Genomic DNA, 112,386 nt, shown 5'->3' with positions numbered 1-112,386 from the left:
CTTCGAGGGTCGCATCAACCCCGACGTCAAGATGAACTACCTCGCGAGCCCGCCGCTCGTCATCGCCTACGCCCTCGCCGGCACCATGGACTTCGACTTCGAGACGGAGCCGCTGGGCCAGGACACCGACGGCAACGACGTCTTCCTCAAGGACATCTGGCCGGCGCCCGCCGACGTCGAGCGGACCATCGCGGCCTCGATCAGCCAGGAGATGTTCACCGAGGACTACGCCGACGTCTTCGCCGGTGACGAGCGCTGGCAGTCGCTGCCGACCCCCGAGGGCGACACCTTCGCGTGGGACGGCGAGTCGACCTACGTGCGCAAGCCCCCGTACTTCGACGGCATGTCGATGGAGACGACCCCGGTCGCCGACATCGAGGGTGCTCGCGTCCTCGCCAAGCTCGGCGACTCGGTGACGACCGACCACATCAGCCCGGCCGGTGCCATCAAGAACGACAGCCCGGCGGGCCGCTACCTCGCCGAGCACGGCGTCGCGCGCAAGGACTTCAACTCCTACGGCTCGCGTCGCGGCAACCACGAGATCATGATCCGCGGCACGTTCGCCAACATCCGCCTGAAGAACCTGCTCCTCGACGGCGTCGAGGGCGGCTTCACGCGCGACTTCACCCGGGACGGCGAGCAGAGCACGATCTACGACGCGGCGCAGAGCTACGCGGCGGCCGGCATCCCGCTCGTCATCCTGTCGGGCAAGGAGTACGGCTCCGGTTCATCGCGCGACTGGGCGGCCAAGGGCACGAGCCTGCTCGGCGTCAAGGCGGTCGTCGCCGAGAGCTACGAGCGCATCCACCGCTCCAACCTCATCGGCATGGGCGTCATCCCGCTGCAGTACCCCGCGGGCCAGAACGCCGACTCGCTCGGCCTCGACGGCACCGAGACCTTCTCCATCACCGGCATCACCGCGCTCAACGAGGGCACGACGCCGAAGACGGTCAAGGTCGTCGCGACCAAGCAGTCGGGCGAGACGGTCGAGTTCGACGCCGTCGTGCGCATCGACACCCCCGGCGAGGCGGACTACTACCGCAACGGCGGCATCCTGCAGTACGTCCTGCGGTCGCTCGTCACCGGCTGACGCCGGTCAGCACCCCACGGGTCCCGTATGCCGCCTCGCGCGGTGTGCGGGGCCCGTCGGCGTCTGCGGGGCCCGAGCAGCCCGGGGGACCCGGCCGGTCGGCGTCCGCGCATCAGTGGCATGCTCGACGCGTGAGTGAGCGACGCGCGAGCCTGTCGGTGTGGGAGTCCGGATTCGAGTGGACGCCCGGTCGGGACGTCCGCCACGCCGATGCGCACGTCGACGGCGCACCCGAGCGCACCTACGCCGCGCGGTCGTGGACCTCACCCGTGGTCGAAGTGCCTTTCGCCGCAACCGAACTCATCCCGTCGTGGAACGCCCGCACCCCGGCCGGCACCTGGCTGTGCATCGAAGGTCGGGTCGCCGACGACTCCGGGTGGACCCCGTGGTTCGTGCTCGCGCACTGGGCGGAGGACGACCCCGAGGGTGACGCCCCGATCACGCGGACCACCGTCGACGACCAGCGCTTCGACGCCGGCCGGGTGTCGACGGACACGTGGCGCGCCGCCGACGGGCGCGCCTTCGACCGGTGGCAGGTGCGGGTCACGGCCCTCACGGCGGCCGGTGCAACGGAGCAGCCCGAGCTCTCGCTCGTGGCGGGGTCGGCGTCCCGCTTCGAGATCGACCCGGCCGAGCCGACGAGCCCACGCTCGAGCGGCGACGCGGCGGCGGCATACGGCACCGAGATCGCCGTGCCGGCCTACTCGCAGCGGCTGCACATCGACACGTTCCCGCAGTGGAACGGCGGTGGTCAGTCCTGGTGCTCCCCGACGTCGATGACGATGATCCTCGAGCACTGGGACCGCGGCCCGTGCCCCGAGGAGCACGCCTGGGTGGGCCACGACACCGACCCGCAGGTCGTGCACGGCGTCCGCCGCGTCTTCGACCACCGCTACGAGGGCGCCGGCAACTGGGCCTTCAACACCGCGTATGCCGGGGCGCGCGGGTTGCGCGCCTACGTCACCCGCCTGCGCGACCTCACCGAGGCGGAGGCGTTCGTCGCTGCCGGGGTGCCGCTCATCGTCTCGGTGACCTTCACGGAGGACGAGCTCGACGGCGCCGGCTACGAGACCGACGGGCACCTGCTGACGATCGTCGGCTTCACGGCCGACGGCGACGTCATCTCCAACGACCCGAACTCGCACCGGACCGCGAGCAACGAGCAGGTGCGCTCGGTCTTCCGCCGCGACCAGTTCGAGCGGGTCTGGCTCGGCGACACGGGTGGCCTGGCCTACGTCGTGCACCCGCACGACGTGGCGCTGCCGCCCGCGCCCGCCGAGGCCAACTGGGCGTGAGTCCGGCCGGTCCGGTCAAGACGACGTAAATTTCCTGCGTTTGCTGCTCGCATCGCGAGAATTTTGCACGCGAACCCCCCGCAGGACGGTGCGGCGGGTGTTGACTGACGGCGCTCCACAGCCCCGCAGCCCTGCCCGGAAGGTGCGTCATGTCGCGTCAGCCCACCCCCGCCCTCGTCCCGCCGAGCCGGCGAACGGTCCTCGGCTCCACCGCCGGCGCCGCGCTCGTCGGCCTGGTGACCGCCGGCTCCGCCCACGCCACGGGCACCCCGACGGCTCCCGACACGCGCCACCCGTCCCGTCCCGACGACGGGGCCCACCCGAGCGACCGGCACATCGCGTTCCGCGAGTGGAGCGGGCGCGAGCTGCGCGTCGGCCGGTTCTGCGAGAAGCGCGACTACGTCGACCCGCACGACCCCTCGGCGACGGTGCGCTCCTACGAGGTCGCGACCTGGGTCTCGCCCGTCGTGCGTCCCGGCTTCGGCCTCACCGAGCTCGTGTCGTCGTGGAACGCCGACACCCCCGGCCGCTCGTGGATCGAGGTCACGGTCCGTGGCCGCAGTGGCGGCACGTCCACCAAGGAGTACGTGCTGGGGCGCTGGTGCCGCTACGACCCCGAGCAGGGCGGCGGCATCCACCGCACGTCGGTCAACGGGCAGGGCGACACGGTCGCGACCGTCTACACCGACACCCTGGCCACCCGCACCGGTCACGTGCTCGACGAGTGGCAGCTCGTCGTGCGGCTGATGCGTCCCGTCGGCACCCACGAGACGCCACGCCTGCGGTCGGTCGGCGCCATGGCCTCGGCGCTGCCCGACACCGAGCGCGTGCCGCGCAGCCCGCAGGGTCGTGCCCGCGGACGGGTGCTCGACGTGCCGACCTTCTCGCAGGAGACCCACATCGGGCACTTCCCGGAGTGGGACAACGGCGGTGAGGCGTGGTGCTCGCCGACGTCGACCTCGATGGTGCTCGCCTACTGGGGCGCCGGGCCGCGCCGCGACGAGACGGCGTGGGTGACGCAGGCGCGCCCCGACGAGCGCGACCCGCAGGTCGACTTCGCGGCGCGCAACGTCTTCGACTACACCTACGACGGCGCCGGCAACTGGCCCTTCAACGCCGCGTACGCCGCCACCCGACCCCGCATGCGCGGCTTCGTGACCCGGCTGCGATCGCTCACCGAGGCCGAGGACTTCATCGCCGCCGGCATCCCGCTCGTCACGTCGGTCTCCTTCGAGAAGGGCGAGCTTGACGGCGCCGGCTACGGCACGAACGGCCACCTCATGGTCGTCGTCGGCTTCACCCGGGAGGGCGACGTCGTGTGCAACGACCCGGCCTCGCACCTCGTCCGCGACAACCGCGAGGTCCGCGTCGTCTACGACCGGGAGCAGTTCGAGAACGTGTGGGTGCCGCACAGCGGCGGGATCGTCTACGTCATCCACCCCGAGCGCCACCGGCTGCCGCACGCCCCGCGCCACGAGCGCAACTGGTGACCTGACGGGACGTGCGACGGGACGCGTCAGCGACCGAGGCCCGTCCGCGGGTCTCGGTCGGTGACGCAGTAGAGGCCGCCCGCGGGGTCGAGCAGCGTGGTCCAGCCGCCCCCGTGGTCGCCGACCACCGTCGCGCCGAGCGCGCGGTGCCGCGCGACCTCGGTCGGGCGGTCGTCGCTCGCGAGGTCGAGGTGCCCCGTCACCCGCCCGGACGCCGACTCGTCGAGTCGCTGGAGGAGCAGCCGCAGCGGGATGCCGTCCGGGCGCACGAGGTGCCGGAACTCGGGACGCCCCACCGACCGGCGCACCTCCCACCGCGTCAGCTCCGCCCAGAACGCGCACTCGACCTCGTAGGCGCCCGAGGGGATGTCGAGGCAGAGCTGGTCGACGATGCTCTCGTGCTCGTGCGGCCACCGGGTGGGCGACGGCCGTGCGCGCAAGGGCTCGTGGACGAGGCAGAGGACGAAGCCGCCGGGGGAGCGCAGCACGACGTACCCGTGCTCGGACCGGTGGACGACCACCGCCCCCAGCGCCTCGGCACGAGCGGCCGCCTCGGTCGGCGACGCGACGTGGAGGTCGAGGTGGGTGCCGGGACCGGCGCCGCCGCCACCATGACCGCGACCCTCGCCGCCGTCACCGCCACCGGTGCGCTGGAGCTTGAGGTAGGGGTCTCCGGCGGGCGGCAGGAGCGTGGTGAACTCGCCCTCGTCGCCGCGGGCGGGTGACACGGCATACGCCGTCACCGCCGACCAGAAGCGGGTGCCCGCCTCGTGCACGCCGGGCGGCAGGTCGATGAAGGCCGTGACCCAGCCGACCGTCGTCATGCCCCGAGCGTAGGCGAGGCAGACTGGGAGCATGCGCAGTCCGACGTCTTCCGGGTCACGAGGGCACACCCCGCCCGGGTGGCCTCCGGGCGTGCCCCCGGCGCACACCCCCGGGTGGGAGGAGCGGGCCGTGCTGTGGCTGCTCGACCAGTGCCCGCCCGACTACCGGGCGTATGCCGGGTGGCGGCGTCACCCGATCGCGCTCGCCTGGCTGACCGGCCGGCACCTCGACGGCCAGGTCGTCGCCATGCGTGACGCGTGGCGCGAGGCCCGCGTGGCGATCGGGCCGCACGTGCCCGCCGACGCCCTGACCGAGATCCTCGGGCAGATCGAGGCCGAGGGCATCCGCCTCCTCGCGGCCTCGCGCTCCACCCGCCTGCTCCACGAGGCCCTGCAGGGCAAGGTCTTCGCGCCCCGTCTGTGACGCGGTGCGGCAGGGCCGGTGAGGATCGTGTGACGGGGTCGACAGCCCCGGCGCGCACCATTGGGAGGCGCCGGACGTTGACCCGTAGACTCGATCGACCCACGCACGCGTGGGCGCACGACCCACCACCGAGAGGACGAGGCAGCGTGGCCCTGCTGGAGACCATCACGAGCCCGGCGGCGCTCAAGGCGCTGCCGGCGACCCAGCTGCCGGCCCTCGCCGAGGAGATCCGCACCTTCCTCGTCGACGAGGTGTCCAAGACCGGCGGCCACCTCGGGCCCAACCTCGGCGTCGTCGAGCTGACCATCGCGCTGCACCGCGTCTTCGACTCGCCGCGCGACGCGATCGTCTTCGACACCGGCCACCAGTCCTACGTGCACAAGCTGCTCACCGGCCGCCACGACTTCACCCAGCTGAAGAAGCGCGGTGGGCTCTCGGGCTACCCGAGCCGCGCTGAGTCCGAGCACGACGTGGTCGAGAACTCGCACGCCTCGACGTCGCTGTCGTGGGCCGACGGCATCGCCAAGGGCCGGAGGCTGCGCGGCGACCAGGGCCGCCACACGGTCGCCGTCATCGGCGACGGCGCGCTGACCGGCGGCATGGCGTGGGAGGCGATCAACAACATCGCCGTCGACAAGACGCTCCCGCTCGTCATCGTCGTCAACGACAACGAGCGGTCCTACGCCCCGACGATCGGTGGGCTCGCCGACCACCTCGCGACCCTGCGCACGACCCGCGGCTACGAGCGCTTCCTCGACTGGGGCAAGCGCTCGCTGGCCCGCACGCCGGTCGTCGGCGGCGCGATGTTCGAGACGCTGCACGGCGTCAAGAAGGGCATCAAGGACATCGTCGCGCCGCAGGGCATGTTCGAGGACCTCGGCCTGAAGTACCTCGGGCCCGTCGACGGCCACGACGAGCCCGCCGTGGAGAAGGCGCTGCGCCAGGCCAAGGAGTTCGGTGGCCCCGTCATCGTGCACGTCATCACCCAGAAGGGCCGCGGCTACCAGCCCGCGATCGACGACACCGCCGACCAGTTCCACAGCGTCGGCAAGATCAACCCGGAGACGGGCCTGCCCTTCGAGGTCGGCGGCCGCATCTGGACCGACGAGTTCAACGACGAGATGGTCGCGCTCGGGCGCGACCGCGACGACGTCGTCGCCCTGACCGCCGCCATGCTCATCCCCGTCGGCCTCGACGGTTTCGCCGCCGCCTACCCCGACCGCGTCTTCGACGTCGGCATCGCCGAGCAGCACGCGGTCACGATGGCCTCCGGCCTCGCGTATGCCGGCCTCCACCCCGTCGTCGCCGTCTACGCGACCTTCCTCAACCGCGCCTTCGACCAGCTGCTCATGGACTGTGCCCTGCACCGCGCGGGCATCACCTTCGTGCTCGACCGGGCGGGCGTCACCGGCAGCGACGGCGCGTCGCACAACGGCATGTGGGACATGACGCTGGCCGGCATCGTGCCCGGGCTGCGGCTCGCGGCGCCCCGCGACGGCGACCAGGTGCGCCGTCAGCTGCGCGAGGCGGTCGAGGTCTCCGACGGGCCGACCGTCATCCGCTTCCCCAAGGGCGACGTCGCCGACCCACTCACCGCGGTGCGCACGGTCGACGGTGTCGACGTGCTCTTCGAGAACGCCGGCGACGACGTCGACCTGCTCGTCGTCGGGGTCGGTGCTTTCGCCGCGCTGGCCACCGAGGCCGGCGAGAAGGTCGCGGCCCACGGGCGCACGGTCCGCGTCGTCGACCCGCGCTGGGTGCTCCCGGTCGGCGACGGGGTGGTCGACCTGGCCCGCCGGGCCGGCGCGGTCGCCGTCGTCGAGGACAACCTCGTGAGCGGCGGCATCGGTGCGGCCGTCACGCTGGCCCTGCGCCAGGCCGGGCTCGACGTGCCCGTGCACACCTACGGCATCCCGAAGCGCTTCCTCGACCACGCCTCGCGCGGTCAGATCCTCGAGGACCTCGGCCTGACGGCCGACCAGGTCGTCGCCGACCTCGAGCCGAGGCTCTGACGTGGGGCTCAGGGACGCCACCGACGTGACGACCGCTCCCATCGCCGCCCTCGGGCTCGTCGGCGGCTACGTCGCCGCCCGCGAGAGCGGCGTCCGTCCGCTCGGGGGCGTCGTGCTCGGCGTCGCCGGGGTCTACGCCGGCCGCACCTGGCTGGCCAAGGCCGGCGGACCGGCGACGGCCGGGCTGGCAGCCGTCTACCTCGGCGGCTTCGGCGCGTCGCACCCGCTCGCCAAGCGGATCGGCGCGTGGCCCTCCGTCCTCGCGGTCGCGGCCGTCAGCGCGGCGGCCTCGTGGGCCGTGGTGGACCGGCGCCGCTGACGCGCCGGACCCACGGGTCAGTCCCCGGGCCTCGACCCGCCGATCCGGCGGATGAGGGCGTTGGCGTCACCGACCGGTCCGAGGTGGGCGAGCTTGTCGGGGTTGACGATCGCGCGGATGCCGGCCACCTGGCCGTCTCGGACCTCGAGGGCCCAGACCGCGAGCAGCAGGCCCTCGACGAGGAAGGTCGCGCCCGGGCCGCCGTTGACCTCCGTGAGCCGAACCTCCGTCCCGGGCAGGCGCCGCAGGGCGCGCAGCCAGTTCGTGAGGGTGTGCGCGACGCGGCTGCGGCCGCGCTGCGAGCGCGCCAGGGAGGGCGCCTTGCCGCCGCCGTCGCCGACGAGCTCGACGTCGTGGGCGAGGAGCGACTCGAGGCCGGCGAGGTCGCCCGAGCGTGCCGCGGCGAAGAAGCGGCTCGCCAGCTCGCTCTGCGCCTCGGGCGTCGTCGTGAAGCGCGGGCGGCGGTCCCCGACGTGCCGGCGCGCCCGCACCGCGAGCTGGCGCACGTTCGCCTCACCCTTGCCGACGATCGTGGCCACCTCGGCGTAGCCGTAGCCGAAGACGTCGTGCAGGAGCAGCACGGCCCGCTGCTCCGGCGACAGGCTCTCGAGCACCACGAGCAGCGCCATCGAGAGCGAGTCGGCGGTCTCCGTCGCCCGGGCCGGGTCCACGGTGTCGCCGCGCCCCTCGGTGAGGATCGGCTCCGGCAGCCAGTCACCGACGTAGCGCTCGCGCCGCACCCGCGCCGACCGCAGCTCGTCCATCGCGAGCCGGGTCGCCACCGTGGCGGTGAAGGCCCGGGGCGAGGCGATCTGCTCGCCCGCCTCGAGCGAGCGGTGCACCCGCAGCAGCGCCTCCTGCACGACGTCCTCGGCCTCCGTGACGCTGCCGAGCATCCGGTAGGCGATGCCGAACGCGACCGGGCGCACGTCGGCCAGCAGCTGCTCGCGGTCGCCCGCGGCGGGCGTGGGACGATCCTCGGCGCTCACGCGGGCGTGCCGCTCCCGGCGCGCGCGAGGGCGCCCAGCTCGCGGAAGCCGTCGCGCCACGAGGCGTGCCGCGGCGCCCACCCCAGCGCCTGCCTGGCCTTGGCGTTCGACGCGCCGCGCAGCTCGGTCATCATCACCGTGCCAGTCTCGCCCGCGAGGAGCCGGCCGACCAGCCGTGGCACGTGCAGTGGCGGCCGGGCACCCAGCGACTCCGCGAGCACCGGCAACCATGTCGCCACGGCAGCCGGCTCGTCGTCGACGACGTTGTAGACGCCCGGCGCCCCGCCCTCGACGGCGGCCACCGTGGCCTCGGCCGCATCGGCGACGTGCACGAACGACCACACGCCGCCGCCGTCGCCGACGACGGGGAAGCGGCGCCGGCGCACCGCCTCCGTCTGTTCGCCGTCCGGTCCGAGCGAGGTGTGCGGACCGTAGAAGCCGCCGTAGCGCAGCACGAGACCCTGCATCCCCGAGGCGGCGAGCACGCTCTCCTCGACGTGCCGGATCGCGCCCACGGTCTGCTCCATCCCGGCCGGGGGCGCGGTGCCGAAGGGGTCCTCCTCGGTCTTGACGGGCCCGCCGACCCGGTCGTAGCCCGCGAAGAAGCTCTGCGCGACGAACCGCTCCACCCCGGCGGCCCGCGCGGCCGAGAGCAGGTGGTCGGTGCCCTCGGTGCGCAGCCGGTTGGTCGGGGCGAACCCCCGGTCGACGTGCCGCAGGTCCATCGGCCCGATGGCGGTCAGCTGGTGCACGACCACCGCCGGGCGGGCCTGCGCGACGGCCTGCGCCACCTGCTCGGGGTCCAGGGCGTCGACCACGAGCGGCGTCGCCCCCAGCCCACGCAGGAACGCCTGCTTCGAGGCGGTGCGCGTGGTCCCGTGCACCTCGTGCCCCGCCCGCACGAGGCGCGGCACCAGCTGCCGCCCCACGGCGCCCGTCGCTCCCGCCACCAGGATCCTCATGTCCCGCTCCTTGTCCCTCGCTCCAGGTCGTCCACGTACGCCATCCCAGACGAGACAGCCGTCGCGCCTGTGACACCCCGGCCGGCATCCGTGCCGGGAACGGCCGACCGGGTGGCGGCGACGCACATGCTGCCTGCGTGCTTGTGGGACCCGGTCCCACCCTCACGCTCCTGGGCCTGCACTACCTTCGCCCGAACGGTTGGGCGTCCACGGATCTCGTCGGGCGATGGCGCGGGCGCCCGCCAGAGGCGGAGAACATCCTCATGGTCTACTTCGCTCCGTCGGGCCTGACCGGGCTCGGCGCGACTCCTGCGAGAGGAAGGGCTCCCGGTGAGCACTGCGGCCGCGTTCGTCATCGAGCTGCCGGTGGGCAGCCTCGCCATCCACGACCTCAGCACGGGCCATCCCGCCGCGACGGCGCCGGTCGTGCTCGCGGTGCACGGCATCACGGCGAACGGCCTCTCGTGGCGCCGGGTCGCCGAGGAGGTCGCCCGCCGCCGCGGCCCCGACGCCGTGCGCTTCCTCGCTCCTGACCTTCGCGGCCGCGGCGACAGCCGGTCCGTGCCGGGCCCCTACGGCCTCGGCGCGCACGTCGACGACCTCGTGGCGACGGCCACGGCCTTCGGCTCGGCGCCCGTCCTCGTCGGCCACTCGATGGGGGCGTTCGTCGCCGCCCTCGCCGCCGCGCGCCACCCCGACCGATTCCCGGCCGCCGTGCTCGTCGACGGCGGGCTCGCCTTCCCGGTGCCGGCGGGCCTCGACGTCGACGCGGCGCTGCAGTCGGTGATCGGGCCGGCCATGGACCGGCTCTCGATGCGCTTCGCCGACCCGGCGGCCTACCTCGCCTTCTGGCGGCAGCACCCCGCCGTCGGCCCGATCCTCGACGGACCGGCGGGGGAGGCGGCCCGGGCCTACATCGAGCACGACCTCGTCGAGGGACCGGCCGAGCCCGGCCACGGCGACCGGTGGCGGAGCACCTGCGTGCTCGATGCGGTGCGCGCGGACGGTGCCGACGTGCTCGCCGACGCCGAGACGCACGCTGCCCTGCGCACCGCGGTCGGGCAGGGCGTCGCGGCCGAGCTCGTGTGGGCCGAGCGCGGCCTGCTCGACGAGCCGCAGGGCCTCTACGACGAGCAGCGCCTGGCCACGATCGGAGTGCCCGACGGGGTGCGCACGACGCAGGTCGACGCCAACCACTACGACGTCGTGCTCGGCGAGACCGGGGTGCGCGCCGTCGCCGACGCCGTCGAGCGTCAGCTCGGCGCCTGAGCGCGGTCCCGCCAACCGGGGCAGTCACCGGGGCAGCCGCCGGGGCAGCCGCCGGGGAGTCGGCGAGGCTCAGGCCGGAGCCTGCAGGGCGCGCAGCCGCAGCGCGATCTGCAGCTCGAGCGCGTGGTCGGGCGACTGCCACGACTCCCCGAGCAGGGCGCCGATGCGCTCCAGCCGCTGCGAGACCGTGTTGACGTGCACGTGCAGGGTGCCGGCCGCGTGCCGGGGGCTGCCGCCGGCGGCGAAGTAGGCCGTAAGGGTGCCGAGCAGGTCGGTGCCGCGGCGCTCGTCGTAGTCGGCGAGCGGGCCGAGCAGCTTGCGCACGTAGTCGTCGACGTCCGGGTCCGAGCCGACGATGAGCCCGGCGAAGCCGAGCTGCGTCGCGGCGGCGCCCTGGCCGCGGTGCCCGAGCGCGATGAGCGCCCCGACGGTGCGCGCGGCCTCGTCGTGCGCCACCTCGATGGCGTCCACGTCGCTCACCGGCCCGACCCCGGCGACGGTGACGCACGTGCGCTTGCCGATGCGCGCGGCCACCGAGCGTGCGAGCGCGTCGGGGTCGCTCGCGAGGTCGGTCCCCGCCGCACCCGACGGGGCAGCGGCAGCGGGTGCGGAGGACGTCGAGCGCGGCTCGGGGCCGGGGTGCGCGGCGGGCACGAGGGCGACGACGTCGCCGTCGTGCGAGCCGACGAGGGCGTTCTCGCCGGTCGCGGCGCTCGCCGAGATGAGCAGCGCCCGCTGGCCGGCCGTGTCGTCGCCGCGGAGCACGAGCAGGCTGAACGGCTGCTGGGGGTCGAAGCCGGTCGTCCGGGCGAGCGAGAGTCGCTCCTCGCGCGAGCCGCGGCGGGTCACGAGGTCGCTGACGAGGCGGTTGCGCGCCGACTGCCGCGCGTCGGCGGCCTGGCGCTCGAAGAGCAGCACGAGGGCGGTCACGAGCCCCGCACGCTCGACGGTGCGCTGCTCCGAGTCGCTGAGGGCCCCGACGCCGCCGACGTAGAGCGTGCCGAGGCGCTCCCGGGCGGCGGTGACCGCGACGGCATACACGCCGCCGTGCTCGACGAGGCGGCCCGTCGCCAGCTCGGGCAGGCTGTCGAACGCACCGACGGGGTCGGCGCCGCGCGACCGGCGCCCGGGTCGGGGCTCCGGCGCCGGGCCGGCGCCGCTCTGCCGGGCGCCGGTCTCGTCGGTCAGCACCGCCCAGCCACCGAGCAGCTCGGCGAGGCCGGCGGTGAGGTCGTCCACCCCGCCGCCGCCGAGCACGAGCGAGGCGAAGCGGTCGTGCGCCGCGGCCGCCTTCTCGACGCCGTCGGCATACTGGCGCACCGTCTCGTGCGCGTGCTCCGCGTCGGCGAGGGCCCGGGTCTGCACGAGCGTCACGGCGGCGAGGGTCGCGAGGTTGCCGAGGAGCGCGACCTCCTCGCGGGTGAACGGGCGGGAGGAGCGGTTGGCGGCGAAGAGCACCCCGACGAAGTGCGACTCGACGAGCAGGGGGGTGCCGCAGATCGCGATGATGCCCTCCTCGCCGACCGCGCCGTCGATGGCCGAGGTGTGGCGGAAGCGCTCGTCGGACCAGTAGTCGGCGGTCCAGTAGGGCTTGTGGGTCGAGGCGACGAGCCCGCCCAGACCGGCTCCGAGCGCGAGCCGCACCGACTGGAACGCGGCGCTGACCGACCCGTCGGTGGCCCGCATGAAGGTGTCGCCGGCCTCGGGGTCGTAGAGCGTGAGGTAGGCGAGGTCGGTGCCGACGAGGCGCCGGGCGCGGCGGGTGATCGCCTCGAGCACCGATCCGGGGTCGCTGGCGGCCGCCAGCTCGCGCGCCGTGTCGAGCAGGGCGGCGAGCCCGGCCTCGCGGTGCTGGTGCACCTCGCGGGCCCCGGCGATGCGCAGGGCGAGCTCGCGCGCAGGCGACGGCGCGTCCACGGCCGCGACCTCGCTGAGGGGTGCGTCCGCCGCGAGCAGCTCGAGCAGGCGGACGACCTGCCCGGTCTCGTCTGCGGGCGGCTGCGTGTCGAGGTGGGCCACGGGCAGATCCTAGGTGCGACGGCCGCGGCTCAGTGCGCCGTCCACCCGCCGTCCATCGAGAACGACGTGCCGTTGACCGACGCCGAGGCCGGCCCACAGAGGAAGAGGACGAGCGCCGCCACCTCGTCGGGCTCGACGAGCCGCTTGACCGCGACCGGCGCGAGCATGACCTTCTCGACGACCTCCGACTCCGGGATGCCGTGCGACTGCGCCTGGTCGGCGATCTGCTTCTCGACGAGGGGGGTGCGCACGTAGGCCGGGTTGACGCACGTCGAGGTGACACCCCGGGGGCCGCCCTCGAGGGCGACGACCTTGGAGAGGCCCTCGAGGCCGTGCTTGGCCGTGACGTACGCCGCCTTGTAGGCGCTCGCGCGCAGGCCGTGGACGCTCGAGACGTTGACGATGCGGCCCCAGCCGCGGTCGTACATGTGCGGCAGGCTCTGCCGGATCAGCCGGAAGGGCGAGGCGAGCATGAGGTCGAGGATGAGGTCGAAGCGCTCGAGCGGGAAGTCCTCGACGGGGCTCACGTGCTGGATGCCGGCGTTGTTGACGAGGATGTCGACCGCGGTCGGCAGGTCGGCCAGGGCGTCGAGGTCGGCGAGGTCGGCCGTGATCGTCGCGAGGTTGGCGCCGTCGGCGAGGGCCGCGAGGCCGGCCTCGTCGCGGTCGACGGCGTGCACCGTGGCCCCCGCCGTGGCGAGCGCGCGCGCCACGCTCGCCCCGATGCCGCTCGCCGCGCCGGTGACGAGCGCGGTGCGGCCGGTCAGGTCGACGGGGTCGTTGGCGACGGAGCCTGCCCGGGAACGGACCGGGACGGCGTCCGGGACGTCGGTGCTGGCGTCGGTGCGGGGGTCGGGCATGCGGGAAGACTAGGGAGGCCCACGAGCGGCACCTGTGTGGTCGGCCGCCACAAAACCCGGGAATCCATGTGGACCCGGCTCACGTCCTGCGACGGCGACCTCAGCGTCGCGGCACCGCGCCCGCGAACGGCGGCACGACCGGTGGCAGCGGCCGGCCGGCGGCCGGCGGCCGCGGCGCGCCGTCCTCGAGCGGCTGGGTGAAGGGCTGCAGGTCGCCGACGCACGTGGCCCCCGCGATCGGCAGACGCTGGGTCAGCAGGTAGCGCCCCACCGCGCCGGTGACGCAGGCCGAGGTGCCGTATGCCGTGTGCCCCCAGCTGTCGCTGCTCAACAGGCGGCTGCCCGGCAGCAGGCGGGCCGTCGTCACGGCGCCCTGGTAGCTCGTCGCCGGGTCCCAGTAGTTGCCGACGACGAGGACGGGGTGCGCGGTCCGGCGCGTGAACGGGCCGCGGTAGGCGTCCTCGTCGCGCACCGTCCACGTGGACGACGCGCACGGGGCGGACGCCCAGGTCCACAGGCGCCCGAACCCCGGCGCGCGCCGGTCACCGACCTCGGCCGCCCTCGCCCAGCTCGATGCCCGGGCCGGGTTGAGGCCGTCGGTGCACAGCACGGACTGGAACGCCTCGGGGGAGTTGTCGTAGGGGAAGGCCCACCCCGTCGAGTGCGCCAGCCGCTCCTTCGCGCGGGCGGCGGACCGGGCCGCCTCGGCCCGGCCGTCGATGCGTGCGGCCAGCGCGGCACGGGCGGCCGCCTGTCGCCGGGCCCCCGGGGTGCCGGCCGGCGCCGGCTGCTCGAGGATCGAGGCGACCTCGGAGAGCACCGCGTCGACGCCGGAACCGGCGTCCGGCGCGTAGAGCACGCCGAGCAGCAGCGCGACGAGCACGGGATACGTCACCTCGTAGAGCACCTCGCCCGTCTCGGGGTCGACGACACGGGCGGGTGCGGCCTTGAGGCGGGTCGTGATGGAGGCGTACGTGTGCACGGGGTCCCCTCGACCGGCGAGCTGGCAGAAGAGCCGTCCCGCCCGGCCGCAGCGCACGAGCAGCTCGTGCACGGCCCTCGCAGCGGCCTCGCCCGAGCGCAGCCGCTGGGTCTGCGGGAAGCCGGCCGTCGCGGCGGTGCCGGCCCAGGCGACGGGGTCGATGACGCCGTCGACGGCGACGGCCCGCACCCGGTTCGGGAACATCGAGGCGTAGACCGTGCCGAGGTAGGAGCCGTAGGAGAAGCCGAGGTAGGTCAGTCGCGCGTCGCCCGTCATCCGGCGCAGCACGTCCAGGTCGCGCGCCACCTCGGCCGTCGACATGGATCCCGACAGCGGCCGGCCCGTCGTCGAGCAGGCCCGCCCGAAGGCCTCGGCCGCGCGGACGTAGGGCCCCGTCTGCGCCCGGCGGTAGGGGAACGGCGTGGAGAGGATCGGCCCGAGCGCGTCGGACTGGTCGCCGAGGTTGCCCCAGCACCGGACGGGGTCGCTGAAGTTCGTGCCCCGCGGGTCGAAACCGACGACGTCGAAGCGGTCGAGCAGGTCGGGGGAGAGGAAGAAGGACGAGGCGGCGGCCATCTCCACGCCGGAGCCCCCGGGCCCGCCCGGGTTGAGGAAGAGGGTGCCGATGCGGTGAGCCGGCTTGCGGGCCGGCACCCGCAGCACCGCGACGTCGGTCGTCGGCCCGGTCGGGTCGTCGTAGTCGAGCGGGAGCGGCACGGAGGCGCAGGTCGCCCCGGGGGCCAGCTGCGAGCAGGTGAACCACCGGGGTCTCGGCGTGGGCACCCGGTCGACCTTGCGCGACTCGGCGGTCGGCGCCGCGGCGGATGGGGTGGCCACGGTCGAACTCGCACTCGAGGCGTTCGCCGGGGCCACGACCAGCGTCGTCGCCGCGACGGTCCCGACCGCGGCCAGCACGACGGCGACGGCCCTTCGACCTCGGTGCATGGCGGTCACCCTCCCGACCCGGTGCGCCCGCACCACGGCGGCGCGGCAGCCCCGGCGTCTGCCTCCACTGTGTCGGGATTTGGCTGACGTGTCGCAGGATTCACGGATTCGTGCAGACCCCGGACCGCTCCACACCCTTTGGTTCATAGGAGATTCCCTAATGGTGTTAGGGTGTCGGCATGGAGAGAGCCCAGCTGAGCGCGTCCGCGGTCGTCGCTCGTGCGGCCGAGCTCGCCGACGCCGACGGTCTCGCCTCCGTGAGCCTCACCGCGGTGGCGCGGTCGCTCGGGGTGCGACCGCCCAGCCTCTACGAGCACGTCCGCGACCTCGCGGCACTGCGCGACGGCGTGACGGTCCTTGCCCTCGACGAGCTCGCCGGGCTCATCGGTGACGGCGTGCTCGGCCGGTCGCGGGGCGAGGCCCTGCTCGGCTACTGCGAGGCGCACCGCACCTATGCGCGCGAGCACCCGGGCCGGTGGGAGTCGTTGCAGCGACGCGCCGGCGCGGCCGCGGTGGGCTCGGACGCCGCGCGCCGGATGGTGCGCGTCATCGACGCGGTGCTGCACGGCTACGGCATCCCGGACGGCGACCGCACGCACGCGACACGGGTCCTGGGGGGCGCCGTGCGCGGCTTCCTCGAGCTCGAGCGCATCGGGAGCTTCGCGCACAGCGACCCCGCGCCGGACCGGTCCTGGGACGAGCTGCTCGACTCGCTCCACTTCCTGCTCGTGCACTGGCGCGAGCGTGAGCCCCTGCGACGGGAGGAGACCCGTGACTGACCCGGACAAGCCGAGCGACCTGCCCCACCCCTCCGGCCTCGCTGACGGCCGTGCTGCCGATCTCGCCGCCGGCCTCGTCGTCGGCGCCGCCGAGCTCGAGCGCACCGATCGCGGGCTGCGGCCGCACCGGCTGCCGCACGCCGTGCGCGAACGCTCCGCCGACCCGCAGCTGAGCCTCATGGAGGCGCAGCCGGCCGGCGTGCGCATCGCCGTCACGACGACGGCTCGCCGCCTCGAGCTCGAGCTGCACGCCACGCGGGTGGCCTACCGCGGCATGCCGCGCCCCCGCGGGGCGGTCGACGTCGTCGTCGACGGCGGCGAGCTCGCCTCCCACCCGTTGACGGGTGGTGACGCGCTCGAGCTCGACATGGCGACCGGCGCCAGCACCCTGGTCCCCGGCGAGACCGACGTCGTGGTCGTCGACGACCTCCCCGCGGGGGAGAAGGCGATCGAGGTGTGGCTGCCGCACAACGAGCAGGTCGACCTCGTCGCGCTGCGCTCGGACGCGCCGCTCCACCCGACGCCGCCCAGCGGCCCGCTGTGGCTGCACCACGGCAGCTCCATCAGCCACGGTTCCAACGCCACCCGCCCGGCACGCACCTGGCCGGTCGTCGCGGCGCGCCAGGCCGGCGTCCGGTTGCACAACCTCGGCTTCGGTGGGAGCGCGCTCGTCGACCCCTTCATGGCCCGGCTCATGCGTGACACCCCGGCCGACGTCATCAGCGCGAAGCTCGGCATCAACGTCGTCAACCTCGACGCGATGCGCCTGCGCAGCTTCGTGCCGGCCGTCCACGGCTTCCTCGACACGATCCGCGACGGTCATCCGGCGACGCCCCTGCTGCTCGTCTCGCCGATCTTCTGCGGCATCCACGAGGACACCCCGGGGCCGGGGGCCGTCGACCCGTCCGCCCTCGCCGAGGGTGCCGTGCGGTTCGTCGCCACCGGCACGGAGCACGACACCGCAGCCGGACGACTGACGCTTCGGGTCATCCGGCAGGCCCTGCAGGAGGTCGTGGCCGCACGGGCCGACGACCCGAACCTGCACCTGCTCGACGGTCTCGAGCTCTACGGCGAGGACGACGCGGCCGAGCTGCCGCTGCCCGACGGGCTCCACCCGGACACGGCGACGCACGCCCTCATCGGCCGGCGGTTCGCCGACCTCGCATTCGGCGCCGGCGGCCCGCTCCAGAGCCGGGGCTGACCACGGCGGCCGCCTGCAACAGCCGGTCGACCACCGATGGAGCAGAGCCGTTGCTTCCACTTGCGGCATCGCCCATGATGTCGTGCCCAACCTGTTGCGACATGCTCCATCTCCTCGCTGTCAGGCCAGGCTCAGGAAAAGCTTCTCGAGGACGGCTTGGTCCTCGTCCTGCAGGCCCTCGGGGGAGGTGATGCACTCGCGCAGGTTGGTCGAGATGATGGCGAAGCCGGCGCGGTCGAGGGCCTTGTTGACGGCGGCGAGCTGGGTGATGACGTCCCGGCAGTCGCGACTCTCCTCGATGAGGCGGATGACGCCACCGATCTGGCCTTGGGCTCGCTTGAGCCGGTTGATGACTGGGGTCATCTCCTCTGCGGGGGGTGTGACCATGTCTGGACCTCTTCTGGGTTGGTTGGCGCCCGGGCGGGAACGCTGGGGGTGGGCTGGACGTGGTGTCTGTCCCGCCGGTGCTGTCAGGCCGGACGTGCGAGGGCCTTGAGCGCGCGGCTGAGGCGCTCGCGTGCGTCGGCGGCAACCTCGGCGAGCTGGTCGTTGCCGGTCAGCTCGACCATGGTGGCAGGGTCCATCGCCTCGACGATGGTGCGCCCTGCCCCGACGGCGCGGACGACGACGTTGCAGGGCAGGAGGACGCCGATGGAGGGCTCGGCCTGGAGCGCGGCGTGAGCCAGCGGTGGCCGGCAGGCGCCGAGGATGACCTGGGGCGCGATGTCCACGTCGAGCTTCGTCTTGAGGGTCGCCGCCAGGTCGATCTCGGTGAGCACCCCGAAGCCCACCTCGGCCAGCTGGGCGCGGGTCGCGGTGAGCGTCGCGTCGAAGTCGGCGTCGACCGTGGTCGTCAGCGTGTAGTCCATGTTCTCTCCTGGGGTGGTTGCAGGTGGCGAGTGGGGGAGGGGTGCGCCTGGGACGGCCCGGTCCGGTCTCCGGCGTCGGCGGGCTGCGTTGCAGCGACCTTGGACCGGACGCCATCCATGTCGAGGTGGCGCACGGCCGTGATGACCTGCTCCAGGGCGGCTGCAGGCAGGGCGCCGGGCTGGCTGAAGACGAGGATGCCGTCCCGGAAGGCCATGAGGGTCGGGATCGAGGTGATCCCGGCGGCGGCGCTGAGCTGCTGCTCGGCCTCGGTGTCGATCTTGCCGAAGACGATGTCGGGGTGCTTCTCGGATGCGGCCTCGTAGACGGGCGCGAACATGCGGCACGGTCCGCACCACGATGCCCAGAAGTCGACGAGCGTGATCCCCTCACGGGTGATGGTCGACTCGAAGTTCGCGGCGGTCAGGTTCTGCGTAGACATTGGAACTCCCTTTGTGGGAACGGGTTCGCTTGGATGGGGGTATACCCAACGGGGTATACAACCCCCGGGCGGGGAGGATCATTCCTCACGGTACGGATCATACGGGTGGGGGTATGCGCCCACCATGCCGGCCGGTTCGACGGAATGCCCTGTCTCGGGTTACGGTTCCGTCTGAGAGATACCCCCATGGGTATTAACTCTTCACTCAGGAGGGTCACATGACCACCATTGCCACCATCGACGAGCTCGCGGCTGCAACTGCTGACGGCGCCGCCGTCGTCGACGTGCGTGAGCCCGGTGAGTACGTCGGCGGGCACGTGCCCGGCGCCGTGCTGATGCCGATGGGTCAGCTGCCGTCACGCGTCGGCGAGCTCGACCGTCACCGCCCCGTCTACGTCATCTGCGCGAGCGGCAACCGCAGCCGCGCGATGAGCGACCATCTCGCCCGAGCCGGCTTCGACGCACGGTCCGTCGACGGTGGGACGGCGGCCTGGGCCGCCGCAGGCCGCCCGGTGGTGGCCGGAGCCAAGCCCTCCGCCTGACCCGGCTTCTCACCCGGCCGCGCCGCCCCGGCCCCACCCCTGACCGCGTCCCGGTTCGTCCCCGAAAGGACCCGCCCCATGGCGACCATCATCCCCATCGACACCCCGACCCTCGGTGACCGCAGCTACCTCGCCCATGACGGGCAGGTCGCGATCGTCATCGACCCTCAGCGCGACATCGACCGCGTCCTCGACCTCGCGAACGACGCCGGCGTCTCCATCACCCACGTCTTCGAGACACACATCCACAACGACTACGTGACGGGGGGCTACGCCCTGGCCCAGGCCACCGGCGCGGCGTACCACGTCAACGCTGCCGACGAGGTCTCCTACGAGCGCGTCCCGGTCAGCGACGGTGACGTCCTCGACGTCTCACCGCAGCTGCGCGTCCGCGTCATCGCAACCCCGGGGCACACGTACACCCACCTCTCGTACGCCCTCGACGCCGCAGACGAGGCGAGCGGCACGCTCGAGCCGGTCGGCGTGTTCACGGGAGGTTCACTGCTCTTCGGGGCGACGGGTCGACCCGACCTCCTCGGGCACGAGCACACCCACGACCTCGTCCACCACCAGTACGCCTCGGCCCACCGACTGGTCAACGAGCTGCCCGAGCACACCCATGTGCTGCCCACCCATGGCTTCGGCAGCTTCTGCTCCGCCGGCTCGACCGGCGACACCACGGCATCGACCATCGGCCGGGAGAAGAAGGCCAACCCGGCGCTGACCCAGGATGAGGACCGGTGGGTCGCCGACACGCTCGCTGGGCTGGACGCGTACCCCGCGTACTACGCCCACATGGGCGCGGCCAACAGCGCCGGACCGCAGGCCGCCGACCTGTCGACCCCGGAACGTGCCGACAAGCAGGTGCTGGCCCGCCGGATCACCGACGGCGAGTGGGTCGTCGACCTGCGCAGCCGGACCGCGTACGCCGCCGGGCACGTCACCGGCACGCTGAACTTCGGCGTCGACGGCCAGTTCGCCACCTACCTCGGCTGGCTCATCCCGTGGGGCACGCCCCTGACCCTGCTGGGGGAGAGCCCGGAGCAGGTTGCCGAGGCCCAGCGCGAGCTGGTCCGCATCGGGATCGACCACCTCGAGGGCGCCGCCACCGGCACCCCCGCGGACTGGACCGACGCCCCGCTCGGCTCCTTCGAGCGCGCCACCTTCGCCGACCTCGCCCAGGTGCGTCACCACCGCCGCGTCGCCGTCCTCGACGTGCGCCGCGCCTCGGAGTTCGCCGAGTCCCACATCGACGACGCCGTCAACCTCCCCCTGCACGAGCTCCTCGAGCGCCTCGCGGAGGTTCCCACGGGTGAGGTGTGGGTGCACTGCGCCGGCGGCTACCGCGCCTCCATCGCCGCCTCCGTCCTCGCCGCCCACGGACACCATGTCGTCGCCGTCGACGACAGCTACGGGGAGCACGCCGCCGCCGCTGGCCTTCCACTGACAGCGGCCGCCTGACCCTGCCGCCCGAACGCCACCACACCTCATCACCACGACCCACCCCACCGCCGGACATCGACGGTAAGACAAGGAGATCCATCATGTGTCGTCCCGCCACCTGCAAGACCTGCGGCAAGACCACCTGGGCCGGCTGCGGCCAGCACGTCGACCAGGTCATGCGCAACGTCCCCTCGGGTCAGCGCTGCCCCGGCCACGTCTCCGCCTCCACCGGCGGCACCGGCGGCAGCTTCCTCAGCCGCCTCTTCGGCCGCTGACCCCCGCGGCCGGTGGCGGATGATTCCGCAGCCCGGCCCATGGCCGCCCACCCGGTCTGCGCCCCGGGTGGGTCCCACCGGGAGTCCGCCCCCCTCGGACCTCCCGGAACCGATCCCGAGCCGAGCGTGCCCTGTCCGCCGAGCAGTCTCCGTCTCACCTTCCCCCAGGAGAGGCCGACGCGCCCGAGACCGGTTCGAGGCTGAGCTCGGACGGCGCCGTCGGGGGCCGGGACCACCGTCGCCCCGGCCCCCGATCCAGCGCCAGCCCCCCGGGCCTGCGCCACCTCACCCCCCGCTTCGAAGGAGCTCCATCCCATGCCCCTGCTGGCCATACCGCTCGGCGTGCTGATCGGCCTCGCCCTCGGGGCCCTGGGAGGAGGCGGCTCCATCCTCACCGTCCCCGCCCTGGTCTACGTCCTCGGCCAGGACCCACGCGATGCCACCACGAGCTCGCTCGTCATCGTCGGGGTCACGTCGCTCATCGCGCTCGTACCGCACGGCCGAGCTGGCCGCGTCAGATTCGCCCAAGGGCTGCTCTTCGGCGCCCTCGGCACCGCAGGCTCGTTCGCCGGGACCGCCCTGTCACGGTCCGTGGCCCCGAACACCCTGCTGCTCGCGTTCGCCGCGCTCATGCTGTTCGTGGCAGCGCTCATGTTGCGCCGCGTCCTCAATCCCGCTGAACGGTCGACGCTGCTCGACCCGACGGTCGAGCCGATGATCACGCTGCACCCGTTCAGCTGCGCCTGCCCACGCGTGACCAAGGTCGTCGTGACCGCGACCCTGGTCGGCCTGCTGACCGGGTTCTTCGGTGTCGGAGGGGGATTCGCACTCGTGCCGGCCCTCGTCCTCGCCCTCGGCTTCCCCATGCCCACCGCTGTCGGCACCTCCCTGCTCGTCATCGCCGTGAACAGTGCGACCGCCCTGACCGCGCGCATCACCCACACGAGCAGCAACCTCGACTGGGCGCTCATCGGGACGTTCACCGTTGCCGCAGTCGTCGGCAGCCTCATCGGCGGGCGCATCGCATCCCGGGCCAACCCTCGTCACCTCACCGTCGCGTTCGCCGTCCTGCTCGTCGGCGTCGCCCTCTACACGGCCGCGCGCAGCCTCTCCCTCCTCGGCTGACTACGGGCGCCTACCTCCGGTGCGGCGGCCGATCCGTCGCGCCCTCCCGCAGAACCCGCGTGCCTCTCGGCGCGCGGAACGTGAAAGGAACCATGAGCACCAACCCCTCCGTCCACCCCGACTCGACCACCATGCGCACCTCGCCGCGCACACCCGCAGCACTCGACCCTCAGGCGCTGAAGGAGTGGATGGCCGCCGACGACCGGCCACGCCTGCTCGACGTGCGCACCCCCGCTGAGTTCACGACCGCCCACATCCCCGGGTCCTACAACGTGCCGCTGCCGCTGCTGCGCGAGCACCGCGACGAGCTGCGCACCCACCTCGACGAGGACGTCGTCCTCGTCTGCCGCTCCGGCGCCCGGGCCACGCAGGCAGAGATGCTGCTCGGCGCGACCGGCCTGGCCAACCTCCACGTCCTCACCGGCGGCGTGTCCGCCTGGGAAGTCGCGGGCGGCCCGCTCAACCGAGGCGCCCAGACGTGGGAGCTCGAGCGCCAGGTTCGCCTCGTCGCCGGCGGCATCGTCCTGACCGGTGTGCTGGCCAGCACCAAGGTGCCCGCCCTCAAGTGGGTGTCGGCGGCCATCGGCGCCGGACTCGCCGGAGCGGCCGTCACCAACAGCTGCGCCATGGGCAAGGCCCTTTCGATGCTGCCATACAACCGCCGCACCGGACCCAGCCTCGACTCCGTCCTGCGCGGGCTGGGCGCGGAGGCGACCTGAGCCAGTCGCCGGACAGAGACTTCGCGCCGGTTGCGGAAGGAGAGCTCGATCTGGTGGCCATGCCGTTCGCTCGGGCACGCGGCCCTACTGGCCGGTGCCGACGTGTGCGTCGGTGGGTTCACCCGAGGAACTGACGAACATCCTCCAAGGCGCCAGGCTCCAGCCGGAACCATGCCCAGCTCCCGCGACGCTCCCGGGTGAGGATCCCGGCGTCGACGAGGGTCTTGAGGTGGTGGCTGACGGTCGGCTGCGAGACCTGGACGGCCTCCGTCATGTCGCAGACGCACGACTCGTGGTCGGGCGAAGCACTGATGATGCTGAGCAGCTGCAGACGGACCGGGTCAGCCAGCGCCTTGAGGAGCCCAGCCCGGCGCTCTGCCTCGGTGCGTTCAAGGACCGGCACCGGGGTTGAGCCGCACTCCGAGACGTGGGGCACCCGCTGCGGAGTGGTGCTCAGTGTCGTGATGCTCACTCGTTCACCTTCCGTTCGCCTTCATCGATCATGGTCAATGTTGACACACGTCGATGCCACTGCCAACGTTGGAGTATCGACCAGTGTCGATGTAGCAGTGCAGGACTTGAGACGAGCCTCGAAGGATCCCGGTGACCAACCCGCCCAGCCCCACCGCCCCCACGAAGAGCGCATCAGCACCTCATGACCCGGTGGTGGCCAAGCTCTCGACGCTCGACCGCTTCCTGCCCGTGTGGATCGGCTTGGCGATGGTGGCCGGCCTGCTGCTCGGGCGCGTGGTGCCGGGACTCGGCGACGGGCTCGCGCGCGTCGAGGTCGACGGGGTCTCGCTGCCGATCGCGCTCGGGCTGCTCGTCATGATGTACCCCGTCCTGGCCAAGGTCCGATACGACCGTCTCGACTCGGTGACCGGCGACAAGCGCCTCTTGCTGAGCTCGCTGTTCCTCAACTGGATCCTCGGGCCGGCCCTGATGTTCGCCCTCGCCTGGATCTTCCTGCCCGACCTGCCGGCCTACCGCACCGGCCTCATCATCGTCGGACTGGCCCGCTGCATCGCCATGGTCATCATCTGGAACGACCTCGCGTGTGGCGACCGAGAGGCGGCTGCGGTGCTCGTCGCGCTCAACTCGGTCTTCCAGGTGATCGCCTTCGCCGGCCTCGGGTGGTTCTACCTCTCGGTCCTGCCCGGCTGGCTCGGCCTCGAGCAGACCGGCATCGACGCCTCGACGTGGGACATCGCGCGCTCCGTGCTCGTCTTCCTCGGCATCCCGCTGGTGGCGGGCTTCCTGTCGCGCCGCCTCGGTGAGAAGCGGCGCGGGCGGGACTGGTACGAGACGAAGTTCATCCCGAGGATCGGCCCGTGGGCGCTCTACGGCCTGCTCTTCACCATCGTCATCCTCTTCGCGCTCCAGGGTGAGGCCATCACGTCGCGGCCGCTCGACGTCGTGCGCATCGCGGTGCCGCTCCTCGTCTACTTTGCCCTCATGTGGGGCGGCGGCTTCGGTCTCGGCGCTGGCCTCGGGCTCGGCTACGAGCGCACGACGACCCTCGCCTTCACCGCCGCCGGCAACAACTTCGAGCTCGCCATCGCCGTCGCCATCGCCACGTTCGGCGCCGCCTCCGGGCAGGCCCTCGCTGGCGTCGTCGGCCCCCTCATCGAGGTCCCGGCCCTCGTCGCCCTCGTCTACGTCAGCCTCGCCCTGCGCAAGCGGTTCACCGCTCGACCCGGCAGTCAGGGCGCACCGCTCGCGGCACCGGGGGCGGTGTCCAGCAATGGCTGAGGTCCACGTCTACGAACCGGCCCTCTGCTGCACCACCGGCGTGTGCGGCCCGGAGCTCGACGAGCGTCTGGTCGCGTTCACGGCGGACCTGGCCCACGTCAACGCCGCCGGCGGACGCGTGCAGCGACACAACCTCGCCAACGACCCGGCTGCCTTCGTCGCCGACGACACGGTGCGCTCCTTCATGCACCTGGCTGGTTCGGCAGGACTGCCGCTGACTGTTGTCGACGGAATCACCGTGCTCACCGGCGCGTACCCGAGCCGCGAGCAGCTGACTCGGTACGCCACCCTCCCGGACGTTGCAGATTCCATCTCGGCACGTCGTCCCCCACTGACCTTGACCCCCACCGGGACAAGCGCCGACTGCTGCCCCTCGGACAGCGCAGCCGCCCCTGCAGCCGATGCCCCGAAGGGCTGCTGCTGATGCTCACCCTGCCCTTCCTGGACGACCTGCCGCGGTTCCTCTTCTTCACCGGCAAGGGCGGCGTCGGCAAGACCACGCTGGCCTGCGCGACCGCGGTACGCCTCGCGGAGCAGGGCAAGCGGATCCTGCTGACGAGCACCGACCCCGCCTCTAACGTCGGACAGGTCTTCGGCGTCACCGTCGGCAACACCATCACGCCGGTTCCGACCGTCCCCGGCCTCAACGCCCTGGAGATCGACCCGCAGCAGGCAGCTGACGCCTACCGCGCGACGATCATCGACCCCGTGCGGGACCTGCTCCCGGCGGCAGAGATCTCCGCGATGACCGAGCAGCTCTCCGGGGCGTGCACGACCGAGATCGCCTCCTTCAACGAGTTCACCTCGCTGCTGGCCGACGAGACCGCGACAGCGGCCTACGACCACGTCCTGTTCGACACCGCCCCCACGGGCCACACCGTCCGCCTGCTCCAGCTGCCGGGGGAGTGGACCTCCTACCTCTCCGACGGCAAGGGCGACGTGTCGTGCCTCGGACCGGTCGCGGGCCTCGACCGGCTGCGTCACGACTACGCCGGCGCCCTGGCCGCGCTGACCGACCCGACGCGCACCCGCCTCGTCCTCGTCACCCGTCCGCAGGGGTCCTCCCTCCGGGAGGCCGCGAGAACGTCCGGCGAGCTGCACGAGCTGGGCATGACGAACGCCCACCTCGTCGTCAACGGCGTCATGCCGTCGTATGCCGTCACCAGCACTCCCAGGGACGAGCTGGCCCACGCGGTCCGCGCGCGCGAGGACGCCGCCCTCGACGCCGTCCCCGACGCCGTGGCCGCATTGCCCCGCACCACCCTGCCGCTGCTCGCCGTCAACACCGTCGGCGTGCCCGCCCTCCGTGCCCTGCTCGAGCCCGAGGCTCCGTCGCTCCCAGAACCTGCCGCTGAGATCGCCACCCTCCCGGACGGACTCACGGATCTGCGTGGCCTCGTCGACGAGCTGGAGACAGACGGGCACGGGCTCGTCATGTGCATGGGCAAGGGCGGGGTCGGCAAGACGACCGTCGCGGCCGCTGTCGCCCTCGAGCTCGCCTCCCGAGGCCATGACGTGCTGCTGACGACGACCGACCCGGCGGCCCACCTGAACGAGACCCTGCAGGCAGAGACCCCGCACCTCACCGTCGAGCGGATCGACCCCCAGGTGGCGATCGAGGGGTACCGCGAGCGGGTCATGGCCGGCAAGGGCAAGGACCTCGACGACGCCGGCCGCGCCGTGCTCGCCGAAGACCTCAAGTCCCCGTGCACCGACGAGGTCGCCGTCTTCCAGCAGTTCTCCCACGTCGTGTTCCGGGCCCGGAAGCAGTTCGTCGTGCTCGACACGGCGCCGACCGGTCACACCCTGCTCCTGCTCGACGCGACCGGCTCCTACCACCGTGAGATCACCCGACAGATGAGCGAGGGCGCACACTTCGTGACCCCGCTGATGCGGCTGCAGGACCCGGCCCAGACCAAGGTCGTCATCGTGACCCTCCCCGAGACGACCCCCGTGCTCGAGGCCCAGGAGCTGCAGAGCGACCTCGCCCGGGCCGGCATCACGCCCTGGGCCTGGGTCGTCAACGGCAGCCTGACCGCAGCAGCCCCGACCTCACCGTTCCTGCGCGCCCGCGCCCACGCCGAGGCGGAGCCGCTCACCAGCGTCCGCGGACTGTGCCAGCGCGTGGCGGTCCTGCCGCTGCTGGCCCGCGAACCTGTCGGCGCCGCAGCGCTGTCCGAGCTCACCCGTCCCCTCACGGAAGGCACGGTGATCGATGCGCACTGACACGACCGCCGGTGGACCCGACTACGACCGGATCGTCGAGGACCTCACGTACACGTACGACGGGGTCGTCTCCAAGGAGTCGGTAGCGCAGGCCGTCGCCGACGCACGGGCCGCGCTCGAGCCGGTGTCCACGATCCCCACCTACCTGCCGATCCTCACCGCCAGGTACGCCACCACCCAGCTGACGGCGGCCGCTCAGGCCGAGGGGCGGATCACCAAGCAGGTCCCGGAGCTGCTGACGGACGACGTCGTGCGCGCCGCCGACGTCGTCATCACGATGGGCTGCGGCGACGCCTGCCCGATCCTGCCCGGAAAGCGCTACGAGGACTGGGACGTCGCCGATCCCGCCGGGCAGCCCCTCGAGACCGTGCGCGACATCCGCGACGACATCCCAGGCCGGGTCACCCGGCTGCTGCGCGACTTCGGCATCTGACCCGCCCCAACCACCGACCCAGGAGTACCCATGACCGACAAGCCCTCCGTCCTCTTCGTCTGCATCCACAACGCCGGGCGCTCCCAGATGGCCGCCGCCTATCTCGCCCACCTCTCCGGCGGCGCCGTCGAGGTCCGCTCCGCCGGATCCGCGCCCGCCGACCAGGTCAACCCCTCCGCCGTCGCCGCCATGGCCGAGGAGGGCATCGACATCACCGCCGAGACCCCCAAGATCCTCACGACCGAGGCCGTCAAGGAGTCCGACGTCGTCATCACCATGGGCTGCGGCGACACGTGCCCGATCTTCCCCGGCAAGCGCTACGAGGACTGGGAGCTCGCAGACCCCGCCGGCAAGGGCGTCGAGGCCGTGCGACCCATCCGCGACGAGATCAAGCAGCGCATCCTGGGCCTGCTCGAGTCACTCGACGTCACCCCCGTCAACGCCTGACGTCTCCCGCATCGGCCGAACGACCGTTCCACGGTCCCGCTCGGGCGCAGGACGATCCGGACCTCAGAACACGGACGCCAGGAGATGACCGACAGGGCAGACGCCCGCCACGTCACCATCATCGGCTCGGGCCCGGCCGGCTACACGGCCGCCGTCTACGCCGCGCGCGCGAACCTCGCCCCCCTCGTCTTCGAGGGCGCCGTGACCGCCGGGGGCGCGCTGACGAACACGACCGAGGTCAAGACCGTCACCGACGGTGGGGGCACCGTGCACGGCGCCCGCTCCGTCATCCTCTCGATGGGCTCGGCCTACCGCGAGCTGGGCCTGCCCCGCGAGAAGGAGCTCTCGGGCCACGGCGTCTCGTGGTGCGCGACGTGCGACGGCTTCTTCTTCCGCGACCAGGTCATCGCGGTCGTCGGTGGTGGCGACTCGACCATCGAGGAGGCGACCTTCCTGACGAGGTTCGCCCGCACCGTGACGAACGTCGTCACCCCGTGAGACCGTGCAAGACAGGCACTGCCCCGCCCACCCAGGACCGACCTGCGTGCGACAGCGGTGCGAAAACCGGATGACAGTCGCTCCTGACCGGGGCATCTGCGCAGTTCAGCGCCACGAGGAGCCCTGAGAGCCGCCGAATGCTCAGATGTCGCGGAAGACCTCGATGGTGGCGCCGAGGGCGTTGAGGCGCTCGGCGAGGTCCTCGTAGCCGCGGCTGATGACGTAGACGTTGCGCAGCACCGACGTGCCGGGCGCCGCGAGCATCGCGAGCAGGACGACGACGCCCGGCCGCAGGGCGGGCGGGCAGACGACCTCGGCCGCGCGCCAGCGGGTCGGGCCCTCGACGATGACGCGGTGCGGGTCGAGCAGCTGCACGCGCGCGCCGACCTTCGTCAGCTCGGTGAGGTAGATGGCCCGGTTCTCGTAGACCCAGTCGTGGATCATCGTGCTGCCCTCGGCGACGGCGCCGATGAGCGCGAAGAACGGCAGGTTGTCGATGTTGAGGCCGGGGAACGGCATCGGGTGGATCTTGTCGATCGGGGCGTGGAGCGGCCCGGGGATCGTCGTGAGGTCGACGAGGCGGGTCTTGCCGTTGGCCGAGGCGTACTCCGCCGACAGGTCGTACTTCATCCCCATGCCGTCGAGCGTCGCGAGCTCGATCTCGATGAACTCGATCGGCACGCGGCGGATCGTGATCGCGCTGTCGGTGACGACGGCGGCGGCGATGAGGCTCATCGCCTCGATCGGGTCCTCGCTGGGGGAGTACTCCACGTCGACGTCGATGTCGGCCACGCCGTGCACCGTCAGGGTCGTCGTGCCGATGCCGTCGATGCGCACGCCGAGCTTCTCGAGGAAGAAGCAGAGGTCCTGCACCATGTAGTTGGGGCTCGCGTTGCGGATGACCGTCGTGCCCGCGTGGCGCGCGGCGGCCATCAGGACGTTCTCGGTCACGGTGTCGCCGCGCTCGGTGAGCACGATGGCGCGCTGGGGGCTCACCGACCGGTCGGAGTGGGCCTCGTAGAAGCCGTGGGTGGCCGTCACCTCGAGGCCGAAGGAGCGCAGCGCAGCCAGGTGCGGCTCGACCGTACGGGTGCCGAGGTCGCAGCCACCGGCATACGGCAGCTGGAAGTCCTCGTGCTCGTGCAGCAGCGGGCCGAGGAACATGATGACGGTGCGGGTGCGGCGGGCGGCGGCCACGTCGATGTCGTCGAGGTTGAGCACCGCCGGGGGCACGATCTCGAGGTCGTTGCTGTCGGGCAGCCAGCGCGTGCGCACGCCGATCGAGGCGAGCACCTCGAGGATGCGGTTGACCTCCTCGATGCGGGCCAGGCTGCGCAGCGTCGTGCGGCCGCGGTTGAGCAGCGCAGCGCAGAGGAGCGCGACGGCGGCGTTCTTGGAGGTCTTGACGTCGATCGAGCCGGTCAGCTTCTGGCCGCCGACGATGCGCAGGTGCTGCGGGCCGGAGTGGCCGAGCGAGACGAACTCGGAGTCGAGGGCGTCACCGATCTTGGCGAGCATGTCGAGGCTGAGGTTCTGCTTGCCCTGCTCGATGCGGGTGACCGCGCCCTGCGACGTGCCGAGCAGCTCGGCGAGGTCCGACTGGGTCATCCCCTTGTGGCGTCGCGCGTCGCGGATGAGTCCGCCGATCCGGGTCAGGTAGGTCTGAGGCACGCGAACGAGGCTAACTCATATATGAGTTATGGCAAACCGCCACGCCGGACGGGGCCGCCCCGGGGAGTTCCCGGAGCGGCCCCGTGTCGGGTCACTGCCGTATGCCGTGTGCGGGCTTGGGTCAGGCGGGCGCGTTCGCGACCCCCGCGGGCAGGAAGCGGGCGCCCGTCACCGCTTCGGCGACGCCGGTGCGGTCGAGCAGCGGCGTGATGCCGCCGTTCCAGAACTGGAAGCCCGCGCCGGTGATCATCGCGAGGTCGATGTCCATCGGGGCCTGCGCGACACCCTCGTCGAGCATCCGGCGGGCCTCGTCGGCGAGCACGGTGAGCACGCGCTGGCGCACCTGCGCCAGGTCGAGCACGACCGGCTCGGCCGGCTGCTCGACGAGCTCGGCGACCTCGGGGTCGAGGACCGGGCGCCCGGTGCTCATGTCGTAGAAGCCGCGCTTGCCGGCCGCGACGAGGCGCTGGAGCGTCGGCGACGCGTAGAAGCGGTCGGGGAAGGCCCGGACCAGCGTCTCGCCGTTGTGCAGGGCGATGGCCGGCCCGACGAGCCCGATGAGCACGAAGGGCGGCATCGGTGCGAGCCCGGCGAAGGCTCGGTCGACGACCTCGATGGGCGTGCCCTCGTCGAGGATCTTCGCGGCCTCGCCCATGAACCGGCCGAGCAGGCGGTTGACGATGAACGAGGGCCGGTCGGCCGCGCGGATGCACGTCTTGCGCAGCGCCTTGCCGACGGCGAAGGCCGTTGCGAGCGTGGGGTCGTCGGTGTGCTCACCCGGGATGATCTCGAGCAGCGGCATGACGGCCACGGGGTTGAAGAAGTGGAAGCCCACGACGCGCTCGGGGTGCTCGAGCTGCGACGCCATCTCGGCGATCGACAGGCTGGAGGTGTTCGTCGCGAGCACGCACTCGGGCGACACGACGGCCTCGACCTCGGCGAACACCTGCTGCTTGACCGACATCTCCTCGAAGACGGCCTCGATGACGAAGTCGGCGTCGGCGAAGCCGTCCTTGCTCGTCGACCCCGTGACGAGCGCCTTGTAGCGGTTCAGCCTGTCGGGGTTCAGCCGGCCCTTGCCGGCCAGCTTGTCGAGCTCGGCGTGCACGTAGCCGACGCCCTTGGCGACGCGCTCGTCGTCGATGTCGGTGAGCACGACGGGCACCTGGAGGCGCTGGATGAAGAGCAGCGCCAGCTGGCTCGCCATGAGGCCGGCGCCGACGATGCCGACCTTGGTCACCTTCCGCGCGAGAGCCTTGTCGGGCGCTCCGGCCGGACGCTTGGCGCGCTTCTGCACGAGCTCGAAGGCGTACAGCCCGGCGCGCAGCTCGTCGCTCATGAGCAGGTCGGCGAGCACCTCGTCCTCGGCCGCGAAGCCCTCCTCGCGGGTCGCGGTGCGAGCGGCGGCGAGCAGGTCGAGGGCGGCATACGGACTCCTGGCCTGGCGACCCGTCTTGACGTCGGCGAGGCCCTTGGCCTTGGCGATCGCGGCGTTCCACGCGGTCTCGTCGCGGTCGACCTCGGGGCGCTCGACGGTGACCTCGCCGGAGAGCACGCGGGCGGCCCACGCGACCGACTCCTCGAGGAAGTCGGCGGGCTCGAGCAGCACGTCGGACAGGCCGAGGGCGTGGGCCTGCGGTCCCTTGAGCATGCGGTTCTGGCTCAGCGGGTTCTCGACGACGACGGTGATCGCCTTCTCGACGCCGACCAGGTTCGGCAGCATCCAGCAGCCGCCCCAGCCCGGCACGAGGCCGAGGAAGACTTCGGGCAGCGCGACGGCCGGGACGCCGGCGCTCATGGTGCGGTAGGTCGCCGACAGGGCCAGCTCGACGCCGCCGCCCATGGCGGCGCCGTTGACGAAGGCGAAGGTCGGCACCGGCAGGTCGGCGAACGCCGCGTAGGTGGCGTGGCCGGCGCGCGCGATCTCGAGCGCCTGGTCGCGGGAGCCGAGGAACGGCACACCGGTGAGGTCGGCGCCGACGGCGAAGACGAACGGCTTGCCCGTCACGGCGACGGCGACGATCTCACCGGCCTCAGCACGCTCGCGCAGCTGCGCGACGGTCGCCGAGAGGCCGGCGATCGACTGCGGGCCGAAGGTGTTGGGCTTCGTGTGGTCGAAGCCGTTGTCGAGCGTGATGAGCGCCAGGGTGCCGGCGCCGCCGGGCAGCGCGATGTCGCGCACCGGCGTGCGCGTCACGACCTCGGAGGCGAAGTCCGTTGCGGCCGTGGCCTTCTCAGTGGTCGTGGCACTCACTTGGCGCCCTCCTCGTCGGTTGTGGTCGTCGTCGAGGACTCGTAGGCCTCGTGGTGCGGGTTCTCCCAGATGACGGCGCCGCCCATGCCGATGCCGATGCACATCGCCGTCAGGCCGTAGCGCACCTCGGGGTGCTCCTCGAACTGGCGCGCGAGCTGCGTCATGAGGCGCACGCCCGAGCTCGCGAGCGGGTGGCCGGTGGCGATGGCGCCGCCGTACTCGTTGACGCGCGGGTCGTCGTCGGCGATGCCGAAGTGGTCGAGGAAGGCGAGCACCTGAACGGCGAAGGCCTCGTTGAGCTCGAGGAGGCCGATGTCCTCGATCGACAGGCCGGCCTTGGCGAGGGCCTTCTCGGTGGCCGGCACCGGCCCGACGCCCATGACCTCGGGCTCGACGCCGACGAAGGAGAAGGAGACGAGGCGCATGCGGACGGGCAGGCCGAGGTCGGTCGCGGCCTGCTCGGAGGCGAGCAGGCAGGCGGTGGCGCCGTCGTTGAGGCCGGCCGCGTTGCCGGCGGTGACGTTGCCGTGCGCGCGGAACGGGGTCTTGAGCTGCCCGAGGTCCTCGACCGTCGTGCCGGGGCGTGGGGGCTCGTCGGTGGTCGCGAGGCCCCAGCCGAGCTCGGCGTGCCGCGTGGCGACGGTGACGAGGTCGCGCTGGATCTTGCCGTCGGCATACGCCCGGGCGAGCTTGTCCTGGCTGCCGACGGCGAAGGCGTCGGAGCGGGCCTTGGTGAGGGCCGGGAAGCGGTCGTGCAGGTTCTCGGCGGTCTTGCCCATGACGAGCGCGTCGGGGTCGACGATCTTCTCGCTGACGATGCGCGGGTTGGGGTCGACGCCCTCTCCCATCGGGTGGCGGCCCATGTGCTCGACGCCGCCCGCGATGGCGATGTCGTAGGCACCGAAGGCGATCGATCTCGCCTTGTTCGTCACGGCCGTCATCGCGCCGGCGCACATGCGGTCGACCGAGTAGCCGGGGGTCGTGTTCGGCAGTCCGGAGAGCAGCGCGGCCGTGCGACCGAGCGTCAGGCCCTGGTCGCCGATCTGGGTGGTCGCGGCGATGGCGACCTCCTCGACCTTGTCCTTGGGCAGGGTCGGGTTGCGGTGCAGCAGCTCGCGGATGCACCGGACGACGAGGTCGTCGGCCCGGGTCTGGGCGTACATGCCCTTCTCGCCGGCCTTGCCGAACGGCGTGCGGACGCCGTCGACGAAGACGACCTCGGAAAGTGCGCGGGGCACGGGTGCCTCCCAGTGGATCGATGATCGGAGTGCCGGACGCGGCCGGCGGCGGGCCGCAGGGAACGCGGCCTCCTCGATCCTACTTCCCGGTAACTTCCGCGGCGACGATCCCGCCGGGTGACCATCCTCACGGAGTCCGGCCTGCAGTCCACGGCCCGCGGACGGCGCACGTCGACGACGCGGGGCCGCGGATCAGGCGGGTGGGTTCTCGCTGCAGGCGAGGGAGACGAGCGGGGCGGTGATCGTCGTCTGCCAGCGGCGTGCGCCCATGGCCGACAGGCCCTCGGCCACCTCGGCGGTGGTCGGCGCGGCAGGGCCCTCCCAGAGGTAGCGGCGCAGCAGGTCGGGCGTCAGCAGGTTCTCCACCGGCACGGCCAGCTCGTCGGACACCGCACCGAGCAGCTCACGGGCGCGGGCGAGGCGGGCCGCGGCGACGGGGTCGCGGTCGGCCCAGGCCTTGGGCGGCGGGGGACCGCTCGGCGGCAGCGCCAGCACGGGCAGGTCGCTCTCGGGCAGGTCGAGCGCGTGCGCGACGACCTCGAGGATGGCGCTCTGGTGCCGGCGCACCGACCGGGCGAGGCGCGGCTCGCTGACGGTGACGGTGCGCGGCGCGCGCGCGGCCCGCTGGTTGGCGATGGCGATCTCGCTGATCGCGGCGTCGGGCAGCACCCGGCCGGGCGAGGTGTCGCGTTCCTGCGCCACGCCGTCGCGCCAGAGCCACAGCTCGCGCACGATCGCGAGGCCGCGGCGCCCGCGGACCTTGTGCATGCCGGACGTGCGCCGCCACGGGTCGGTGCGGGGCTCGGGACCGGTGAAGTCGAGCAGGTGGGTGAACTCCTCGGCGGCCCAGCCCGCCTTGCCCTGCGCGGTGAGCTCGGCGTCCACCGCGTCGCGGAGGTCACCGAGCACCTCGACGTCGAGGGCGGCATACCGCAGCCACGGCTCGGGAAGGGGGCGGTCGGACCAGTCGACGGCCGAGTGCTCCTTGGCCAGCTGCAGCCCGAGGTAGTGCTCGACCATGGCGCCGAGGCCGACGCGCGGCAGGCCGGCGAGCCGCCCGCCGAGCTCGGTGTCGAAGAGCGCGGTGGGCCGCATGCCGACCTCGGCGAGGCAGGGGAGGTCCTGCGTGGCGGCGTGCAGGATCCACTCGGCGTCGCCGATGGCCTCGCCCACGGGGGAGAGGTCGGGGCAGGCGATGGGGTCGATGAGCCAGCTGCCCGAGCCCTCGCGGCGCAGCTGCACGAGGTAGGCGCGCTGGCCGTAGCGGTAGCCCGACGCCCGCTCGGCGTCGACGCCCACGGGGCCGGTGCCGTTCGCGATGGCCTCGGCCGCGCGCATCAGCGTGCGCTCGTCGGTGACGACGTCGGGCACGCCGTCGCGCGGGTGGGTCAACGGCACGAGGACGCGCGCCTGGGGCTCGAGTGCCTGGGGCTCGAGTGCCTGGGGCTCGAGGACCTCCGGCGCCGTCACGTCGGGCGCGGGGTCGTGCGGCTCAGCCGTCACCGGCGCTGCCCCGGCAGGGGGACGACGCCGTCGGGCAGGGGCGGGATGCCGGCGACCGTGCAGAGCATGTCGGCCCAGGCCCGGAGGTGGTCGGTCACGTCGCCGACGACGGGGGTCCACGACGCGCGGATCTCCATCTCGACGCTCGCCTCGCGCTCGGCGAGGCCGGCGAAGCTCTCGCTGACGACGCGCGTCACGGTGCCGGCCTCGGCCGTCCACGTCAGCCCGCGCTCGGCGAGGGAGTCGGTGAGCCACGACCACCCGACGGCACCGAGCATCGGGTCGCCCGACAGCTCGGGCTCCAGCTCGGCGCGCGCGAACGTCACGATGCGCCACTGGCCGTTCCACGTGTCGGGGGCGGCCGGGTCGTGGAGCACGACGAAGCGGCCCGTCGCGAGGTCCTCCTCGGGGTCGCTGACGTCGATGACGTCGGCGGTCAGCGCGGCCGCGAAGGGCGCGATGCGCGTCGGTGCCGGAACCTCCGTCAGGCGCACCTCGGAGCGCAGACGGACGTCCCGGAGGTCGCTGAGCGTCCTCGCGAAGACGGCGCCGCTGCTGCCCGGCAGCGTTCTCGTGTGCACCACCCGAGCGTATGCCGGGTCCGGGCGTTCTGTCCTCAGGGCGCGCCGTGCGCGTGGCGCGGGGCCCTCCGCGCCCCGTGGCAGGATTGACCGGTGCCGACCACAGCCCCGCCAGACACCCGCCAGAGCGACATCGTCCGCGCTGCGCGCCGCGAGTCGACCACCCGGACGCCCGTGTGGTTCATGCGCCAGGCCGGCCGTTCGCTGCCGGAGTACCGCGCGATCCGGGAGGGCGTGCCGATGCTCGAGTCGTGCATGCGGCCCGAGCTCGTCACGGAGATCACCCTCCAGCCGGTGCGTCGTCACGGCGTCGACGCCGCGATCTTCTTCAGCGACATCGTCGTGCCGCTCAAGGCCATCGGCGTCGACCTCGACATCGTGCCCGGCGTCGGCCCCGTCGTGGCCCGGCCGATCCGCACCGCCGCCGACCTCGACCAGCTGGTGCCGCTGACGCCCGAGCACGTGCCCTTCATCACCGAGGCCGTGCACCAGCTCGTGGCCGAGCTCGGCGAGACGCCACTCATCGGTTTCGCCGGCGCGCCGTTCACCCTCGCCAGCTACCTCGTCGAGGGTGGCCCGTCGAAGAACCACGAGAAGACCAAGGCCCTCATGCACGGCGACCCGCAGCTGTGGGACGCCCTGTGCGCCAGGCTCGCCCAGATCTCCGGTGAGTTCCTGCGCGTGCAGGCCGAGGCCGGGGCGAGCGTGGTGCAGCTCTTCGACTCGTGGGCCGGGGCCCTCTCCAGGGCCGACTACGCCGCCCGCGCGATGCCGCACTCCGCGGTCGCCCTCGGGATGGTCGCCGATCTCGACGTGCCCCGCATCCACTTCGGCGTCGGCACCGGTGAGCTGCTCGCGCTCATGGGTGAGGCGGGCGCCGAGGTCGTCGGCGTCGACTACCGCGTGTCGCTCACCGACGCCGTCGACCGTCTCGGGCCGACGTATGCCGTCCAGGGCAACCTCGACCCGGCGCTCCTCTTCGCGCCGTGGGAGGCCCTCGAGCGCCGGGTCCGCGAGATCGTCGAGGAGGGGCTCCGGGCACCGGGGCACATCTTCAACCTCGGTCACGGGGTGCTGCCGGCCGTCGACCCGGACGTGCTGACGCGCGTCACCGCCCTCGTCCACGAGTGCTCGAGCCGCCCATGACGACCACCACCGCGACCGCGGCCCCCTCCGTCGCCCGCTCGAGCCTGACGATGCTCGGCGGGTCGGTGGCCTCGCGCGTGCTCGGTGTCGTGCGCAACGGCCTCATCACCTTCATCATCGGCGCGAAGCTGGCCGGTGACGCCTTCTCGCTCGCCAACACGCTGCCCAACGTCCTCTACGTCCTCGCGGCCGGCGGCATCCTCAACGCCGTGCTCATCCCCTCGCTCGCGCGGGCCATGAAGCTGGAGGACGGCGGGCAGGAGTTCACCGACCGCGTCATCACCGTCGCCCTCGCCGGCATGGCGGTCATCACGGCCGCCGTCATGGCGGGCGCGGCCGGGTTCGTCTGGCTGCTCGCGAGCAACAACTCCGACGACTTCAAGAGCCTCGCGCTCGCCTTCTCGCTCATCTGCCTGCCGCAGATCTTCTTCTACGGACTCTTCGCCCTGCTCGGGCAGATCCTCAACGCCCGCGGCCAGTTCGGCGCGTTCGCCTGGGCGCCGTTCTTCGCGAACGTCGTCGCCGTGGCGGGGCTGCTCGTCTTCCTCGTGGCCTTCGGGCGCCCGCTGGGCCAGCCGGTGAAGGGTCAGCCGCAGCCCGGGGACCCGTCGCAGTGGACCGGGCCCATGATCTGGCTCTTCGCCGGCTCGGCCACCCTGTCGGTGGTCGTCCAGGCGCTCTCGCTGGTGCCCGCCCTGCGCCGCACCGGATTCCACTACCGGCCGCGCTGGGGCCTGCGCGGGGTCGGGCTCGGCGGGGTGAGCCGGCTCGCCGTGTGGGCCTTCGTCGGTCTGGCCGTCTCGCAGGTCGGCTTCTTCATCAGCCAGGGCGCCCTCAACAACGCGACGGCGTCGGCGAACGCGCTCGGGCTCTCGCTCGACGCGCGTGGTCCCGCCGCCTACGGCATCGCCTTCACGCTCTTCATGCTGCCGCACGCCTTCGTCACCGTCTCGATCATGACCGCGCTCTTCCCCCGCTTCTCGAAGGCCGCGGCGGCCGACGACCGGGCCAGCCTGCGGCGCGACTTCCGTACGGGCCTCACGATGCCGCTCGTGGTCAACGTGCCGATCATGGTGGCGGTCATCGTCCTCGCCCAGCCGGTCGTGGCCCTGCTCAACCCCGGCATCGACCAGCGCTCCGTCGAGGTGTCGTCGAGCGTGCTCGTCATCATGATCCTCGGCCTCGTGCCCTTCGGCCTCGACCTGCTCTGCTACCGGATGTTCTTCGCACTCGAGGACGGCCGGCCGACGATCGTCATGCAGGTGCTGCTCACCGGCATCAGTGCGATCGCCGGCGTCGTGACGCTCTTCATCAACCCGGTGTGGGCGATCGGCGTCATGGCCGTGGGGCAGACGGTCGGCAACGTCGTCAGCTCGACCGTGGGCCTGCACCTGCTCCGCCGTCGCATCGGCCCGCTCGGCCTCACGAGCGGTCTCGTCACCGCCTCGCGGGTCGGTGTCGCGGCCGCCCTGGCCGGCCTCGTCGCCTGGGGCGCCACGACGGTGCTCGACCCGATCACGGGGGCTGCCATCGCCGAGGGCGGCTCGGCGCTGCGCCGGATGTTCGCCAGCGCCGTGGAGATCGGGCTCGTCGGGCTCGTCTTCGGTGTCGTCTACATCGGTCTCGCCCATGCCTTCGGGGTCCGCGAGATGCGCCAGGTCGCGGGACTCGTCCGCGGCAGGCTCGGCCGCTGACGGCTAGGCCGACGGGCCGGAGCCCGGACCGCCGGTCGGCGGGGTGCTCGACGCCGGAGTGCTCGGGTCCGCGGTCGTCGAGGTCGGGACCGGGCCCGGGGCGGTCGCGCGTCGACGCCACAGCCGGCCGAGCAGGACGACGAGGGGGACGCCGACGACGAGCCAGGGCAGCAGCACGGCCAGTCCGGTGAGGATCACCGTGAGCGAGCCGAGCAGCGCCTCCCAGGCCGCGCGCACGGTGGCGACGAAGCCGCCCTCGCCGGTGCTCGGCGCCGGGGTGGAGTCCGTCCAGAGGGCGACCGTCACCGTGCTCGTGGTGGTGATCCGGTCGAGCTCGGCCAGGCGCTGCCGGAGCGAGTCGAGGTCGGCCTGCCGCCGGGTCAGCTCGCTCTCGAGGGTGATGACCTGCTGGAGGCTGGTGGCCTTGGCGAGCAGGGCCCGCACGCGGTCGATCCCGTCCTCCATCGGGCCGATCCGCGCCCTGGTGTCGACGTAGCTGTCGGTCACGTCCTCCGAGGCCGACGAGCGGTAGGAGACCGAGCCCAGCTTGGACAGCTGCGTGAGCACGTCGTCGAGGGCTGCCGCCGGCACGCTGAGGGTGAGCCGGGCCTCGTCGACGCCGACGCTCGGCACGGGCGGCACCGACCCGCTGCCCACCGTCTGGTCCCCGCCCTGACCGCCGGCCCGGCCGTCCGCCTGGCCGCCTGCCGGACCGTCCGCGGTCACGACGTTCTCGGACGTCACGGAACCACCCGCCCCAGAGGCGAGCAGGCGCACCCTGGCCGCCGAGGCCGCGAGGTCGCCCACCCGGAGGCCGAGCCACGCGGTGCGCGCGATCTTGGCCCCGACGACCGCGGCCGCCGCGCCGCCGGCCGACGACGCGCTGTTGGTGTCCGTGGCAGGCGCCTTGGAGCCCGAGCTGCCGTCGAAGGCGGCCCCGGGCGAGATGCCTCCGCTCGCCTCACGTCCGACCGAGTCCGCGCTCCCCGACGACATGGCGGGGTCAGACCCGGGCCGGAGTGCGCGCAGGCCCAGGGGGATCGAGAGCAGGAGCAGCGCCACCACGGCGAGCACGACGACCAGTCGGCGGCGCGTGGCCGGCACGAGAGTCCCGCGACGGAGGGGGCGCAGGTGGGGTGAGGCGGTCATGGCGTGCCTTTCGACAGGTCGCCCACCGCGTCGTGCCGCGGCCTGCATGGCGACGTCCTGCCCCTAGGACACGCCACAGGGCCCGATCGTTGCCGGGCCGAGCGGCCCCGGCCCGTCAGCGGCGCCGGGTCGCGGGCACCTCGTCGCTGCTGGCGGTGCCGGGGCCCGCCTCGGTCGCGGACGAGGTGGAGCGGTCGGCCCGCCCACGGCGGACCCGGCGCACGACGAGCGCGGCGAGCAGCACGACGACGACGCCGATGACGACCTTGTCGAGCACGCCGGAGTAGCGGTCGACGAGCTCGTAGCGGGAGCCGAGCACGTAGCCCAGGCCGATGAGCAGCCCGTTCCAGATGGCGCTCCCGGCGATCGTGAAGACCGTGAAGCTCGCCCACGGCATCCGGACGGCGCCGGCCGGCAGCGACACGAGGCTGCGGACGCCCGGCACGAGCCGGCCGAGGAAGACCGAGCGGCGGCCGTGGTCGGCGAACCAGGCTGTCGCGCGCTCGAAGTCATGGCGGTCGACGAGGGGGAGTCGCGCCATGACCCGGATCGCGCGTTCCTGGCCGAGCCGGAAGGCGAGCAGGTAGAGCACGAGCGCGCCGAGGTAGGAGCCCAGGGTGCTCGTCACGAGCAGCAGCGCGAGACCGAGCTGGCCCTGGCGGGCGATGAACCCGGAGAGCGGGAGCACGACCTCGCTCGGGATCGGCGGCAGCACCGTCTCGAGGAAGGTGAGGGCTCCGACGCCCCACTCGCCGAGGGCGGCGATGACGCGGTACGCGACGCCCACCAGGCCGGAGAGCTCGGCGGAGGGCTGCAGGGCCGGGCTGAGCGCGGCGTGGACGGGGGTCATGGCGGGCGCGGCGGCGAGCAGCGCGAGGGTACCCATGGGTCAACGGTCCCTCATCGACACCGCCTCGACCAAACGCCTCGACCAAACGCCTCGAGCAAGCCGCTGCACCGACCGTCGGCGCCGGGTGGGAGAGTGGCGCCCATGGGCAGGTCGGTCGCGGTCATCGGTGGGGGCGTCAGCGGGCTCGCGGCGGCGTGGGAGCTCTGTCTTGCCGAGGTGGGCACCTCGGTCGTCCTCCTCGAGGCCACCGACCGCCTCGGCGGCAAGCTGCGGCTCGAGGACGTCGGTGGCGTGCGCATCGACGTCGGGGCCGAGTCGGTGCTCGCCCGCCGGCCCGAGGCGGTGGGTCTGCTCGACGAGCTCGGCCTCACCGGTGAGGTGACGCACCCCGGCCCGGCCGGGGCCGCCATCGTCTCGCGGGGTGTGCGCTGGCCGATGCCTCGCGGCACGGTCATGGGGGTTCCCTCCGACCCCGAGTCGGTGCGCGGGCTGCTCACCGACGCGGAGGTCGACCGCCTCGCGCACGAGCAGACGACGGGCCCGGTCCCGGGCGACCTGAGCGTGGGTGACCTCGTCGACGCGCGACTCGGCCCGGCGGTGACCGACCGCCTCGTCGAGCCGCTGCTCGCCGGGGTCTACGCCGGCCACGCGCGCCGGATCTCCGTCGACCAGGCGGTGCCGGTGCTGGCCGCGGCGGCCCACGAGGGCCGCCCGCTGCTCGACGTCGCGCGCGCCGCCGCCGCTGCCGCGGCAGACGGTCCGCTCGCCGGCACACCGGTCTTCGCCTCGCTCGTCGGTGGTCTCGGGAGGCTGCCTGAGGTGCTCGGGCAGCAGCTCGCGGAGGCCGGCGTGCGTGTGCGCACCGGCACCGTCGTGCGCGGCCTGCGGCGCGACGGCGCCGGCTGGGTCGTCTCGTCGGGGCCGACGAACCAGGTGCTCGAGGAGCGCTTCGACGCCGTGGTGCTCGCGACGCCGGCGGCGCCCACGGCCCGGCTGCTGCGCGAGGTGGCGCCCGAGGCGGCGGCGGCGCTCGCCGGGGTCGACTACGCCTCCATGGCGATCGTCACCCTCGCGCTCGACGGACCTCCGCCCGAGGCGCTCGAGGGCAGCAGCGGCTTCCTCGTGCCGCCTGCCGAGCCCCTGACGATCAAGGCGTCCACCTTCAGCACCGTCAAGTGGCCGTGGCTCGCCCGCGCGCACCCGGGCCGCACGTACCTGCGCGCCTCGGTCGGTCGGCACGGCGAGGAGGTCACTCTCCAGCGCTCCGACGACGAGCTCGTGGCCGCCGCGCTCACCGACCTGGGCTCAGTCCTCGGGGGTGACCTGCCCGCGCCGGCCGCCACGCACGTGCAGCGCTGGGGTGGCGGCCTGCCGCAGTATGCCGTGGGGCACCGGTCGCGGCTGGCGCCCACCCGCCACCTGCCGCCGGGGCTGGCCCGGTGCGGGGCGGCCTACGACGGCGTCGGCATCCCGGCCTGCGTCGCATCGGGCCGCGCGGCCGCACGCGTCGTGCTGACCCACTGGGACGAGCGATCCGACGCCTTGGGATGATGGCCCCATGAGCGAGCGCCTGACACCAGCCCGGATGCGGGAGATCAACGACACGATCCGCTACTGCATGTGGTCGGTCTTCAGCGCGGTCACCCCGCTCGGTGACGACCGCGAGAAGCACGTCGCCGAGCTCGAGGCCTTCCTCGAGGAGGTGGCGGGCGAGGGCGTCGTCGTGCGCGGGCTCTACGACGTGGCCGGGCTGCGCGGTGACGCCGACTTCATGGTCTGGTGGCACGCCGAGACCATCGAGGCGCTCCAGTCGGCCTACCACCGGCTGCTGCGCACCGAGCTCGGCTCGCACCTCGAGCCGGTGTGGAGCGCCGCGGCGCTCCACCGGCCGGCGGAGTTCAACAAGAGCCACATCCCGGCCTTCATGGCCGACGAGGTGTCGCGCAAGTACGTCTGCGTCTACCCCTTCGTCCGGTCGTACGAGTGGTACCTCCTCGACGACGGCGAGCGGCGCGACCTGCTGCGCGAGCACGGCCAGATGGCGCGCGACTACCCCGACGTGCGGGCCAACACCATCGCCTCGTTCGCGCTCGGCGACTACGAGTGGCTGCTCGCCTTCGAGGCCGACGAGCTGCACCGGATCGTCGACCTCATGCGCGAGCTGCGGGCCTCGCGGGCGCGGATGCACGTGCGGGAGGAGATCCCGTTCTTCACCGGCCCCAAGGTGGAGCCGGCGCAGCTGGTCGCGAACCTGCGGTGAGGCCGCTCACTCCTCGAGGTTGCGGGCGATGACCGCGATCGCGGGGATGAGCAGGAACCACCACCACCTGCCGGTGGCGAGGAAGAGCCCGACGGCGATGAACGGCGACAGCGCGGTGAGCATCCGCGCTGCCCTGACCGGCCCGCTCACGGGCCCCTTGGGCCGGGTCTGCGCCACCGGCGCGCCCGCCACGGGGTGGTCGACGTCGGTGGAGGAGACGAGGCGCGGACGGGGCTCGGGCAGGTCGTCGAAGAGCTCGGCGAGCTCGCGCCGGGTCACGGCGTCGGTGGCCCGGCCGCGCCGGTCCTCGTAGTCGTCGGCGTCGAGCCGGCCGGCGGCGTGGTGCTGGGCGAGGGCGGCCAGCGCCTCCTCGCGCTCCTGCGTGCCGATGCGCATGTCCCCGTCGTCAGCCATGGGAGAAAACCCTAGGCGATGCGGGTGCGGCCGCCCAGCAGGGGTGTCCCTGCGAGGCGGCCGCACGATCGCACGGTCGCTCACGAGCGGGGTGAGGCCGAGGCTCAGGCCGGGGCGCTGCCCGACTCGGAGGTCTCGTCCGGCTGGAGCCGCAGCGAGATGGAGTTGATGCAGTAGCGCTGGTCGGTCGGGGTGTCGTAGCCCTCGCCCTCGAAGACGTGGCCGAGGTGCGAGCCACACGTGGCGCACCGGACCTCGACGCGCTTCATCCCGAAGGTGCGGTCCTCGATGTACTGCACCGAGTCACCGGCGAGGGGCGAGTAGAAGGACGGCCACCCGCAGTGCGACTCGAACTTCGTGTCGCTGCGGAAGAGCTCGGCGCCGCACGCGCGGCACGAGTAGACGCCCTGGGTCTTGGTGTCGGTGTACTCCCCGCGGAAGGCGGGCTCGGTGCCGGCCTGGCGCAGCACCTTGTACTCGGCGGGCGAGAGGGCGGCGCGCCACTCGTCCTCGGTGCGCTGGACGGCATACGGCTGCTGGGAGGTGCTCTGGTCACTCATGTCCTGACCAACGCCACGACGGCGCGGTTTGTGCCCGGTCCCGCGCCGACGGCGGGGCGCGCGGTGCCCGGGCTGCGGCGTTTGCGAGGATGACGGCGTGCAGGTGCGTCGGCTCGTCTCGCGCCCGGTGCTCGTCGCGGCCGCGGCAGGCACCGGTTCCGTCGTCGGGGCCGCGGCCGGCTCGGTGGCCGCGGCCGCCTGGTTCGCCCGCCGCGTCGTCACCCCCGACGAGCTGCAGCCCGACGACGTGACGATCCTGCGCCACGACGCCGACACCGTGACCTTCGCCGCCGGGCCCGACCCGCTCGTGCCGGGGCGCTACGGCGTGTGGCTCGACGGGGGAGCCGGGCACGCCCGCGTGGGCGACATCGTCGAGCAGGACGCCACGAGCGTGACGCGGCGGCTGCTGGCCGTCGACCGGGGCACGCTCGCCGACGGCACGGCGCGCTGGAACCAGTACTACTACTGGGACCGCCCCTCCGTCAGCCTCGGCCTGCCCGACGAGGACGTCGCGATCGACTCCGACGTCGGCCCGTTGCCCGGCTGGGTCGTGCGCCCGGAACCGGGGCGCCACGTCGAGACCGGCGAGACCGGTGCGGGCGGCGGCAGGCCCGGTGACTGGGCCGTGCTCGTGCACGGGCGCGGCGCGCGCAAGGAGGAGACGCTGCGCGCGGTCCCCGTGCTCCGCGCGGCCGGGTGGACGAGCCTCGTCGCGGCCTACCGCAACGACCGTGACTCTCCCGGTGGCCCCGACGGGCGCTACAACCTCGGGCTCTCCGAGTGGAGCGACGTCGAGGCCGCGATGGCGTATGCCGTGTCGCAGGGAGCGCGCCGCATCCTCCTGCTCGGGTGGTCGATGGGGGGCGCCATCGTCCTGCAGACCCTCGACCGTTCCCCGCTCTCCGACCTCGTCGTCGGCGTCGTGCTCGACTCGGCCGTGCTGGACTGGGGGGTCGTGCTGCGCCACCACGGCCGCCTGCACCAGGTGCCGGGCCCGCTCGTGCGGATGGCGACCGACCTGATGGGATCGTCACGCAGCCGCCGGCTCGTCGGCGTGCACGAGCCCATCGACGTCGCCCGCACCGACTGGGTCGGTCGGGCGGACGAGCTGCGCCACCCGATGCTCGTCATCCACTCGGACGGCGACGACTTCGTGCCGATCGGTCCCGCCGTCGCGCTGGCCCGGAGACGGCCCGACCTCGTGCGCTTCGACCGGTGGCAGACGGCGCGGCACTGCCGCGAGTGGAACTACGACAGCGGGCGCTGGGAGCGCTCGCTCCGCGAGTTCGTCGAGAGTCGTTGAGCCAGAAGGGTTCTCACTCGTCCGACGGTGCGGAGGGACGCCGGACGAACCAGCGGCCCATGAGGGTGCCGTCCTGCTCGACGAGCGTCTCGAGGTCGAGGTCGGTCGGGGCCCCGTCGGCGGAGACGGGGCGCGGGTGCTCTCCGCCGACGACCTGCGGGGCGATGGTGAAGCACAGCTCGTCGACGAGCCCGGCGGCGAGGAACGAGCCGAGCAGGCCCGGGCCGCCCTCGGTGAGCAGGTGCTGCCAACCGCGCGCGTGCAACATCGCCACGAGCGCCGCGAGGTCGACCGTCTCGTCGCCGCAGACGAGCACGTGCTCGTCGCCGAGGGCCCGCCGTGCCTCGTCGAGGTGCTCGGCGCCGGCCGGGGCGGCGAGCAGGGCGCGGCCGTCGCGGCAGCCGCGGAGCGTCTCGGGCACGACCCCGCGGTTGCTGACGGCGACGAGGGGCAGCGCGTCGGCGAGCCCCTGCTCGCGGCGCAGGGCCCGCAGCGGCTCGGCGACCGACAGCGGCGGGTAGCCCTCGTCACGGATCGTGCCGGCCCCGACGACGACCGCGTCGCTCAGCGCCCGCAGCACCTCGAAGACGGCGTGGTCGGCCTCGTTGTTGATCGAGCCCGAGCGGCCGTCGGCCCCGGTCGCGGCGCCGTCGAGGGAGCTGACCATGTTGCACCGCAGCCACGCCCGGGCCGGCGGGGCATAGGCCGTGAAGAGACCCGCGTCGTCGAGGGCGGTGGGGGCGGGCAGGCCGCTGGAGCCGGGCAGGAGCAGGCGCATGCGAGCAGTATCGGCCAGCCGTCGGCCGGGCGCGCGCACGGGTCACCCGGTCGCAACTCCGGCAGAGCCGGCCCGGGTCGGGCAGGATGGCGGCATGGGCAAGGGAGCCAAGGGCGCGAAGAGCAAGCACGGCAAGGGCAACAAGGGCGGCAAGGGCGGTTCGCCCGTCAGTGCGTCCGCCGAGCGGGCGGTCGAGGAGCAGGCCGAGCTCGACGAGGCCGTGGCGGCGCACGAGGCCGAGTCGGTCGAGCAGATCACCGACCTGACGAACGAGCTGCGCGTCGGCAAGGGCTTCGTGCTCGCCGAGGTCGACACGCGGGCCACCCCGGGGTTCACCGGCGACAAGCTCGCCGGGAAGGCGGCGCTCAAGGCGTGCGAGGCGGAGCTCTCCGACCTGCTCGAGCGGCTCTGGGCCGAGTCGCGGAGCGGGTCGAAGCGGTCGGTGCTGCTCGTCGTGCAGGGCATGGACACCTCCGGCAAGGGCGGGATCATGCGGCACGTCATCTCCGTCAACCCGGAGGGCGTGCGCGCCACGGCGTTCAAGGCACCCACCGAGGAGGAGCGGGCGCACGACTTCCTCTGGCGCATCGAGCGGGCGCTGCCCGAGCCCGGCCAGCTGGGGGCGTTCGACCGGTCGCACTACGAGGACGTGCTCGTCGTGCGCGTGCACGACCTGGTGCCGCCGGAGGTCTGGTCGAAGCGCTACGCGCAGATCAACGCCTTCGAGCGCAAGCTCGCGGCGTCCGGCACGACGGTGATCAAGGTGATGACCCACATCTCCAAGAACGAGCAGAAGGACCGCCTCGGCGAGCGCCTCGACCGGCCCGACAAGTACTACAAGTACAACCCCGGCGACGTCGACGAGCGGGGTCACTGGGGGGAGTACATGGAGGCCTACCAGGCCGTGCTCGACAAGACCTCGACCGTGGGCGCGCCGTGGCACGTCGTGCCGGCGGACCGGAAGTGGTATGCCCGGCTCGCCGTCCAGCAGCTGCTGCTCGACGCGCTGCGGGGCATGAACCTGCAGTGGCCGCCGCCCGACTTCGACGTCGAGGCCGAGAAGAAGCGGCTCGAGCTCAGCTGACCCGCGCCAGCACGGCGTCGGTCGCCCCGGCGAGGTCGACGTCGAGCGATCCGAACGTGTGCCCGCGGCGTCCGCCGACCCGGCTCGCGACGAAGGCGTCCGCGACGGGGCCGGGGGAGTGCTGGAGCACGAGCGCGGCCTGGAGCGCGACAGCCAGCCGCTCGACGACCGTGCGGGCGCCGAAGGCTGCCGCAGACGTGTCGGCGTCGAGTGAGTCCGCTTGCGCCACAGCCGAGTCCATGTAGGCGTCGAGCTCGCTGCTCTGCCCGCGCACCGTGTGCAGCTCCTTCGTCAGCGCTTGGAGCGTCGCGGGCTCACGGGTCAGGGCGCGCACGACGTCGAGGGCGTTGACGTTGCCCGAGCCCTCCCAGATCGAGTTGAGCGGCGCCTCGCGGTAGAGGCGGGCGAGGCCGTTCTCCTCGACGTAGCCGTTGCCGCCGAGGCACTCGAGCGCCTCGGCCACCATGGGCGCGGTGCGCTTGCACACCCAGAACTTGCCGAGCGCCACGCCGAGGCGCGCGAGCTCGGTCTCGCCGGTGTCGACGGCGTGGGCGAGACGTAGGCCGAGCACCGTGGCCGCCTCGGCCTCGAGCGCGAGGTCGGCCAGCACGTTGCGCATGAGCGGCTGGTCGACGAGCAGCGCCCCGAACGCGCGGCGGTGCCGGGCGTGGTGCGTGGCCCGCGAGACGGCATCGCGCATCGTCGAGGTCGACCCGAGCACGCAGTCGAGGCGCGTGGCCGCGACCATGTCGAGGATGGTGCGCACGCCCCGGCCCTCGTCGCCGAGTCGGCTGCCCCACGTGCCGTCGAGCTCGACCTCGCTCGAGGCGTTCGCGTGGTTGCCGAGCTTGTCCTTGAGGCGCTGGAGGGCGAAGGCGTTGCGGGCGCCGTCGTCGAGCACGCGCGGCACGACGAAGCAGGTGAGCCCGCCGGGCGCCTGGGCCAGCACGAGGAAGACGTCGCTCATGGGGGCGGAGCAGAACCACTTGTGGCCCGTCAGCCGGTAGGTGTCACCGGGCAGCGGGCCACCCGGCGACGGCTCGGCGCGGGTGGTGTTGGCGCGCACGTCGGAGCCGCCCTGCTTCTCGGTCATGCCCATGCCGGCGAGGGCGCTCGTCTTGGTCGTGACAGGGCGGAGCGCGGCGTCGTAGGAGCGGCCCGCTAGGGCAGGTAGCCAGCGGTTGCCCAGGGTGACGTCGTGGCGCAGGGCCGAGCCGGCGGCATACGTCATCGAGACGGGGCAACCGTGGCCCGCCTCGACGCGTGACCACAGCACGAAGCCGGCGGCGCGGCGCACGTGGGCGCCGCTGCGGGGCGGGAGGGTCCACGGCTCGGCGGTGAGGCCCGCCCCGGTCGCCTGCGTCAGGAGCCAGTGCCACGAGGGGTGGAACGCCACCTCGTCGACACGGTTGCCGCGGGCGTCGTGCGTGCGCAGCACCGGCCGGTGCGTGTCGGCCAGCCGGCCGTGCTCCTGCGCCTCCTCGGACCCCGCGAGACGGGCGAGGGGCGCGAGGTCCTCGGCGGCGGCAGGGCCGGCCCAGCGGCGCACGCCCTCGAGGAGCGCGGGGTCGTCCGCGAGGAAGTCACCGCCGACGAAGGGCGGCACCTGGTTCGTCACGTCGTGGGTGCTCACGGCTCGAGGGTAGGCGGGGGAGCGCGACCGACTAGCCTCGGAGGTGATGAATGTGCGTGGGCGGGTGCGGGCTGGGCTGGAGCGGGTGCCGTGGGGCGTGCCGCTGGCGCGACTGACGCTGGAGACGATCCGGGTGTGCCTGCGCTACCGGGTGACCGGGCTCGCGGCGGAGGGTGCGTTCTTCATGCTGCTCAGCCTGCCGCCGCTCGTGCTCGGGCTCTTCGGCGGGCTCGGCTTCGTCGGCGGCTGGATCGGTGACGACACGATCAGTCGCGTCATCTCGACGATCCAGGACTACGCGGCGCGGTTCCTCACGGAGTCGAGCATCAACGAGCTGCTGCTGCCGACGATCACCGACGTGCTGCGGGGCGGTCGCGCCGACATCATCTCCGTCGGCTTCCTGCTGTCGCTGTGGTCGGGCTCCCGCGCGCTCAACGTCTTCGTCGACACCGTCTCGATCATGTACGGCCAGAAGGACGCTCGTGGCATCGTGCACCTGCGCGCCTTCAGCCTGCTCCTCTACACGTTCGGCATCCTCTCGGCGATCGTCGTGCTGCCGCTCATGCTGCTCGGTCCCGGCATCCTCGCCTCGTGGCTGCCCGACGCCGCGGCAACGGTCACGAAGGCGCTCTACTGGCCGACGCTCGTCGTGTTCAGCGTCGCGCTCCTCGCCGCGATGTACCACGTGTCGACGCCTCAGCGCAGCCCGTGGCTGCGCAACGTGCCGGGCGCCGCGCTCGCCATGGCGATCTGGATCGGGGCGTCGTACGTCGTGCGCATCTCGCTCGAGGTCTCGATGGGCGGCTCGTCGATCTACGGGCCGCTCAGCACGCCCATCGTGCTGCTCATCTGGCTGTATGCGTTGGCGGTCGCCATCCTCATCGGCGCGGGGCTCAACGCGGCCGTCCGCACGCTCTGGCCCGCGCCTCTGCACCCCGGTGCGGACGTGCGGCTCGTCAACTGGGCCATGGAGGGCGCCGGTGGGCTGCTGAGCCGGAACGAGCCGACCGCCGCCGCCTCGGGCGCTGCGCGGGCGGTCGACGACGGGGATCGTGCAGCGGAGAGCACGGCCCAGGCGCGCGACCAGCAGTTCGAGCACCTCGGGCAGGGACCCATCGCCGCGGCCGTCCGGCGCGGCGTCGAGGAGGGCGCGAAGGGGGCCGAGGAGGCCTCCCGGGAGGCCTCGCGAGAGGCCCGTCGAGGGGCCGCCCGGCAGGGCTGAGGAGGCCGCCAGAGCCGGTTTTGTATCTCGTGGATCGATCGGCTAATGTCTACCAAACACGCAGCGGGGAAGTTACACCGCTGGTGTTCCGCGGACGTAGCTCAGTTGGTAGAGCGCAACCTTGCCAAGGTTGAGGTCGCCGGTTCGAGCCCGGTCGTCCGCTCGGAGGCAATAGATCCACTTGCCTTCCACGGTGGAGTGGCCGAGAGGCGAGGCAGCGGCCTGCAAAGCCGCGTACACGGGTTCAAATCCCGTCTCCACCTCGGTAGCACCATCAGCACCACAGCAGCACCCAGAACTGAAGAGCACGACCCACGGGCGATTGGCGCAGCGGTAGCGCGCTTCCTTGACACGGAAGAGGTCACTGGTTCAAACCCAGTATCGCCCACCACCACGAGACAGCCCCTGACCAGCGAAGACGCCGGTCAGGGGCTGTTCTCGTTCTGACAGGCCGGTCCCGACACCCGCCACCGGGTGACCCCGGACGGACTGCGGCCGGCTCGGGCGGGGCCGGTGTGAGCCGATCCGATGCCGGGACTCAGGCTCCGGGCTCGGGCGAGCCGCGCTCCCGGCGGACCCTGACCGCGAGGTACTCGTCGCGTGCCAGCCGGACGGCATACCAGGTGAAGAGCGCTCCCGGGACGAGGCCCCAGAGGGCGTACCACTCCGGAGTCTCGCCCTGCCCGATCGGTGCGAGGAGCATCCAGAGCGATCCCAGGGTGAGTAGCGCCATGACGGTCGCGAGGACGGCCATGCCCCACCACGTCCTGACCTGGGCCTGGCCGCGTCCGGGGCTGAAGCCGATCTCGTCCGCGGGGAAGCTGTGCAGCCGGCCGTCCGTCGTCCTGCGCAGGACCCGCTTCTCTCCGCGCGCCACGGCCTCCTCGTGCTCGGCCGTCACGTCTGGGTCCGGTGTCGAACGGCTCGGCTCTCGCTCCATGGCGGTGCTCCTCTGGCTCGGGGGACGGGCACGCGACGTCGATGGCGAAGCGGTGGAGGGTCTGCTCGCCCCAGGAGCGTGAGTGGCCGCCCTCGAGACTCGTGTCAGCGGCTGACGGCATGATCGGGGCCATGACCACGCGACGCGGGCTCTTCCTCGCTCCCTTCGACGCCCTGGCCGACGCCGGGGTCGTCGGTGACCTCGCCGCCACGGCGGAGGCGGCCGGCTGGGACGGGTTCTTCCTGTGGGACCACCTCCAGTACGGCGACCGGGTCACGTCGATCGCCGACGTCTGGACGTGCTGCGCGGCGGTGGCGATGCGGACGGAGACGATGGTGTTCGGGCCGATGGTGACGCCCTTGCCGCGGCGCCGCCCGCAGGTGCTGGCCCGGCAGGCTGCGAGCCTCGCGGTGCTCTCCGGTGGCCGCTTCGTCCTGGGCCTGGGCCTGGGCGACGACTGGGTCGGCGAGTTCAGCGCCTTCGGCGACGAGCCGGACCCGCGAGTCCGTGGCCGGATGCTCGACGAGGGTCTGGACGTGCTGACCGCCCTGCTCTCCGGCGAGCCGGTCGACCACGTCGGGACGCACTACACCGTCCGCGACGTCGGCTTCCGACCGGCGCCGGCCGTGCCGATCTGGCTGGCGGGACGGTTCGGCAACCGGGCCCCCCTGCGGCGGGCCGCGGGCCACGACGGCTACTTCGTCATCGGTCTGGAGGGACCCGACGACCTCGACGACGTGACCGCCGGCTTCGCGGCGCACCGCCCGACCGACGGGTCCGACGGGTTCGACGTCGTCGTCGACCTGCAGCCCCGGCAGGACCCGACGCCGTGGCTCGACCGTGGCGCCTCGTGGCTGTTGACCCGGATCGGGCCCTACGACCTCGACCTCGCCGAGGTACGACAGACGATCGAGGCCGGCCCCTGAGGCGGCAGGTCAGGCCGCCGGGCCGCCCGGCGACGCGCTGTCTGACTCGGCCGGGACGACGTCGCGTCTGACGATGGCGGCGAGTCGGTCCCGCGCGGCGTGCTCCAGGCGACACCTCCGTCGTCCACCGCCGACAGTGGGCAGGCTTGCACGCGGGGACGGCGCGGCTGGACCCTGGGGCCGTGGACGACGCGTGCTCGACATCGGGATCGCGCCGGAACGTATGAGCGAGGACGCCGACGACGGGCTGCACGCGTAGCGAGACGCCCTCGACTCCGGTGACGACTACCGCTTGCCTCACGGTCGCAACGACCACGGCACGTATGCCGGGTCGCGCCCACGCCGCCGCGCCCGTCCGCTTCCTGGCCGAGGGCCGCGACGCCTCGGCCACCTTCGACGCGGCCGGCGTCGGGCGCGAGACCGACCGCATCGACACGGCGGCAGCGGAGGGCCTGCGCCGAGGCACCGTCGCCGGAGTTCCGGCGATGGTGTCCGGTGGGTCGCTGCATGCGAGAGGGTGGGGGTATGCCCACGCGCACGTTCAGAGCAGTCATGGAGAACGGCGACACCTACGACGACCCCTCCGAGGACGTCCTCCTCCTGCTCCTCGAGGACGTCGCCGCGGGTGACGGCACGTGGGTCATCGTCGAGAAGGTCGTGGATGCGTCGGGTCAGACGTACGCGCAGGTGCTCCGGCTCTCAGACGGGTTGTTCCAGGTCGAGCGTCGTCGCGGGAGCGCGGACACCCACGAGGTCGCTTCCTCACGGCGACTGCGGGAAGCGCACGAGCTGCTGACTCGGTGGGCGTTCTCGCTGTAGCCGTCCGGCGACGCCGACGACGCCTCCGACGACGCCTCCGACAAGGGAGCGGGCCCTCACAGGGCGACCGCAGGACTGACACGTCAGGCGCCCCCGGCGAGCAAGCCGAGCAGTGCGACCGAGGGGCGGAGCGCGGTCGAGGTGTTCGCCGCAGTGACGACGGCGAACGCTGAGGCGAGCACCAGCACGCCGATGGACCCCGCGGCGAGCACCCGCCGCCACGACCGCTCGTTCCGGGCCGTGCGACGCCGCCGGCGCCACAGCATGACGGCACCGACGATCAGACCCGAGGTCACAGCAGCTCCCAGCATCGCCATGACCGCGTGGTAGCGCACGAAGTCAGCTCGGAGCACCTCCACCGCGGGCGTCGTGGCGCCGCTCTCCACCGCCTGCCGTGCCTGCTCCACGGCCGGTCCCAGCGGGCGACCCGGGTCCGCGAACGACAACACCCCCAGCACCGATGAGAGCGGAGCCACGGCACCCTGGAGGTTGGCGACGACTGCCAGCAGCGCAACCACGGCCAGTCCGGTGGCGCCGAGCCCCAGCCCCGCGAGGCTCCAGCGCCGGCCACGGGTGCCGGCGGCCGTGCTCGCTCGCCACACCCTCGCGAGCAGGATGCAGACGGCGACGAGAAGCAGCGACGACAGCGTCGCTTTGACGAGGTGGAACCTCGCCCAGAAGTCTGCTGTCGCTGCGAGCTCGCCCAGCCGGCCGTCACCGGCGGCCCAGAGGTGGACGAACCCGTGGGTGACACCGACGCGCAGCGCGCCCAGGTCCGGGTAGCGACCGCCGAACAGCGCCGAGGCCAGCGGGAACGGCGCCAGGGCCACCAGTGTGGCGAGCAGGGCAGTCGCCGCCGTCAGCGCTCCGAGGTGGAGCGGTCGAGCCGAACCGGCGACCGTGGGTGCGGTTGCGGTCATCGGTGTCACCTCTCGAGAGGGATCGCAGTTCATGGCAGCACCCTTGCCGAGAGGGGCTGGCCGGCACATCAGGCCTGCGTCGCCCCTCAGGTGCGGCTTCGTACGACCGGGGTATGAGCCGGTGGGGTGGACAGGCAGGCGGAGGAAGGCGGTGGCAGGTGGGGACCCCGCCGGAGCCCGAGCGCAACGGCAGGGCTGCACCTGACGTCAGGCGTCCTGCTGAACGCGCGCGCTCTGGGGGTGCCGGCTGGCGACCGTGGCCTCCGACGGTGTGGTGCGGGGCCAGGTCCAGGCGTGCCGCACGATGAAGGCGAGCAGGACCAGCTCCAGCACGACGCCGAGGCCGTAGAAGAGCAGGTAGAACCCACCAGCCACGTTGAAGACGGTGAAGGGGACGAAGAGCGAGGCCACGACCAGGTTCGTCGTGCGGTTGACCCGGGCGGGCAACGTCATCGACAGCACGATCATGAACATCGGGACGGCCAGGACGGTCAGCACCGTGGTCGAGAAGGTCTGGGAGAGGTCGAACTCGTAGACCTTGCCATCGAGGATGTCCGTGACGGTGCCCGGGGTGTAGAAGCCGAGGATGTCCACGTAGGCGTAGAGGAGCATGAAGCTCGTCCACGCGGCGGCGAGCTTGGCCTGCACCGGGATCGGGTGGTCGACGAGTGTGGGACGGCCGAGGGGTTGACGTGTGCTCATGGTGGCTCCGATGTCGTAGTGAGGGTGCGTCCACGATCACCGATTCCGACGACGGGCACCTCCGCCCGGAGGCTCGAGCTCACCCGGCCGGAAGCACGGTCTCTCCCTCGTCCTTTCGGCTGGTACGCGGAGATGCCACGAACCCTAGGCTGAGGCCGTGGTCACCGGCGGGCGCTCCATCTGGCACGAGCCGCGGCCTGCGCATGCTCCACCCGTCGGTCGACTCGACTGGATGCTGGTGGGCGTGTTCGCGGCCGGCGCGCTCGTCGAGGTCGTGCTCCGGCCTGGGTTGGCCTTGCGGCCGGTGGTCATGGTGCTCGCACTGGCGTTGGTCCCCGCCCTGCTCTGGCGGCGCGCCCGCCCCCTGCAGGCTGTACTGGTCGGGTGGGGCGTCGCCGGGCTGCTCTCGGTCCTCCAGCTGGCTGTGCACGCCGGGGACCTCGACCTCTACTCCCTCGGTGCCGTCCTGGTCCTGCTCCACGCCCTGGTGCGCTGGGGCTCGGGTCAGGAGATCGTCGCAGGGACGACGTTCGTGACGGTCGTCGTGGCGCTGGGGATGTATGCCGCCGCCGCGAGCGCTGCCGACGCGTTCGGCGGGAGCGCTCTGCTGTTGTTCGTCGTCGCCCTCGCGGCGGCGTCCCGCTACCGCGCGGACCTCTGGCACCGCCAGCAGCGCGAGATCCGCAACGAGGAAAGGGTGCGGCTCGCTCGCGAGCTGCACGACGTCGTGGCCCACCACGTCTCGGCCATCGCCGTGCAGGCCCAGGCAGCCGGCCTGGTCGTCGGCGCCCAGCCCGAGAAGGCCGCCGAGGTCCTGGCCGCGATCGAGTCCGAGGCGTCGCGGACCCTGGCGGAGATGAGGTCCATGGTGCGGGTGCTGCGCGAGGAGGATGCCGTCGAATACTCACCGCAGCGGGGTGTCGCCGACCTACCCTCCCTGGCCCGTGTCGACGCCACGCCCACCGTCGAGGTCTCGCTGCAGGGTTCGCTGACCCGGCTCGCGCAACCCGTGGACGCCGCGCTCTACCGGCTCGCGCAGGAGTCGGTGACCAACGCCGTACGGCACGCCCGGAACGCGACCCGCATCGAGATCGCGGTGAGACGAGAGGGCGAGGCCGTCAGGTTGCGAGTCAGCGACGACGGACCCACCGAGCTGGGTGCGCCTCCGCAGCCCGGTTTCGGCCTGCTGGGCATGGCCGAACGCACCCAGCTCCTCGGCGGGTCGTTCTCCGCCGGACCGGAGCCGGGCGGCGGTTGGTCGGTCGAGGCCGTCCTTCCGGCGGAGGGGACGCCGTGAGCATCCGTGTCGTCGTGGCCGACGACCAGGACCTGGTCCGGACCGGGCTGGTGATGATCCTCGACGCGCAGCCAGACCTCGAGGTCGTGGGAGAGGCAGCTGACGGCATCGCGGCGCTCGACCTCGCGACCCGGCTGCGGCCCGACGTCCTCCTCGTCGACATCCGGATGCCCGGCCTCGACGGCGTCGAGGTGACGCGGCGTCTGGCCGGACCGGACGTGGCGGACCCGATGGCGGTCGTCGTGATCACCACCTTCGACCTCGACGAGTACGTCCTGGGCGCACTCCGCGCCGGCGCCCGCGGCTTCCTGCTCAAGGACGCCGGGCCAGCGCTCCTCGTGCAGGCCATCCACGCGGCCGCCAACGGCGACGCGCTGATCGCCCCGAACGTCACCCGCCGACTTCTGGCCACCTTCGCCGAGCAGACGCCGGTGGTGCCCGTCCAGCCTGTCGACCCACTCACCGAACGCGAGGAAGAGGTCCTCGCACTGGTGGCGCGGGGCCAGACCAACGCCGAGATCGCGACCGAGCTCTTCGTCGGCCTCAGCACCGTCAAGTCCCACGTCGCGTCCTTGATGACCAAGCTCGGCGCCCGCAACCGTGTCGAGATCGCCATGTGGGCACACAGCACCAGACGCATCAGAGCCGATTAGGGGGGACCAGGCTTCTGGGTGAGCGATCCGTGCGCTCGTCGTGGGCCGCCGCTCGAGAGCGATGGTCCAGCCACAGGGCGTAGCCCTCCGAGACGACGGCCGCGACCATGCGCGTGATGAGCAGTGCCGGGACGCCCCAACCGGTCCACAGGAGGCCGGCCACCAGAGGTGCGGCGATGTCGCCCGCGTCCTCACCCGCGGTGAGGTATGCCATCGTGCGGGCCCGTCGCGACGGCGTCCGGGAGGCGACCTCCGCCATCAGTGAGCCCCAGGCAGGGCGGAAGGCGGCCTTGCCGAGGTCGTCGAGGCTCTTGCCGGTCCACAGGCCGGCCGGGTTGGGCCAGAGCAGGTAGATCGCGGCGGAGCCGATGTTCGCGGCACTGCGGAACGACAGGACGAGCGGTCGGCTGACGCGGTCGGACAGTCGCCCCCAGAGGGGACCGGTGAGGGCGAGTACGGGCGTCAGCAGGTACAGGGCACCCGCCTGGGCGGGCGAGAGTCCGGCGTACTCGGTGGCGATGACGGGGAACAGCGTTGTCAGCAGGGCCGACGTCCCCGAGACGAGGAACCCGAGGACGGCGAACGCTGCGACACCGGGAGGCTGACGGCGCGGAGAGGACGACGGCGGCGCAGGTGGCCGGTCCGACGCACCGTTGCGGAGGGAGCCCCCGGAGGGCGTCGGCGACGCGGTCGGTCGACGCGCCGGCACCAGTGCGGCCACGACGACCAGCGGCAGGAGGGAGAGCGCGAACGCGGTGACGAAGGTCCACGTGAAGCCACCCGCCGCGACGAGCAGCACGCCGGACAGGCTCTTGCCGATCGCGCCCGCCGACGTCTTGGCCGTCTGGTACCACGCGAACGTCCCCGCCACCTTGCGCGGCGGAGCCGTCTCCGCCAAGAGGGCATGGACGCTCGGATCTCGCAGGGAGTCCGACACGCCATGGGAGCCCCGCACGGCGAACACCTGCAGCGGGGTGGACGTGGCGAGGTAGCCGAGGCACAGCAGGCTGCGCAGCCCCAGAGCGACGAGCAGCGCCCGCTTGAGACCGATGCGGTCGGCGACGACGCCGGCCAGTGGCTTGAGCGCCAGGGAGACGATGACGGAGAACGATGCCAGCAGACCGACCTCGGCGATGGACATCCCCAGCTCCCGCCCGTACAGAGGGAGCGCGAAGGTGACGAGACCGAACGACAGCCTCGAGGTGAAACCCTCGAGGACCAGCGCGTGCGCCGCGGTGGGACGTCGCATCGGGTTGCTCATCGTGCCGTGGCCAGTCCGGTGGCGACGGACACGTCCGACACCGGGCCCGGCTCGGCTCGCCGACCGGTCGCGACGGCGTGGATGTGGTGGGCCAGCGGCCCGGCCACTCCAGCGCAACCCTTGAAGCCGGGGAAGTAGTTCACGTCGACGACGACCGGACCCGACCGGCTCTCGATCACGTCGACACCGAACACCGAGAGGCCGATGACCCGACCCACCTGCCTGGCGACGGTGGCCACCGTCGGGTCGACGGCGACAGGTCGCCCGGGAACGGAGAAGCTGTTGGGCGAGAACGGCTTTCGCACGGCCCACACGCGGGATCCGACCACGTAGACCTTGAGGTCCTCACCCGGGCCGTCGACCAGGGGCTGGACGAACAGCCCCCTTCGGTGTCGACGGACTCGTCCCACCCCTCCACGTCGCCGAGGTCTCGGACGAGGCGCACCCCCGACCCGCGGTGCCCGCGAACCGGCTTCACCACGAGTGGTGCGCCCTCGAAGAGCGCGGCGGCGGCACGAAGCCCAGAGACGACCCGCGTCTGCGGTACGGGCACCCCCGCCGTGTGCAGCAGCTGGGTCGCCCGCACCTTGTCCTGGGTCAGGGCACAGGACGGGAAGGGGTTGAGGAGGCGGGCCCCTCGATCGTGGAGGGCGCCGGCCAGCGACAGCGCGAGCTCGCTGTGCGACTTGAGGAGGTAGAGGTCGGCCGGGACCGCGCGATCGCCACCCGTCCCGCGCACCGTGGCGTCGAAGACCGTGTCCTCGGCCCGTCGGTGCTCCACGTCGTGGCCGGCGCGGCGCAGGAGCACCGTGACCTCCTCCAGGAGCGGGCTCGGGAGGTCCGGCACGCGCCGGACCGTGATGAACGTGAGCCTCATGAGGACCCCTGGACCGCCCGGAGCGTCCGCTCGGGAGCGTGACGACGGGGTGGCTTCCGACCGTGCACCGCGACCGGGGGGATGGGACCGTGGATCCAGCGCACCGCGTGGTCTGCGATACGCATCGCGGCGTCCGGCACCCCCTTGAACCCCGGGAAGCTGGACATGTCCACGACCCAGGGACGCCCGTCGGAGTGGATGACGTCGACGCCGTAGAGGTCGATGCCGAACGGCTCGCCGCACCGCATGACCACCTCTCGGAGGTCAGGGTCGACCGCCGCCGGGACCCCCCGCTTCTCTGCGAGGGTGCGAGCGGGGAACCTGCGGCGTACCCCGAAGACCTCGTGCCCGATCCGATACAGCTTCAGGTCGTCGCCGACGGGTGCGTGGTAGCGCATGACGAGCCACGGTCGGTCCCGCTCGAGGGCACGGAGCTGGTGTGGCTGACGGACGACGTGAAGACCGCGACCGCGTGATCCCCTGGGATCCTTGACGATCAGCGGCCCACCCACCAGCTCGTCCGCCATCTCGCCGGGATCGGTGGTGAGCCAGCTGTCGGGCAACGGGACGTCGGCGCCGGCGAGCATCGCGGTCTGGACGACCTTGTCACGGCACGCCGCCGCCGCGGCATACGGGTTGAGGACCCGCGCGCCGAGGTGGTCCAGGGCTCCGGCCAGCGACAGGGCTGCCTCGGTGCCGCTCTTGAGCACGTACAGATCGGCACGGAGCGAGAGGTGGTCGAGTCGCATGCCCTGCGCGTCGGGGTCGATGACCGCGGCGTCGTGCCCGAGGACCTCGAACGCCTCCACCAGATCGGTCACCAACGGGCTCAGGTGCGAGGGCTTGCGCGAGTCGGCGATGACGGCGATGCGCATCCTGCTCATCCCGGCGCTCACGACGCGGACACGATCGAGGTCGGGGCCCATCGGGGGGCGTGGACCGCTGGCTCGTGCCCCGTCGGCAGGAGGCCGTGCCCACGGAGGTGGGCGAGGGCGGTCAACGGGCTGCGGGTCCGGGTCAGCACGGAGGACGCGAGCGACACCCGCCGGACGAACTCGTGGTCCGCCGGCAGCTGGGCCACGGTCGACAGGACCTCGGCGGCCGGCGCGCCCCGCAGCCAGGCGGGCGTCGTGCGATCGGTGCGCAGGGCCATGAGCGCCGCTGCTGCGGTGACGGCCAGCGCGTTCGCGGGCTTGCCCGCCGCGATGGCGTCCAGGGCCGGGCCGCAGATGCGGTCGCCGCGCGCCAGCTTGCGCAAGGGGTCGCGGCCCACTCGCTCCACGGTGTCACACAGGACCGGGTTCGCGTACCGGGCGAGCAACGCGTCGGCCGTGACCTGCTCCGAGCCCCCCTCGGCCCACCCGCAACCGAGGTCACCCGCGGTGGTGTGTCGTGCACGAGTTGTCGCCCGGCTTCGCATCCCCTCGGCGATGGCGTCCCGTACCACGACGCTCACCTCGGGGTGGCGAGCGCGGTGTCGATGCGCCGGTGCCCGCGGACGGCGCCCAGGTAGGCGGTCGCGGCGTGGCCGAGGCTGAAGCTGCACAGCTTCGCGGCCAGTGCCTCCGTGAAGTGCGCCGTCCCCGTGCTGTCGGGCAAGGGCACCGGGAACGACTCCCCGGTGGGGCACTCGACGAGCAGTGGGCGCGCGCGCTCGCTCCGGAGCGTCGGTGCCCCACGAGACCCGCGGACGTTCGTGACGATCTGGTCGACGAGCACACCGGCGAAGGTCAGACCCGCGGGCGCGACCGGGATGTCGGTTCCCACCACGAGGCGGCCCAGGCGGCCGGCACCATGTGGCGAGTTCGTGCACACCAGAACGGTCGTCGGGGTCGAGCGCCGTCCCAGGGCGGCTCGGAGCGTCGAGGCGAGTGCGACGTCGTCGCCGGCGGACGTCGCCACGACGAGGAGCGATGCCGTGACGACGGCGCGACCGACGGAGCCGACGTCATCCATGCAGAGCACGCGTTCGGGACGGACGATCCGGTGCTCGACGCCGTCGGTGTCTCCGCTGACGACGTGCACACCGTGCTGCAGCCGCTCGCTCGCCCTCGGCGAGTGGCTCACCAGGGTGACGGGCACACCCGCGGAGGCCAGACGGGAGGCCAGGACCGCGACCGCGACGCCCCCGGTGCCGAAGACGACGGCCGGGCCCGACGGCCCGTTCACGACGTCCTCCGCACCGACGCTGGTGTGGCGGGCCTCGGCACCCGTGGCGAGACACCCACGCCCATCACCACCTGAGCGAGCACGTCGTCGACGCCGTCGGCGTCGACACGGGCTCCGACGTCGATGCCGCGGTAGTTGGGGAACTCGTTGACGTCGACGACGAGAGGCCGGTTGCGTTCGTCGAGGACGCAGTCGATCCCGAACAACGACAGACCGAACAACGCGCGGCACCGGTCGGAGAGTTCGCGGAGGGCGGGAGTCAGGGCCACCGCGTGTCCGGCAGGGGTCTCTTCCCTCCGTCGCCCGTCCGGGTCGACGGGTGACGGGCGCCGCACGGCCCAGGCGTCATTGCCCGCCACGTAGACCTTGAGGTCGTGACCGTCGCCGCGTCTGAATTCTTGCGCGAGCGCGACCTGTTCCGCCCATGGGACGCTGCGCAGCTGGGCACGGTTCTCCACGACCAGCAGGCCGTGCGCGTTGTCACCGTGAATCGGCTTGAGCATCAAGGGAAACGTGAGGTCGCTGCGCTGCGCGAGTCGGGCCGGATGACCCAGCCACGTGCGGGGAGTCGCGATGCCGGCCCGGGCCAGCCGCGAAGCCACCCCGACCTTGTCCACGACCGACTCGATCATCGACGCCGAGTGCAGGACACGCTGGGACGCGGCTTCGCGCATCCGTAGGGCGGCGAGCAGAGCCGCACTTCGTCCACGTGGGACGACGACAGCCGCCCGTCCGTCGCGAGGAGCCACGCGCTGTGGCCGGTGCGAGACCGTGGCGGCCACATCTTCGGCCGTGACGGTCTCGACGTGGACCCCCCTGGCCGCGAGGGCTCGAGCGAGACCGAGCGGTTGAGCCTGTCCCAGGTACCGGCGCTCCACGAGCAGCGTGACCGAGGGAGGGAACTGTCCTGAACGAATCGTGTCCATGAGGTGAACTCCTGACGCCGTTCCGTGAAGCGTCAACGATCCGAGGGGCGGTCGGGTAGTCGGACGTAGGTCCTAGTACCTCCGCCTGACGACGCTGTCTCGGGCGACGTGCAGGCCTTCCCGGCGCGACGCCAACGCGCTGAGGAGCCGGACGGAGGTCGGGTAGAGTCGCCACCATCGTCGATAGGCAGCGCATGTTCGAGTTCGTCGCGGCAACCGAGGTGGAGACGGTGGCGCCACGTCAGGGCGATGGGCTGGTCGATCCGGCTGACGTGGTGATGGACCGCGCCTTCAACCTGCCGGCCCCTCCCGCGCGGGTGTGGCCGTGGCTCGTCCAGCTGGGCAAGGGCCGTGCCGGGTGGTACCTGCCGTCCTCCCTCGAACGGTTGCTGCCGCGGGCGAGGCGGGCAACCTGGGAGGTCGACGACCGATGGCAGCACCTCCAGGTCGGTGACGTCATCCCGGACTACGGCGGCAGGAACGAGACCTTCCAGGTCGCGCACCTCGAACCGTCGAGCTCGATCGTCTACACCTCGCTCCGCGGCGCCATGCGCCTCACCTGGTCGATCAACCTCGAACCGGCAGGCGGGGGCACCCGCGTCTTCCTCCGGCTGCGGATGGCGCCCGTCCGTCGCCGGTGGCTCGCCGAGACGGCCGGGGAGCTCATCGACGTCCTGACTGTCGCAGGCATGGCCGCCGGTCTGCGGCAGCGCCTGAGCACCCGACCCGGCCGTCGGGGTGCGAGCGCCCGGGGGAGGTGCGACGAACGTCGGGGAGCCGGGGCGCGGGAAGAAGGGCATCGTCCTCGTGGTTGGCACGAGCGTGACCACACCTGACCGCGTCGTCGAGGCGCTGCACGTCAACCACGACGCCCTTGCCGCCCTCGTGCCCACGTTGTCCGAGGAGGACCTCGGTCGCCCCAGCGGTGCATCCGAGTGGAGCGTCGCCCAGGTGCTCTCGCACCTCGGCAGCGGTGCGGAGATCGGCCGCACGCCGATCGCCGGGGCAGCAGGCGAACCGGTGGAGCCGGAGGACAACCAGGCAGTCTGGGCGCGCTGGGACGCGTCCGCCCCGGCCGAGCAGGCCGCCGCGTTCGTCCGTCACGACGCGGCATACCTCGCCACCGTCGACGCACTCAGCGCTGAACAGCGCGACCGCCTGATGGTCGACCTCGGCTTCCTCCCAGAGCCGGTGCCCCTGCTCGTCGCGCTCGGCATGCGACTCAACGAGGTCGCCAACCACGTGTGGGACGTGCGTGCCGGGCTCGAGCAGGACGCGAGCATCGATGCCGACTCCGCCGAGCTGCTCGTCGCGCTGTTCCAGGGGCCGTTGGCGTTCCTGCTGGGCTTCTCCGCGAAGGCGGACGCGATCGAGCAGGAGGTGCGCCTGGAGATCCCCGGTGGCGCGCTCGTGATCACCGACCAGGTGAGCGTGCGCGACGCCGTCGCCGATCCCACGGCGGTGTTCGAGGGGCCGGCCGAGGCCGTGGTGCGGCTGCTCACCGGGCGGCTCCTGCGCGAGCACGCGGCAGGCGTGGAGGTCACCGGCAACGTCACGCTGGACGAGCTCCGAGCGGTCTTCCCCGGCTACTGAGCCGCGAAACGGCTCCCCGCCCCGGGGTCCGCTGTGTCCAGACGGACGCCCCGGACGTGCGATTCGCCGCATTCGGCATAGTCTGGGAACCGCGCTGCCGAGCCGAGGAGAAGTCGCGATGAGGCCAGACCTGCGACGGGCGAGGTGCCGTTCCGCCGTCGTCGTCGGGGTGCTGGCCGCCGGCGCGCTGGCGGCGTGCACCGGTGAGGCCCCGGCGCCAGCCCCGCCCGCAGCCGCGGTCGCCGCGGCGTGGAAGCCGGCCCCCGCCGACGCCCGGTCGTGGGCGCCCCGACCGGTGACCCGCGGCGGGCTGTCCACCGTCGCCGGCCAGCGGGGCGGGACGCTGCTCCTGCACACCCAGCACGGTGACGTCGACTTCTGGTCGGGCGTCAACCTCGGCAGCACCACGCCCGGCCACAGCCCCGGCGAGCTGTCGATCACCCGTGACGAGTACCGCCGCTGGTTCACCCAGATGGGTGAGATGGGCGTGCACACCCTGCGGGTGTACACGATCCACCCGCCGTCCATGTACCAGGAGCTCAAGGCCTACAACGAGGCCCACCGCGACGCGCCCCTCTACCTCGTGCAGGGCGTCTACCTTCCCGACGAGTCCTACCTGAGGTCCCACGACCTCTTCGCCGCCGCCCCCACCCGGGCCATGACGGCCGAGGTCCGCGACGCGTCGGCAGCCGTCCACGGCGACCTGACCCGGGCCGCGCAGGCGGGCCGGGCCGGGGGCACCTGGGACGCGGACGTCTCCCCGTGGGTCGCCGCCTGGATCGTCGGTGTGGAGTGGGACGGCCAGGCGACCCCGGCCTCGGACGCGCTCAACGCCCGGCAGCCGCTGCACCGTGGCCGCTACTTCGCGAACACGGCCGACGCGAGCCCGACCGAGCGGTGGATCGCCGCCCGGATGGACGAGCTGGCCGGCGCCGAGGCCGCCCGCGGCACCGCCGCCCCGATCGCCTTCGTCAACTGGCCCACGGCCGACCCCCTGCGCCACCCGGCCGAGCCCCTCGAGACGGAGGACGCGGTCGGCGTCGACGCCAACCACGTCCTGCCGACCAGGGCCTGGCCGGCGGGGACCTTCGCGAGCTTCCACGCCTACCCGTACTACCCCGACTTCCTGCGCCACCAGCCGAGCTACCAGGGGACCGGCGACGCCTACGTCGCCTACCTGCTCGACCTCAAGAAGCACTTCGCACCGCACATGCCGCTCATGGTCACCGAGTTCGGGGTTCCCTCCTCGCTCGGGTCGGCCCACGCCGGGACCAACGGCCGTGACCAGGGCGACCACAGCGAGCAGGAGGCGATGTCGATGGACGCCGCCATGCTGCGCACCCTCGAGACGAACGGCCTCGCCGGGGGGCTGGTCTTCTCGTGGGTCGACGAGTGGTTCAAGTACACCTGGAACACGCTGCCGCGCCAGGCGGTCGTCGACGGTGAGCGACGGTCGGTCTGGCACGACCCACTCACCAACGAGCAGCACTTCGGCATCGTCGCCCAGGACCCGACGAAGGTCGGCCAGAGGGTGCCGTGGGAGTCGCGCACAGGGGTGCAGCGGGTTGCCGTCGATCAGGACCAGTCGTGGGTCTACCTGACCATCGACCTCGAGAAGCCTCCGACCTCGCCCGTGCGGGTCGGGTTCGACGTCGTCCCGGGCGGCCTCGCCCTTCCCGGCAGCGCCACCCGCACGAGCGGGGTCAACGACTACGCCGTCACGGTCGACCCCGCGAGCGCGACCGCGACGATGGTCGTCGACGGCGCGATCGACCCGGTGCTCCTCGACGGCCTGCCGGCCGCGTCGGTGCCGAAGCCTGCCGTGGACGGCTGGAGCCTACAGCGCCTCACCACGAACCGTCCCTTCGTCCTGCCGCTGACGAAGCAGATGCCGCCGGCGGAGTTCCTCGAGGTCGGGCGTCTCTTGCGCGGCTCGTGGGACCCCAAGCTCGCGGCCTTCGACGACCGCACCACCTGGCAGCTCGAGGGCAGGCGGATCACCCTGCGGCTGCCGTGGTCGATGCTGGGGCTCGCCGACCCGTCGTCGAAGACCGCCGTCGTGCCCGAGTCGGGCCGGCCGGTGGGGGTGAGGGTCGACGACATCGGGGTCGTGGTCGACGCCGGTCCCGGCGGCACCGCCGACCTCCGGATCGGGTGGGACGCCTGGAACCGTGCCACGCACACCGAGCGCGTCAAGGCAGGCGTGCAGCCCCTCATCGACGCCTTCGTCGCCGTCTCCCGCTGACCCGTCGCGCACGCGCTCCGAGTCGGTCTGCGTGACCTTCCGGCGTCTCGTTCGTTGAGACAGGGCAATCCGGTGCTGCCCTCGCGGCGAACCACGACGGCACCCCCACGTGCGGCTCGCCCCACCCCCGGCACCCCAGGCCGTGCGTGCACCTTCCGAGAAGGGACCCCTGTCGATGACGACAACCTCTGGCCAGCCGCACGCCGAAAGCACCGCTCGAGCCTCGGACCCACCGCCGCGCGGGTTCTCCCGGAGGCGGTTCATCGGATTCGTCGTGGCCGGCACCACGCTCACCGTCGCGGCCGAGATCGGGGGAGCCGAGGCGGCGTCCGCCGCCGTCCCCACCCTCCCGCAGGTGCCCGAGCTCTACGACCTCGGCGACCTGCAGACCCACTCGGCGCTGCCGACCTCGCAGCTCATCCGCATCACCGTCGACGACGCAGGCATCGCGCACTTCGCGATCCCGCGCATGGAGGTGGGCCAGGGCATCACGACGGCCGCGGCCATGATCATCGCCGACGAGCTGTCGATGCGCGTCGAGGACGTCCGCGTGACGCTCGCCCCCGCGCGCCCCGAGCTGCTCTTCAACCAGCTGACCGGTGGCTCCAACACCATGCAGTCGATGTTCACCCCGATCCGGGTCGCCGCCGCGATCGCCAAGGGCGCCCTGCTCCGCGCCGCGGCGACCGCGCTCGGGGCGAACGTGTCGTCGCTCGTGGCCAAGGGCGGCGTCGTCACGGCCCCGAACGGCAGCAGGCGGACGTATGCCGAGCTGTCGGGTCTCGCGGCCACGTCCACGACCACGGCCGTCGACGTCGAGCTCGCCCCGACGACGTCCTTCGACGTCGTCGGCACGCCACGCAACCGGGTCGACGCCCTCGACGCCGTGACCGGGCGCAAGCAGTTCACGATGGACCTCTCCGTGCCCGACGCGCTGCCGACGATGGTGTGTCGCCCCCCGACGCTCAACGGCTCGCCACGGAGCGTCGACAACCTCGCGGCCGTCCGGCGGATGCCCGGGGTCACCGACGTCGTCGTCGTCGACACGGGCGTGGCGGTGCGGGCCGCGACCTTCGGCCAGTGCATCGACGCCGTGCGGGCGCTGCGAGTCACCTGGGCCGGTGGACCCGTGGAGGGCCAGTCGGACGACTCGGTGCTCCGGCGGCTCAAGGCCGCCGAGCTGCCGATGGCGGTGCCGAAGGTGCCGCTGCTGACCCAGACCGTCGACATGCGCTTCGAGTTCATGTTCCGCAGCAGTGCGGCGCTCGAGCCCAACTGCGCCATCGCCGACGTGCGCAGCGACCGTGCCACCGTCTGGGCCGGCCTCAAGGCGCCGATCGTCGCCCAGCGCAACATCGCCAAGGCCGTCGGCCTCCCGGTCGCCAAGGTCACCGTCAACGTCGTCACGGGCGGAGGGTCCTTCGGGCACAAGCTCTTCGGCGACGCGGCCATCGAGGCCGCGAAGATCTCCAAGGCGATGGGCAAGCCCGTCAAGCTGATGTGGCACCGGGCCGACGAGCCCCGCCAGGGTCGGACGCACCCGATGGCCACCTCGCGGATCCGGGCGACGGTCCTCGCGGGACAGGTGCTGACGTTCGAGCAGCGCCACACGAGCATCAAGACCGACTTCTCGCACGGCCTCGGTGAGCGGCTCACGGCGCTCGCCTCCGAGCTGCCCGCCGGGTTGGGCAACCTCGGCCTCGCGGAGTCGATCTTCACGCTGACCCAGGAGCTGCCCTACAACTTCGGGGTCGTCACGCAGCTGCTCAACGAGGTCGACATGGGCTTCAACACCGGCAGCATGCGCAACATCTACTCACCCGACGTCGCGTGCGCCAACGAGCTCTTCATCGACCAGCTCGCGAAGAGGCTGCGCAAGGACCCGTTGGCCTTCCGGCTCGCGTTCCTGCGCAACGAGCGCGTCAAGGCCTGTCTGCGCAAGGTCGCCGAGGCCGGACGGTGGGGGCGATCGATGCCGGCCGGCACGGCGCAGGGCATCGCGATCCACTCGGAGTACAAGGGCGCCACGGCGGTCCTCGTCGAGATCGACTGCCGGCCCGAGACGGTGAACCGGAAGATCCGTGAGGCAGTCACCGGCCCGCGCGTCACCAAGGCCGTCATCGCCATCGACGCCGGCCTGGTCGTCAACCCGCGTGGGCTCGAGGCGCAGATGATGGGAGGGGTGTCCGACGGCATCGCGCTCGCGTTGACGAGCAGCAACCACCTCCAGGACGGCCACTTCCTCGAGGCCAGCTGGGACAACTACTTCTACACGCGCCAGTGGAACGTGCCGCCGAGCTTCGAGTGCATCGTCATGCCCTCCGACGCCCAGCTGCCGGGTGGGGCGGGGGAGGCAGGCGTCGCGGCGACCGTCGCCGCCACGGCGTGCGCCTACGCCCGGGCCACCGGCACCGTCCCGACCCGGTTCCCGATCAACCACGGCACGGTGTCGTTCACCCCGAAGACCTTCGTCCCGCCGGTGCCGCCGTCGCCCACCGACGGCCTGGCCCACACCTACTGAGGAGAACCCCATGGCACAGCACACCTTCAGGGTGAACGGCGAGGCCGTCACCGTCGACGTCGCCGACGACGTCCGGCTCCTCTGGGTCCTGCGCGACGTGCTCGGCATCACCGGACCCAAGTACGGGTGCGGGATCAACGTCTGCAAGGCCTGCACGTCGCACCTCAACGGCAAGGCGTTCAACCCCTGCTCGGTGCAGGTCAAGGACGTCGGCCCCGACGACGAGATCACGACGATCGAGGGCCTGCCCGACACGGTGGGCGCCGACCTGCACCCGATGCAGGAGGCCTGGCTCGAGCGCGACGTGGCCCAGTGCGGCTACTGCCAGCCCGGGCAGATCATGGCGGCGGTCGCGCTCGTGCGCAAGGTGCGGGCCGAGGGGCGTCAGATCACCGACGCCGACCTGGACGGCATACGCAACGTGTGCCGGTGCGGCACGTACAACCGCATCCGGGAAGCCGTCCGGGACGGCGCCGAGCGGATGTAGCTCGGGTCTCAGCCGGCGACGACCGGTCCGGACGTCAGGCGCGTCGGACGCGCTGCCCCGGACCGGTCGTGCCGCTCAGATCAGCTCGACGCGATCGGCCTGCGGCCCGCGGTCGCTCTGTCGGACCTGGTAGCGAACCCGGTCGCCCTGGTACAGCCCGTCGGTGCCCCGGAGGACGGAGACGTGCACGAACAGGTCCGGACCTCCCGCGTCCGGGGCGATGAAGCCGAAACCGCGCTCCGCGTCGTAGCGCGCGACCACGCCCTCGCCGCCGCGCGCGGGCCCGCCGGACGAGTCCCGGTGACCGGACCGTCCGCGGGCCGGTGACGTCGTGGGCCCCCGACGCGGCGCCGAGCTGCGCGCGAGGCGCACGTCGCGCGCCTGCGGGCCCTTCTCGCTGACGACGACGTCGTAGGTCACCCGGTCTCCCTCGATCAGCTCGGGGAGGCCGTCGGCCAAGGCGCGGACGTGGACGAACACGTCGGGGCCGTCCGACTCGGGCGTGATGAAGCCGAAGCCCTTGTCCACGTCGTACCAGGACACGGTGCCGTCCGCGCCGTCCGCGCCGTCGGGCGACACGGGCGGCAGGCCGGCCGGGGCCGCCTGGGCTCCCAGCGGGAGCAGGTGGTCGGCCTGCGGCCCCTTCTCCCCGTCGACCACGAGGTAGGCGACCCGCTGCCCCTCCGAGACCACGCCACCACCGACGATGGCGGAGCTGTGCAGGAAGACCTCGGCATCGCCGCCGTCGGGCGTGACGAAGCCGTAGCCCTTGGCCGGCTCGTACCAGGAGACGGTGCCGAGCACACCCAGCGGCGTGTCGGCGGAGCGGTCGGCCGTGACCCGGACGCGGCGGGCCTGCGGGCCACGGTCGCCGTCGCCGATCTCGAACTCGACCACCTGGCCCTCCCTGAGCAGCCTCGTCCCGTCGTCGCTGACGATCTCGGACGCATGCACGTACAGGTCTTCCTCCTCGTGTCCGAGGTCGATGAAGCCGAACCCTCGGTCGGCGTCGAACCAGCGGACGGTTCCCTCGGTCACGGCTGACTCCTTGTCACGGCTACGGTCGGCATCCCCCTAGTCTCCCCGATGCGACCAGGACGAGCGCAACGGCCCGGAGCGCTCGGCCGACGAGCTCAGCGCAGGCCGGTGGCGGCCACGACGACGTGCGCCAGTCGATCCGGGCCGATCGCCGATGCGTAGGCGTGTCCCTCCGGAACCCACTTGGTGCGCCAGAGGTCGAGCTCGGCCTCGCTGTCGCCCTGGTCGCGGTTGCGCTCGACGGCCCGGAGGCCGGCAGCCTCGGGAGACAGGTCGATCCACACCGCGAGGTCGAGCAGTGGCATGGTCTCCGGGCGGAGCAACCGAATGCCCTCCACGACGACGGCCGGCGGCATGGGCACGTCACACGTGCGTTCAGCCCCGTCGTAGGTGCGCACCGGATAGGCGAGGCGCCGCGGAGCCGGGGTCGCTCGGACCCGGTGCAGGAGCGCCAGGAGAGCCGGCCAGTCGTGGAGCTCGAACAAGCCGGATGCCGGCCCGGCGCCCACGGCGTAGAAGCGGTCGGTCGTGACCACCTGCTCGGGCCGGCCTCCCACGTCGGTGACCAGGCGTGCGGCGAGGGTGGACTTGCCGGCGCCACCGTGCCCGCAGATCCCGATGACGGGAGGCCGTTCCATCGAGGCCATCAGGCCCCGGACCCGGGTGAGCAGGTCGCCGTAGGCGATGGTGGGTGACGGTGGCACAGTGCCGGATCCTCGCACGTCTGCGTGCTGCGGTCCGGCGAGTCCCGTGATCCGCGCGCCCGGGTCACTCTCCTGTGCGACCTCCCGCGAGCTCGCTCACGATGTCGAGGTGGCCCAGGTGGCGGGCGTACTCCTGCAGGAGGTGCAGGACCACCCGCTCGAGCGTGGCCGGGGGTGCGCCGTCCCACCGGGGGCCGGGACGCCCGAGGTCGGCCAGGGCGTGCGCCTCGATGATCTCGTTGCTCCGTCGGGCCTGCGCGCGCAGCGCGGCGAGCAGGTCCGCGACCCCCACGGCGTCGTCGACGAACCACCGGTCGTCGCGGGTGTCGCCCCACGGGTCGGCGACCGGAACGCCCTCGAAGCCCCACTCGAGCCAGCGGCGCTCGACGTGCGTCAGGTGGTTGAGGAGCTGGACGGGCGTCCAGCCCGACGGCAGTCGGCTCGTGCGCTGCTCTGACTCGGGGAGTGACTCGATCCGGCTCGCGAGCTGGTCGCGGAAGTAGTCGAGGTAACGGACGATCACCTCGGTGGTCGAGGAGGCGGGCGCGGTCGGTTCCGGGAAGGGGAGGCTCACCCTGGCAGCATGCCGGTCGCCGCGTGCCGGGGGAGCAGGTGTGCCGGCCGCCTCCGGGTCCGTGGGGTCGACGGCATACCTCGTGCGCACGGCGTCGCGCTCGACCCGGACGTCGAGGAGGCGCAGGCGGATCGGCGTCGCGTCGGGCGGGAGTGGTGGCCCGTCCATCATGGTCGGAGTGCCGGCGCCGCCGACGAGGCCGGGCAGGGTGACGACGTCGATGACGTCGACGAGCCCTTCCCTCAGCAGGGAGGCGTTGAGGGTGCCGCCGGAGTCGGCGACGACGCACGCCACGCCGAGAAGGTCCCGGAGGCGTGCCAGCGCGGACCGCAGGTCGACGTGGTCGTCGCCGACGACGAAGTAGCCGACGCCGAGGTCGCGCAGCCTCTGGAGGTAGCCCGGCGGGGTGCTCCGACACACGAGCACGTGCAGCCTGAGGTCGGCGTCGCCGGTGAACGACCAGTCGACGCGTCCGCGGCCGTCGGCGACGACGAACCACCTGCGGGCCGCGGCCGGAAGGTGGTCGCACCACAGGAGGTCGTCGGTGACGACCGGTGCCGGCCAGTCCGGTGCGACGGCGTCGGTATCGACGAAGGACCCACTGCCCTCGAGGATCGCCCCGGCCCCGACCTGCTCGTGGCGCGTCTCGAAGGGGCCCCCAACCGCCATCGTCGACCAACGTGCCCCGACCGCGGGGTCGAGGAGGCGCTCGTGGCGGCCCAGCGTGATGCGTCCGTCGACGCTGACGACCGTCGTCAGCACCACCTCCGGCAGGTCGTCGCCCATGCCGGTGACGGTAGCCGCGACCACCGACACCCGATCGGGGTCGGCGCGATCTGGGCCGAAGTCGTTGACACGATGGGCGTCTGTCGGCATCATCGTCGTATGTTCGTTCAGTGTCGAATGGCTATTCACCCAGCCGCGGTGGTCCGGCGGGGCGCGGTCGTGCTGACCGCTCTCGCGCTCGGTGCGTCCCTCTCTGCCTGCTCGCGAGTTCCCGGCGTCTACACCTACGTGCCGGCCGGGCAGGAGAAGAGCGCGGGGGCGGGGCGGGCAGCGGCGTTCGACGCGACGGCATACGTCGACGGGATCTGGGCGGGCAAGGTGCTGCCCACCGTGACGAAGGACGCCGTGCCCGCCTCGGAGCTGCTGCCCGCGCTCGAGGCCGACCAGGCCGCAGCCAGCAAGGAGTACGGCAACCAGACCGGGACCGGGAGCCCCTTCGCCTTCCTCGTGAAGGGCACCGGGACGGTGACCGCCATCGACAAGGACGCGCCGACGCATCCGCTCACCGTCCGCGTCGACGGCATGAGCGGCAAGGGCGCAGACGTGCAGGTCGTCACCGGGCCGGTCATCGCCGGCACGGCGCTGCGCGACGCGGTCAGGTTCATCACGTTCGGCGACTTCACGAACCAGCTGAACTACGCGGATGCGGCGACCGCGCTCAACTCCAAGGTCAAGACCGAGGTGCTCGGCAAGCTCGAGCCCGCCTCGCTCGTCGGCAAGAAGGTCACCTTCGCCGGCGCCTTCTCGCTCGTGGCCCCGGGCGTCGTGCTCGTGGTGCCCACGCAGCTGCAGGCCGCCTCGTGAGCGCGGACGGGGTGCCGGACGTGGTGTCGGACGACATCGTGCTCCGCGCGGTCGACGTCACGAAGGCGTACGGCGGGGTCCGCGCGCTCAAGGGCGTCACCTTCGAGGCGTACCGCGGCAAGGTCAACGTGCTCGTCGGGGAGAACGGCGCCGGCAAGTCCACGCTCATGAAGATCCTCGCGGGCGCCGAGCAGCCCAGCTCCGGCGAGATCCTCCTCGACGGCAGGGCGGTCAGCGTCACCAGCCCGCGCGACGCGATCGCGCACGGCATCGGCATCATCCACCAGGAGCTCAGCCTCTTCCCCAACATGTCGATCGCGGAGAACCTGTTCGCCGGCCGCGAGCTGAGGCGGGGTCGCTTCGTCGACCACGCCGCGCAGCGGCGCCGCAGCACCGAGGTGCTCGCTCGGCTCGGTCAGGACCTCGACCCCGACACCCTCGTCGGCGACCTGCCGATCGGCAAGCAGCAGCTCGTCGAGATCGCCCGTGTGCTGCTCGAGGACGTGCGGATCCTCATCATGGACGAGCCGACCTCGGCGCTCTCGAACCACGAGGTCGACGTCCTCTTCACCGTCATGGCCGACCTGCGCCGCGACGACGTCACCATCATCTACATCTCGCACAAGCTCGACGAGTTCCGTCGCATCGGCGACTACGTGACGGTGCTGCGCGACGGGTCGCTCGTCGCGCACGAGGCCATGACGGGCACCGACACCGCCTGGATCGTGCGCCAGATGGTCGGCCAGGACCCGGCCGCCCTCTTCGCGCGATCGGCCGGCGAGATCGGCGACGTGCTCCTCGAGGTCAGCGACCTCACGGTGACCGGGCCGGTGCGCGACCTCGTCTCCGGCGTGTCCCTCGAGGTGCGGGCCGGCGAGGTCGTCGGCATCTACGGGCTGATGGGCGCAGGCCGCACCGAGCTGTTCGAAGCCCTCATGGGCACCCGGCCCTCGACCGGCGAGGTGTCGGTGCGGGGCCGGGTCGTCCGGGAGAGCACCGTCCGGGCCCGTCAGGCCGCCGGCCTGGCGCTCGTCCCCGAGGACCGCCAGCGCGACGGGCTCGTGCAGACGATGAGCGTCAGCGACAACGTGCTGCTCTCGACCATCGGCACGCTCGCCCGCCAGGGCCTGCTCGCCCGGGGCCTCGAGCGCAGCGTCGCGAGCGAGAAGGTGCGCGACCTCTCCATCAAGATCCCGGGCCTCGGGGCGCCGGTCACGTCGCTGAGCGGCGGCAACCAGCAGAAGGTCGTCCTCGCGCGGGCCCTGCTCACCGAGCCCGTCGTGCTCCTCCTCGACGAGCCGACGCGCGGCGTCGACGTCGGGGCCAAGAGCCAGATCGCCGAGATCATGAGCGACCTCGCGGAGGCCGGCTACGGGGTCCTGTTCATCTCGTCCGAGCTCGCCGAGGTCATGGCCATGGCCGACCGCGTGCTCGTGATGGCGCGCGGCCGCATCTCCGCGGAGCTGAGCGGTGACGCCCTCACCGAGGAGGCCCTCGTCGCCGCCTCCGCCTCGGACGCCGTCCTCTCCGCCGCCACGGCGGGCGCCGACATCCTTCCCACCCCAGCCACGGAGGTCCCCGCATGAGCAACACGGACGTCGCGCCCGCCACGTCGACCCAGACGCCGCCCACGGAGCCGGCCACGCCGGCGCGCCGGGGCGACACCCTGGCCCGGATCGGCCTGCTGCTGCTGCGCGGTCGCACCCTCGTCGTGCTCGTGCTGCTCATCATCCTCTTCGGCACGATGTCGCAGGACTACCTCACCTCGGGCAACCTCATCGTGATGACCAAGCACGTGGCCATCAACGCGATCCTCGCGATCGGTGTCACCTTCGTCATCCTCACCGGCGGCATCGACCTCTCCGTGGGGTCGATCGCGGGCCTGTCGAGCATGGTCGTCGGTGGCCTGCTCTTCGCCGGGCTCACCCTGCCGGGCGGGGGAGTGCTCTACCTCTCCGTCGGGGCCGTCATCCTCGTCGGCATCCTCGTCGGGGCGCTCGTCGGCTGGGTCAACGGCATCCTCATCACCAAGTTCCGGGTGGCGCCGTTCATCGCCACCCTCGGCATGCTCTACGTCGCCCGAGGCGTGGCCCAGCTGCGCAGCAACGGCGGCACCTTCCCCGACCTGGCCGGCAGCCCCGAGCACGGCAACGAGGGCTTCCACGTCATCGGCGTCGACAGCTGGCTCGGCATCCCCGTCGCGGTCTGGATCATGGTCGTCGTCGCCGTCATCGCCGTCATCGTGACGACGAAGACCCCGTTCGGCCGCCGCATCTATGCCGTCGGCGGCAACGACCGTGCCGCCGTGCTCGCCGGCATCCGGGTCCCGCGCATCACGATCGCGGTCTACGTCATCAGCGGTGCCTGCGCGGCCCTCGCCGGCATGCTGCTCACCTCCGAGCTCGGCGCAGCCTACCCGGACACCGCGACGACGTACGAGCTCAACGCGATCGCCGCAGCCGTGCTCGGTGGAACGGCGCTGAGCGGCGGGCGCGGCACCATCGTCGGCACCGTCATGGGTGCCTTCGTCATCGGCTTCCTCGCCGACGGTCTCGTCCTCGTCGGTGTGTCGACCTTCTGGCAGTCCGTGGTCAAGGGTGCCGTCATCATCCTCGCCATCGTCCTCGAGCAGGCGCAGCAGCGACTGCAGACCGCGCTGTCGCAGCGCACGGCCTGACCCTCACTCCACGCGAAACTCATCGACCCCGAACGCAACTCATCGACCCGACACACACCGCAGTGACCCGTTCAGCACACCCGAAAGGATCTTCATGTTCCGTCACACGTCACGCCTGAGCCGGGCGCTGCTGCCCGTCGCCGGCGCCGCCCTCGTCCTCGGCACCGCCGCCTGTGGTGGTGGCTCCGACAACGCCTCCGGGACGAACACGTCGGCCGCCCCCGCGGCAGCGGGCTCCGGCTCCAAGCTCGTCGTGGTCATCACGCCCTCGCCCGACAACGTCTTCTTCAAGGCGGAGCAGGACGCGGCCGCCGCCAAGGCGAAGGAGCTGGGCTACGAGACCCTCGTCATCAGCCACGACGACGACCCGACGAAGCAGAGCCAGGCGTTCGACACGGCGATCTCGCGCAAGGCCGCCGCCATCATCCTCGACAACGCGGGCGCCGACGTGACCGTCACGGCGGTCAAGAAGGCCAAGGACGCCGGCATCCCGTCGTTCCTCATCGACCGGGAGATCAACCAGACCGGTGTCGCGGTCGCCCAGATCGTGTCGAACAACGCGCAGGGGGCCTCCCTCGGCGGCCAGGAGTTCGCCAAGAAGATGAACAACGCCGGGTCCTACGCCGAGCTGCTCGGCAAGGAGACCGACACCAACGCCGGGGTGCGCTCCAAGGGCTACCACGACATCCTCGACCAGATCCCCGCCCTGAAGATGGTCGCCCAGCAGACGGCCAACTGGGACCAGGCGGAGGCGCTGGCGAAGACGCAGACGATCCTGCAGGCCCACCCCGACATCAAGGGCATCATCGCCGGCAACGACACGATGGCCCTCGGCGCACAGGCGGCCCTCGACGCAGCCGGCAAGAAGGACGTTGTGGTCGTCGGCTTCGACGGCAGCCCGGACGTCGTCAGCTCGATCAAGGCCGGCAAGATCAAGGCCACCGTGCTGCAGCCCGCGAGCCAGATCGCCGAGATGGCCGTCGAGCAGGCCGACGCCTACATCAAGGGTGGCGGCAAGGCGTCGCAGCCGGAGAAGCAGTCGGTCGACTGCATCCTGGTGACGTCGGAGAACGCCGACAAGGTCACGAACTTCGCCGTGGCGGGCTGACCCCCAGCGAGCTCAGCCCCTCTCGAGGCGGGGACGGACGCCAGGCGACCGTCCCCGCCTCTCGCTGCGTGCAAGACTCGCGACCGTGACCAGCGACGGCAGTCTGCGCTCCGACGCGTTCGGGCGCTACTGGCGTGCCGGCGCCGTCTCCGGGCTCGGGTCGTACGTCACCATCTTCGCGCTGCAGGCACTCGTCGTCATCGTCCTGCACAGCGGCGCGACCGAGGTGGGCTGGCTCAACGCGGCACGATGGCTGCCCTACCTCGTCTTCGGGCTGATCGTCGGCGCGGTCGTCGATGGCCGGAGGCGGCTGCCGCTGATGGTCGGCACCGATCTCGCGCAGGCGGCCCTGCTGCTGACGGTTCCCCTCCTGTGGTGGCTGGACGTGCTGTCGCTGCCGGCACTCATGGTCATCGTGGTCCTGACCGGCACCGCGGCCGTCGTCAACGGCGCGGCGGAGATGTCGTTCCTGCCACGGCTCCTGAACCGGCAGCACCTGCAGCCCGCCCACGCCCGCGTCGACGCGGCAGACGCGGCCGCGTCCACCGCCGGGCCCGCTCTCGGCGGGCTGCTCGTCGGTGCCGTCGGAGCCCCGCTCGCCGTGCTGCTCGACTCCCTGACCTACCTCTACTCCGCGTTCACGCTGCGGCGGATCCGCGTCGACGAGCCCGCCCCGCGCACGGGCGTCACGGTGCGCCACCTCCTCCGCGAGATCACCGAGGGCGTCAGCTGGGTCTACCGGTCCTCCGGGCTCACGACGATCGCGATCGCCACCCACGTCTGGTTCATCGGCAACGCCATCGTCGGGGTCGTCCTCGCGCCCTACGTGCTGCTCACGCTCGGCCTGACCCCGTTCCAGTTCGGGATCGCGGGCGCGGCCGGCGGTGTCGGCGCAGTGGCCGGGGCGGTGGCGACCACCTGGCTCGGTCGGCGTCTCGGCACCGGCCTGACCATCATCGCGTGCCACCTCGTCACGACCGGCGCCGTTGTCGCGATGGCTCTCGCCGCGCGAGGCGCCGCGTGGGCGTTCCCGGCCCTGATGCTCGGCCAGGCTCTCTACGGGCTGGCGATGGGCATGAGCAACTCCCACGAGATGAGCTACCGCCAGCTGATGACGCCCGACCACCTGCAGGCTCGGACCAACACGACCCTGAGGTCGTTCAACCGGGCGGTCGCCATGGTCACCGCACCCGTCGCCGGCGTGCTCGCCGACGCGTGGGGCAACCAGCGGATGCTGGTCCTCGCGGCAGCCGTCTTCGCCCTTGTGGCGATCGGTCTGGCCGTCACGCCGTTCCGCAGGGTCAGGGCCCCCGTCTGACGGCGGACCGACGCGGTCGTCACCAAGACCGACGCCGCTCCGGCGGATCTCCGGCTGCCTGCCGCGTCTCCGGTCACCGGTCACCTGTGGAAGCGGGGCAGCTTCTCCAGGGCCGCGATCCCAGCCGGCGGGAAGTTGGTGGGCGGAGCGACGGAGCCGCGGTCTGAAGCGCGCAGGTGCCGGTCGACGAAGCGTTGCGTGCTCCGCAGGGCGGCCCCACACTGTGCGGCTGTGATCTCGTCGTTGCCGAGGGCACCGGCGAGCTCGTCGAGATCCAGGACGTAGTAGCGCTCGGCGCCCGGGGGCACCAGGAGATCGACGTAGAGATCGTGCACGACGAGTCCGGCATCGGTGACCTCGATGTCGACCACATCCACGTACCACCAGCCTTCGACCGGTCCGTCGAAGACGGCCGGCCTCGTCAGCTGTACGCCTTGGTCGAGCAGGAGATAGCTGCGATCGACGGTGCCCCGGCCGCGAACCTGGTGCTCCGGAAGGATCGGCACGTCGTAGGCGACGACCTCGTCGACCTGGCGACCCAGGCACCACTGACCCGTGCGATGGAGGACTGAGACATCCCGAAGTGCTCGATTCACCCCGTCACCCTGACACGCGGAGACGCCCGACCGGCGTCCTCTCGTCGACCGACGGTCGATCGGCGGCGTCCCGGTCCGCGGCGGCTGTTGGCACACTGAGCGGGTGAGTACTCCCGATGACGCTGTGGCCGCCGGCAACCGGACGAGCCTCACCGACTCAGGCCTGATCTCCCGGGCAGCCGGCGCCCTGAACCCACAGGAGGTCTCCGCCGGCTTCTGGGTCGGGGACGTCGGAGCGGCGGTGGAGGCCGAGGACGGGCAGGTCTTCACGGGTGCCTGCATCGGTGGACACCTGTCCGTCTGCGCCGAGCTCGGCGCGGTCAGCCAGCTCGTGGCGTCCACGGCCCCGACCATCACCCGCATCGTGGCCGTCTGGCGAGACCCCGCCGACGGGGCCTTGCACATCATCCCACCGTGCGGTCGGTGCCGCGAGCTGCTCAGGGTCATCTCGCAGCGGAACCTGGAGGCCACGGTCATCCTGGGCCCGGGCCACACCACGACACTGCGTGACCTGCTGCCCGTCCCCGGCTGGCACGCCGAGCGCGTCGACCCCGAGACGACCTGAACCTCGCTGTCGCAGAGCGTGTTTCAGCGCGCCGCCAGGATCTCGTCGGCAGCGCCCGCGATGCCCTCGGCGCTGATGCCGAAATGCTCCATGAGCCAGTCGACGGAGCCGGTGGGGGCGAAGGTGTCGGGCACCCCGACGAGGCGGAGCAGCGTCGGCCGGCGCGTCGACAGGTACTCCGCCACGGCGCCGCCGAGGCCCGACGTCAGCGCCTCTTCGACGGTCACGATGCCCGCCGTCTCCTCGGCGGCAGCCAGCAGCGCCTCCCCGTCGAGCGGCTTGATGGTGGGCATCGCCAGCACGCGGGCGTCGACGCCCCGGGTCTCGAGCAGCTCGGCGGCGCCGAGCGCTCGCGTCACGGCCGTGCCGGTCGCGACGATCGTCACGTCGGTGCCGGGGCGCAGCTGCACCGCCCTGCCGGGAACGAACTCGTAGCCCTCGGGCACGACGTCGGGCACGCCCATCCGGCTGACGCGGATGAAGACGGGCCGGCCGGCGCCGGCCGCCCAGCGCACGACCTGGGCCGTCTCGGTCGGGTCGGTCGGCACGACGACGGTCAGGCCCGGGATGGTGCGCAGCCAGGCGAGGTCCTCGATGGAGTGGTGCGTCGGGCCCAGCTCGCCGTAGGCCATGCCGGGGCTCTGCCCGACGAGGACCAGGTGGTGCTGGGAGTACGCGGCGTCGACCTTGATCTGCTCCATGGCGCGGGCGGTCAGGAAGCACGCGGCGGCCGACACGAACGGCACCTTGCCGCCGTTCGCCAGGCCGGCACCGACGCCGACCATGTCCTGCTCGGCGATGCCGACGTTGACCAGCCGCTCGGGGAACCGCTCCTGGAACGGGCCGAGCTTGCTCGACCCGACGGAGTCGTTGACCACGGCGACGATCCGGTCGTCGTGCTCGGCGAGCTCGACGAGGGCAGCGACCCAGGCGTCCCGGCAGTCGTGCAGCGGCGCGGGGGCCGTCGTCGGTGCGGTGGTGGCGGTCATGAGTGCTCCAGCTCGGCGAGGGCCTGGCTGACCTGCTCGGTCGAGGGGACCTTGTGGTGCCAGGCGACGTTGTCGGACATGAACGAGATCGGGTGGCCCTTCATCGTGTGCGCGATGACGGCCGTCGGCTTGCCGGATGCGTGGGGCACCTGGGCGAGCACGTCGAGCAGGGCGCCGTGGTCGTGCCCCTCGACGTCGACCACGTGCATGCCAAAGGCGCGCAGCTTGTCGGCCAGCGGCTCGAGGTCGTTGGTGTCGGCGACCCGGGCGCCCTGCTGGAGCCGGTTGCGGTCGACGACGACGCACAGGTGCGACAGGCGGTGGTTGCCGGCCGTCATGAGCGCCTCCCAGTTCGACCCCTCCTGGAGCTCGCCGTCGCCGACGACGACGAAGGTGCGACGCGACGAGCCGTCGAGCTTGCCCGCGAAGGCGGTGCCGACGGCGATCGGCAGGCCGTGGCCGAGCGGCCCGGTGCTCGCCTCGACGGCGGCGATCTTCGTTCGGGCCGGGTGTCCGTTGAGCTGCGACGTGGGCTGCATGAAGGTCTCGAGCTGCGCCGGGTCGAGGAAGCCCGCCATGGCGAGCGTCGTGTAGAGCGCAGCCGCGGCGTGACCCTTGGAGAGGATGAAGCGGTCGCGCTCCGGGTCGTCGAGCTGGTCGGGGGAGACGTTCATCGCCTCCAGGTAGAGCGTGACGAGGATGTCGATGACCGAGAACTCGCCACCGATGTGGCCGAGGCCGGCGGCGTGCACCATCTCGAGGTCCCGACGGCGTACGAGTCGCGCGGCCTCGGCCAGGTGCGCGACGGCCTCCTCGCGGGTGGCGCCCGCGGGCACGCGCCCGAGCACCGTCAGCACGTCGTGCGGCACGGCGTCCGCGTCGACGTGCGGGATCAGGTCCTCCGTGGTGGTCATGCGTCACCCCGCAGGCACGAGAAGAGGACGTCCTGCACGAGCTTCTGCGCGCCGAGGGCGTCCTGACGGGACTGGGCCGCCTTGAGTCCGTCGACGTCGAGCTCCTCGAGCGCCCGGTGGATGCCCCTGAGGAAGCGCACCGAGAGCCGAGCCGCCTCGACCGTGTCCTCGCGGAACGGGAACTGGTCGAGCTGCCAGACGCCCTCCCAGCCGTTGATCTTCAGCGTGTAGAAGAACTCGAAGAGCTCGACCGGGTGCACCGTGCCGACGACCATGTCGTCGTCCCAGCCGCGCAGGTTGTCGTTGACGTCCATGGCCCAAAGCAGGCCGTGGTCGATGAGCAGCTGCGCCGCTGCGGCCGGTGACTCGCCGCCGAAGAGGGCGTGGCCGAAGTCGAGGAGCACGCCGACGTTGTCGACGCCCATCGCCTTGATGCCGAGGACGGTCTTGGCCGCCGAGTCCCAGAACATCTTGTTGCGGGGCTCGCGGGGCTTGTACTCGATGACGATCTTGATGTCGGGGTTCGCGAGGGCCAGCTCGCGCATGCCGCTGACGGCCAGCTCCCACTGCTCGTGGTGGTTGACCTGCAGGGGGTAGTCCCAGCCGTCCTGGCCGGGCCACACCTTGAGGTAGCGCGCGTCCAGGGCCCGGACGACGTCCGCCGCCTCACCGAGCGCGGCCAGCGCGGCGGCGCGCACCTCCGGGTCCGGGTTGGTGAAGGCGCCCTTGCTGAAGCGGCGCATGTAGATCTCGGGCGTGACGCCGATGGCCTGCAGGCCGTGCTCGGCCAGCGCCTGCTTCACGTCGTCGACGGTGACACCCTCGGAGAAGGGGTAGGGCACGTCGACGTAGGACAGCTCGCCGACCGCGCCGGCACGGGCGATCTGCTCCAGGGTGGAGACCTCAGGGGCATAGCCGTCGGTGGCGTAGCGGTCGACGTACGACGCGAAGTGCCACAGGCCCGCTCCGAAGGATGGGTGGTCGGTCATGGGTGGTTCCTCTCGGTGATCTGCTCACTCGTCTGCTGGCTGGTCTGCTGACTGGTCTGCTCACTGTTCGCCGGATGCGCTTGCGACACAGGCAGGCCGCGTGAGCGGGCAATGGCTTGGCTCCACGCGCGACGACGGTCGTCGACGGCGCAGGGGTGGGGGGTGACGTGTCGCCCCGGTGTGGCGACCGGCACCGCGACGCCGAGCTGCTCGGCGGCGAGCCGCGCGGCTCCTAGGGCGGACGCGGCCGGGCTGCTCGCCACGTCGAGGGGCCGGCCGAGCAGGTCGGACTGGATCTGCATGAGGGTGCCGGAGGCGGTGGCGCCGCCGTCCGCGTGCAGCGTCCCGATGCGGGTCGACCCGTCGGACTCCATGGCCTCGACGACGTCGGCGACCTGGTGCGCCACGGCCTCGAGGGCGGCCCGGGCGAGCTGGCCGCGTGTCGTCCCGGCCGTGACACCGGAGAGCACGCCGACGGCGGAGCGGTCCCAGTACGGCGCGCCCAGGCCCGAGAACGCCGGCACGAAGCACGCGCCGCCGCTGTCGGGCACCCCGGTGGCGAGGGCCTCGAGGTACGCACCGCCCGCGGTCCCCTCGGGGACGCCGAGCGTGCTCGCCATCCAGTCGAGGGCCGAGCCCGACGCCACGATGTTGCCCTCGCGGGCATACGTGGGCCGTCCCGCCACGTGCCAGGCGACGGTCGTCGCGATGCCGTGCGGCGCGCCCCCGGCGTCGGCCGTGGGACTCATCACCGACGTCCCCGTCCCGTACGTCGCCTTGCCGGTGCCCGGCACGGTGCAGCCGTGGTGGTAGAGCGCGGCGTGCGAGTCGGCGAGCACGGCCAGCACGGGCACGCCGGCCGGCATCCGGCCGAGACACTCGGTGGTGACACCGAACGACGCGTCGGACGGGCACGGCTCGGGCAGGTGCACGGGGTCGATGCCGAAGAGGGAGAGCAGCTCGTCGTGCCAGCGCAGGCTCGGCAGGTCGAGCAGCAGGGTGCGCGAGGCGTTCCCGAGGTCGGTGACGTGACGACCGGTGAGCCGCCACAGGAGCCACGCGTCGACGGTGCCCACGGCGATGTCGGAGAGCGGGGCTCCTGCAGCCGACGCGGCGTCGATGGCGGCACGGAACTTCGGGGCCGAGAACATCGGGTCGAGGGAGAGCCCGGTGCGTCGGCGGATCGTCGCGGCGGCACCGGGCTCGCGCTCGGCGAGGTCGGCGCACCACGCCGCCGTCCGCGCGTCCTGCCAGCCGAGCGCGGGGCCCAGCGCCCGGCCCGTGCTCCGGCTCCAGCAGACGGCCGTCTCACGCTGGGAGGAGATGCCGATGCCCAGCACGCGCACCTCGGGTGCCTGCTCGAGGCAGCGCTCGACGGCCGTCAGGGTCGCGGTCCAGAGCTGTTCCGCGTCCTGCTCGACCCAGCCGGGCGCCGGGAAGGCGATGCTCGTGGGTGACGACGCCTGCGCGGTCACGGCACCGGTCGTGGCGTCGACGAGCACGGCCTTGGTGTTGGTCGTGCCCTGGTCGAGCGCGAGCAGCGCTCCGCCGGGGGAGCGACCGGTCTGGCCCTGACTCGTCATCGAATATCCATTCGCTAGTGAATGAAGGTGATGTCAGGTTAGGGGCGGGACTCGTGGCTGTCAACGGATCGAGCCGGTCGCGGCGTGGTGACCGCGTCCGCACGTGCGACAGCGCCGGCCCCGCGAGGCGGGACCGGCGCTGTGTGATGGCGTCGTCGGGCGAGCGCCCGGGACGTCGGTCGGGCGCTGCGGCCTACAGGGGGCCTGCAGGCGAGTTCTACCGGGCGGCCTCGCGCAGGTAGGCCGCCGTGGCGCTGTCGGTGACGAGGGTGTTGATCCAGCCGCCGAGCAGGGCGGCGCGGATCGCCTCGTGCTTGCGCCGGCCGCCGGCGACGCCGATGCGTCGGGGGATGTGCAGCAGGTCGGCCGCCTCGATGCCGAGGATGCGCTTGTCGAAGTGGCTCCGCACGGGCTGCCCCTCCGCGTCGAAGTAGCGCATGCAGACGTCGCCCACGGCTCCCGCGCTGCGCAGCAGGTCCTCGTCCTCTGCGCTGACGGCGTTGCCGCTGGCCCGCAGCAGCGGGGAGGGGAGCAGGCTGCCGATGCCAGCGAGCAGCACCGTGAGGTTCGGGAAGGCGTCGATCGCCTGCGCGATGCTGTCCTCGCGCAGGAGGGCCCGCCGGGTCGCGTCCGACGTGACGACGCCGGGGGCGGGCAGGTAGGTGGCCTGGGCGCCGGTCATCTGCACGAGGCGACCGACGAGGTGGGTCGCCCGGGCCTGGGCGGAGGGCTGGCCGAGGCCGCCGAGCACCTGGACCACCGACTCGCACTCGTGGCTGCTGCGCGGTCGCATCGAGTCGACCGTGGCGAGCAGGGTCGAGCTCCACGACGAGACCCCGATGCGCTCGCCGCCGGTCAGCGTCGTCTCGAGGTAGAAGGCGGCGGCCGCCCCGAGCGCCGGGGTGATGACGAACTCGTCGTCCTCCCCGCCCGTGTCGGCCACGACGACCTCCGTGAGGCCGTAGCGCCGCTCGATCTCGTCCTCGAGGTCGGCGAAGACGCCCCGCGGGGCCACGACCGTGGTGCGCACGATGCCGCTCGCGACGGCCTTCTTCAACAGGCGCGACACGCGGGGCTGCGAGATGTTGAGCCGCCTGGCGATCTCGGGCTGGCGGATGCCCTGCTCGTGGTAGAGCCGGGCGACCTTGGTCATGAGCCGGGTGTCCTCGGCTGCGAAGCCCCCGGCCACGGCGTCTGCAGCGTCCATCGGGTTGGCCATGGTGCCTCCGGTGTGCGGGCCCCGGGAGGGGCGGAACGCGTCGATTCGTTTACGAATATACATTCGTCAAGGCCCGGCGCCCGGGTCTCCGAGAGGCTAGCGCCCACGACAGCGACGCTCCGAGGACGGCGCGGGGCCGCCCACCGCGGGTCAGGCGTGCCGGACCGGCGGGCGGGCAGTGCCCGGGGCACGGGTGCGGGCGCGAGCCAGCAGCAGCGCGCCGACGACGATGCAGACCCCCTCGGCCACGGCGGCCGTCCACACGGACCCGCCGGCCCAGACGGTGTGCACCCCGAGGAGCCCCACGGTCGAGGCGATCACGAAGGCGCCGAGCGTGGCCGCCCCGAACCCGAGGGTGAGGAAGGCCGCCAGCCAGTGCTCCCAGCGGAGCAGCAGCCCGGCGATGACGACCCCCGCCACGACGTTGACGAGGAACATCGGTCCCACGCTCTGGTCACGCACCCCGTCGAACCAGAGGTGAAGGTGCACCCCCGCCGACACGAGGAGTGCTGCTGCTCCGACCCGTCGAAGTCCCATGGGAACCCTCCTGTCGTCCGGACCGCGTCGCCGGGCTCGAGGACCCGGCGGCGTCGGACTACCACTCCTGTAGACGACCTGCCGCCGGCGGCGGTTCAGCCGGCGCGGGGGCTGAACGCGGTGAGGAACGCGTCACGGAACCGGTCCATCGCCCAGACCGGGGAGCTCGGTCCGGGCCGCAGGCCGACGGTCCACGACCACGACGAGATCCTCTGCAGCACAGCGGGATCGCTGCTCAGGATGCTGATCGGCACGTCGTGACCGGCGTCCTCGCCGGAGACGACGGCGACCGGCTGGTGGTCGCCGAGCACGACGACGACCGGGTCATGGTCGTGGGGCTCCCGGAGGAAGCCGACGATGCTGTCGAGCGAGTAGGCCACCGAGGCGCCGTATGCCGCCCGCAGCCTCTGCGGGCTGCTCCAGACCTCGTTCGCGGACGTCGCCGTGCGGGCCTGGGCCGCGTAGACCGACCCGTCGCCGAGGCTCGCCCAGTCGACGAGCCGGGGGAGCGGCGCCCACGGCACGTGACTCGTCACGAGGTCGACCTCGGCCATGAGGGGCGGCCGGGCCGTCGTGGGGCGCGCGCCGAGCTCGGCACGGTCGAGGGCCGCGAGGGTGAACTGGTCGGGCACAGGGGCGTAGCCGAAGCCCGGCCCCGCGTAGCCGAGCGACCGGGCGTCGTAGATCCGGTCGTAGCCGTAGAACGCCTCGCCCTCGGGCCAGTCACGCCGGTCAGCGGGCACGACGGCCACGGTGCGCCACCCGGCTCCCGCGAAGGCCCGCGTCAGCGAGAGGCGTGGGGTGTCGGTCGCTCCCGTGTCGAGCAGCTGGTCGTAGCGCTGCGAGGTGTCGACCCAGAGACCGGACTGGAGCGTGGAGTGCGCGAGCCAGCTGAAGCCGCCGAAGGTCGGGGAGGTGAGCCACGCGCTGCGCGCTGCGTAGCCGGCCGAGCCGAGGGCCTCGGCACCGGCCGTCAGCGCGCGGGCGACCTCGGGGCTGCCCTCGACCGCCACCCGCCCGTAGCTCTCGACGAAGACGACGAGGACGTCCTTGCCGCGCAGGGCCGTGAGCAGGTCGTGCGCCGGGACCGCGGCCAGCGGGTCGGTGGCGACCAGGGCCGCGAAGGCGTCGCGGTCGCGCAGGCCATCGCGGATGCCGGTGACCTCCCGGCTCGCCAGCCTCACGACGTCGGTCGACGCCACGGGGGCCACCGAGGTGGTCGCCCAGCCCACCGACGCGAGCACCACCCATACCGCTGCCGCGGCCACGGCCGCGCGCAGGGACGTGCGTCGGTGCCGACGGAGCACCCGGCGGACCCGCCCCACCGCCCAGGGCGTCAGGACGAGGAGCAGGAGCAGCACCAGCCCGGCCCCGGCCGAGACGGCGACCGCGATCACGGGGCTCGTCGAGTCGCCGAGGAACGAGCCTGCGGCCCCGGCATAGCGCCAGTCGGTCAGCGGGTTGAACGGGCGGTACATGGCCGCGAAGAAGGCCACGTCGAGCACCCGGACGGCGAGCAGGGCTCCGAGCACCATCCCGACGGCGGCGCCGAGCCACCGCGCGACGCCCTCGCGCACGGCGACCAGCAGCAGGACGAGGAGGATGCCCTCGGCCGGCAACCGGAGCAGCTCGACCGCCGACGGACGCCAGCCCCGCACCGGCACCGGGGTGACGAGGGCCACCCACACGAGCAGCACCGCGAGCGCCGTGACGAGCGCCCCGGCCCGTCGACGCCACCGGCGCGCAGGGTGCGTCGTCCCCTGCCCGCCGTTCTCCGCGGTCGCTCGCGTCGGCGGCGCGCCGGTGGTCCGGGCCCGGGTCGGCAGTCCCGTCACGGCAACACCTCCGCGTCCACGGCCGGCACCCACCCCGTCGTGGGTGAGGCAGAGGCCGGACGCCTGCCGGCCAGACGACGCAGCTCGAGCACCTCCGTGCCGAAGGAGACGACGAGCAGGCCCAGCCCGGTCGCGACGACGAGGGCCGCGGCGGACGGGGGCAGGGCCGCGGACGCCACGGCCGTGAGGCCGACACCCTGGTAGGCCGCGACGAGCTTGCGCCACCGGCGCGCGGGCACCTGACCGCGCAGCCACGGCATACGGCGGGCGGCGAGCGCGACGGCGAGCAGGAGGTAGCGGGCGGCGCCGACGGCGAGGACCCACCCTCCGAGCAGCGACGCGGCGTGCACGCTGAGGACGGCGATGAGCGCGGCATCGGTCTCGAGGTCGAAGCGGGCACCGAGGGGGTGCACCGTGCCCGTGCGCCTCGCGACCAGCCCGTCCACGCCGTCGAGGACGAGCGCGACACCCGCGAGAGTGACGAGCAGCCCGCTGCGCGCGCCGGCATCCGACCCGGCCGTCGCGTCGGCCACGAGGGCCGCCACGCCGCAGACGAGCACGGCTCGCGCGAGCGTCACCCGGTCGCCGGGCAGCAGCTGCCACCGGGAGGCCCGCACGAGCCCGAGCGCGAGCGCCGCGGCGAGGACGAGACCGCCGGTCGCGCCGACGACCCAGCCGGCCGGGCCCGGGCGCACGACCGCCAGCAGGAGCGGCACCGAGGTCAGTCCGACCAGCGGGCCGGGAGGGAAGTCGTGGCGCACGGGGCCTCCGGCGGGACGTCGAGCGTTGCTGGACGAGAAAGCTGTCGACCCAAGGACGCCGAGGGCCCGGACGCCGTTCACCCGGCGCCCTAGGGTGGTGCCCGTGTCCACCGCTGCGGCAGCGTTCTGGGTGGTCGCGCCGGGTGAGGGCGCGATCCGCCCGGTCACCGTGCGCGACCCGGGGCCCGGGGAGGTGCGGGTGCGCACCCTGCACTCGGGCGTCAGCCGGGGCACCGAGCTGCTCGTGCACGGCGGCCACGTGCCGGCCGACCAGGACGCGGTCATGCGGGCGCCGCACCAGGAGGGCGACTTCCCGCACCCGGTGAAGTACGGCTACCTCTCCGTCGGTGTCGTCGAGGCGGGGGAGCCGGACCTCGTCGGGCGCCGGGTCTTCTGCCTCCACCCGCACCAGACGGCCTACGTCGTGCCGGTGAGCGCCGTGGTGCCGGTGCCCGACGAGGTGCCCTCGCGCCGTGCGGTGCTGGCAGGCACGGTCGAGACCGCGGTCAACGCGGCCTGGGACGCCGCCCCGCGTGTCGGCGACCGCATCGCCGTCGTCGGCGCCGGCATGGTCGGCTGCTGCGTGGCCCGCCTCCTCGGCGGCATCCCCGGCGTGCGCGTGACGCTCGTCGACCTCGACGACGGGCGCGCGGCCGTCGCGGAGGCGCTCGGCGTCGACTTCGCGCGGCCCAGCCAGCTGACGTCGTCGGGCGACCACGACCTCGTCGTGCACACGAGCGCGACCGGCGCGGGCCTGCAGCTCTCGCTCGACCTGCTCGGGCCGGAGGCGAGCGTGCTCGAGCTCAGCTGGTACGGCGACCGGCGGGTCGAGCTCTCCCTCGGCGGCGCCTTCCACTCGTCCCGGTTGCGCATCCGGGCGAGCCAGGTCGGCGCGGTCGCGGCGTCGCGACGCTCGCGTCGCACGCACACCGAGCGCCTCGAGCTGGCTTTGCGCCTGCTCGCCGACCCGGCCTACGACGCGCTGCTGACGGGAGACTCGCCCTTCGAGGAGCTGCCGGGCGTCATGGCCCGCCTCGCCGACGGCTCGCTGCCGGCCGTCTGCCACACCGTGAGCTACCCACCAGCCGACCGACCACCCGACCGACCTCACCGACCGGCCTGACCGACCGGCTTGACCGACCGGCCTCACCGACCGGCCTGACCGACCGGCCCGACCGACCTGACCGAGCGAACCCCGGGGGAGACGATGTTCAGCGTCACCGTGCGAGACCACCTGATGATCGCCCACAGCTTCCGCGGCGAGGTCTTCGGACCGGCGCAGCGCCTGCACGGCGCGACCTTCGTCACCGACGTGACCTTCCGCGGGCCCGAGCTCGACGCCGACGGCATCCTCGTCGACATCGGCCGGGCCACCACCGTGGTGCACGACGTCGTGGCGGCGCTCGGCTACCGCAACCTCGATGACGAGCCGGCCTTCGCCGGGACGAACAGCACGACCGAGGTGGTGGCCCGCTTCATCGCGGAACAGGTCGCGAGCCGCATCCGAGCCGGGGAGACGGGCGCCGACGAGGGCCGGCTGACCGGCCTCGTCGTCACGCTGCACGAGTCGCACGTCGCGTGGGCGAGCTACGAGTGCGACCTCTGACGGAGGCCCGCGAGATCCACGCCGTGGTGCCGGCGGGCATCGACGACCCGGAGCGACCCAGCGGGGGCAACACCTACGACCGGCGGGTGCTGGAGGGGCTCACGGGTCTCGGCCGGCGCGTCGTCGAGCACCACGTCCCCGGCGCGTGGCCGGCTCCCGACGAGGCCGCCCTGCGCCGTCTGGCGGCTGTCGTCGCCGCCGTGCCGGACGACGCAATCGTGCTCGTCGACGGTCTGGTCGCCTCGGCGGCCGAGCACGTCCTCGTCGGCGAGGCCGCTCGCACCACCCTCGTGCCGCTGGTGCACCTGCCGCTGGGGGTGACCGACACCACGGCGTCGGCGGCCGAAGGTCGCGTGCTGAGGGCGTCCGCCGCCGTGGTGGTGACGAGCAGCTGGACGGGCGAGTGGCTGCGCGAGGCCCACCGGTTGCCGGTCGGGACGGTGCACGTGTGCCCTCCCGGGGTCGACGCCGCTCCGGCTGTCATGGGGACTGCCTCCGGCACCCGCCTGCTCTGCATTGGGCCCGTCACGCGGCTCAAGGGCCACCTCGACCTCGTCGACGCCCTTGCCCGGGTGCGCGACCTGCCGTGGTCGTGCGCCTTCGTCGGGTCCACGGCCGTCGAACCGTCCACGGTCGCCCGCGTGGAGGAGATGCTCGCGCGGATCGGGATGGTCGAGCGCGTGCGCCTCCTCGGTCCTCGGGCGCACGCCGATGTCGGAAGTGCCTACGCGACAGCAGATCTCGTGGTGCAGGCCTCTCACGTCGAGACCTACGGGATGGTCGTGGGCGAGGCGTTGGCGCGGGGCCTGCCGGTGCTCGCTGCGTCCGTCGGTGGGATGGCCGAAGCCCTCGGGTCGACGGATGCCGGGCCGCCGGGTCTGCTGGTGCCCCCCGGCCGCCCCGAGGCGCTGGCGGCGTCGCTGCGCGCGTGGCTGACCGACGCCGAGCTGCGCGAGGAGCTGCGGCGCCGAGCCGCCCTGCGACGCGGCACGCTGGCGCCGTGGGCGCGGACCGTCGCAGCCGTCGACGCGGCCCTGGAGTCGGCCGTCCGCGGTCGCGGGCGGTCCTCGCCGGTGACGGACGCCGACGGCCCCGGCGCTGAACCCGCCGGGCGCCCCGGACGTCGTCACTCACAGGACCAGGGAGGGAGGTCGGGCCGGTGAGACGGGCATCCGTGCGGCTGCGCCCCGTGGGCGGGCTCGCCATCCTGGCCGTGCTGGTGTGGCGTGTGGGCGGCGACGCCTTCCTCACGGCCCTCGGACGCATCCACCTCGCCCCGCTCGCGCTCGCGGCCGCGATCGTGGCCCTGACGACGGTGCTCGGAGCCTGGCGCTGGGTGCTCGTGGCGCGTGCGCTCGGCACCCGGCTGCGGCTCGGCGACGCCGTCGCGGAGTGCTACCGGTCGCAGCTGCTCAACGTCACCCTGCCCGGCGGGGTGCTCGGCGACGTGAACCGTGGCGTGCGGCACGGGAACGGCACCGACGACCTCGCTCGTGGCCTGCGGGGCGTCGTGTGGGAACGCACCGCGGGACAGGTCGTGCTCGTCGTCGTCGCGACCGGCGTCCTCCTCGTCGAGCCCTCTCGTGCCCTGCTGGCACCGACCGTCGTCGGCGTCGCGCTGCTGGCCGTGGCGTCGGTCGGGCTGCTGGTCGTGCTCTTTCTCCTGCCCACCCGCAGCCGCCGGGGCGAGCCGACGCGGCTCGGTCGAGCCGCGCGCACCGCGCTCGGCGACGTGCGCGCGGGCCTGCACGACCGGCATACGTCGGCGGGGGTGCTCGTCGCGTCGCTCCTCGTCGTGGCAGGCCACGTGGGCACCTTCGTCCTCGCCGCCCGCACTGCGGGCGTCACGGCACCCACCGGCCGCCTCGTGCCGCTCGCGCTCGTCGCCCTCGTCGCGATGGGGCTGCCGCTCAACGTCGCCGGCTGGGGGCCGCGCGAGGGTGTGGCGGCCTGGTCGTTCGGCGTGGCCGGGCTCGGCGCGGGCGCCGGCGTCACGACGGCCGTGGTCTACGGGGTCATGACCCTCGTCGCGGTGCTGCCCGGTCTCGTGCTGCTGGTGGCGCCGGCCCGGTGGCCGTGGGCCCGGTGGACGTCGGCCCGCCGTGTCGCGGCAGCTCACGAAGGAGGAGCCCGTGGCTGACCGGCCCTACACCCTGCTCAGCTGCGGCATGTCGATCGACGGCTACCTCAGCGCGGGCACCGAGCAACGGCTGCTGCTGTCGAACGAGGCGGACTTCGACCGGGTCGACGGGGAGCGCGCCGCGAGCGACGCCATCCTCGTCGGCGCCAGCACCATCCGGGCCGACGACCCGCACCTGCTCGTGCGGTCACCCGCGCGACGCGCCGACCGGGTGGCCCGCGGCCTCCCACCCTCGCCCGTCAAGGTCACCGTGACGAGGAACGCCGAGCTCGACTGCGCCGCAGCCTTCTTCGCGCCCGACGGTGCCGACAAGGTCGTCTACTGCCCCAGCGACGTCGTGGCCCGGGCGCGCTCCCGGCTGGGCGCGGTCGCGACCGTGCTGGACGCCGGGCACCCGCCGACGATGCGCCGCGTGTGCGACGACCTCGGAGAGCGCGGGACGCGCCGGCTCATGGTCGAGGGTGGCGGCACCGTGCACACGCAGCTGCTCGTCGACGACCTCGTCGACGAGCTCCAGCTCGTCGTGGCGCCCCTCTTCGTCGGCGACTCCGCGGCCTGCCGGTTCGTCGGCGACGGCCGCTACCCCTGGAACGCCGGGCGCCGCGCGACGCTCGCCGAGGTCCGCCAGATCGGCGACGTCGTGCTGCTCCGGTATGCCCTGTCACCGCGGTTCCAGGAGGCGCCGTGACCGCCGAGCCGCAGACCCGGGGCCCCGGCCCCGCCACGGTGCGCTCGCACGTGCTCGTGCCGATCGGCTTCGCGGACGGGTTCTCCACCACGGCACGCATCGTCAGCTTCGACGGCCTCGCCGACGGGCGAGAGCACGTCGCCGTCGCGCTGGGCGACCGGGCCGAGCCGGCCCAGCCCGGCGTACGCGCGCCCGCGCCGGATCTCGCGCCGACGCCCGTCCGTCTGCACAGCGAGTGCCTGACCGGCGACGTCTTCGGCAGCGGACGCTGCGACTGCGGTGCGCAGCTGCGCGAGTCGGTGGAGCGCCTCGCCGGCACCGGCGGCTACCTGCTCTACCTGCGGCAGGAGGGCCGGGGGATCGGGCTGTATCCCAAGCTCGACGCGTACGTGCTGCAGGACGGTGGCCTCGACACCTACGACGCGAACGTCGCGCTCGGCTTCCGTGCCGACGAGCGCGACTACACCGTGGCGGCGCAGATGCTCGGTGCGCTCGGCGTGACGCGAATCGCTTTGCTGAGCAACAACCCCGACAAGGTGAGGCAGCTGCGCGCGCTCGGCGTCACGGTCAGCTCGCGGGTGCCCACCGGGGTGCACCTCTCCCGGACGAACGCGGCCTACCTGCGCACCAAGGCGCGCCGCGGGGCGCATGCGCTCGACCTGCCCGTGGCGCTGCGGGAGGTCGGGTCGGAGTCAGACTGAGGGGCGGCGCCGCGCGTCCTGCCGGTCACGCTCCTCGTGACGGCAGCAGGGCCCCGAGGGCCGCACCGATCCCGGAACCGTGACCGCCCCTGAGCCGGTTGCCCGCCGGCACGCTCTGCCTGACGTTGCCCGGCCCGGCCGGCATCGGGACCGACCGGTCCGAGGCCAGCACGCCGAAGAGGGGACCGACGAGGGCGTCGAAGACGCGCGGCAGGAGGGTGAAGCCTGCGCGCGTGAGCCCGTCGATCCCGCCGCCGTGGGTGACCGGTCGCGGGCGGCGCAGCACGTCGACGACGAGCCCGCCGGCCTTCTCGGCCGACCACACGACCGGTGGCGGCTGCCCGGCGGGGCCGCCGGCATACGCGGCCTGGCGGTAGATGGGGGTGTCGACACCGGGCAGGGAGACGTAGGAGACGTGCACGCCGCGCACGTCGCGGTTCTCGACGAGCGCCTGCCGGGCGAGCGCGCGCACGCCCCACTTGCTCACCGTGTAGGCGCTCATCGTCGGCACGGCGATGTGCCCGATCATCGACCCCACGAGCACGACCGAGCCGCGGCCCTGGGCGCGCAGCAGGGGCAGCGTGTGGCGCAGCACGTTCGCAGAGCCGAGCAGGTTGGTGTGCACGACAGCGTCGAAGAGGGGAGCCCCCAGCTCCTCGAGCCGTCCGTAGGCGACGACGCCCGCGCAGTTGGCCACCCCGTCGAGGCGGCCGTATGCGTCCACGACCGCCGCGACCGCCGTCGCCACCGCGTCGTCGTCCCGCAGTTCGGTCGGCAGCACGAGGACGTCGGCCGCGCCGAGGCGTCGGCACTCGTCGGCCGCCCGGTCCAGGGCCTCCCGGCCGCGGGCCACGAGCGCGAGCCGGGCGCCCACCCGGGCGAGCTCGTGCGCGGCGGCGAGGCCGATGCCGCTCGACGCACCGGTCACGAGGACCGCCGCCCCGTGGAGGACGTCGGGTTTCGGTCGGAGGCCGGTTCGTGGCGTCGGTGTGCTCATGACGGGAACCGTGCCCCGTCGGCACTCCTGCCAAACCCAACGTTGGACAGACGTTCAGGATCTTCCGGGGTCGCGGGTCGTGGAGACCGGCCGGTCAGCAGGGGCGCGCCGGGCCCGCGTCGGTGACGCGGTGGATGAGCCAGCCGCCACCTGAACGCCGCAGCTGCACCTGCTGCTCCTGCACGACGCAGGAGCGACCCTCGACGCGGTGCGCGGCGTCGAGCCGGGTGCGCAGCTCGACCGAGGCGTCGACCACGTCGCCGGAGCCGACGAGCCGGCGCACGGTGACGTGGTCCCAGTGGCGCCCCGCCTGGTCCTCGCGCCACGTCTCGAGCCCCTCGAGCCGGTCCTGCTGGTCAGGAGTGAAGACGGCGAACGCCACCTCGTCGCTGCCGGTGTTGAGGGCCTGGCCCTGGAGGGAGATCGCGGCCGCCACGTCGCGGGCGTACGAGTGCCCGCTGCGCACCTCGACCGTCGGCGCGCGGGAGTCGCCGAGCGGTGGGGCGACGTCGCCGTAGCACTCGAGCAGGTCGCGGCTGGGCGCGTCGCGCCACCGGGCCACGTCGGCGGCGACCGCTGCAGCCGGGACGACCACGGCCGGGCTGCGCAGCCACGCCGGGTCGGCCGTCGTCGCAGGGCGTTTCGTGCGCGGGCGCTGGCCGAGCGCCTCGAGCTTGGCGTTCCGGCCGTCGGCGGAGGTGTCGAGCCCCGACACCCACAGTGCCGGACCCGTGAGGAGCCCGACGACCGCTCCCGAGGCGTCGACGGCCGGGCCGCCGGTGACGGCGTCGTTCACGCGCGCGTCGGTGACGAACGCCTCGGTGGCCTTGATCGACCCGTAGTCGACGGCGACACCGCGGCCGGCGGTCGCCTCCGTGGCGCGCAGGTCGAAGCTGCCGAGCGGGAAGCCGAGCAGGCCCACGGCCTTTCTCGCGGGCGCCCCGCTCCCGGCGAGGCGCACCTTGGCCGGCGCGACGGGTGTCGCGGTGCGCAGCACGGCGACGTCGGAGGTGCGGTCGATGCCGACGACGAGCGCGGAGACGACGCCGCCGGCGTACTGGACGGAGAGGGCCGACGCGCCGGTGGCGACGTGACCGGCGGTGACGACGAGGTCGTCGGCCACGAAGCAGCCGCTGCCGACGACGCGGGTGTCGCAGCCGGCCACGTCGATGCGGACGAGGGCCGGCCCCGTCCGCTCGGCGACCTCGGTCCACGCGCGCGAGCCGGAGACGTACGGCTTCTCGACCCCGGGGCCCTCGTCCCGGCCGGAGGCGTCGCCCGACGAGGAGCCGGACGAGGCGCGCGCCGAGGGCGTGGGTGCCACCACGCCGGTGACGGCGGGCGCGGGGGCGTCGACGGTGACGACCACGGGGGCCGGGGGCAGCAGCGAGCAGCCGCCCAGGCTCAGGGCCGTAGCCGCCACCACGGTCAGGACGCGTGCGCCACCCATGAGATTCCCCTCGTCGATCTGAGGCAACGGTGACACAGGCGGGCGCCCGCCCCGGGCACGACGCGCGGGCGCCGATGCGTGGTTTCGCCCGAAAACGCCCCTCTGGTGTCTCCGGCGCGTCGCAGGCTCGTCGCGGACGCCTCGAGGGACCCGGGGACGCGTCGGCCGTCAGTCCCTGAGCAGGTGCAGGTCGTACTGCGCGAGTTTGCGGTAGATCGTCGCGCGGCTCATGCCGAGCTCGGTCGCGGCCTCCCGCATGGTGACGCCCGGGCGGGTGAGGCAGCGCACGATCTCCTCCCGCTCGAAGGCCTCGATCCGGGTGAGTCGGCGTCCCGACCCGCTCAGCACCTCCGAGGGCAGGTGCATCGTGTCGACGACGTCGGCCCGCCCGGCCGCCTGGCGCACGACGCGCACGAGCTGGTCGACGTTCCCGGGCCACCCGCACGAGGTCAGGGCACGCTCGGCCGCCGCCGTGAAGGCGACGGGACGGCCCCGGGTGCGCCCGGCCACGTGGCGGGCGAGGGAGAGCACGTCGTCGGTGCGGTCGCGCAGGGGCGGCACCTCGACGACGGTGTCGACGAGCGCCGCGAGCCCGGCGGGCAGGGAGGCGAGGCTCTCGGCCGTCAGCGCCCACCTCGGGGACGGCGGGGACGTCGAGGCCGTCGGGACGTCCCGGCCCGCCGTCTTGCCGACGCCGGCGCGGGCCGACACGAGGTCGCGGAGCGAGCCCGCGGCCCACGTGGGCAGCTCGTCGACGTCGCACACGAGCACCCCGGTGTGCGGCTTGCCGATCTCCGGAGCCCAGAGCGACAGCCACACCTCGACGTCCTGCGGCGCGGGGGCGCTGGCGCTGAGGATGCGGTCGCGGGGGCGGGCCCGGCGCATCGCCTGCGCGAGCAGCGTCGCCCGGCCCGAGCCGTGCTCGCCGACGGCGGCCACGACACGTCCGTCGCGCAGGGCCACCGCCGCGGCGTCGACCGCGTCGGTCCACGCCGGGGAGAGCTCACCAAGGGTGCCCGATCCGGGTTCGAGGCGGGCCGTCTCGACGCGAAAGACCTGGCCGCGCGGGGCGGGCCTCGAGACCTGGCCGCGCGAGCGGGCGAGCATGAGGGCGGCGGTCGTGCCCGCGGCCGACTGGGCGAGGGCGAGCAGCAGGTCGCCCTTCGAGCGCGACCACGTCGTGAGGTTGACGGCGCCCTCGAGCCGGCCCGTCGCCGGGTCGAGCACCGGCACCGCCGCGCACGTGTAGGTGCGCAGGCTCAGGCTGTAGTGCTCCTCGGCGTGCACGAGTGTCGGCATCCGGTCGGCGAGGGCGAGGCCCAGGCCGTTGGTGCCCGCCTCGCGCTCGGAGAAGGCGAAGCCCGGGGCGAGGTGCACGGCGTCGAGGGCGCGCAGCAGCGACGTGTCACCGCTCAGCCGGTTGAGCACCAGCCCGTCGGCGTCGGTGAGCATCATGCTGATCGGCTCGTCGGCCAGGGTCTGGTGCAGCCCGGTCAGCACCTCGCGACCGCACTGGTAGAAGAGCGAGTCCTCGTGTCCCGTGCCGGTGAAGACCGGCTCGACCGCGTCGAGGGAGACGCCGTAGTCCTCGCTGCGCTGCCAGGAGCGGAGCACCCGCTGCGGCACCGAGAGGGCCGGGTGCGGGTCGGACAGGCCGAGACGCTGCGGCAGGCCGCCCTCCTGCATCGGCTCCATCGCCGCCTCCTCGAGCCCGGGCCCGCGGGGCCCCTCTCCGACGTTCCGACGGTACCCCGCAGCACGAGGTGCGCGGCGCGGATGGCGTCTCAAATTGAGACAGCGACCCCGGTGACCGGCGCACCGCGCCTTCCTATCGTCGAAGGCGGATCAACGACGATCACACCGGAGGAGACCAGATGTACACGAAGGACGGCGAGAGCTACTTCATCGTCGACGCGCACGTCGCGTTGTGGGACGCCCGGCCCGAGAACCAGCGGAACATCCACGGCAAGCAGTTCATCGACTGCTTCTACGACTACCACCGCAACCTCAGCCCCGAGTCCGAGGTGTGGAGCTACGAGGACTACCTCTACCAGGGCGGCGCCCGACTCAAGAAGGACCTCTTCGACGACGGCTACGTCGACCACGCCATCTTCCAGCCCGCCCACCTCGGCGAGTTCTACGTGGGTGGCTTCGGGCAGACCGAGGAGGCCTCGCAGCTGGCGAAGGCCGACCCGGCACGCCTCACCTACAACCACCACTTCGACCCGCGCAACGGCGAGCAGGGCCTCGACCAGCTGCGCGCCGACGTCGAGCGGCTCGGCTTCACCGGCGTCAAGCTCTACACGGCCGAGTGGCACGGTGAGAGCCGCGGCTGGAAGCTCGACGACCCGTGGGCCTACCGCTACTTCGAGGCCTGCCGAGAGCTGGGCGTCACGAAGATCCACGTCCACAAGGGCCCGACGATCCGGCCCCTCGACCGCGACGCGTTCGACGTCGCGGACGTCGACCACGTGGCGAGCGACTTCACCGACCTCACCTTCATCGTCGAGCACGTGGGCCTGCCGCGCCTGGAGGACTTCTGCTGGATCGCGACGCAGGAGCCCAACGTCCACGGCGGCCTCGCGGTCGCGATGCCCTTCATCCACACGCGTCCCCGCTACTTCGCCCAGATCCTCGGCGAGCTCCTCTACTGGGTCGGCGAGGACCGCATCCACTTCTCGAGCGACTACGCCATCTGGACCCCGCGCTGGCTCGTCGAGAAGTTCGTCGACTTCCAGATCCCCGAGGACATGACCGAGTACGCCCCGCTGACGACGGCGCAGAAGAAGAAGAAGATCCTCGGCCTCAACGCCGCCAAGCTCTACGGTCTCGACGTTCCCGCTGAGCTGCGACTCCCCGACGCCGACGAGCCGGCCACCGGTCCGCGCGGCGCCGACGACACGGCCGAGCGCGCGGCCGACACGCAGGGTTCCGGCGCCCTCGCAGGGGTCTGACCGTGGCCCTGGCCCCGCTCTCGACCCCGCCCGACACCGCGAGGAGGCAGGCGGCATACGCGGCGCTGTCGGTCGTGCTCGACCCGGAGCTCGACGAGCCGATCACCGACCTCGGGTTCGTGCGCTCGCTCGAGGTGGACGACGACACGGTGACGGCGCACCTGCGCCTGCCGACGTCGTTCTGCTCGCCGAACTTCGCCTACCTCATGGCCTCGGACGCCAAGGACGTGCTGGCGGCCCTCCCGTGGACCGGGCATGTGGTCGTCGAGCTCGACGACCACCACGACAGCGACCTCATCAACGCCGGGCTGGCCGCCGACGCGGGCTACCGCGGCACCTTCCGGCACGAGGCGGAGCAGGACCTCGACGAGCTGCGCGAGATCTTCCGGCGCAAGGCGCACACGGCCGCCATGGAGCGGTGCCTGACGGCCCTCCTCCGTGCGGACCCGGACCGTCAGGTCGAACGGTTGGGCGAGGTCACCCTGGGTGACCTGCCGGACGACGATCGGACGCGCGCCCTGCGCCGTCGGCGCTCCGCACTCGGACTGCCCGACGTGCCAACGGCATTCGTCCTCGTCGGCCACGACGGCACGAGGTATGCCGCCGCCGACGTGCCGCTCACGCTGCGCCGGGCGCGTTCGACGCGCATCTCGATCGACGGAAACGCCCACTTCTGCCGGGGGCTGCTGCGGACCCGCTACCCGGGGTCCGGTGACGACCAGGCCCCGCGCGTCGACGGGGCCGAGCCCGCTGACGCCCGAGTGGCATCGACGTCCACGTTCTTCCCGCTGAGCCAGTTGAAGGAGCACCTGTCATGAGCACCATGCGAGCCGTCCAGGTCGTCGGCTACCACGAGAACCTCGAGATGGCGCAGGTGCCGGTGCCCGAGGCGACCGGCCCCTTCGACGTCGTCGTCCGCATCGGGGGAGCGGGGGTCTGCCGCACCGACCTGCACATCCTCGAGGGGCAGTGGGCCGAGAAGAGCCAGGTCGCGCTGCCCTACACGATCGGCCACGAGAACGCCGGCTGGGTGCACGCCGTCGGCAGCGCGGTGACGAACGTCAAGGAGGGCGACAAGGTCATCGTCCACCCGCTCATCACGTGCGGTCTGTGCCGCGCGTGCCGGTCGGGCGACGACGTGCACTGCGAGAGCAACCAGTTCCCGGGCATCGACACGAACGGCGGCTACGCGGAGTACCTGCGCACGTCGGCCCGGAGCGTCGTGCGCATCGACGACTCGCTCGAGCCGAAGGACGTCGCGGCCCTCGCGGACGCCGGCCTCACGGCCTACCACGCGGCGGCGAAGGCGGCCCGCCGGCTGACGCCGCGCGACCGCGTGGCCGTCATCGGCGCAGGAGGCCTGGGGCACATCGGGATCCAGGTGCTCAAGGCGCTCTCCCCGGCGGAGATCGTCGTCGTCGACCGCAACCCCAACGCCGTCAAGCTCGCCGTCGCGATCGGCGCCGACCACGGCATCGTCGCCGACGGCAGCCAGGTCGAGCAGGTGCTCGAGCTGACCGGAGGGCACGGCGCCGAGGTCGTCGTCGACTTCGTCGGCGAGGGCGGCGCCACGAAGGAGGGCGTGGCGATGCTGCGCCGGGCCGGTGACTACCACGTCGTCGGTTACGGCGAGAACGTCGACGTCCCGACCATCGACATCGTCTCGACCGAGATCAACCTCATCGGGAACCTCGTCGGTTCGTACAACGACCTGTGCGACCTCATGGCCCTCGCCGCGCGCGGGGCCGTGACGCTGCACACGCAGACGTACGCGCTCGACGACTTCCAGTCCGCCATCGACGACCTGAACGCGGGCGACGTCCGCGGCCGGGCGATCCTCGTCCCCTGAGAGGAAGGGCCATGAAGAACTACCTCGGAGTCGGCATCTCGGTCGGCGTCCTCGCCGGCCTCTGGACGCAGGTCAGCGTGCAGCTCGGCCTCGTCACGTGGGTCGCCTTCATCGCGTGGGCCTGCTTCTTCGCGGCCGGCGGCGGCGCCACCGGCTTCCGCAAGGGCCTCGCCGCCAACCTCAGCGGCGTCGTGTGGGGCTGGCTCGCCAGCCTCGTGGCCGCACGCGTCGGCTTCCCCGGCGCCCTCGCGATCATCGTCACCGTGCTCGCCTTCGTCCTCTGCGTGCAGGCGGCGGCACCCCTGCTCTCCTTCATCCCCGGGGCCTTCGCCGGCACGGCCGTCTTCTTCGGCACCTCGTTCGCCTTCTGGCCGACGGTGCTCGCGCTCGTCGTCGGGGCCTGCCTCGGCTGGGCGTCGGGCATCCTCGGCGAGCGCATCCAGAAGGCGGTCGACCGCAGTCCCGGTACGAGCCCCTCCGAGCCCGCCGAGCCCGCCGAGCCCGCCGGCCCGGTCACGCCCGCCGCCGCCTGAGCCGTTCGAGCGAGGCGCGAGCGCCGACGTCGGGTCGCGTGCCCGAACGGGTACGCGACCCGACGAGACACCGTCAGACAGACCGTCAGACACCATCCAGCTAGGAGTGACCAGCCTTGATCTTCATCACCGCGAAGTTCCCCGTGAAGCCCGAGCACGCCGACGACTGGCCCGAGATCTCCCGGGCGTTCACCGAGGCCTGCCGCGCCGAGGAGGGGTGCCTCTGGTTCGACTGGTCGCGCAGCCTCGACGACCCGAACGAGTACGTCCTCGTCGAGGCGTTCCGCGACGACGCCGCCGGCGGGGCGCACGTCCAGAGCGACCACTTCAAGGAGGCCACCGCGACCCTGCCGGCCTACCTCTCCGCGACGCCGCGGATCGTCAACACGACGGTCGAGGGCACCGCGTGGTCCGAGCTCGGTGAGATGGCCGTCGAGAAGTAGCCGAACGGCCTCTCCAAGAGCGGATTCGGCCGGTTTCGCCTTCTGGCCGGGCGTCCGCTAATGTCTACCTCGCACCCGAGGGGCCACGGCCCCACGAGGTCGGCAAGCGGACGTAGCTCAGTTGGTAGAGCGCAACCTTGCCAAGGTTGAGGTCGCCGGTTCGAGCCCGGTCGTCCGCTCCGCACGAAGGGCCCGTCGACGTGTCGACGGGTCCTTCGCCGTGCTCGAGTCCGTAGGCTGTGGCCATGGCCCCGTCGAGCAAGGCTCCCGCCGTCGAGATCGAGGTGGGCGACCACACGGTCCGGCTCTCGAGCCCCGACCGCGTCTACTTCTCCGAGCGGGGCGAGACCAAGCGCGACCTCGTCGACTACTACCTCTCGGTCGGGCCGGGCATCGTCAACGCCCTGCGCGAGCGGCCGTGCATGCTGCACCGCTTCCCCAAGGGCGTCGACGGGCCCAAGGTGCACCAGAAGCGCCTGCCGGCCGGTGCCCCGCCGTGGGTCGAGACGGTGCGGCTGCACTTCCCCCGCTACGGCCTGCACGCCGACGAGCTCTGCGTGACGCGCCTGGCCGACGTCATCTGGGCCGTGCAGATGTCCACCGTCGAGTTCCACCCGTGGAACAGTCGCCGGTCCGACACCGAGCGACCCGACGAGTGGCGCATCGACCTCGACCCGATGCCCGAGTGCGACTTCGCGACGGTGCGCCGGGCCGCCGAGACGACGCACGAGATCCTCGACGAGCTCGGTGCCGTCGGCTGGCCCAAGACCTCCGGCGGCTCGGGGCTGCACGTCTACGTCCGGATCGCCCCCGAGTGGGGCTTCACCGACGTGCGCCGCGGGGCACTGGCCTTCGCCCGCGAGGTCGAGCGGCGCCTGCCCGACGAGGTGACGACGACGTGGTGGCGCAAGGACCGCTCACCGACGGACCTCTTCGTCGACTACAACCAGAACGCCCGCGACCACACGATCGCGGCGGCGTACAGCGTGCGCGGCAACCCGCGCGGCACCGTCTCGGCGCCGCTCGCGTGGGACGAGGTGGCCGACGCGGAGCCGCAGGACTTCACCATCGCGACGATGCCCGAGCGGTTCGCCCGCCTCGGCGACCTCCACGCCGGCATCGACGACGCCGTGTTCGACTTCGCCGCCCTGCTCGAGTGGGCCGACCGCGACGAGCGCGAGGGTCGCGACGTGCCGCCCGAGCCGGAGACCGACGGCGCCTGACCGACCCACCTGACCCGTCCTCGACCCATCCGGAGGGCCCCGCCCTCCGAACCACTCATCCCCACCCACGCAAGGAGACCCCGTGACCGTCCTGCACGACTTCAAGGCCACCTCGATCGATGGCAAGGAGGTGTCGCTGGAGGAGTACGCCGGTGACGTCGTCCTCGTCGTCAACACGGCGAGCCAGTGCGGCTACACGCCGCAGCTCGGCGGCCTCGAGGAGATCTACGAGTCCTACCGCGCCCAGGGCCTGACGGTGCTCGGCTTCCCGTGCAACCAGTTCGGCGGGCAGGACCCGGGCAGCGACGAGGAGATCGGCGCCTTCTGCCAGAAGAACTACGGCGTCACGTTCCCGATGTTCTCGAAGGTCGACGTCAACGGCCCCGAGGAGCACCCGCTCTACACCTGGCTCAAGTCCGAGAAGGGCGGTCTGCTCGGCAAGAAGATCAAGTGGAACTTCACGAAGTTCCTCGTCGCCCGGGACGGCACCGTCCTCGGCCGCTACGCGCCGACGAAGGCCCCCGCCGACCTGACCGCCGACATCGAGAAGGCCCTCGCCGGCTAGGCCCTACGATCTGCGGGTGGACCACGCCCGCTTCGCCGACCGGGACGCGCGTCGGGTGCTCGACGTGCGGCACGGCGACGCAGCACTGGACGCGATCTCGGTCGAGGGCTTCTGGGCCGTCGTCGCGACGTTCGAGGGCGACGTGACGGCGGTGCGCTTCGGAGACGTGACACCGCGCCCGGATGCCGGGTCGACCGTCCCCGGGTCCGACGGCGTCACGTGGCAGCCGCTGGACCGCGCGTGGCGCTCGTCACTCGACCGGACGGCATACGTCGGCGCGGTGGAGGAGGTGCGCCAGAGGATCGCGGCGGGCACCGTCTACCAGGTGAACGTCTGCCGGGTGCTGAGCCACGAGCTGCCGGCCGACGCCGACCTGGACGGACTGGACTCACTGCTGCGGCAGGGCAACCCGGCGCCGCACGCTGCACGCATCCGTTGCGGGTCGGCAGGCCTCGACGTCGTGAGCGCGTCGCCGGAGCTCTTCCTCTCCCGTCGGGGTCGGCGCCTCGTCACGCGGCCGATCAAGGGGACCGCCGCCACCGCAGAGGCCATGCTGCCGAAGGACTTCGCCGAGAACGTCATGATCGTCGACCTCATGCGCAACGACCTCTCGCACGTCTGCGATCCGGGCACCGTCGCGGTCGAGGCCCTGTGCGAGGTCGAGGAGCACCCGGGTCTCGTGCACCTCGTGTCGACGGTGAGCGGACGGCTCGAGGCGGACGCGGGGTGGCGCGAGGTCTTCGGTGCGACCTTCCCGCCGGGGTCGGTCTCGGGTGCGCCGAAGTCGAGCGCCCTGACGGCGATCGCCGACCTCGAGACCGCCGCCCGCGGGCCCTACTGCGGTGCCGTCGGCTGGGTCGACGCGGACGCGGGGGAGGCCGAGCTCGCCGTCGGCATCCGCACCTTCTGGGCCGAGCGCGACGCGGCGGGTCGGCGCTGGCTGCGCTTCGGCACCGGCGCCGGCATCACGTGGCACTCCGACCCGGAGGGGGAGTGGGCCGAGACCGAGCTCAAGGCCGCCCGGCTCATCGGCCTCGCCGCCGGCACTGTGACACCATGAGACCCACCCGTGAGGCGCCCAGCGGGCGCCTGCTGCGCCCACCAGGAAGGGACCATGAGCACGACCACGCGCGTCTGGGTCGACGGTGACCTCGTCGACCCGACCGGCCCCTCCGTCTCGGCCCTCGACCACGCGGTCACGGTCGGCGACGGCGTCTTCGAGACGGCCAAGGTCGTCGACGGGCAGCCGTTCGCCCTGACCCGCCACCACCGGCGCCTCGAGCGCTCCGCCGCCGGCCTCGGCCTGCCGGCGCCCGACCTGGCGCTCCTCGAGAAGGGCATCGCGGCCGTGCTCGACGGGGAGCCGCTCGAGTTCGGTCGGCTCCGCTACAGCGTGACGGGCGGCGTCGGGCCGCTCGGCTCCGACCGGGACGACGCGGACCTCACCACGATCGTGCTCGCCGCACCGCAGCCGCGACCGCCGGCCTCCGGCGCCCTCGCGGTGGTGCCGTGGACCCGCAACGAGCGCTCGGCCGTCGCCGGCCTCAAGACGACGTCGTACGCGGAGAACGTCGTGGCGCTGGCGCGGGCCAAGGAGGCGGGCGCCATCGAGGCCGTCTTCGCCAACACGCGCGGCGAGCTGTGCGAGTGCACGGGGAGCAACGTCTTCGTCGTCGTCGACGGCGTCGTGCTGACGCCACCCGTCGACTCGGGCCTGCTCCCGGGCATCACGCGCGAGCTCGTGCTCGAGTGGGGACGGGCGAGCGGCCTCGAGATGCGCGAGCGGCCGCTGCCGCTCGAGGTGCTCGAGACGGCCGACGAGGTCTTCATCACGAGCTCGACGAAGGACGTGCTGCCGATCCACGCGGTCGACGCCCGCACGCTCGCGCCGGAGCACCCCGTCACCGACGAGCTGCTCCGCATCTTCCGCCGCAACGCCGAGCGGGACGCCGACCCGTGACGCGCCCCGACGAGGTCGACTACTCCGACCGCGACCGCACCCTCGACGCCGACGAGGACCGCTGGGCCTGGCGCGCGCGGCTCCGCCAGAACCGCGCCACCCACCTCGTGTGGCGCATCGCCGTCGGTGTCGTCGGTGGCATCGTCACCGTGGCCGGCCTCGTCATGGTGCCGGCGCCCGGACCGGGCTGGCTCGTCGTCTTCTTCGGGTTGCTCATCCTCGCCAGCGAGTTCGAGTTCGCCCAGCGCTGGCTCGACTTCGCCAAGCGGCACGTGAGCCGCTGGAACGACTGGATCATGGCCCAGGCGCTCTGGGTGCGGGGCGTCGTCGCCCTCGGCACACTGCTGATCGTGTGGGTCGTCGTCTGGGGCTACCTCGCGTGGATGGGCATCCCGCAGTTCGTGCCGGAGTGGGCCGAGCGACTGCTCGACCGGGTGCCCGGCATCGACTGACGGGCGGCCCGGCGCAGGTGCGTGCGGGGCTGTCGGAGGGGCGATTTCCGCCCGCGCACCGCGACCGGCTATTGTTTCCCAGCGTCACCCCGACACTTCGGTGCAGGGGTGCCCGGACGTGTAGCTCAGCTGGTTAGAGCGCTCGCTTCACACGCGAGAGGTCAGGGGTTCGAGTCCCTTCACGTCCACCAGCACACCGTACGAGCGAGTCGACGCCGGGCGTGACGACCGGGGCATGCATCAGAGCAGGGCCATCGGCGCGAGGTAGTTCGGCTGCACCACACGGCTGCGGGGCGAGACGCGCCTGATCTCCGCGGTCATCTCCCGTATCCGGCCTCGGGTGCGGTCGTCGGTTGTGGGCGGGTTGCGCAGGGGGCTCTCGAACTCGTCCCAGTGCACGAGCACGACCGTCCGGGGGAGGTCGAGCGCCCGGAGCAGGCGGGCAACGTAGTCGGCGGTCACGTCGTTGCTCGGCACCGGCATCGCCACGGTGTCGACGTCCAGCCCGCGCAGCTCGTGGTCGTCGTAGTCGCTGGCGCCGAGCAGCAGCACGCCGCCACGCGTTCCGGGGCGCCGCAACACGAACCCGAGGGTGTCGCCCTCGGGCAGCTCCGTGATCGTCTCCGGCCGCGGTGGAAGCTGGGTCCTGACACCGGGGAACAGCAGGCCACCGCTCTCGCTGCGGCTGTGCCGCGCGCTGACGACGCGCACGACCAGGTCGCCGACCACGAGCTCCTCACTGCCCTTGACGACGGCGAGCCTGCGGGACGGCAGCCCCATCGACTGACCTAGGTGGTAGCCGGTGAGGGTCGTGTAGACCGTGGCGCCCCGGGTCGCGGCGATGTGCGGGACGTCGGCGAAGTGGTCCCAGTGGGTGTGCGTGACGAAGACGGCGTCGACCGCTGACCCCGGGGCCCCCGGCACGCCGAGCACGGCGTCGACCGCCGCCGTGTCGAGATGGAGACGGGTCTCGGGGTTCAGCCGGCCGGCACCCAGCCCGGTCTCGAAGCGGCTGAGGTACGGGTCCACGAGCACGGTGGTCGTGGGCGTGGTGACGCGCCATCCCGCGACACCGAGCCACTCGAACCCGGTGAACCCGTGGTGCTTCGGACGGTCGGCTGCGACTGGGACGGCGGCAACCGGCCCGGCCGGTCCGGCGGCGCCGGCGAGGGCCAACCCACCAGCGCCGGTCAGCAGGGCCCGGCGGCGCATGCCCGCGCCGGTGGGTGTGGTCATGGTCGTCTCGTCGCTGTTCACGGCCATGAGCGTCGCCGCGACGACGACGAGTGTCAAAGAGTCTTGCCGACCCCTTTTGATAGGAGTTCGATATCGTGGACGCACCATGGACCTGACTCGTCATCTCCGCTTCTTCACCTCCGTCGCCGACACGCGGCACTTCGGGGATGCGGCGCGGGAGCTCGGCATGACCCAGCCGCCGCTCTCGCAGGGGATCCGGCGGCTCGAGGAGCGCCTCGGGGTGCGACTCTTCGACCGGGACCCTCGCGGCGTCCGCCTAACGGCAGAGGGTCAGCTGCTGCTGCCGGCCGCCCGCGAGCTGCTCCGCCTCGAGGCGGACCTCCTCGACCTGGCCACCCATCTCGTGGTGCCGAGCCAGGTCCGTCTCGGGGTGGCCGGCGACCTGGACGAGCGGATCGACGACGTCGTGGGGGCGCTGGCCGCCCGGGGTCGATCCGTGACGCCGACGGTGGCCGGCAGCGTGGAGCTCGTCGATTTGCTCCGCGACGGACTGCTGGACGTCGCCGTCGTGCGCCATCCCGGTGTGGTCGACGGGCTCGCAGCAGGTCCCGTGCTCGTCCTCCCGACCCGGCTCGACTCCAGGAGTCACCACCCCGCGACGACGCTCGGTGACCTTCCGGTGGCAGTGCCCCCACGACACCACCAGCCACCGGCCCACGACCAGCTCGTCGACGCGCTGCGCCGGGCGGGGCACGACGGCCGGGTCGTGGAGGCTGCTGATGTCGGCCAGCGCCGCGCACTCACCGCCGCGGGGGTCGCGACGCGACTGACTCCGATACCGGCGGGAACGACTGATGGACAAGCGTTTCCGCCCCTGCGGCTACGTATCGTCATGCCGCACGAAGCGCACCGTCGCCCGGAGATCGAGCACGCCGACGTTGCCGCCGAGCTCGAGCGGGCCTTGACGCCGTGACGCGCCAGAGAACCGATCACGCTGACGCGCTGGCCGAGACCGCCCGCGATGCCGGCGTCACCGCCTGGGTGCACGCCGCACGCGTCACCGGGCCGCCCGGGTCCGTCGGCCTGTCCGAGCGCGAGCGCGTGGCCATCGCGTCGGTCTACAAGCTCCCTCTCGCCCTGGTCTGGGCCGACCTCGTGGAGCGTGGAGAGCTCGACGCGGCGGGAGCGGTGCACCTTCCCTCCGTCGATCGCGTTCCCGGACCGACGGGGATCGCCATGCTCCTCGACGACGTGACGATGAGCCAACGGGACGTCGTGCGCCTGATGCTGGCCGTCTCGGACAACGCGGCCGGTGACGCCGTCCTCGCCCTCATCGGTGTCGACCGCGTGCACCGCGACCTCGCGCGGCTCGGGCTCCCGACCGCATTGGTACGCCAGGGGTCCGCAGAGGAGACCCGTGCGGTGATGCGCGACACCGGCGCGTTGAGCTGGGCCGGTTCGCAGCAGGCGCTCGCCGACCCGGATCGTGCGGTGGGCACCTCCCAGTACGACCCGGCATACGCCAGCGCCGCCTCGGCGGCCGAGCTGACGCGTGTCGTGCAGCTGCTCTGGGCACGGACCGGGCCGATACACGGGCTCGTCCGTGATGCCATGGCCCACCAGGCGTGGCGGCACCGGATCGGATCGGGCTTTCCCCACGACGACGTGCTGGTCTTCGGCAAGACGGGATCCCTCGGCCGGCTGCGACACGAGGTCTCCGTCGTGCAGTTCCCGCACGAGCACCCCGTCGCGGTCACCGTGCTCACCCGTGCCGTGCGACCCGAGCGGCACCAGCCGCGCGTCGACGCCGCGATCGGCGAGCTCGCCCGGCAGGCTGTCACCACGCTGCGCCTTCCTGCCGCGTGACGACCGTTCGTCCGAGAGGGATCGTCAGGGCGCGAAGGCGCGAAAGGCCCGGTGGAAGGCCTCGGCCCGGCTGCCGCCCTCGCGACGGGGCTCGCCGTGGCCGTCGAGGTAGTCGCTGAAGCCGGGCACGTCGCCCGTCTCCTGCTGGGTGAGCTCGCGGAAGCCCATCGACCAGTCGGGGAAGAAGCGCTCGTCGACGTGCTCACGCAGCGCGATGGAGACCGAGCGGTGCCGGCGGTCGCGCGAGATCCGATCGAAGGTCGCCTCGACGGCCTCGTCGGGCCCCTCGAGCGTCTGCACGAAGCTGCCGTCGCTGTAGAGGAGCAGGCCGGTCAGGCCGAGGCCGGTGTTGCGGTCCCGCGACCTCGCCAGCAGCTCGTGCAGGTCGTCCTGGTCGAGCGGGGTCGTCGACGTGCTGAAGTAGGTGAGGGATAGCACCGTGGTCCTCCCGATCCGGCCGCCACGGGCCGTCCCGGGCTGTGCCACCGTTCGGGCGCCGCGTCTTGATGCCCGCCGGTCATCCTAGGGGCCGCCCGCCGCTCCGGACGGGTGCGACACAGCGTCCGAGCCCGCGTGGGGACGTCGATCGGGACCAAGGCCCCTGACGACGGCGCCGTCGAGCCGCCACGATGGGGACGGACGCCGGCCCGGCACCGCGACCTCGGCTCCGGCGGGGACGTCCGTGCGGCCAGCAGGGTGAGACCGCGGCGAGGGAGGCAGGTCATGGCGCTCTTCGAGGACCGCGTCGAGGCGGGGCGGGCGCTGGCCCGAGAGCTGGAGCGCCGACGCGGTGCATGGGCTCCGGATGGTGGGGGCGACGCGGGCGGGACGGACGTCGTCGTCCTCGGCCTGCCCCGCGGAGGAGTCCCGGTGGCGGCTGTGGTGGCGGCCGTCCTCGGCGCACCGCTCGACGTCGTCGTCGTGCGCAAGCTCGGGGTCCCCGCCCAGCCCGAGCTCGCGATGGGGGCCATCGGCGAGGGGGGCACGCGCGTGCTCGACCCGACCGTCATGGCGCGGGCGCACGTCACCGCCGAGGAGCTCGAGACGGTCGAGCGGCGGGAGCGAGCGGTCCTCGCAGCACGGCTGGAGCGGCTGCGCGGCGGGCGCGCCCCGCTCGAGGTCACGGGGCGCGTCGCCGTGCTCGTCGACGACGGGGTCGCCACGGGGTCCTCCGCCCGGGTGGCGTGCCGCGTCGCCCGACGTCTCGGCGCCGCCCGCGTCGTGCTCGCCGTGCCGGTCGCGCCCGCCCGGGTGCTCGCCGACGTTCCCGAGGCGGATGCCGTCGTGGCCGTGAGCACACCGGCGCGCTTCCGGTCGGTGGGGGAGCACTACGTGGACTTCCGCCCGACGACGGACGACGAGGTGGTGGCGCTGCTCGACGACGCAGCCGCGAGGGTGAGCGTGACCGACACCGCCCACGATCGCGACACCGCCCACGATCGCGACACCGCCCGCGATGGCGACACCGCCCGCGATGGCGACACCGCCCGCGATGGCGGCGCCGCCCGCGGCGCCGGCACGCACTAGCGTGGGCCCCATGGACGCGACGGTCACCAGCCTGCTCATCTACGCCGAGTCCGGCGGGCCCGGTCAGGATCTCGACCAAGTCGAGATCACCCCCACGGGGCCGGAGGGCAACCGGTCGAAGAAGCACGCCGTGCACCTCGTCTCGGCCACGGAGTACGTCGACTCCCACCCGCGCGCCAACATCGTGCTCGACATCGACCCGGAGCGACTGGCGTCGTTGGTGGGCAACGTGATCCGGGTGGGCGACGCGACGCTCACGGTGACCCGGGAGCCGCAGCAGTGCGCTGGTGTCTACGCCGACGTCGTCGAGCCGGGCCACGTCGCGGTCGGGGACACGCTGCTCGTCGCCGACGCATGACGATCCACAGCGAGCACCCCTTCGAGACCCCCGACGACGACCGCGACCCGTTGCGCCGCCTCCGCGGTCGCCTGGGCACGACCGTCTCGCTGTGGACGTCCGGCGAGGGCGTCGAGCGCGCTGGGCTCACGGTGTCGTCCTACCTCGTGTCCGCGGGGGAGCCCGGACGCGTCGTCGGGCTCCTGCACGCCGACTCCGACCTGCTCGAACGACTCGACGAGACGGGCACGGCGGTCGTCGCCCTCCTCGGCTGGCGCCAGCGGGAGCTGGCCGACGTCTTCGCCGGCGTCATGCCCGCGCCGGGTGGCCCCTTCCGGCTCGGCACGTGGGAGCAGACGGAGTGGGGGCCACGCCTCTCGAGCGCGCCGACCTGGCTCGGGGTGCGCCTCGACCCCGCGGCCACGCACGAGGTGGGCTGGTCGGTGCTCGTCGAGGCCGTCGTCGAGCACGTGGCCGTCGGGACCGACGAGAGCCCGCTCGTGCACCGGCGGGGCCGCTACCAGCGCCCGGCCGACGCCGACTGACGCCGGTCGACACCTGCTGTGCCCGTCCGACGCCGCCGGTCCGACCCCGCCGGTCAGGCGGTGCCGGACATCTCGGTCGTCAGCAGCCCTTCGGGGATGCCGAAGCCGTCGACGAGCGTCGCGGCGTACGGGCGCAGCTCGGCGCAGACCTCGTTGACGAGCGCCGTCAGCGCCTTGGTGCGGGCGGGGCTCAACCGGTCGTGCTCGAGGTACCAGGCCTTGTGCGCCTCGATGGTCGAGAGCAGGTGCAGGTCGCACACCCGGTCGAGCACCGCACGCGCAGCAGGGTCCGCGCACGACTCGACCGACGCCGCGAACGACTCGGCGACCAGCCGCTCGACGTGCGCGGTCCCCGCGTCGACGAGGTGGTCCTGCGTCGCGTTGACGATCCCGTAGGCGTCGGCCCCGGGGGCGGTGGCTGCCCGCAGCCGGCGGGCGAGCCCGTCGAGCAGGTGCGACTCGCGCTCGCGCAGCAGCCGCAGCTGGGTGCTGCGCGCGCCGAGGGTGTCGTCCTCGTCGCGCCCGGGGGCCGCGTCGAGCAGACGTTGCGCGATGCCGCGCGCGGCCGTGCGCTCGAGCACCGTCCCGGCCGCCAGGCGAGCTCCGAAGCGCACGATGCCGAGGGTGTCGAGGTCGCCGAACGTCGCCGTGTAGTCGGCGAGCAGCGACTTGGCGACGAGCTGCAGCAGCACCGTGTTGTCGCCCTCGAACGTCGTGAAGATGTCGGTGTCGTTTTTCAGGGCCGCCAGCCGGTTGGCCCAGAGGTAGCCGGCGCCACCGCACAGCTCGCGACAGGCCTGGATCGTGTCGGTCGCGTGCCGCGTCGTCAGCACCTTGATGCCGGCCGCCCGCGTCTCGAGCTGCCGCTGGTCCTGCTCGCTCCCGGCCCGTCCCGCGAGCACGTCGTCCATCGCCGAGACGAGCGTGTGCTGGGCGACCTGCAGGGCGTATGCCGTCGCGATCCTCGGCATGAGCCGGCGCTGGTACGTGCGGTAGTCGAGGACCGTCGTCTCGTGGTCGGCGCCGGGGGCGGCGAACTGACGGCGCGACGCGGCATACGTCGTCGTGACCGCGAGGGCCGAACGTGCCGCGGCCCCAGCGCCGCCCGCGACGGAGATGCGTCCGCGCACAAGGGTCCCCAGCATGGTGAAGAAGCGGCGTCCGGGGTTGTCGATCGGGCTCTCGTAGCGGCCGTCGTCGGTGATGTCGCCGTGCCGGCCGAGGAGGTTCGTGCGCGGCACGCGCACGTGCTCGAACGCGAGCCGGCCGTTGTCGACGCCGTCGAGTCCCTGCTTGGGTCCGCAGTCCTCGATCGTCACCCCGTGCGCCGCCGCGCCCTCGTCGTCGCCGATCGGGACGAGGACGCAGTGCACGCCACGGGACTCGCCGTCGACCACGAGCTGCGCGAACACGGCTGCCACGCGGCCGTCCTGGGCGGCGTTGCCGATGTAGTCCTTGCGGGCCGTCGCGTCCGGCGTGTGCACGACGAGCTCGTCGGTGCTGCCGTCGTAGGTGGCGGTCGTCCGCAGGCTGTGCACGTCGCTGCCGTGACCCGTCTCGGTCATCGCGAAGCAGCCCTGCAGCTCGCCGGACACGATGCGAGGGACGAGGTCGTCGTGCCGGCTCGTGCCGAGGAGGGAGACCGCGCCCCCGAAGAGCCCCCACTGCACCCCAGCCTTGACGAAGAGCGACAGGTCGGTGTGCCCGAGCATCTCGAAGGCGGCCACGGCCTCGCCATAGCGCGCCGTTCCACCTTGCCGCTCCGGGAATCCCGCTGCGGCATAGGGCTGCTCGGCAACGCGGGCGAGGAGGTCGGTCACGCGGGCACGGTGCTCGGCGACGGGGAGGCGTGCTGGAGCGGCACCGAACGCGTCGGCGTCCAAGGCGCGGACGTGGTCGCGCACGTCACCGAACGGGCCGTCGAGGTGACGCCGAAGCGCCGTGGCCAGGGCGTCGCGGTCCTCCACGGTCGGGGTGGGCAGGTCTGTGGGCGTGGTCATCTCGGTTCCTTCGGGCGGATTGCGGAGGCGGGATCGGCCTCGTCGGCGGCGAGCACCGGTGCGAGTCCGTGCCAGGCGAGGTCGGTGAGCGCGTCGACGACCTCGGCGCGCGGTGCGCGGTCGGCCTCGGGCGTGGCGAGCCAGTCGTCGGCGACCGCACGCACCGAGCCGACGAGGGCGATCGCCCACGTCCGCGCGCGCTCGGACGAGGTCGCGGGGGAGGTGAGGGAGGGCAGCAGCAGGCCCGTCAGCTGGTCGGTGACCCGCTCGACGGTGCCACCCACGGGATCGTCGACGAGGGGGAGGTCGACGAGGGGACGGTTGACGACGAAGCGGTAGACCTCGGTGTCGCTCTCGACGAGCGCGAGGTAGGCGTCGACGGTCGAGGCCACGAGGGTGCGCGGCTCCGGCGCCGCGCCGGGCGCGCCGCCCGCGCCGCCCGCGCCGCCCG

110 protein-coding genes, 5 tRNA genes and 2 pseudogenes (1 of these 117 only partly in view) are annotated in these 112,386 nt (G+C 72.9%); 68 read left to right on the top strand and 49 right to left on the bottom strand.

Going from position 1 to position 112,386, the window contains the following annotated elements:
* The 3 genes from acnA to ABD979_RS12285 all read left to right on the top strand — a co-directional run.
* A protein-coding gene (gene acnA / locus ABD979_RS12295) for an aconitate hydratase AcnA (RefSeq protein ID WP_345507765.1) crosses the window boundary here: on the top strand, window positions 1-1,090 show its end. The gene continues 1,715 nt to the left of window position 1, outside the view; only the last 1,090 of its 2,805 coding nucleotides appear in the window; the start codon falls outside the window, past its left edge; its stop codon occupies window positions 1,088-1,090.
* 131 nt (window positions 1,091-1,221) lie between these two features.
* Complete coding sequence (locus ABD979_RS12290; RefSeq protein WP_345507764.1) at window positions 1,222-2,385, top strand: C39 family peptidase; 1,164 nt, start codon at window positions 1,222-1,224, stop codon at window positions 2,383-2,385.
* Between the two features lie 149 nt (window positions 2,386-2,534).
* Window positions 2,535-3,875 (top strand): peptidase C39 family protein, encoded by a 1,341-nt coding sequence (locus tag ABD979_RS12285; RefSeq protein ID WP_345507763.1) that lies wholly within the window; start codon window positions 2,535-2,537, stop codon window positions 3,873-3,875.
* Window positions 3,876-3,901: 26 nt separating this feature from the next.
* Here the strand turns inward: ABD979_RS12285 and ABD979_RS12280 are convergent, their stop codons facing one another.
* Entirely contained in the window at window positions 3,902-4,699 is a 798-nt protein-coding gene (locus tag ABD979_RS12280; RefSeq protein ID WP_345507762.1) for a VOC family protein, read from the bottom strand.
* Window positions 4,700-4,790: 91 nt separating this feature from the next.
* Here ABD979_RS12280 and ABD979_RS12275 point away from each other — a divergent pair, with 91 nt between their 5' ends.
* The 3 genes from ABD979_RS12275 to ABD979_RS12265 all read left to right on the top strand — a co-directional run bounded on the left by ABD979_RS12275 (window position 4,791) and on the right by ABD979_RS12265 (window position 7,454).
* On the top strand, window positions 4,791-5,123 hold the full coding sequence (locus ABD979_RS12275; RefSeq protein ID WP_345507761.1) for a hypothetical protein: 333 nt from the start codon (window positions 4,791-4,793) through the stop codon (window positions 5,121-5,123).
* Between the two features lie 146 nt (window positions 5,124-5,269).
* Window positions 5,270-7,135, top strand: coding sequence for a 1-deoxy-D-xylulose-5-phosphate synthase (gene dxs / locus ABD979_RS12270; protein WP_345507760.1), 1,866 nt, complete (start codon window positions 5,270-5,272; stop codon window positions 7,133-7,135).
* Between the two features lies 1 nt (window position 7,136).
* Complete coding sequence (locus ABD979_RS12265; RefSeq protein WP_345507759.1) at window positions 7,137-7,454, top strand: hypothetical protein; 318 nt, start codon at window positions 7,137-7,139, stop codon at window positions 7,452-7,454.
* A 17-nt stretch (window positions 7,455-7,471) separates the two neighbouring features.
* Here the strand turns inward: ABD979_RS12265 and sigJ are convergent, their stop codons facing one another.
* Both sigJ and ABD979_RS12255 read right to left on the bottom strand, forming a co-directional pair.
* Complete coding sequence (gene sigJ, locus ABD979_RS12260; RefSeq protein WP_345507758.1) at window positions 7,472-8,443, bottom strand: RNA polymerase sigma factor SigJ; 972 nt, start codon at window positions 8,441-8,443, stop codon at window positions 7,472-7,474.
* Entirely contained in the window at window positions 8,440-9,405 is a 966-nt protein-coding gene (locus ABD979_RS12255; RefSeq protein ID WP_345507757.1) for an NAD-dependent epimerase/dehydratase family protein, read from the bottom strand. Before ABD979_RS12255 ends, sigJ begins: the two co-directional genes overlap by 4 nt.
* 330 nt (window positions 9,406-9,735) lie before the next feature.
* Between ABD979_RS12255 and ABD979_RS12250 the strand changes: the two genes are divergently transcribed.
* A complete protein-coding gene (locus tag ABD979_RS12250) occupies window positions 9,736-10,674 on the top strand; it encodes an alpha/beta fold hydrolase (protein WP_345507756.1) in 939 nt (312 codons plus the stop codon).
* A 69-nt stretch (window positions 10,675-10,743) separates the two neighbouring features.
* Here ABD979_RS12250 and ABD979_RS12245 read toward each other — a convergent pair whose 3' ends face one another.
* The 3 genes from ABD979_RS12245 to ABD979_RS12235 all read right to left on the bottom strand — a co-directional run bounded on the left by ABD979_RS12245 (window position 10,744) and on the right by ABD979_RS12235 (window position 15,480).
* Window positions 10,744-12,693, bottom strand: a complete 1,950-nt coding sequence (locus ABD979_RS12245) for a helix-turn-helix domain-containing protein (RefSeq protein ID WP_345507755.1) — start codon at window positions 12,691-12,693, stop codon at window positions 10,744-10,746.
* A gap of 29 nt (window positions 12,694-12,722) precedes the next feature.
* Entirely contained in the window at window positions 12,723-13,553 is an 831-nt protein-coding gene (locus ABD979_RS12240) for a 3-hydroxybutyrate dehydrogenase (RefSeq protein WP_345507754.1), read from the bottom strand.
* Window positions 13,554-13,653: 100 nt separating this feature from the next.
* Window positions 13,654-15,480 (bottom strand): alpha/beta hydrolase, encoded by a 1,827-nt coding sequence (locus ABD979_RS12235; protein WP_345507753.1) that lies wholly within the window; start codon window positions 15,478-15,480, stop codon window positions 13,654-13,656.
* 179 nt (window positions 15,481-15,659) lie between these two features.
* On the opposite strand from ABD979_RS12235, the gene ABD979_RS12230 reads away from it, so the two are divergent.
* Both ABD979_RS12230 and ABD979_RS12225 read left to right on the top strand, forming a co-directional pair.
* A complete protein-coding gene (locus tag ABD979_RS12230; RefSeq protein ID WP_345507752.1) occupies window positions 15,660-16,259 on the top strand; it encodes a TetR-like C-terminal domain-containing protein in 600 nt (199 codons plus the stop codon).
* Window positions 16,252-17,460: a GDSL-type esterase/lipase family protein gene (locus ABD979_RS12225; protein ID WP_345507751.1), complete on the top strand. Its 1,209-nt coding sequence runs from the start codon at window positions 16,252-16,254 to the stop codon at window positions 17,458-17,460. The genes ABD979_RS12230 and ABD979_RS12225 overlap by 8 nt, the downstream gene beginning before the upstream one ends.
* A 120-nt stretch (window positions 17,461-17,580) precedes the next feature.
* On the opposite strand, the gene ABD979_RS12220 is transcribed toward ABD979_RS12225, so the two are convergent.
* The 3 genes from ABD979_RS12220 to trxA form a co-directional block, all read right to left on the bottom strand.
* On the bottom strand, window positions 17,581-17,847 hold the full coding sequence (locus tag ABD979_RS12220) for a metal-sensitive transcriptional regulator (RefSeq protein WP_345507750.1): 267 nt from the start codon (window positions 17,845-17,847) through the stop codon (window positions 17,581-17,583).
* Between the two features lie 83 nt (window positions 17,848-17,930).
* Entirely contained in the window at window positions 17,931-18,329 is a 399-nt protein-coding gene (locus ABD979_RS12215; RefSeq protein ID WP_345507749.1) for a DUF302 domain-containing protein, read from the bottom strand.
* On the bottom strand, window positions 18,314-18,769 hold the full coding sequence (gene trxA, locus ABD979_RS12210; RefSeq protein ID WP_345507748.1) for a thioredoxin: 456 nt from the start codon (window positions 18,767-18,769) through the stop codon (window positions 18,314-18,316). Before trxA ends, ABD979_RS12215 begins: the two co-directional genes overlap by 16 nt.
* 218 nt (window positions 18,770-18,987) lie before the next feature.
* On the opposite strand from trxA, the gene ABD979_RS12205 reads away from it, so the two are divergent.
* From ABD979_RS12205 to ABD979_RS12185, 5 genes are all read left to right on the top strand, one after another.
* Window positions 18,988-19,311: a rhodanese-like domain-containing protein gene (locus ABD979_RS12205; RefSeq protein WP_345507747.1), complete on the top strand. Its 324-nt coding sequence runs from the start codon at window positions 18,988-18,990 to the stop codon at window positions 19,309-19,311.
* Between the two features lie 78 nt (window positions 19,312-19,389).
* A complete protein-coding gene (locus ABD979_RS12200) occupies window positions 19,390-20,772 on the top strand; it encodes a rhodanese-like domain-containing protein (protein WP_345507746.1) in 1,383 nt (460 codons plus the stop codon).
* 83 nt (window positions 20,773-20,855) lie between these two features.
* Window positions 20,856-21,029: a hypothetical protein gene (locus ABD979_RS12195; protein WP_345507745.1), complete on the top strand. Its 174-nt coding sequence runs from the start codon at window positions 20,856-20,858 to the stop codon at window positions 21,027-21,029.
* A gap of 315 nt (window positions 21,030-21,344) precedes the next feature.
* Window positions 21,345-22,154, top strand: coding sequence for a sulfite exporter TauE/SafE family protein (locus ABD979_RS12190; RefSeq protein ID WP_345507743.1), 810 nt, complete (start codon window positions 21,345-21,347; stop codon window positions 22,152-22,154).
* A 92-nt stretch (window positions 22,155-22,246) separates the two neighbouring features.
* On the top strand, window positions 22,247-22,873 hold the full coding sequence (locus tag ABD979_RS12185; protein ID WP_345507742.1) for a rhodanese-like domain-containing protein: 627 nt from the start codon (window positions 22,247-22,249) through the stop codon (window positions 22,871-22,873).
* 118 nt (window positions 22,874-22,991) lie between these two features.
* On the opposite strand, the gene ABD979_RS12180 is transcribed toward ABD979_RS12185, so the two are convergent.
* Window positions 22,992-23,345, bottom strand: coding sequence for an ArsR/SmtB family transcription factor (locus ABD979_RS12180; RefSeq protein WP_345507741.1), 354 nt, complete (start codon window positions 23,343-23,345; stop codon window positions 22,992-22,994).
* Window positions 23,346-23,536: 191 nt separating this feature from the next.
* Between ABD979_RS12180 and arsB the strand changes: the two genes are divergently transcribed.
* The 6 genes and pseudogenes from arsB to ABD979_RS12150 all read left to right on the top strand — a co-directional run.
* Window positions 23,537-24,625 (top strand): ACR3 family arsenite efflux transporter, encoded by a 1,089-nt coding sequence (arsB, locus tag ABD979_RS12175; protein WP_345507912.1) that lies wholly within the window; start codon window positions 23,537-23,539, stop codon window positions 24,623-24,625.
* A complete protein-coding gene (gene arsD, locus ABD979_RS12170) occupies window positions 24,618-25,049 on the top strand; it encodes an arsenite efflux transporter metallochaperone ArsD (RefSeq protein ID WP_345507740.1) in 432 nt (143 codons plus the stop codon). The genes arsB and arsD overlap by 8 nt, the downstream gene beginning before the upstream one ends.
* Complete coding sequence (arsA, locus tag ABD979_RS12165; protein WP_345507739.1) at window positions 25,049-26,851, top strand: arsenical pump-driving ATPase; 1,803 nt, start codon at window positions 25,049-25,051, stop codon at window positions 26,849-26,851. The genes arsD and arsA overlap by 1 nt, the downstream gene beginning before the upstream one ends.
* Window positions 26,841-27,284, top strand: a complete 444-nt coding sequence (locus tag ABD979_RS12160; RefSeq protein WP_345507738.1) for a three-helix bundle dimerization domain-containing protein — start codon at window positions 26,841-26,843, stop codon at window positions 27,282-27,284. The genes arsA and ABD979_RS12160 overlap by 11 nt, the downstream gene beginning before the upstream one ends.
* A 30-nt stretch (window positions 27,285-27,314) precedes the next feature.
* Entirely contained in the window at window positions 27,315-27,731 is a 417-nt protein-coding gene (locus ABD979_RS12155) for an arsenate reductase ArsC (protein ID WP_345507737.1), read from the top strand.
* Between the two features lie 84 nt (window positions 27,732-27,815).
* Window positions 27,816-28,217 (top strand): annotated as a pseudogene (locus ABD979_RS12150) (NAD(P)/FAD-dependent oxidoreductase); the annotation flags it as partial.
* Between the two features lie 153 nt (window positions 28,218-28,370).
* On the opposite strand, the gene ABD979_RS12145 reads toward ABD979_RS12150, so the two are convergent.
* The 5 genes from ABD979_RS12145 to ABD979_RS12125 form a co-directional block, all read right to left on the bottom strand.
* Window positions 28,371-29,900: a helix-turn-helix domain-containing protein gene (locus ABD979_RS12145; protein ID WP_345507736.1), complete on the bottom strand. Its 1,530-nt coding sequence runs from the start codon at window positions 29,898-29,900 to the stop codon at window positions 28,371-28,373.
* Window positions 29,901-30,021: 121 nt separating this feature from the next.
* The gene (locus tag ABD979_RS12140) at window positions 30,022-32,154 is read right to left on the bottom strand and encodes a 3-hydroxyacyl-CoA dehydrogenase NAD-binding domain-containing protein (protein WP_345507735.1); all 2,133 of its coding nucleotides are present in this window, start codon (window positions 32,152-32,154) and stop codon (window positions 30,022-30,024) included.
* On the bottom strand, window positions 32,151-33,392 hold the full coding sequence (locus tag ABD979_RS12135; protein ID WP_345507734.1) for a thiolase family protein: 1,242 nt from the start codon (window positions 33,390-33,392) through the stop codon (window positions 32,151-32,153). Before ABD979_RS12135 ends, ABD979_RS12140 begins: the two co-directional genes overlap by 4 nt.
* Window positions 33,393-33,584: 192 nt before the next feature.
* Entirely contained in the window at window positions 33,585-34,895 is a 1,311-nt protein-coding gene (locus ABD979_RS12130) for an HRDC domain-containing protein (protein WP_345507733.1), read from the bottom strand.
* Window positions 34,892-35,476 (bottom strand): DUF3000 domain-containing protein, encoded by a 585-nt coding sequence (locus tag ABD979_RS12125; RefSeq protein ID WP_345507732.1) that lies wholly within the window; start codon window positions 35,474-35,476, stop codon window positions 34,892-34,894. Before ABD979_RS12125 ends, ABD979_RS12130 begins: the two co-directional genes overlap by 4 nt.
* 93 nt (window positions 35,477-35,569) lie before the next feature.
* Here ABD979_RS12125 and hemE point away from each other — a divergent pair, with 93 nt between their 5' ends.
* Both hemE and murJ read left to right on the top strand, forming a co-directional pair.
* On the top strand, window positions 35,570-36,622 hold the full coding sequence (hemE, locus tag ABD979_RS12120) for a uroporphyrinogen decarboxylase (protein ID WP_345507731.1): 1,053 nt from the start codon (window positions 35,570-35,572) through the stop codon (window positions 36,620-36,622).
* Window positions 36,619-38,316, top strand: coding sequence for a murein biosynthesis integral membrane protein MurJ (gene murJ, locus ABD979_RS12115; RefSeq protein WP_345507730.1), 1,698 nt, complete (start codon window positions 36,619-36,621; stop codon window positions 38,314-38,316). The genes hemE and murJ overlap by 4 nt, the downstream gene beginning before the upstream one ends.
* 3 nt (window positions 38,317-38,319) lie before the next feature.
* Here the strand turns inward: murJ and ABD979_RS12110 are convergent, their stop codons facing one another.
* Window positions 38,320-39,465: a DUF4349 domain-containing protein gene (locus ABD979_RS12110; RefSeq protein ID WP_345507729.1), complete on the bottom strand. Its 1,146-nt coding sequence runs from the start codon at window positions 39,463-39,465 to the stop codon at window positions 38,320-38,322.
* A 115-nt stretch (window positions 39,466-39,580) separates the two neighbouring features.
* On the bottom strand, window positions 39,581-40,351 hold the full coding sequence (locus ABD979_RS12105) for a DedA family protein (RefSeq protein WP_345507728.1): 771 nt from the start codon (window positions 40,349-40,351) through the stop codon (window positions 39,581-39,583).
* 105 nt (window positions 40,352-40,456) lie between these two features.
* Between ABD979_RS12105 and hemG the strand changes: the two genes are divergently transcribed.
* Complete coding sequence (gene hemG, locus ABD979_RS12100) at window positions 40,457-41,866, top strand: protoporphyrinogen oxidase (protein WP_345507727.1); 1,410 nt, start codon at window positions 40,457-40,459, stop codon at window positions 41,864-41,866.
* A gap of 7 nt (window positions 41,867-41,873) precedes the next feature.
* The gene (gene hemQ / locus ABD979_RS12095) at window positions 41,874-42,575 is read left to right on the top strand and encodes a hydrogen peroxide-dependent heme synthase (protein ID WP_345507726.1); all 702 of its coding nucleotides are present in this window, start codon (window positions 41,874-41,876) and stop codon (window positions 42,573-42,575) included.
* A 6-nt stretch (window positions 42,576-42,581) separates the two neighbouring features.
* On the opposite strand, the gene ABD979_RS12090 is transcribed toward hemQ, so the two are convergent.
* Together ABD979_RS12090 and msrB are read right to left on the bottom strand one after the other, a co-directional pair.
* Window positions 42,582-42,989, bottom strand: a complete 408-nt coding sequence (locus ABD979_RS12090) for a DUF1707 SHOCT-like domain-containing protein (protein ID WP_345507725.1) — start codon at window positions 42,987-42,989, stop codon at window positions 42,582-42,584.
* 104 nt (window positions 42,990-43,093) lie between these two features.
* Window positions 43,094-43,549, bottom strand: coding sequence for a peptide-methionine (R)-S-oxide reductase MsrB (msrB, locus tag ABD979_RS12085; protein ID WP_345507724.1), 456 nt, complete (start codon window positions 43,547-43,549; stop codon window positions 43,094-43,096).
* A 97-nt stretch (window positions 43,550-43,646) separates the two neighbouring features.
* On the opposite strand from msrB, the gene ABD979_RS12080 reads away from it, so the two are divergent.
* A complete protein-coding gene (locus ABD979_RS12080; protein WP_345507723.1) occupies window positions 43,647-44,852 on the top strand; it encodes an alpha/beta hydrolase family protein in 1,206 nt (401 codons plus the stop codon).
* Between the two features lie 13 nt (window positions 44,853-44,865).
* Here ABD979_RS12080 and ABD979_RS12075 read toward each other — a convergent pair whose 3' ends face one another.
* Entirely contained in the window at window positions 44,866-45,630 is a 765-nt protein-coding gene (locus tag ABD979_RS12075; protein ID WP_345507722.1) for a dihydrofolate reductase family protein, read from the bottom strand.
* Between the two features lie 94 nt (window positions 45,631-45,724).
* Here ABD979_RS12075 and ABD979_RS12070 point away from each other — a divergent pair, with 94 nt between their 5' ends.
* A complete protein-coding gene (locus ABD979_RS12070; protein ID WP_345507721.1) occupies window positions 45,725-46,714 on the top strand; it encodes a polyphosphate kinase 2 family protein in 990 nt (329 codons plus the stop codon).
* Here the strand turns inward: ABD979_RS12070 and ABD979_RS12065 are convergent.
* Complete coding sequence (locus ABD979_RS12065; RefSeq protein WP_345507720.1) at window positions 46,707-48,347, bottom strand: acyl-CoA dehydrogenase family protein; 1,641 nt, start codon at window positions 48,345-48,347, stop codon at window positions 46,707-46,709. The two genes, ABD979_RS12070 and ABD979_RS12065, sit on opposite strands and share 8 nt — an antisense overlap.
* Window positions 48,348-48,393: 46 nt before the next feature.
* On the opposite strand from ABD979_RS12065, the gene ABD979_RS12060 reads away from it, so the two are divergent.
* The 4 genes from ABD979_RS12060 to ABD979_RS12045 all read left to right on the top strand — a co-directional run bounded on the left by ABD979_RS12060 (window position 48,394) and on the right by ABD979_RS12045 (window position 49,960).
* Complete coding sequence (locus tag ABD979_RS12060) at window positions 48,394-49,569, top strand: YihY/virulence factor BrkB family protein (RefSeq protein WP_345507719.1); 1,176 nt, start codon at window positions 48,394-48,396, stop codon at window positions 49,567-49,569.
* Between the two features lie 90 nt (window positions 49,570-49,659).
* A tRNA-Gly gene (locus ABD979_RS12055) sits at window positions 49,660-49,732 on the top strand.
* Between the two features lie 29 nt (window positions 49,733-49,761).
* Window positions 49,762-49,832 (top strand) — tRNA-Cys (locus ABD979_RS12050).
* A gap of 53 nt (window positions 49,833-49,885) precedes the next feature.
* A tRNA-Val gene (locus ABD979_RS12045) sits at window positions 49,886-49,960 on the top strand.
* A 147-nt stretch (window positions 49,961-50,107) separates the two neighbouring features.
* On the opposite strand, the gene ABD979_RS12040 is transcribed toward ABD979_RS12045, so the two are convergent.
* Entirely contained in the window at window positions 50,108-50,509 is a 402-nt protein-coding gene (locus tag ABD979_RS12040; RefSeq protein WP_345507718.1) for a hypothetical protein, read from the bottom strand.
* 131 nt (window positions 50,510-50,640) lie between these two features.
* Here ABD979_RS12040 and ABD979_RS12035 point away from each other — a divergent pair, with 131 nt between their 5' ends.
* Window positions 50,641-51,435: an LLM class flavin-dependent oxidoreductase gene (locus ABD979_RS12035; protein ID WP_345507717.1), complete on the top strand. Its 795-nt coding sequence runs from the start codon at window positions 50,641-50,643 to the stop codon at window positions 51,433-51,435.
* A gap of 525 nt (window positions 51,436-51,960) precedes the next feature.
* The gene (locus ABD979_RS12030; protein ID WP_345507716.1) at window positions 51,961-52,254 is read left to right on the top strand and encodes a hypothetical protein; all 294 of its coding nucleotides are present in this window, start codon (window positions 51,961-51,963) and stop codon (window positions 52,252-52,254) included.
* An 83-nt stretch (window positions 52,255-52,337) separates the two neighbouring features.
* Here the strand turns inward: ABD979_RS12030 and ABD979_RS12025 are convergent, their stop codons facing one another.
* Both ABD979_RS12025 and ABD979_RS12020 read right to left on the bottom strand, forming a co-directional pair.
* Complete coding sequence (locus tag ABD979_RS12025; RefSeq protein WP_345507715.1) at window positions 52,338-53,174, bottom strand: hypothetical protein; 837 nt, start codon at window positions 53,172-53,174, stop codon at window positions 52,338-52,340.
* 207 nt (window positions 53,175-53,381) lie between these two features.
* Window positions 53,382-53,876, bottom strand: a complete 495-nt coding sequence (locus ABD979_RS12020) for a DUF6326 family protein (protein ID WP_345507714.1) — start codon at window positions 53,874-53,876, stop codon at window positions 53,382-53,384.
* Window positions 53,877-54,108: 232 nt separating this feature from the next.
* Between ABD979_RS12020 and ABD979_RS12015 the strand changes: the two genes are divergently transcribed.
* Together ABD979_RS12015 and ABD979_RS12010 are read left to right on the top strand one after the other, a co-directional pair.
* Entirely contained in the window at window positions 54,109-55,173 is a 1,065-nt protein-coding gene (locus ABD979_RS12015) for a sensor histidine kinase (protein WP_345507713.1), read from the top strand.
* Window positions 55,170-55,826: a response regulator gene (locus ABD979_RS12010; protein WP_345507712.1), complete on the top strand. Its 657-nt coding sequence runs from the start codon at window positions 55,170-55,172 to the stop codon at window positions 55,824-55,826. Before ABD979_RS12015 ends, ABD979_RS12010 begins: the two co-directional genes overlap by 4 nt.
* Here ABD979_RS12010 and ABD979_RS12005 read toward each other — a convergent pair.
* The 6 genes from ABD979_RS12005 to ABD979_RS11980 form a co-directional block, all read right to left on the bottom strand.
* A complete protein-coding gene (locus tag ABD979_RS12005) occupies window positions 55,813-57,075 on the bottom strand; it encodes an MFS transporter (protein ID WP_345507711.1) in 1,263 nt (420 codons plus the stop codon). The two genes, ABD979_RS12010 and ABD979_RS12005, sit on opposite strands and share 14 nt — an antisense overlap.
* Window positions 57,076-57,083: 8 nt before the next feature.
* Window positions 57,084-57,401, bottom strand: coding sequence for an ATP-grasp domain-containing protein (locus tag ABD979_RS12000; RefSeq protein WP_345507710.1), 318 nt, complete (start codon window positions 57,399-57,401; stop codon window positions 57,084-57,086).
* A 559-nt stretch (window positions 57,402-57,960) separates the two neighbouring features.
* Entirely contained in the window at window positions 57,961-58,848 is an 888-nt protein-coding gene (locus ABD979_RS11995) for an ATP-grasp domain-containing protein (RefSeq protein ID WP_345507709.1), read from the bottom strand.
* Between the two features lie 8 nt (window positions 58,849-58,856).
* Window positions 58,857-59,384, bottom strand: a complete 528-nt coding sequence (locus ABD979_RS11990; RefSeq protein ID WP_425583971.1) for a mannitol dehydrogenase family protein — start codon at window positions 59,382-59,384, stop codon at window positions 58,857-58,859.
* Between the two features lie 32 nt (window positions 59,385-59,416).
* Window positions 59,417-60,133, bottom strand: a complete 717-nt coding sequence (locus ABD979_RS11985) for a ketopantoate reductase family protein (RefSeq protein WP_345507707.1) — start codon at window positions 60,131-60,133, stop codon at window positions 59,417-59,419.
* Entirely contained in the window at window positions 60,130-61,059 is a 930-nt protein-coding gene (locus ABD979_RS11980) for an ATP-grasp domain-containing protein (protein WP_345507706.1), read from the bottom strand. Before ABD979_RS11980 ends, ABD979_RS11985 begins: the two co-directional genes overlap by 4 nt.
* A gap of 194 nt (window positions 61,060-61,253) precedes the next feature.
* Here ABD979_RS11980 and ABD979_RS11975 point away from each other — a divergent pair, with 194 nt between their 5' ends.
* From ABD979_RS11975 to ABD979_RS11955, 5 genes are all read left to right on the top strand, one after another.
* On the top strand, window positions 61,254-61,895 hold the full coding sequence (locus ABD979_RS11975) for an SRPBCC family protein (protein ID WP_345507705.1): 642 nt from the start codon (window positions 61,254-61,256) through the stop codon (window positions 61,893-61,895).
* A complete protein-coding gene (locus ABD979_RS11970; RefSeq protein ID WP_345507704.1) occupies window positions 61,882-62,652 on the top strand; it encodes a maleylpyruvate isomerase family mycothiol-dependent enzyme in 771 nt (256 codons plus the stop codon). The genes ABD979_RS11975 and ABD979_RS11970 overlap by 14 nt, the downstream gene beginning before the upstream one ends.
* 118 nt (window positions 62,653-62,770) lie before the next feature.
* Window positions 62,771-64,897, top strand: a complete 2,127-nt coding sequence (locus ABD979_RS11965) for a hypothetical protein (protein WP_345507703.1) — start codon at window positions 62,771-62,773, stop codon at window positions 64,895-64,897.
* A 274-nt stretch (window positions 64,898-65,171) separates the two neighbouring features.
* On the top strand, window positions 65,172-67,418 hold the full coding sequence (locus tag ABD979_RS11960) for a molybdopterin cofactor-binding domain-containing protein (protein ID WP_345507702.1): 2,247 nt from the start codon (window positions 65,172-65,174) through the stop codon (window positions 67,416-67,418).
* Window positions 67,419-67,428: 10 nt separating this feature from the next.
* A complete protein-coding gene (locus ABD979_RS11955; RefSeq protein WP_345507701.1) occupies window positions 67,429-67,905 on the top strand; it encodes a (2Fe-2S)-binding protein in 477 nt (158 codons plus the stop codon).
* A gap of 75 nt (window positions 67,906-67,980) precedes the next feature.
* Here the strand turns inward: ABD979_RS11955 and ABD979_RS11950 are convergent, their stop codons facing one another.
* The 3 genes from ABD979_RS11950 to ABD979_RS11940 form a co-directional block, all read right to left on the bottom strand.
* Window positions 67,981-68,943, bottom strand: coding sequence for a cold-shock protein (locus ABD979_RS11950; protein WP_345507700.1), 963 nt, complete (start codon window positions 68,941-68,943; stop codon window positions 67,981-67,983).
* A 95-nt stretch (window positions 68,944-69,038) separates the two neighbouring features.
* Window positions 69,039-69,647: a hypothetical protein gene (locus tag ABD979_RS11945; RefSeq protein ID WP_345507699.1), complete on the bottom strand. Its 609-nt coding sequence runs from the start codon at window positions 69,645-69,647 to the stop codon at window positions 69,039-69,041.
* Between the two features lie 64 nt (window positions 69,648-69,711).
* Complete coding sequence (locus ABD979_RS11940; RefSeq protein ID WP_345507698.1) at window positions 69,712-71,007, bottom strand: mycothiol transferase; 1,296 nt, start codon at window positions 71,005-71,007, stop codon at window positions 69,712-69,714.
* 117 nt (window positions 71,008-71,124) lie between these two features.
* On the opposite strand from ABD979_RS11940, the gene ABD979_RS11935 reads away from it, so the two are divergent.
* The 5 genes from ABD979_RS11935 (at window position 71,125) to ABD979_RS11915 (ending at window position 76,914) form a co-directional block, all read left to right on the top strand.
* Window positions 71,125-71,811, top strand: a complete 687-nt coding sequence (locus ABD979_RS11935; protein ID WP_345507697.1) for a DUF2291 family protein — start codon at window positions 71,125-71,127, stop codon at window positions 71,809-71,811.
* Complete coding sequence (locus ABD979_RS11930) at window positions 71,808-73,397, top strand: sugar ABC transporter ATP-binding protein (protein ID WP_345507696.1); 1,590 nt, start codon at window positions 71,808-71,810, stop codon at window positions 73,395-73,397. The genes ABD979_RS11935 and ABD979_RS11930 overlap by 4 nt, the downstream gene beginning before the upstream one ends.
* Window positions 73,394-74,488, top strand: coding sequence for an ABC transporter permease (locus ABD979_RS11925; protein WP_345507695.1), 1,095 nt, complete (start codon window positions 73,394-73,396; stop codon window positions 74,486-74,488). Before ABD979_RS11930 ends, ABD979_RS11925 begins: the two co-directional genes overlap by 4 nt.
* Window positions 74,489-74,582: 94 nt before the next feature.
* Window positions 74,583-75,596: a D-ribose ABC transporter substrate-binding protein gene (locus ABD979_RS11920; protein WP_345507694.1), complete on the top strand. Its 1,014-nt coding sequence runs from the start codon at window positions 74,583-74,585 to the stop codon at window positions 75,594-75,596.
* Between the two features lie 85 nt (window positions 75,597-75,681).
* Window positions 75,682-76,914 carry an MFS transporter gene (locus ABD979_RS11915; RefSeq protein ID WP_345507693.1) on the top strand — a complete coding sequence of 411 codons (1,233 nt, stop codon included), beginning with the start codon at window positions 75,682-75,684 and terminating at the stop codon, window positions 76,912-76,914.
* A gap of 80 nt (window positions 76,915-76,994) precedes the next feature.
* Here ABD979_RS11915 and ABD979_RS11910 read toward each other — a convergent pair whose 3' ends face one another.
* The gene (locus ABD979_RS11910) at window positions 76,995-77,510 is read right to left on the bottom strand and encodes a DUF402 domain-containing protein (RefSeq protein WP_345507692.1); all 516 of its coding nucleotides are present in this window, start codon (window positions 77,508-77,510) and stop codon (window positions 76,995-76,997) included.
* Between the two features lie 103 nt (window positions 77,511-77,613).
* On the opposite strand from ABD979_RS11910, the gene ABD979_RS11905 reads away from it, so the two are divergent.
* Window positions 77,614-78,075 carry a cytidine deaminase family protein gene (locus ABD979_RS11905; RefSeq protein WP_345507691.1) on the top strand — a complete coding sequence of 154 codons (462 nt, stop codon included), beginning with the start codon at window positions 77,614-77,616 and terminating at the stop codon, window positions 78,073-78,075.
* 23 nt (window positions 78,076-78,098) lie between these two features.
* Here the strand turns inward: ABD979_RS11905 and ABD979_RS11900 are convergent, their stop codons facing one another.
* The 8 genes from ABD979_RS11900 to ABD979_RS11865 form a co-directional block, all read right to left on the bottom strand.
* Window positions 78,099-79,064: a transketolase family protein gene (locus tag ABD979_RS11900; RefSeq protein ID WP_345507690.1), complete on the bottom strand. Its 966-nt coding sequence runs from the start codon at window positions 79,062-79,064 to the stop codon at window positions 78,099-78,101.
* Window positions 79,061-79,978, bottom strand: a complete 918-nt coding sequence (locus ABD979_RS11895; RefSeq protein ID WP_345507689.1) for a transketolase — start codon at window positions 79,976-79,978, stop codon at window positions 79,061-79,063. The genes ABD979_RS11900 and ABD979_RS11895 overlap by 4 nt, the downstream gene beginning before the upstream one ends.
* Complete coding sequence (locus ABD979_RS11890; RefSeq protein WP_345507688.1) at window positions 79,975-80,967, bottom strand: sugar phosphate isomerase/epimerase family protein; 993 nt, start codon at window positions 80,965-80,967, stop codon at window positions 79,975-79,977. The genes ABD979_RS11895 and ABD979_RS11890 overlap by 4 nt, the downstream gene beginning before the upstream one ends.
* Window positions 80,964-82,550 (bottom strand): FGGY-family carbohydrate kinase, encoded by a 1,587-nt coding sequence (locus ABD979_RS11885; RefSeq protein WP_345507687.1) that lies wholly within the window; start codon window positions 82,548-82,550, stop codon window positions 80,964-80,966. The genes ABD979_RS11890 and ABD979_RS11885 overlap by 4 nt, the downstream gene beginning before the upstream one ends.
* A 217-nt stretch (window positions 82,551-82,767) precedes the next feature.
* The gene (locus ABD979_RS11880; RefSeq protein WP_345507686.1) at window positions 82,768-83,757 is read right to left on the bottom strand and encodes a sugar-binding transcriptional regulator; all 990 of its coding nucleotides are present in this window, start codon (window positions 83,755-83,757) and stop codon (window positions 82,768-82,770) included.
* Between the two features lie 162 nt (window positions 83,758-83,919).
* Entirely contained in the window at window positions 83,920-84,306 is a 387-nt protein-coding gene (locus ABD979_RS11875) for a hypothetical protein (protein WP_345507685.1), read from the bottom strand.
* Between the two features lie 95 nt (window positions 84,307-84,401).
* Window positions 84,402-86,141, bottom strand: a complete 1,740-nt coding sequence (locus tag ABD979_RS11870; protein WP_345507684.1) for a CDP-alcohol phosphatidyltransferase — start codon at window positions 86,139-86,141, stop codon at window positions 84,402-84,404.
* The gene (locus ABD979_RS11865) at window positions 86,138-86,902 is read right to left on the bottom strand and encodes a CDP-alcohol phosphatidyltransferase family protein (protein ID WP_345507683.1); all 765 of its coding nucleotides are present in this window, start codon (window positions 86,900-86,902) and stop codon (window positions 86,138-86,140) included. The genes ABD979_RS11870 and ABD979_RS11865 overlap by 4 nt, the downstream gene beginning before the upstream one ends.
* A 103-nt stretch (window positions 86,903-87,005) precedes the next feature.
* On the opposite strand from ABD979_RS11865, the gene ABD979_RS11860 reads away from it, so the two are divergent.
* The 6 genes from ABD979_RS11860 to ABD979_RS11835 all read left to right on the top strand — a co-directional run bounded on the left by ABD979_RS11860 (window position 87,006) and on the right by ABD979_RS11835 (window position 92,037).
* Window positions 87,006-88,025, top strand: coding sequence for a zinc-dependent alcohol dehydrogenase (locus ABD979_RS11860; RefSeq protein ID WP_345507682.1), 1,020 nt, complete (start codon window positions 87,006-87,008; stop codon window positions 88,023-88,025).
* Between the two features lie 84 nt (window positions 88,026-88,109).
* A complete protein-coding gene (locus ABD979_RS11855) occupies window positions 88,110-88,508 on the top strand; it encodes a 6-pyruvoyl trahydropterin synthase family protein (RefSeq protein ID WP_345507681.1) in 399 nt (132 codons plus the stop codon).
* Window positions 88,496-89,671 carry a glycosyltransferase family 4 protein gene (locus tag ABD979_RS11850; RefSeq protein WP_345507680.1) on the top strand — a complete coding sequence of 392 codons (1,176 nt, stop codon included), beginning with the start codon at window positions 88,496-88,498 and terminating at the stop codon, window positions 89,669-89,671. The genes ABD979_RS11855 and ABD979_RS11850 overlap by 13 nt, the downstream gene beginning before the upstream one ends.
* A complete protein-coding gene (locus ABD979_RS11845) occupies window positions 89,668-90,648 on the top strand; it encodes a lysylphosphatidylglycerol synthase domain-containing protein (protein ID WP_345507679.1) in 981 nt (326 codons plus the stop codon). The genes ABD979_RS11850 and ABD979_RS11845 overlap by 4 nt, the downstream gene beginning before the upstream one ends.
* Complete coding sequence (locus tag ABD979_RS11840; protein ID WP_345507678.1) at window positions 90,641-91,336, top strand: RibD family protein; 696 nt, start codon at window positions 90,641-90,643, stop codon at window positions 91,334-91,336. The genes ABD979_RS11845 and ABD979_RS11840 overlap by 8 nt, the downstream gene beginning before the upstream one ends.
* On the top strand, window positions 91,333-92,037 hold the full coding sequence (locus ABD979_RS11835; RefSeq protein ID WP_345507677.1) for a GTP cyclohydrolase II: 705 nt from the start codon (window positions 91,333-91,335) through the stop codon (window positions 92,035-92,037). Before ABD979_RS11840 ends, ABD979_RS11835 begins: the two co-directional genes overlap by 4 nt.
* 25 nt (window positions 92,038-92,062) lie before the next feature.
* Here the strand turns inward: ABD979_RS11835 and ABD979_RS11830 are convergent, their stop codons facing one another.
* From ABD979_RS11830 to ABD979_RS11820, 3 genes are all read right to left on the bottom strand, one after another.
* Window positions 92,063-93,034 carry an SDR family NAD(P)-dependent oxidoreductase gene (locus ABD979_RS11830; RefSeq protein ID WP_345507676.1) on the bottom strand — a complete coding sequence of 324 codons (972 nt, stop codon included), beginning with the start codon at window positions 93,032-93,034 and terminating at the stop codon, window positions 92,063-92,065.
* A gap of 94 nt (window positions 93,035-93,128) precedes the next feature.
* On the bottom strand, window positions 93,129-94,484 hold the full coding sequence (locus ABD979_RS11825; protein WP_345507675.1) for a trypsin-like peptidase domain-containing protein: 1,356 nt from the start codon (window positions 94,482-94,484) through the stop codon (window positions 93,129-93,131).
* Between the two features lie 168 nt (window positions 94,485-94,652).
* Complete coding sequence (locus ABD979_RS11820) at window positions 94,653-96,179, bottom strand: AAA-type ATPase lid domain-containing protein (protein WP_345507674.1); 1,527 nt, start codon at window positions 96,177-96,179, stop codon at window positions 94,653-94,655.
* Window positions 96,180-96,358: 179 nt separating this feature from the next.
* Here ABD979_RS11820 and ABD979_RS11815 point away from each other — a divergent pair, with 179 nt between their 5' ends.
* The 12 genes from ABD979_RS11815 (at window position 96,359) to ABD979_RS11760 (ending at window position 104,654) form a co-directional block, all read left to right on the top strand.
* Complete coding sequence (locus ABD979_RS11815; protein WP_345507673.1) at window positions 96,359-97,438, top strand: amidohydrolase family protein; 1,080 nt, start codon at window positions 96,359-96,361, stop codon at window positions 97,436-97,438.
* A 2-nt stretch (window positions 97,439-97,440) separates the two neighbouring features.
* A complete protein-coding gene (locus ABD979_RS11810; protein ID WP_345507672.1) occupies window positions 97,441-98,256 on the top strand; it encodes an iron-sulfur cluster assembly protein in 816 nt (271 codons plus the stop codon).
* A complete protein-coding gene (locus tag ABD979_RS11805) occupies window positions 98,253-99,287 on the top strand; it encodes an NAD(P)-dependent alcohol dehydrogenase (protein ID WP_345507671.1) in 1,035 nt (344 codons plus the stop codon). The genes ABD979_RS11810 and ABD979_RS11805 overlap by 4 nt, the downstream gene beginning before the upstream one ends.
* An 11-nt stretch (window positions 99,288-99,298) precedes the next feature.
* Window positions 99,299-99,820 carry a DUF1097 domain-containing protein gene (locus ABD979_RS11800; RefSeq protein WP_345507670.1) on the top strand — a complete coding sequence of 174 codons (522 nt, stop codon included), beginning with the start codon at window positions 99,299-99,301 and terminating at the stop codon, window positions 99,818-99,820.
* A 116-nt stretch (window positions 99,821-99,936) separates the two neighbouring features.
* On the top strand, window positions 99,937-100,263 hold the full coding sequence (locus ABD979_RS11795) for a putative quinol monooxygenase (RefSeq protein WP_345507669.1): 327 nt from the start codon (window positions 99,937-99,939) through the stop codon (window positions 100,261-100,263).
* Between the two features lie 106 nt (window positions 100,264-100,369).
* A tRNA-Gly gene (locus tag ABD979_RS11790) sits at window positions 100,370-100,442 on the top strand.
* A gap of 66 nt (window positions 100,443-100,508) precedes the next feature.
* Complete coding sequence (gene ligD / locus ABD979_RS11785; RefSeq protein ID WP_345507668.1) at window positions 100,509-101,486, top strand: non-homologous end-joining DNA ligase; 978 nt, start codon at window positions 100,509-100,511, stop codon at window positions 101,484-101,486.
* 82 nt (window positions 101,487-101,568) lie between these two features.
* Entirely contained in the window at window positions 101,569-102,051 is a 483-nt protein-coding gene (locus ABD979_RS11780; RefSeq protein ID WP_345507667.1) for a glutathione peroxidase, read from the top strand.
* Between the two features lie 16 nt (window positions 102,052-102,067).
* Window positions 102,068-103,111 carry a chorismate-binding protein gene (locus ABD979_RS11775; RefSeq protein ID WP_345507666.1) on the top strand — a complete coding sequence of 348 codons (1,044 nt, stop codon included), beginning with the start codon at window positions 102,068-102,070 and terminating at the stop codon, window positions 103,109-103,111.
* A gap of 54 nt (window positions 103,112-103,165) precedes the next feature.
* Window positions 103,166-104,011 (top strand): aminotransferase class IV, encoded by an 846-nt coding sequence (locus ABD979_RS11770; RefSeq protein WP_345507665.1) that lies wholly within the window; start codon window positions 103,166-103,168, stop codon window positions 104,009-104,011.
* Window positions 104,008-104,463, top strand: coding sequence for a TIGR02611 family protein (locus ABD979_RS11765; protein ID WP_345507664.1), 456 nt, complete (start codon window positions 104,008-104,010; stop codon window positions 104,461-104,463). The genes ABD979_RS11770 and ABD979_RS11765 overlap by 4 nt, the downstream gene beginning before the upstream one ends.
* 114 nt (window positions 104,464-104,577) lie before the next feature.
* Window positions 104,578-104,654, top strand: a tRNA-Val gene (locus tag ABD979_RS11760).
* A 49-nt stretch (window positions 104,655-104,703) separates the two neighbouring features.
* On the opposite strand, the gene ABD979_RS11755 is transcribed toward ABD979_RS11760, so the two are convergent.
* Window positions 104,704-105,699: an MBL fold metallo-hydrolase gene (locus ABD979_RS11755; RefSeq protein ID WP_345507663.1), complete on the bottom strand. Its 996-nt coding sequence runs from the start codon at window positions 105,697-105,699 to the stop codon at window positions 104,704-104,706.
* Between ABD979_RS11755 and ABD979_RS11750 the strand changes: the two genes are divergently transcribed.
* Window positions 105,698-106,633, top strand: coding sequence for a LysR family transcriptional regulator (locus ABD979_RS11750; RefSeq protein WP_345507662.1), 936 nt, complete (start codon window positions 105,698-105,700; stop codon window positions 106,631-106,633). The two genes, ABD979_RS11755 and ABD979_RS11750, sit on opposite strands and share 2 nt — an antisense overlap.
* Window positions 106,630-107,526, top strand: a complete 897-nt coding sequence (locus ABD979_RS11745; RefSeq protein WP_345507661.1) for a serine hydrolase — start codon at window positions 106,630-106,632, stop codon at window positions 107,524-107,526. Before ABD979_RS11750 ends, ABD979_RS11745 begins: the two co-directional genes overlap by 4 nt.
* Before the next feature lie 24 nt (window positions 107,527-107,550).
* Here the strand turns inward: ABD979_RS11745 and ABD979_RS11740 are convergent, their stop codons facing one another.
* Entirely contained in the window at window positions 107,551-107,964 is a 414-nt protein-coding gene (locus tag ABD979_RS11740; RefSeq protein WP_345507660.1) for a BLUF domain-containing protein, read from the bottom strand.
* A 285-nt stretch (window positions 107,965-108,249) separates the two neighbouring features.
* Here ABD979_RS11740 and ABD979_RS11735 point away from each other — a divergent pair, with 285 nt between their 5' ends.
* The 3 genes from ABD979_RS11735 to ABD979_RS11725 are packed head-to-tail and all read left to right on the top strand — an operon-like array spanning window position 108,250 to window position 109,935.
* Window positions 108,250-109,053: a phosphoribosyltransferase gene (locus ABD979_RS11735; protein ID WP_345507659.1), complete on the top strand. Its 804-nt coding sequence runs from the start codon at window positions 108,250-108,252 to the stop codon at window positions 109,051-109,053.
* Between the two features lie 10 nt (window positions 109,054-109,063).
* Window positions 109,064-109,411: a hypothetical protein gene (locus ABD979_RS11730; protein WP_345507658.1), complete on the top strand. Its 348-nt coding sequence runs from the start codon at window positions 109,064-109,066 to the stop codon at window positions 109,409-109,411.
* Window positions 109,408-109,935, top strand: a complete 528-nt coding sequence (locus ABD979_RS11725) for a flavin reductase family protein (protein ID WP_345507657.1) — start codon at window positions 109,408-109,410, stop codon at window positions 109,933-109,935. The genes ABD979_RS11730 and ABD979_RS11725 overlap by 4 nt, the downstream gene beginning before the upstream one ends.
* A gap of 53 nt (window positions 109,936-109,988) precedes the next feature.
* Here the strand turns inward: ABD979_RS11725 and ABD979_RS11720 are convergent, their stop codons facing one another.
* Together ABD979_RS11720 and ABD979_RS11715 are read right to left on the bottom strand one after the other, a co-directional pair.
* Window positions 109,989-111,935 carry an acyl-CoA dehydrogenase family protein gene (locus ABD979_RS11720; protein ID WP_345507656.1) on the bottom strand — a complete coding sequence of 649 codons (1,947 nt, stop codon included), beginning with the start codon at window positions 111,933-111,935 and terminating at the stop codon, window positions 109,989-109,991.
* Window positions 111,932-112,386, bottom strand: a pseudogene (locus tag ABD979_RS11715) (TetR/AcrR family transcriptional regulator); the annotation flags it as partial. The pseudogene ABD979_RS11715 and the gene ABD979_RS11720, both read right to left, overlap by 4 nt.

It is taken from the genome of Terrabacter aeriphilus, assembly GCF_039542985.1.
GTDB classification, from domain to species: Bacteria; Actinomycetota; Actinomycetes; order Actinomycetales; family Dermatophilaceae; genus Terrabacter; species Terrabacter aeriphilus.
Note: the sequence above shows the minus strand (reverse complement) of the source record. Positions and strands in the feature narration are given on the sequence as shown.

Bases quoted from the DNA above. Each gene is read 5' to 3' on its own strand.
- ABD979_RS11750 (WP_345507662.1), top strand. From the start codon at position 105,698: ATGGTCGTCTCGTCGCTGTTCACGGCCATGAGCGTCGCCGCGACGACG.
- ABD979_RS11815 (WP_345507673.1), top strand. From the start codon at position 96,359: ATGTACACGAAGGACGGCGAGAGCTACTTCATCGTCGACGCGCACGTC.
- ABD979_RS12075 (WP_345507722.1), bottom strand. From the start codon at position 45,630: ATGCGCCTGCTCCTGCCCGGCTCCAGCGGCCTGCCCGCCCCCACCGCC.
- ABD979_RS11965 (WP_345507703.1), top strand. From the start codon at position 62,771: ATGAGGCCAGACCTGCGACGGGCGAGGTGCCGTTCCGCCGTCGTCGTC.
- ABD979_RS12255 (WP_345507757.1), bottom strand. From the start codon at position 9,405: ATGAGGATCCTGGTGGCGGGAGCGACGGGCGCCGTGGGGCGGCAGCTG.
- ABD979_RS11885 (WP_345507687.1), bottom strand. From the start codon at position 82,550: ATGACGAGTCAGGGCCAGACCGGTCGCTCCCCCGGCGGAGCGCTGCTC.
- ABD979_RS11920 (WP_345507694.1), top strand. From the start codon at position 74,583: ATGTTCCGTCACACGTCACGCCTGAGCCGGGCGCTGCTGCCCGTCGCC.
- ABD979_RS11995 (WP_345507709.1), bottom strand. From the start codon at position 58,848: ATGAGCAGGATGCGCATCGCCGTCATCGCCGACTCGCGCAAGCCCTCG.
- ABD979_RS11800 (WP_345507670.1), top strand. From the start codon at position 99,299: ATGAAGAACTACCTCGGAGTCGGCATCTCGGTCGGCGTCCTCGCCGGC.
- ABD979_RS12220 (WP_345507750.1), bottom strand. From the start codon at position 17,847: ATGGTCACACCCCCCGCAGAGGAGATGACCCCAGTCATCAACCGGCTC.
- arsD (WP_345507740.1), top strand. From the start codon at position 24,618: ATGGCTGAGGTCCACGTCTACGAACCGGCCCTCTGCTGCACCACCGGC.
- ABD979_RS11720 (WP_345507656.1), bottom strand. From the start codon at position 111,935: ATGACCACGCCCACAGACCTGCCCACCCCGACCGTGGAGGACCGCGAC.
- ABD979_RS12110 (WP_345507729.1), bottom strand. From the start codon at position 39,465: ATGACCGCCTCACCCCACCTGCGCCCCCTCCGTCGCGGGACTCTCGTG.
- ABD979_RS11830 (WP_345507676.1), bottom strand. From the start codon at position 93,034: ATGAGCACACCGACGCCACGAACCGGCCTCCGACCGAAACCCGACGTC.
- ABD979_RS12190 (WP_345507743.1), top strand. From the start codon at position 21,345: ATGCCCCTGCTGGCCATACCGCTCGGCGTGCTGATCGGCCTCGCCCTC.
- ABD979_RS11925 (WP_345507695.1), top strand. From the start codon at position 73,394: ATGAGCAACACGGACGTCGCGCCCGCCACGTCGACCCAGACGCCGCCC.
- ABD979_RS12090 (WP_345507725.1), bottom strand. From the start codon at position 42,989: ATGGCTGACGACGGGGACATGCGCATCGGCACGCAGGAGCGCGAGGAG.
- ABD979_RS12040 (WP_345507718.1), bottom strand. From the start codon at position 50,509: ATGGAGCGAGAGCCGAGCCGTTCGACACCGGACCCAGACGTGACGGCC.
- ABD979_RS11980 (WP_345507706.1), bottom strand. From the start codon at position 61,059: ATGGACACGATTCGTTCAGGACAGTTCCCTCCCTCGGTCACGCTGCTC.
- ABD979_RS12200 (WP_345507746.1), top strand. From the start codon at position 19,390: ATGGCGACCATCATCCCCATCGACACCCCGACCCTCGGTGACCGCAGC.
- ABD979_RS11890 (WP_345507688.1), bottom strand. From the start codon at position 80,967: ATGACCGACCACCCATCCTTCGGAGCGGGCCTGTGGCACTTCGCGTCG.
- ABD979_RS11990 (WP_425583971.1), bottom strand. From the start codon at position 59,384: ATGCGAAGCCGGGCGACAACTCGTGCACGACACACCACCGCGGGTGAC.
- ABD979_RS11770 (WP_345507665.1), top strand. From the start codon at position 103,166: ATGAGCACGACCACGCGCGTCTGGGTCGACGGTGACCTCGTCGACCCG.
- ABD979_RS11900 (WP_345507690.1), bottom strand. From the start codon at position 79,064: ATGACCGCCACCACCGCACCGACGACGGCCCCCGCGCCGCTGCACGAC.
- ABD979_RS12160 (WP_345507738.1), top strand. From the start codon at position 26,841: ATGCGCACTGACACGACCGCCGGTGGACCCGACTACGACCGGATCGTC.
- ABD979_RS11725 (WP_345507657.1), top strand. From the start codon at position 109,408: ATGACGATCCACAGCGAGCACCCCTTCGAGACCCCCGACGACGACCGC.
- ABD979_RS12285 (WP_345507763.1), top strand. From the start codon at position 2,535: ATGTCGCGTCAGCCCACCCCCGCCCTCGTCCCGCCGAGCCGGCGAACG.
- ABD979_RS12230 (WP_345507752.1), top strand. From the start codon at position 15,660: ATGGAGAGAGCCCAGCTGAGCGCGTCCGCGGTCGTCGCTCGTGCGGCC.
- ABD979_RS12025 (WP_345507715.1), bottom strand. From the start codon at position 53,174: ATGACCGCAACCGCACCCACGGTCGCCGGTTCGGCTCGACCGCTCCAC.
- ABD979_RS12035 (WP_345507717.1), top strand. From the start codon at position 50,641: ATGACCACGCGACGCGGGCTCTTCCTCGCTCCCTTCGACGCCCTGGCC.
- ABD979_RS12195 (WP_345507745.1), top strand. From the start codon at position 20,856: ATGTGTCGTCCCGCCACCTGCAAGACCTGCGGCAAGACCACCTGGGCC.
- ABD979_RS11855 (WP_345507681.1), top strand. From the start codon at position 88,110: ATGTTCAGCGTCACCGTGCGAGACCACCTGATGATCGCCCACAGCTTC.
- hemG (WP_345507727.1), top strand. From the start codon at position 40,457: ATGGGCAGGTCGGTCGCGGTCATCGGTGGGGGCGTCAGCGGGCTCGCG.
- ABD979_RS12005 (WP_345507711.1), bottom strand. From the start codon at position 57,075: ATGCGACGTCCCACCGCGGCGCACGCGCTGGTCCTCGAGGGTTTCACC.
- ABD979_RS11880 (WP_345507686.1), bottom strand. From the start codon at position 83,757: ATGGACGCTGCAGACGCCGTGGCCGGGGGCTTCGCAGCCGAGGACACC.
- ABD979_RS11805 (WP_345507671.1), top strand. From the start codon at position 98,253: ATGAGCACCATGCGAGCCGTCCAGGTCGTCGGCTACCACGAGAACCTC.
- ABD979_RS12015 (WP_345507713.1), top strand. From the start codon at position 54,109: ATGCTGGTGGGCGTGTTCGCGGCCGGCGCGCTCGTCGAGGTCGTGCTC.
- ABD979_RS11940 (WP_345507698.1), bottom strand. From the start codon at position 71,007: ATGGGCGACGACCTGCCGGAGGTGGTGCTGACGACGGTCGTCAGCGTC.
- ABD979_RS11975 (WP_345507705.1), top strand. From the start codon at position 61,254: ATGTTCGAGTTCGTCGCGGCAACCGAGGTGGAGACGGTGGCGCCACGT.
- arsA (WP_345507739.1), top strand. From the start codon at position 25,049: ATGCTCACCCTGCCCTTCCTGGACGACCTGCCGCGGTTCCTCTTCTTC.
- ABD979_RS11755 (WP_345507663.1), bottom strand. From the start codon at position 105,699: ATGACCACACCCACCGGCGCGGGCATGCGCCGCCGGGCCCTGCTGACC.
- ABD979_RS12205 (WP_345507747.1), top strand. From the start codon at position 18,988: ATGACCACCATTGCCACCATCGACGAGCTCGCGGCTGCAACTGCTGAC.
- ABD979_RS11735 (WP_345507659.1), top strand. From the start codon at position 108,250: ATGGCGCTCTTCGAGGACCGCGTCGAGGCGGGGCGGGCGCTGGCCCGA.
- ABD979_RS11935 (WP_345507697.1), top strand. From the start codon at position 71,125: ATGGCTATTCACCCAGCCGCGGTGGTCCGGCGGGGCGCGGTCGTGCTG.
- msrB (WP_345507724.1), bottom strand. From the start codon at position 43,549: ATGAGTGACCAGAGCACCTCCCAGCAGCCGTATGCCGTCCAGCGCACC.
- ABD979_RS12105 (WP_345507728.1), bottom strand. From the start codon at position 40,351: ATGGGTACCCTCGCGCTGCTCGCCGCCGCGCCCGCCATGACCCCCGTC.
- ABD979_RS12070 (WP_345507721.1), top strand. From the start codon at position 45,725: ATGGGCAAGGGAGCCAAGGGCGCGAAGAGCAAGCACGGCAAGGGCAAC.
- ABD979_RS12235 (WP_345507753.1), bottom strand. From the start codon at position 15,480: ATGCACCGAGGTCGAAGGGCCGTCGCCGTCGTGCTGGCCGCGGTCGGG.
- ABD979_RS11825 (WP_345507675.1), bottom strand. From the start codon at position 94,484: ATGGGTGGCGCACGCGTCCTGACCGTGGTGGCGGCTACGGCCCTGAGC.
- ABD979_RS12155 (WP_345507737.1), top strand. From the start codon at position 27,315: ATGACCGACAAGCCCTCCGTCCTCTTCGTCTGCATCCACAACGCCGGG.
- ligD (WP_345507668.1), top strand. From the start codon at position 100,509: ATGGCCCCGTCGAGCAAGGCTCCCGCCGTCGAGATCGAGGTGGGCGAC.
- ABD979_RS11820 (WP_345507674.1), bottom strand. From the start codon at position 96,179: ATGGAGCCGATGCAGGAGGGCGGCCTGCCGCAGCGTCTCGGCCTGTCC.
- hemQ (WP_345507726.1), top strand. From the start codon at position 41,874: ATGAGCGAGCGCCTGACACCAGCCCGGATGCGGGAGATCAACGACACG.
- ABD979_RS11955 (WP_345507701.1), top strand. From the start codon at position 67,429: ATGGCACAGCACACCTTCAGGGTGAACGGCGAGGCCGTCACCGTCGAC.
- ABD979_RS12020 (WP_345507714.1), bottom strand. From the start codon at position 53,876: ATGAGCACACGTCAACCCCTCGGCCGTCCCACACTCGTCGACCACCCG.
- ABD979_RS12215 (WP_345507749.1), bottom strand. From the start codon at position 18,329: ATGGACTACACGCTGACGACCACGGTCGACGCCGACTTCGACGCGACG.
- ABD979_RS11895 (WP_345507689.1), bottom strand. From the start codon at position 79,978: ATGACCACCACGGAGGACCTGATCCCGCACGTCGACGCGGACGCCGTG.
- ABD979_RS12185 (WP_345507742.1), top strand. From the start codon at position 22,247: ATGAGCACCAACCCCTCCGTCCACCCCGACTCGACCACCATGCGCACC.
- ABD979_RS12240 (WP_345507754.1), bottom strand. From the start codon at position 13,553: ATGCCCGACCCCCGCACCGACGCCAGCACCGACGTCCCGGACGCCGTC.
- ABD979_RS12280 (WP_345507762.1), bottom strand. From the start codon at position 4,699: ATGACGACGGTCGGCTGGGTCACGGCCTTCATCGACCTGCCGCCCGGC.
- murJ (WP_345507730.1), top strand. From the start codon at position 36,619: ATGACGACCACCACCGCGACCGCGGCCCCCTCCGTCGCCCGCTCGAGC.
- ABD979_RS11875 (WP_345507685.1), bottom strand. From the start codon at position 84,306: ATGGGACTTCGACGGGTCGGAGCAGCAGCACTCCTCGTGTCGGCGGGG.
- ABD979_RS12060 (WP_345507719.1), top strand. From the start codon at position 48,394: ATGAATGTGCGTGGGCGGGTGCGGGCTGGGCTGGAGCGGGTGCCGTGG.
- ABD979_RS11730 (WP_345507658.1), top strand. From the start codon at position 109,064: ATGGACGCGACGGTCACCAGCCTGCTCATCTACGCCGAGTCCGGCGGG.
- trxA (WP_345507748.1), bottom strand. From the start codon at position 18,769: ATGTCTACGCAGAACCTGACCGCCGCGAACTTCGAGTCGACCATCACC.
- ABD979_RS12030 (WP_345507716.1), top strand. From the start codon at position 51,961: ATGCCCACGCGCACGTTCAGAGCAGTCATGGAGAACGGCGACACCTAC.